The sequence below is a fragment of the Actinomyces sp. HMT 175 genome (genome assembly GCF_016694895.1).
Classification (GTDB): domain Bacteria; phylum Actinomycetota; class Actinomycetes; order Actinomycetales; family Actinomycetaceae; genus Actinomyces; species Actinomyces oris.
Genome location: NZ_CP068012.1, coordinates 747,890 through 861,822, shown reverse-complemented (window position 1 = coordinate 861,822; position 113,933 = coordinate 747,890). Strand labels below are relative to the sequence as shown.

103 protein-coding genes, 1 pseudogene and 1 riboswitch (1 of these 105 cut by a window edge) are annotated in these 113,933 nt (G+C 69.0%); of the genes and pseudogenes, 46 read left to right on the top strand and 58 right to left on the bottom strand.

What is annotated here, in order from left to right; translation table 11 throughout:
- The 3 genes in view from JJJ14_RS03705 to JJJ14_RS03695 are tightly spaced (each overlapping or abutting the next) and all read left to right on the top strand, a layout consistent with a single transcriptional unit that may run on beyond the window.
- Positions 1-190, top strand: partial view of a biotin/lipoyl-binding protein gene (locus JJJ14_RS03705; protein ID WP_003789614.1) — the 3' portion only. Its footprint begins 878 nt before the window's first position; 190 of the gene's 1,068 nt are visible here — the last part of the coding sequence; its start codon lies off the left edge, out of view; the stop codon is at positions 188-190.
- The gene (locus JJJ14_RS03700) at positions 187-978 is read left to right on the top strand and encodes an ABC transporter ATP-binding protein (RefSeq protein ID WP_201444719.1); all 792 of its coding nucleotides are present in this window, start codon (positions 187-189) and stop codon (positions 976-978) included. The genes JJJ14_RS03705 and JJJ14_RS03700 overlap by 4 nt, the downstream gene beginning before the upstream one ends.
- Entirely contained in the window at positions 975-2,399 is a 1,425-nt protein-coding gene (locus tag JJJ14_RS03695; protein ID WP_201444718.1) for an ABC transporter permease, read from the top strand. The genes JJJ14_RS03700 and JJJ14_RS03695 overlap by 4 nt, the downstream gene beginning before the upstream one ends.
- A gap of 69 nt (positions 2,400-2,468) precedes the next feature.
- Here the strand turns inward: JJJ14_RS03695 and JJJ14_RS03690 are convergent, their stop codons facing one another.
- Positions 2,469-3,302: an exodeoxyribonuclease III gene (locus tag JJJ14_RS03690; RefSeq protein ID WP_201444717.1), complete on the bottom strand. Its 834-nt coding sequence runs from the start codon at positions 3,300-3,302 to the stop codon at positions 2,469-2,471.
- A gap of 46 nt (positions 3,303-3,348) precedes the next feature.
- On the opposite strand from JJJ14_RS03690, the gene JJJ14_RS03685 reads away from it, so the two are divergent.
- Together JJJ14_RS03685 and JJJ14_RS03680 are read left to right on the top strand one after the other, a co-directional pair.
- Positions 3,349-3,654: an acylphosphatase gene (locus JJJ14_RS03685; protein WP_101559389.1), complete on the top strand. Its 306-nt coding sequence runs from the start codon at positions 3,349-3,351 to the stop codon at positions 3,652-3,654.
- Positions 3,655-3,666: 12 nt separating this feature from the next.
- Entirely contained in the window at positions 3,667-3,891 is a 225-nt protein-coding gene (locus tag JJJ14_RS03680; RefSeq protein WP_101559390.1) for a hypothetical protein, read from the top strand.
- A 96-nt stretch (positions 3,892-3,987) separates the two neighbouring features.
- On the opposite strand, the gene JJJ14_RS03675 is transcribed toward JJJ14_RS03680, so the two are convergent.
- Complete coding sequence (locus JJJ14_RS03675; protein ID WP_233431699.1) at positions 3,988-5,145, bottom strand: choice-of-anchor L domain-containing protein; 1,158 nt, start codon at positions 5,143-5,145, stop codon at positions 3,988-3,990.
- Positions 5,146-5,531: 386 nt separating this feature from the next.
- On the opposite strand from JJJ14_RS03675, the gene JJJ14_RS03670 reads away from it, so the two are divergent.
- Positions 5,532-7,442, top strand: coding sequence for a glycoside hydrolase family 68 protein (locus JJJ14_RS03670; protein WP_201444716.1), 1,911 nt, complete (start codon positions 5,532-5,534; stop codon positions 7,440-7,442).
- Between the two features lie 94 nt (positions 7,443-7,536).
- Here JJJ14_RS03670 and JJJ14_RS03665 read toward each other — a convergent pair whose 3' ends face one another.
- The 4 genes from JJJ14_RS03665 to JJJ14_RS03650 form a co-directional block, all read right to left on the bottom strand.
- Positions 7,537-9,279, bottom strand: coding sequence for a glycoside hydrolase family 32 protein (locus JJJ14_RS03665; protein ID WP_060956565.1), 1,743 nt, complete (start codon positions 9,277-9,279; stop codon positions 7,537-7,539).
- A 42-nt stretch (positions 9,280-9,321) separates the two neighbouring features.
- On the bottom strand, positions 9,322-10,218 hold the full coding sequence (locus tag JJJ14_RS03660) for a bifunctional methylenetetrahydrofolate dehydrogenase/methenyltetrahydrofolate cyclohydrolase (protein ID WP_201444715.1): 897 nt from the start codon (positions 10,216-10,218) through the stop codon (positions 9,322-9,324).
- Complete coding sequence (glyA, locus tag JJJ14_RS03655) at positions 10,215-11,525, bottom strand: serine hydroxymethyltransferase (RefSeq protein WP_236592904.1); 1,311 nt, start codon at positions 11,523-11,525, stop codon at positions 10,215-10,217. Before glyA ends, JJJ14_RS03660 begins: the two co-directional genes overlap by 4 nt.
- 64 nt (positions 11,526-11,589) lie before the next feature.
- Positions 11,590-11,675: riboswitch (ZMP/ZTP riboswitch) on the bottom strand.
- Between the two features lie 104 nt (positions 11,676-11,779).
- Positions 11,780-12,985, bottom strand: coding sequence for a GTP-binding protein (locus JJJ14_RS03650; protein ID WP_060956568.1), 1,206 nt, complete (start codon positions 12,983-12,985; stop codon positions 11,780-11,782).
- A 55-nt stretch (positions 12,986-13,040) separates the two neighbouring features.
- Between JJJ14_RS03650 and rpmB the strand changes: the two genes are divergently transcribed.
- From rpmB to JJJ14_RS03605, 9 genes are all read left to right on the top strand, one after another.
- The gene (gene rpmB / locus JJJ14_RS03645; RefSeq protein ID WP_003789593.1) at positions 13,041-13,280 is read left to right on the top strand and encodes a 50S ribosomal protein L28; all 240 of its coding nucleotides are present in this window, start codon (positions 13,041-13,043) and stop codon (positions 13,278-13,280) included.
- Entirely contained in the window at positions 13,277-13,450 is a 174-nt protein-coding gene (rpmG, locus tag JJJ14_RS03640; RefSeq protein WP_003789591.1) for a 50S ribosomal protein L33, read from the top strand. The genes rpmB and rpmG overlap by 4 nt, the downstream gene beginning before the upstream one ends.
- Positions 13,450-13,755: a 30S ribosomal protein S14 gene (gene rpsN, locus JJJ14_RS03635; protein WP_201444714.1), complete on the top strand. Its 306-nt coding sequence runs from the start codon at positions 13,450-13,452 to the stop codon at positions 13,753-13,755. The genes rpmG and rpsN overlap by 1 nt, the downstream gene beginning before the upstream one ends.
- A 150-nt stretch (positions 13,756-13,905) precedes the next feature.
- Entirely contained in the window at positions 13,906-14,157 is a 252-nt protein-coding gene (locus JJJ14_RS03630) for a type B 50S ribosomal protein L31 (RefSeq protein ID WP_003789587.1), read from the top strand.
- Between the two features lie 80 nt (positions 14,158-14,237).
- The gene (gene ykgO / locus JJJ14_RS03625) at positions 14,238-14,360 is read left to right on the top strand and encodes a type B 50S ribosomal protein L36 (protein WP_003782012.1); all 123 of its coding nucleotides are present in this window, start codon (positions 14,238-14,240) and stop codon (positions 14,358-14,360) included.
- 91 nt (positions 14,361-14,451) lie between these two features.
- Positions 14,452-15,324, top strand: coding sequence for a formyltetrahydrofolate deformylase (gene purU / locus JJJ14_RS03620; protein WP_075254165.1), 873 nt, complete (start codon positions 14,452-14,454; stop codon positions 15,322-15,324).
- Between the two features lie 1,187 nt (positions 15,325-16,511).
- Complete coding sequence (locus JJJ14_RS03615; RefSeq protein ID WP_201445067.1) at positions 16,512-17,156, top strand: DUF6318 family protein; 645 nt, start codon at positions 16,512-16,514, stop codon at positions 17,154-17,156.
- Positions 17,157-17,248: 92 nt separating this feature from the next.
- Positions 17,249-17,986, top strand: coding sequence for a zinc transporter (locus JJJ14_RS03610; RefSeq protein ID WP_236592903.1), 738 nt, complete (start codon positions 17,249-17,251; stop codon positions 17,984-17,986).
- A gap of 619 nt (positions 17,987-18,605) precedes the next feature.
- Complete coding sequence (locus JJJ14_RS03605; RefSeq protein WP_201444713.1) at positions 18,606-19,130, top strand: mycothiol transferase; 525 nt, start codon at positions 18,606-18,608, stop codon at positions 19,128-19,130.
- Between the two features lie 115 nt (positions 19,131-19,245).
- Here JJJ14_RS03605 and JJJ14_RS03600 read toward each other — a convergent pair whose 3' ends face one another.
- From JJJ14_RS03600 to JJJ14_RS03520, 17 genes are all read right to left on the bottom strand, one after another.
- The gene (locus tag JJJ14_RS03600; RefSeq protein ID WP_201445065.1) at positions 19,246-20,481 is read right to left on the bottom strand and encodes an N-acetylglucosamine-6-phosphate deacetylase; all 1,236 of its coding nucleotides are present in this window, start codon (positions 20,479-20,481) and stop codon (positions 19,246-19,248) included.
- A gap of 109 nt (positions 20,482-20,590) precedes the next feature.
- Positions 20,591-21,847 (bottom strand): DNA glycosylase AlkZ-like family protein, encoded by a 1,257-nt coding sequence (locus JJJ14_RS03595; RefSeq protein ID WP_201444712.1) that lies wholly within the window; start codon positions 21,845-21,847, stop codon positions 20,591-20,593.
- 10 nt (positions 21,848-21,857) lie between these two features.
- Positions 21,858-22,553 carry an endonuclease NucS gene (gene nucS, locus JJJ14_RS03590; RefSeq protein ID WP_009405946.1) on the bottom strand — a complete coding sequence of 232 codons (696 nt, stop codon included), beginning with the start codon at positions 22,551-22,553 and terminating at the stop codon, positions 21,858-21,860.
- A 412-nt stretch (positions 22,554-22,965) separates the two neighbouring features.
- The gene (locus JJJ14_RS03585) at positions 22,966-23,382 is read right to left on the bottom strand and encodes a DUF2550 family protein (protein WP_201444711.1); all 417 of its coding nucleotides are present in this window, start codon (positions 23,380-23,382) and stop codon (positions 22,966-22,968) included.
- A gap of 3 nt (positions 23,383-23,385) precedes the next feature.
- Entirely contained in the window at positions 23,386-23,652 is a 267-nt protein-coding gene (locus JJJ14_RS03580) for a F0F1 ATP synthase subunit epsilon (protein WP_003789542.1), read from the bottom strand.
- Positions 23,653-23,697: 45 nt separating this feature from the next.
- A complete protein-coding gene (gene atpD / locus JJJ14_RS03575; protein ID WP_003789540.1) occupies positions 23,698-25,134 on the bottom strand; it encodes a F0F1 ATP synthase subunit beta in 1,437 nt (478 codons plus the stop codon).
- Positions 25,135-25,227: 93 nt separating this feature from the next.
- Positions 25,228-26,172, bottom strand: coding sequence for a F0F1 ATP synthase subunit gamma (locus JJJ14_RS03570; RefSeq protein ID WP_201444710.1), 945 nt, complete (start codon positions 26,170-26,172; stop codon positions 25,228-25,230).
- A 1-nt stretch (position 26,173) separates the two neighbouring features.
- On the bottom strand, positions 26,174-27,805 hold the full coding sequence (atpA, locus tag JJJ14_RS03565; protein WP_009406263.1) for a F0F1 ATP synthase subunit alpha: 1,632 nt from the start codon (positions 27,803-27,805) through the stop codon (positions 26,174-26,176).
- 105 nt (positions 27,806-27,910) lie between these two features.
- Positions 27,911-28,726, bottom strand: a complete 816-nt coding sequence (locus JJJ14_RS03560) for a F0F1 ATP synthase subunit delta (RefSeq protein WP_201444709.1) — start codon at positions 28,724-28,726, stop codon at positions 27,911-27,913.
- On the bottom strand, positions 28,723-29,307 hold the full coding sequence (locus JJJ14_RS03555) for a F0F1 ATP synthase subunit B (protein ID WP_201444708.1): 585 nt from the start codon (positions 29,305-29,307) through the stop codon (positions 28,723-28,725). The genes JJJ14_RS03560 and JJJ14_RS03555 overlap by 4 nt, the downstream gene beginning before the upstream one ends.
- Entirely contained in the window at positions 29,307-29,516 is a 210-nt protein-coding gene (gene atpE / locus JJJ14_RS03550; RefSeq protein ID WP_009233409.1) for an ATP synthase F0 subunit C, read from the bottom strand. Before atpE ends, JJJ14_RS03555 begins: the two co-directional genes overlap by 1 nt.
- Before the next feature lie 76 nt (positions 29,517-29,592).
- On the bottom strand, positions 29,593-30,465 hold the full coding sequence (gene atpB / locus JJJ14_RS03545) for a F0F1 ATP synthase subunit A (protein ID WP_180806240.1): 873 nt from the start codon (positions 30,463-30,465) through the stop codon (positions 29,593-29,595).
- A 209-nt stretch (positions 30,466-30,674) separates the two neighbouring features.
- On the bottom strand, positions 30,675-31,136 hold the full coding sequence (locus tag JJJ14_RS03540; RefSeq protein WP_201444707.1) for a pseudouridine synthase: 462 nt from the start codon (positions 31,134-31,136) through the stop codon (positions 30,675-30,677).
- On the bottom strand, positions 31,133-32,383 hold the full coding sequence (locus JJJ14_RS03535) for an MraY family glycosyltransferase (protein ID WP_101559412.1): 1,251 nt from the start codon (positions 32,381-32,383) through the stop codon (positions 31,133-31,135). The genes JJJ14_RS03540 and JJJ14_RS03535 overlap by 4 nt, the downstream gene beginning before the upstream one ends.
- Positions 32,380-33,150, bottom strand: a complete 771-nt coding sequence (locus JJJ14_RS03530; RefSeq protein WP_201444706.1) for an L-threonylcarbamoyladenylate synthase — start codon at positions 33,148-33,150, stop codon at positions 32,380-32,382. Before JJJ14_RS03530 ends, JJJ14_RS03535 begins: the two co-directional genes overlap by 4 nt.
- Before the next feature lie 137 nt (positions 33,151-33,287).
- Positions 33,288-34,001 carry a response regulator gene (locus tag JJJ14_RS03525; protein WP_201444705.1) on the bottom strand — a complete coding sequence of 238 codons (714 nt, stop codon included), beginning with the start codon at positions 33,999-34,001 and terminating at the stop codon, positions 33,288-33,290.
- An 84-nt stretch (positions 34,002-34,085) separates the two neighbouring features.
- A complete protein-coding gene (locus JJJ14_RS03520) occupies positions 34,086-35,453 on the bottom strand; it encodes an ATP-binding protein (protein ID WP_442859488.1) in 1,368 nt (455 codons plus the stop codon).
- Between the two features lie 125 nt (positions 35,454-35,578).
- On the opposite strand from JJJ14_RS03520, the gene JJJ14_RS03515 reads away from it, so the two are divergent.
- The 3 genes from JJJ14_RS03515 to JJJ14_RS03505 all read left to right on the top strand — a co-directional run bounded on the left by JJJ14_RS03515 (position 35,579) and on the right by JJJ14_RS03505 (position 38,816).
- Entirely contained in the window at positions 35,579-37,696 is a 2,118-nt protein-coding gene (locus JJJ14_RS03515; RefSeq protein ID WP_201444704.1) for a PspC domain-containing protein, read from the top strand.
- Positions 37,697-37,770: 74 nt separating this feature from the next.
- Positions 37,771-38,268, top strand: coding sequence for a hypothetical protein (locus JJJ14_RS03510; RefSeq protein ID WP_201444703.1), 498 nt, complete (start codon positions 37,771-37,773; stop codon positions 38,266-38,268).
- Positions 38,269-38,444: 176 nt separating this feature from the next.
- Positions 38,445-38,816 carry an SdpI family protein gene (locus JJJ14_RS03505; RefSeq protein ID WP_201444702.1) on the top strand — a complete coding sequence of 124 codons (372 nt, stop codon included), beginning with the start codon at positions 38,445-38,447 and terminating at the stop codon, positions 38,814-38,816.
- 69 nt (positions 38,817-38,885) lie between these two features.
- Here the strand turns inward: JJJ14_RS03505 and JJJ14_RS03500 are convergent, their stop codons facing one another.
- From JJJ14_RS03500 to JJJ14_RS03485, 4 genes are all read right to left on the bottom strand, one after another.
- Positions 38,886-39,479, bottom strand: a complete 594-nt coding sequence (locus JJJ14_RS03500; protein WP_060956590.1) for a DJ-1 family glyoxalase III — start codon at positions 39,477-39,479, stop codon at positions 38,886-38,888.
- Positions 39,480-39,589: 110 nt separating this feature from the next.
- Positions 39,590-41,122 carry an alpha-amylase gene (locus tag JJJ14_RS03495; RefSeq protein WP_201444701.1) on the bottom strand — a complete coding sequence of 511 codons (1,533 nt, stop codon included), beginning with the start codon at positions 41,120-41,122 and terminating at the stop codon, positions 39,590-39,592.
- 853 nt (positions 41,123-41,975) lie between these two features.
- Entirely contained in the window at positions 41,976-43,091 is a 1,116-nt protein-coding gene (locus tag JJJ14_RS03490; RefSeq protein ID WP_201444700.1) for a 5-methylcytosine restriction system specificity protein McrC, read from the bottom strand.
- Positions 43,088-45,067 carry an McrB family protein gene (locus JJJ14_RS03485; protein WP_201444699.1) on the bottom strand — a complete coding sequence of 660 codons (1,980 nt, stop codon included), beginning with the start codon at positions 45,065-45,067 and terminating at the stop codon, positions 43,088-43,090. The genes JJJ14_RS03490 and JJJ14_RS03485 overlap by 4 nt, the downstream gene beginning before the upstream one ends.
- A 416-nt stretch (positions 45,068-45,483) precedes the next feature.
- Between JJJ14_RS03485 and JJJ14_RS03480 the strand changes: the two genes are divergently transcribed.
- Together JJJ14_RS03480 and JJJ14_RS03475 are read left to right on the top strand one after the other, a co-directional pair.
- Positions 45,484-45,687 (top strand): CopG family transcriptional regulator, encoded by a 204-nt coding sequence (locus tag JJJ14_RS03480; protein WP_201444698.1) that lies wholly within the window; start codon positions 45,484-45,486, stop codon positions 45,685-45,687.
- Positions 45,688-45,697: 10 nt separating this feature from the next.
- Positions 45,698-46,075 carry a type II toxin-antitoxin system death-on-curing family toxin gene (locus JJJ14_RS03475; RefSeq protein WP_201445063.1) on the top strand — a complete coding sequence of 126 codons (378 nt, stop codon included), beginning with the start codon at positions 45,698-45,700 and terminating at the stop codon, positions 46,073-46,075.
- 330 nt (positions 46,076-46,405) lie between these two features.
- On the opposite strand, the gene JJJ14_RS03470 is transcribed toward JJJ14_RS03475, so the two are convergent.
- The 6 genes from JJJ14_RS03470 to JJJ14_RS03445 form a co-directional block, all read right to left on the bottom strand.
- Positions 46,406-47,215 (bottom strand): class I SAM-dependent methyltransferase, encoded by an 810-nt coding sequence (locus tag JJJ14_RS03470; RefSeq protein ID WP_201444697.1) that lies wholly within the window; start codon positions 47,213-47,215, stop codon positions 46,406-46,408.
- Between the two features lie 89 nt (positions 47,216-47,304).
- Positions 47,305-48,096, bottom strand: a complete 792-nt coding sequence (locus JJJ14_RS03465) for an alpha/beta hydrolase family protein (protein WP_236592901.1) — start codon at positions 48,094-48,096, stop codon at positions 47,305-47,307.
- Between the two features lie 88 nt (positions 48,097-48,184).
- A complete protein-coding gene (locus JJJ14_RS03460; protein ID WP_201444695.1) occupies positions 48,185-48,964 on the bottom strand; it encodes a carboxymuconolactone decarboxylase family protein in 780 nt (259 codons plus the stop codon).
- A 96-nt stretch (positions 48,965-49,060) separates the two neighbouring features.
- Entirely contained in the window at positions 49,061-49,378 is a 318-nt protein-coding gene (locus tag JJJ14_RS03455; protein ID WP_201444694.1) for a type II toxin-antitoxin system RelE/ParE family toxin, read from the bottom strand.
- Positions 49,368-49,637, bottom strand: coding sequence for a type II toxin-antitoxin system prevent-host-death family antitoxin (locus tag JJJ14_RS03450; RefSeq protein WP_075374854.1), 270 nt, complete (start codon positions 49,635-49,637; stop codon positions 49,368-49,370). Before JJJ14_RS03450 ends, JJJ14_RS03455 begins: the two co-directional genes overlap by 11 nt.
- A gap of 47 nt (positions 49,638-49,684) precedes the next feature.
- Positions 49,685-52,198 carry a glycoside hydrolase family 3 protein gene (locus tag JJJ14_RS03445; RefSeq protein ID WP_201444693.1) on the bottom strand — a complete coding sequence of 838 codons (2,514 nt, stop codon included), beginning with the start codon at positions 52,196-52,198 and terminating at the stop codon, positions 49,685-49,687.
- A gap of 176 nt (positions 52,199-52,374) precedes the next feature.
- Between JJJ14_RS03445 and JJJ14_RS03440 the strand changes: the two genes are divergently transcribed.
- Complete coding sequence (locus tag JJJ14_RS03440) at positions 52,375-53,379, top strand: alpha/beta hydrolase (protein WP_201444692.1); 1,005 nt, start codon at positions 52,375-52,377, stop codon at positions 53,377-53,379.
- Positions 53,380-53,455: 76 nt separating this feature from the next.
- On the opposite strand, the gene JJJ14_RS03435 is transcribed toward JJJ14_RS03440, so the two are convergent.
- The 3 genes from JJJ14_RS03435 to JJJ14_RS03425 form a co-directional block, all read right to left on the bottom strand.
- On the bottom strand, positions 53,456-54,718 hold the full coding sequence (locus JJJ14_RS03435) for an ATP-binding protein (RefSeq protein ID WP_101559429.1): 1,263 nt from the start codon (positions 54,716-54,718) through the stop codon (positions 53,456-53,458).
- A 217-nt stretch (positions 54,719-54,935) separates the two neighbouring features.
- Entirely contained in the window at positions 54,936-55,616 is a 681-nt protein-coding gene (locus JJJ14_RS03430) for a response regulator transcription factor (RefSeq protein WP_060956599.1), read from the bottom strand.
- Positions 55,613-56,749, bottom strand: a complete 1,137-nt coding sequence (locus tag JJJ14_RS03425) for a sensor histidine kinase (RefSeq protein ID WP_201444691.1) — start codon at positions 56,747-56,749, stop codon at positions 55,613-55,615. The genes JJJ14_RS03430 and JJJ14_RS03425 overlap by 4 nt, the downstream gene beginning before the upstream one ends.
- A gap of 194 nt (positions 56,750-56,943) precedes the next feature.
- Here JJJ14_RS03425 and JJJ14_RS03420 point away from each other — a divergent pair, with 194 nt between their 5' ends.
- Genes JJJ14_RS03420 through JJJ14_RS03410 form a run of 3 tightly spaced genes read left to right on the top strand, consistent with a single transcriptional unit; the run spans position 56,944 to position 60,242 of the window.
- Positions 56,944-57,927, top strand: coding sequence for an ABC transporter ATP-binding protein (locus JJJ14_RS03420; RefSeq protein ID WP_201444690.1), 984 nt, complete (start codon positions 56,944-56,946; stop codon positions 57,925-57,927).
- A gap of 1 nt (position 57,928) precedes the next feature.
- Positions 57,929-59,071, top strand: a complete 1,143-nt coding sequence (locus JJJ14_RS03415) for an ABC transporter permease (protein WP_201444689.1) — start codon at positions 57,929-57,931, stop codon at positions 59,069-59,071.
- Entirely contained in the window at positions 59,058-60,242 is a 1,185-nt protein-coding gene (locus JJJ14_RS03410; RefSeq protein ID WP_236592900.1) for an ABC transporter permease, read from the top strand. The genes JJJ14_RS03415 and JJJ14_RS03410 overlap by 14 nt, the downstream gene beginning before the upstream one ends.
- Positions 60,243-60,341: 99 nt before the next feature.
- Here JJJ14_RS03410 and JJJ14_RS03405 read toward each other — a convergent pair whose 3' ends face one another.
- Together JJJ14_RS03405 and guaA are read right to left on the bottom strand one after the other, a co-directional pair.
- Positions 60,342-61,280, bottom strand: coding sequence for a DUF4352 domain-containing protein (locus JJJ14_RS03405; RefSeq protein ID WP_236592899.1), 939 nt, complete (start codon positions 61,278-61,280; stop codon positions 60,342-60,344).
- A 647-nt stretch (positions 61,281-61,927) separates the two neighbouring features.
- Positions 61,928-63,514: a glutamine-hydrolyzing GMP synthase gene (gene guaA, locus JJJ14_RS03400; protein ID WP_201444688.1), complete on the bottom strand. Its 1,587-nt coding sequence runs from the start codon at positions 63,512-63,514 to the stop codon at positions 61,928-61,930.
- A 450-nt stretch (positions 63,515-63,964) separates the two neighbouring features.
- On the opposite strand from guaA, the gene JJJ14_RS03395 reads away from it, so the two are divergent.
- The gene (locus JJJ14_RS03395; RefSeq protein ID WP_075374865.1) at positions 63,965-64,234 is read left to right on the top strand and encodes a hypothetical protein; all 270 of its coding nucleotides are present in this window, start codon (positions 63,965-63,967) and stop codon (positions 64,232-64,234) included.
- Positions 64,235-64,483: 249 nt separating this feature from the next.
- Here JJJ14_RS03395 and JJJ14_RS03390 read toward each other — a convergent pair whose 3' ends face one another.
- The 12 genes from JJJ14_RS03390 to iolC all read right to left on the bottom strand — a co-directional run bounded on the left by JJJ14_RS03390 (position 64,484) and on the right by iolC (position 80,431).
- On the bottom strand, positions 64,484-64,882 hold the full coding sequence (locus JJJ14_RS03390) for a nuclear transport factor 2 family protein (protein ID WP_201444687.1): 399 nt from the start codon (positions 64,880-64,882) through the stop codon (positions 64,484-64,486).
- A gap of 331 nt (positions 64,883-65,213) precedes the next feature.
- Positions 65,214-66,392, bottom strand: coding sequence for a zinc-binding dehydrogenase (locus JJJ14_RS03385; protein ID WP_201444686.1), 1,179 nt, complete (start codon positions 66,390-66,392; stop codon positions 65,214-65,216).
- A 156-nt stretch (positions 66,393-66,548) separates the two neighbouring features.
- Positions 66,549-67,829 carry an MFS transporter gene (locus JJJ14_RS03380; protein ID WP_201444685.1) on the bottom strand — a complete coding sequence of 427 codons (1,281 nt, stop codon included), beginning with the start codon at positions 67,827-67,829 and terminating at the stop codon, positions 66,549-66,551.
- Between the two features lie 185 nt (positions 67,830-68,014).
- Positions 68,015-69,631: an MFS transporter gene (locus JJJ14_RS03375; protein ID WP_101559440.1), complete on the bottom strand. Its 1,617-nt coding sequence runs from the start codon at positions 69,629-69,631 to the stop codon at positions 68,015-68,017.
- A 160-nt stretch (positions 69,632-69,791) separates the two neighbouring features.
- Complete coding sequence (locus JJJ14_RS03370; RefSeq protein ID WP_075254236.1) at positions 69,792-70,661, bottom strand: sugar phosphate isomerase/epimerase family protein; 870 nt, start codon at positions 70,659-70,661, stop codon at positions 69,792-69,794.
- A gap of 300 nt (positions 70,662-70,961) precedes the next feature.
- The gene (locus JJJ14_RS03365) at positions 70,962-71,972 is read right to left on the bottom strand and encodes a Gfo/Idh/MocA family protein (RefSeq protein ID WP_201444684.1); all 1,011 of its coding nucleotides are present in this window, start codon (positions 71,970-71,972) and stop codon (positions 70,962-70,964) included.
- Between the two features lie 58 nt (positions 71,973-72,030).
- Positions 72,031-72,960 (bottom strand): sugar phosphate isomerase/epimerase family protein, encoded by a 930-nt coding sequence (locus JJJ14_RS03360; RefSeq protein WP_101559442.1) that lies wholly within the window; start codon positions 72,958-72,960, stop codon positions 72,031-72,033.
- 616 nt (positions 72,961-73,576) lie between these two features.
- Positions 73,577-75,070 (bottom strand): CoA-acylating methylmalonate-semialdehyde dehydrogenase, encoded by a 1,494-nt coding sequence (locus JJJ14_RS03355; protein WP_201444683.1) that lies wholly within the window; start codon positions 75,068-75,070, stop codon positions 73,577-73,579.
- Positions 75,071-75,439: 369 nt separating this feature from the next.
- On the bottom strand, positions 75,440-77,347 hold the full coding sequence (gene iolD, locus JJJ14_RS03350; protein WP_201444682.1) for a 3D-(3,5/4)-trihydroxycyclohexane-1,2-dione acylhydrolase (decyclizing): 1,908 nt from the start codon (positions 77,345-77,347) through the stop codon (positions 75,440-75,442).
- 53 nt (positions 77,348-77,400) lie between these two features.
- Positions 77,401-78,315: a 5-deoxy-glucuronate isomerase gene (gene iolB / locus JJJ14_RS03345; RefSeq protein ID WP_201444681.1), complete on the bottom strand. Its 915-nt coding sequence runs from the start codon at positions 78,313-78,315 to the stop codon at positions 77,401-77,403.
- A 144-nt stretch (positions 78,316-78,459) separates the two neighbouring features.
- Positions 78,460-79,368, bottom strand: coding sequence for a Cgl0159 family (beta/alpha)8-fold protein (locus JJJ14_RS03340; protein ID WP_201444680.1), 909 nt, complete (start codon positions 79,366-79,368; stop codon positions 78,460-78,462).
- Between the two features lie 10 nt (positions 79,369-79,378).
- Positions 79,379-80,431, bottom strand: a complete 1,053-nt coding sequence (gene iolC, locus JJJ14_RS03335; protein ID WP_201444679.1) for a 5-dehydro-2-deoxygluconokinase — start codon at positions 80,429-80,431, stop codon at positions 79,379-79,381.
- 228 nt (positions 80,432-80,659) lie between these two features.
- Between iolC and JJJ14_RS03330 the strand changes: the two genes are divergently transcribed.
- The 3 genes from JJJ14_RS03330 (at position 80,660) to iolG (ending at position 83,819) form a co-directional block, all read left to right on the top strand.
- Entirely contained in the window at positions 80,660-81,412 is a 753-nt protein-coding gene (locus tag JJJ14_RS03330; protein WP_010614609.1) for a GntR family transcriptional regulator, read from the top strand.
- Between the two features lie 150 nt (positions 81,413-81,562).
- Positions 81,563-82,639: a transaldolase family protein gene (locus tag JJJ14_RS03325; protein WP_043537578.1), complete on the top strand. Its 1,077-nt coding sequence runs from the start codon at positions 81,563-81,565 to the stop codon at positions 82,637-82,639.
- A gap of 190 nt (positions 82,640-82,829) precedes the next feature.
- The gene (iolG, locus tag JJJ14_RS03320; protein WP_009747366.1) at positions 82,830-83,819 is read left to right on the top strand and encodes an inositol 2-dehydrogenase; all 990 of its coding nucleotides are present in this window, start codon (positions 82,830-82,832) and stop codon (positions 83,817-83,819) included.
- A 619-nt stretch (positions 83,820-84,438) separates the two neighbouring features.
- On the opposite strand, the gene JJJ14_RS03315 is transcribed toward iolG, so the two are convergent.
- Complete coding sequence (locus JJJ14_RS03315; protein WP_201444678.1) at positions 84,439-85,401, bottom strand: aldose-1-epimerase; 963 nt, start codon at positions 85,399-85,401, stop codon at positions 84,439-84,441.
- An 86-nt stretch (positions 85,402-85,487) separates the two neighbouring features.
- Positions 85,488-86,567 carry a LacI family DNA-binding transcriptional regulator gene (locus JJJ14_RS03310; protein WP_201444677.1) on the bottom strand — a complete coding sequence of 360 codons (1,080 nt, stop codon included), beginning with the start codon at positions 86,565-86,567 and terminating at the stop codon, positions 85,488-85,490.
- Between the two features lie 280 nt (positions 86,568-86,847).
- On the opposite strand from JJJ14_RS03310, the gene JJJ14_RS03305 reads away from it, so the two are divergent.
- The 14 genes from JJJ14_RS03305 to JJJ14_RS03240 all read left to right on the top strand — a co-directional run bounded on the left by JJJ14_RS03305 (position 86,848) and on the right by JJJ14_RS03240 (position 103,575).
- Complete coding sequence (locus JJJ14_RS03305) at positions 86,848-88,044, top strand: Gfo/Idh/MocA family protein (protein ID WP_201444676.1); 1,197 nt, start codon at positions 86,848-86,850, stop codon at positions 88,042-88,044.
- A gap of 95 nt (positions 88,045-88,139) precedes the next feature.
- On the top strand, positions 88,140-89,795 hold the full coding sequence (locus JJJ14_RS03300) for an MFS transporter (RefSeq protein WP_201444675.1): 1,656 nt from the start codon (positions 88,140-88,142) through the stop codon (positions 89,793-89,795).
- A 243-nt stretch (positions 89,796-90,038) separates the two neighbouring features.
- On the top strand, positions 90,039-90,965 hold the full coding sequence (gene iolE / locus JJJ14_RS03295; protein ID WP_201444674.1) for a myo-inosose-2 dehydratase: 927 nt from the start codon (positions 90,039-90,041) through the stop codon (positions 90,963-90,965).
- Between the two features lie 937 nt (positions 90,966-91,902).
- Complete coding sequence (locus JJJ14_RS03290; protein ID WP_201444673.1) at positions 91,903-92,376, top strand: pre-mRNA-splicing factor; 474 nt, start codon at positions 91,903-91,905, stop codon at positions 92,374-92,376.
- 132 nt (positions 92,377-92,508) lie between these two features.
- Complete coding sequence (locus JJJ14_RS03285; RefSeq protein ID WP_201444672.1) at positions 92,509-93,282, top strand: sulfite exporter TauE/SafE family protein; 774 nt, start codon at positions 92,509-92,511, stop codon at positions 93,280-93,282.
- A 178-nt stretch (positions 93,283-93,460) separates the two neighbouring features.
- Positions 93,461-93,862, top strand: a complete 402-nt coding sequence (locus tag JJJ14_RS03280) for a hypothetical protein (RefSeq protein ID WP_070512188.1) — start codon at positions 93,461-93,463, stop codon at positions 93,860-93,862.
- Between the two features lie 21 nt (positions 93,863-93,883).
- Entirely contained in the window at positions 93,884-94,930 is a 1,047-nt protein-coding gene (locus tag JJJ14_RS03275; RefSeq protein ID WP_201444671.1) for a PepSY domain-containing protein, read from the top strand.
- A gap of 173 nt (positions 94,931-95,103) precedes the next feature.
- The gene (gene pta / locus JJJ14_RS03270; RefSeq protein WP_201444670.1) at positions 95,104-97,158 is read left to right on the top strand and encodes a phosphate acetyltransferase; all 2,055 of its coding nucleotides are present in this window, start codon (positions 95,104-95,106) and stop codon (positions 97,156-97,158) included.
- A gap of 117 nt (positions 97,159-97,275) precedes the next feature.
- The gene (locus JJJ14_RS03265) at positions 97,276-98,460 is read left to right on the top strand and encodes an acetate/propionate family kinase (protein WP_101586544.1); all 1,185 of its coding nucleotides are present in this window, start codon (positions 97,276-97,278) and stop codon (positions 98,458-98,460) included.
- 370 nt (positions 98,461-98,830) lie between these two features.
- Positions 98,831-99,760, top strand: a complete 930-nt coding sequence (locus JJJ14_RS03260; RefSeq protein ID WP_201445059.1) for an ABC transporter ATP-binding protein — start codon at positions 98,831-98,833, stop codon at positions 99,758-99,760.
- Positions 99,757-100,668, top strand: a complete 912-nt coding sequence (locus JJJ14_RS03255) for an ABC transporter permease (protein ID WP_141407331.1) — start codon at positions 99,757-99,759, stop codon at positions 100,666-100,668. The genes JJJ14_RS03260 and JJJ14_RS03255 overlap by 4 nt, the downstream gene beginning before the upstream one ends.
- On the top strand, positions 100,665-101,558 hold the full coding sequence (locus JJJ14_RS03250; protein ID WP_065363027.1) for an ABC transporter permease: 894 nt from the start codon (positions 100,665-100,667) through the stop codon (positions 101,556-101,558). Before JJJ14_RS03255 ends, JJJ14_RS03250 begins: the two co-directional genes overlap by 4 nt.
- Complete coding sequence (locus tag JJJ14_RS03245) at positions 101,555-102,853, top strand: sensor histidine kinase (protein WP_201444669.1); 1,299 nt, start codon at positions 101,555-101,557, stop codon at positions 102,851-102,853. Before JJJ14_RS03250 ends, JJJ14_RS03245 begins: the two co-directional genes overlap by 4 nt.
- Entirely contained in the window at positions 102,850-103,575 is a 726-nt protein-coding gene (locus JJJ14_RS03240; RefSeq protein WP_201444668.1) for a response regulator transcription factor, read from the top strand. The genes JJJ14_RS03245 and JJJ14_RS03240 overlap by 4 nt, the downstream gene beginning before the upstream one ends.
- 17 nt (positions 103,576-103,592) lie before the next feature.
- On the opposite strand, the gene JJJ14_RS03235 is transcribed toward JJJ14_RS03240, so the two are convergent.
- Positions 103,593-104,075 (bottom strand): GtrA family protein, encoded by a 483-nt coding sequence (locus JJJ14_RS03235; protein WP_201444667.1) that lies wholly within the window; start codon positions 104,073-104,075, stop codon positions 103,593-103,595.
- 109 nt (positions 104,076-104,184) lie between these two features.
- On the bottom strand, positions 104,185-104,751 hold the full coding sequence (locus JJJ14_RS03230) for a ribonuclease H family protein (protein WP_201444666.1): 567 nt from the start codon (positions 104,749-104,751) through the stop codon (positions 104,185-104,187).
- A gap of 230 nt (positions 104,752-104,981) precedes the next feature.
- On the opposite strand from JJJ14_RS03230, the gene JJJ14_RS03225 reads away from it, so the two are divergent.
- The 3 genes and pseudogenes from JJJ14_RS03225 to JJJ14_RS03215 all read left to right on the top strand — a co-directional run.
- Entirely contained in the window at positions 104,982-106,724 is a 1,743-nt protein-coding gene (locus JJJ14_RS03225; protein WP_101559463.1) for a sodium:solute symporter family protein, read from the top strand.
- A 30-nt stretch (positions 106,725-106,754) separates the two neighbouring features.
- Positions 106,755-106,979, top strand: a complete 225-nt coding sequence (locus tag JJJ14_RS03220) for a hypothetical protein (RefSeq protein WP_201444665.1) — start codon at positions 106,755-106,757, stop codon at positions 106,977-106,979.
- Positions 106,980-107,208: 229 nt separating this feature from the next.
- Positions 107,209-108,315, top strand: a pseudogene (locus JJJ14_RS03215) (IS1634 family transposase); the annotation flags it as partial.
- Between the two features lie 44 nt (positions 108,316-108,359).
- Here JJJ14_RS03215 and JJJ14_RS03210 read toward each other — a convergent pair.
- The 3 genes from JJJ14_RS03210 to JJJ14_RS03200 form a co-directional block, all read right to left on the bottom strand.
- On the bottom strand, positions 108,360-109,253 hold the full coding sequence (locus JJJ14_RS03210; protein ID WP_201444664.1) for a GRP family sugar transporter: 894 nt from the start codon (positions 109,251-109,253) through the stop codon (positions 108,360-108,362).
- 101 nt (positions 109,254-109,354) lie between these two features.
- Positions 109,355-109,621, bottom strand: coding sequence for an HPr family phosphocarrier protein (locus JJJ14_RS03205; RefSeq protein ID WP_010614584.1), 267 nt, complete (start codon positions 109,619-109,621; stop codon positions 109,355-109,357).
- Between the two features lie 166 nt (positions 109,622-109,787).
- Complete coding sequence (locus JJJ14_RS03200; RefSeq protein ID WP_060956634.1) at positions 109,788-110,912, bottom strand: GuaB3 family IMP dehydrogenase-related protein; 1,125 nt, start codon at positions 110,910-110,912, stop codon at positions 109,788-109,790.
- A 138-nt stretch (positions 110,913-111,050) separates the two neighbouring features.
- Here JJJ14_RS03200 and JJJ14_RS03195 point away from each other — a divergent pair, with 138 nt between their 5' ends.
- Complete coding sequence (locus JJJ14_RS03195) at positions 111,051-111,833, top strand: exonuclease domain-containing protein (protein ID WP_201444663.1); 783 nt, start codon at positions 111,051-111,053, stop codon at positions 111,831-111,833.
- 131 nt (positions 111,834-111,964) lie between these two features.
- Here JJJ14_RS03195 and guaB read toward each other — a convergent pair whose 3' ends face one another.
- Complete coding sequence (gene guaB, locus JJJ14_RS03190) at positions 111,965-113,527, bottom strand: IMP dehydrogenase (RefSeq protein WP_236592898.1); 1,563 nt, start codon at positions 113,525-113,527, stop codon at positions 111,965-111,967.
- Positions 113,528-113,933 lie beyond the last annotated feature (406 nt).

The following is a 113,933-nucleotide window of genomic DNA, read 5'->3' as shown; positions in this document are numbered from 1 at the left end:
GGCGGTCAAGACCGCTGTGAAGCTGGGGATCACGGACGGTACGAACATCCAGATCACCGCCGGTCTCAAGGCCGACCAGCAGGTCCTGCAGTTCGTCCCCAACAAGGACACGCGCCGCACCGGGACGCCGGACACCTGCGAGCCGGACAACTCCGCCTGCTACGACTCCGAAGGCAAGGAGATCCTGTGAGCGGGCTGCTGGAGCTGCGGGAGATCACCCGTACCTTCACCGTCCCCGACTCCGAGCCCCTGCACATCCTCACGGGAGTCAACCTGAGCGTCTCCCCCGGTGAGCACGTGGCCATCGTGGGACGCTCGGGAACGGGAAAGTCGACTCTGCTCAACATCCTGGGTCTCATCGACAAGCCGACATCGGGCCACTACACGCTCTCGGGCACCGACACCTCCCGGCTCGGGGAGAGTCGCCGCGCCCACCTGCGGGGGCAGACCTTCGGCTTCGTCTTCCAGTCCTTCAACCTCATCCCGGGACTGACCACCACCGAGAACGTGGCCGCTCCCCTCCTGTACGACACCGGCAGGGCCTTCTGGACCCGCAGCACACGAGCCGCCGAGCTGTTGGAGGCCGTGGGCCTGGGTGACAAGGTGGGCTCGCCCATCTCGCGCCTGTCGGGAGGCGAGCAGCAGCGGGTGGCCATCGCCAGGGCGCTGTCGCGCCGCCCCAGCGTCATCCTGGCTGACGAGCCCACCGGCGCCCTCGACGTCGACACCGGCAACTCGGTCATGACGCTCCTGGAGCGTCAGTGCGCCGAGAACGGTGCCGCCCTCATCATCATCACGCACGACCTGGCCGTGGCCGGCCGCGCTCACACCCAGTACCGGCTCGATCACGGCGCCCTCACCCCGATCTCCGTCATGCGTCGCAAGGTCGGCAGCCTGGAGGAGTTCGGTGAGGTCGTCACCACCCCTCCGGCATCCCCCTACCCGTCCGCGCCCACCAGCCACGAAGGAGCCTCATGAACGGCATTCTCACCGGATTCTTCGGCGCCATCGTCGAGGCCTGGGCCCAGCTGCGCATCGGCAAGCTGAGGGTCCTGCTGTCGCTGGTGGGCGTGGCGGCGGCGGTGGCGGCCATGACCTTCGTCATCGCCCTGGGGCAGGTCTCCGTCGACGCCATCAACAAGGTCAGCGAGAAGTACACCGGCCGCCCGGGCACGGTGACGATCAACGTCAGCCCCACCGGAAAGGGCCTGGACCAGGCCCTCCAGGCCGACGACGCCCCCGAGTCGAGCACCGGCGCAGACTCAGGTGCCAGCGGCGGCAGCAGCGACGGTGCGGGCGGTACCGGCGGCGCAGGCGGTGCGGGCGCCGCAGGGGGCGCTGGTAGCGCGGGCGGAGGCTCCACGACCAGCGCTGCGACCGCGGCGAAGATCTCCTCGGCGATGAACAGCTTCGTCGAGCGCTACGAGGTCAAGTCCTGGGCGACGACCTACACCTCCAACGTGCGCTTCTCCTTCCCCGACGGCGCTCGGAGCGTGCCCACCCAGACCGTGAGCCTGAGCTACGGGCTCCTGCACCACAAGACCGTCTCCCAGGGGCGCTGGTTCACCGCGCAGGACGAGGACGACCTCTCCCCGAGCATGGTCGTCACCCAGGGCTTCCTCGACGCCCTGGGGATCCAGCAGCTCACCGAGCCGGTCACCATCACCTCCTTCTCCCCGGTGCAGACCTCCTTCACGATCGTCGGCGTGCTGGAGGCGGAGGACCTCTCCCTCATGGGCTGCAGCGGCGACCCCGAGCGGGACGCGGGCCTGCCGTGCACCCAGCCCGTGACCGCCTTCGCCCTCAACACGCCCTATGAGCACTGGCTGCCCAAGGACGCCGCCCGCCCCGCCCCCACGCTGGAGATCTGGGCCGGTCAGGACGGCGCGAAGGAGGTCGCCAGCCTGGCCAAGAAGGACCTGGACGCGCGCTTCGGTCAGGGCTCGACCCAGGCCGAGGACAACCTCCAGGGCGGCGGCTTCAGCTCCAGCGCGAACACCTTCACCCAGGTGGTCACGGCCGCCGGCGTGTTCGTCATGCTGCTGGGGGCCCTGAGCCTGGTCAACATCTCACTGGTGACCGTGCGTCAACGCATCCACGAGATCGGGGTGCGGCGCTCCTTCGGGGCGACGAGCCGACGCATCTTCTTCTCCATCATGCTGGAGTCGGTGGTGGCCACCGTGGTCGCCGGCGTCGTCGGCATCGGGATCGCCATCGTGGGGATGCGCGTCATGCCGCTGAGCGCCTTCCTCGGCATCCCGGTGACCACGACCCCGCCCTTCCCCATGGTGGCGGCTGTCATCGGCCTGGTCGCGGCCACCGCTGTGGGCGCGCTGGCGGGCATCATTCCGGCGATCGTGGCCACCCGCATCCGGCCGATCGACGCGATCCGCTACTGAGAAGCCGTCGGGGTCGGGCCGTTCAGGTGCCCGACCCCGACGTGTTCTCCGAAAAGGTCAGCCGCGTCTTCAGCGGTACTCGACGACGAGCGGGGCGTGGTCGGACCAGCGTGAGGCGTAGTCGGGCGCCCGGTCCACGGTGACGCTGTGGGCCCGCTCGGCCAGGGCGGGGGTGAGGACCTGGTAGTCGATCCGCCAGCCGGTGTTGTTGTCGAAGGCCTTGCCGCGTTGGGACCACCACGTGTAGGGCCCCTGCTCCTCGTCCCCCACGAGGTGACGCGAGGCGTCCACCCAGCCGGAGGCGAACCATCCCTCCAGGTGGGCGATCTCCTCGTCCATGACGCCGGCGATCTTGTTGTGGTTGGGCTTCCAGTTCTTGATGTCACGCTCGGAGCGCACCACGTTGAGATCCCCGGCCATGACGACCTGGGGCCCTCCATCACGGGCGGCGGCCAGGAGCTCGGCCATGCGGGCATCGACGAGCTCGAGGTGGGCGTACTTCTGGTCCATCTTCTCGGTGCCCAGCTGGCCCGAGTGCAGGTAGGCGGAGATGACGGTGAGCCGCTCGAGACCGTCGAAGTCGGTGAGGCTCAGGTCGGCCTCGAGCCAGCGGCCGGAGTCGACGTCGGGCTCCTCGGTGCCGGCAGCGGCCACGCCGTAGCGCAGCTCGCCGAGGGTGGCGGAGCCGCCCTCGCGCACGGCGACGCCCACGCCCGCACGTCCCTTGATGCGGCAGGGCCAGATGGCGGCCTCGTAGCCGGGCAGGAGGTCGACGGCGATCTGCTCGTCGGCTCGGACCTCTTGGAGCAGGAGGATGTCGGGGGCGGAGGCGGTGAGCCACTCCCCCATGCCCTTGCGGGCGGCGGCCCGGATGCCGTTGACGTTGACGGTGGCGATACGCATGGCGGCAAGCCTACGCGTTCGGCCCTGAGCCTGAGACGATAGGGGCATGAGCGACGCCGGTAGGAGTGCCAGCACCGTGAGAACTGTTCACGTCCTGGTCCAGGGCACGGTCCAGGGGGTGGGCTTCCGCTACTACTGCGCCTACACCGCCCAGGAGCTGGGGGTGGTGGGGCAGGTCCGTAACCTGCCCGACGGCGACGTCGAGGTCATGGCTCAGGGCGAGCCGGAGGCCGTGGGCCGGCTGATCGCGTGGCTGAGGCGCGGCCCGCGGTGGGCCTCGGTGCGCCGGCTCACCGTCGCCGACCTGCACGCCGGCTGCCTGGATGAGCGCAGGTTCGAGATCACCGGGTGAGAGGATCGGGCCATGGAACCCGACGACGCCCAGGCGCCGCGCAGCGCCCGACGAGTCGGCGCGTGGATGGCGGTTATCGTCATCGCCGCCGTCCTGCCCGTCCTGGCTCAGACCTCGCTGCTGTCCCGTATCAGCACCCTGTTGTGGCTGGCCTCCATGCCGCTGTGCATCCTGGGATGCGCGATGCTGGCCAAGGAGCTGGCGGCGCGTCGCGCCTCCCGGCAAGAGGAGGACTGAGCGCCCGACAGCGGTGAGCCGCAGACACAGGCTGACGGGGCGGATGAGGAGAGCCTCATCCGCCCCGTCAGCCGTCTGCTGGCCGCAGTCTCGCCGTCAGCCGGCCTCAGAGCCGGTCAGGCGACGACGACGCAGCATGAGCGCGACACCGCCGCCGGCCAGGAGCAGCAGGGCGATGCCTCCCAGGAAGAGCGCCTGGGTTCCGGTCAGGGGCAGACCGGCCACAGTCTTCTTGGGGCTTGCGGTGGGCGAGGCGGCGCTGTAGTCGGTCACGCCCGGCTTGCCCTGCCCGGGCGGAGTGGTGGAGTCCTTGCCGTTGTTCGACCCGTTGGAGCCGTTCCCGTTGGAGCCGTTGCTGTTGCCGGGGATGTCACAGCTGCCGGCCTTGGCGTTGCAGGGGTCGGTGATCGGCTTGTCGGTGAAGCCCAGTCCCTGGGTGCGCAGGAGGACCGTGGAGTCGAGCTGGCCGTCCTGGGCGTCGGCGATGGCCACGCGCACGTGCACCTTCTGCCCCGGGGTGACGGAGGCCTGGCAGGGCAGGGCGGAGGTGTAGCCGTTGAACTCCACGGGGATCTGACCCGGCGTGTGTCCAGAGACATTGGCCGTGTAGTAAGCGGCGTTGGAGGACTCGTTGATCGAGGCGGCGCTCACCGCCGTCTGCGTGCCGGGGACGTGGGCGCACTCGGTGCCGTTGACCTGGATGCTCAGCGGGTCCTTGTATCCGCGCGACTGCCAAGAGGCCGGGGTGCCCTCGGTGGCGCCGGCGTACTCCTCGGAGCCGAGGCTGTAGTAGAGGACGATGTTTGAGCTGGTGGCGGTGACGTCGAACTCCAGGACGGCCTCGTCGTAGACGTCGGTGCCGGCCACCTTGGCCAGTCCCGCCGGGTCCTCGACGACGCCGAAGTCACCGGTGGTGTCCAGGGCGTCATTGGGCCCCAGGACCGCGGAGCGGGTGATGTCAGTATCGGAGTCAGCAGTGGGATCGGGGTCGACGAGGGAGCCGGTGGACAGGGCGACACCCTCAGTGATGGCGTTGCCGTCACCGGGCAGGCCCTTGACCGTGCCGATCTGGACGTCCTTGCCGGAGACGGAGGCGTTGGAGACTGTCGCCTTCGGACCGGCGACCATCTGAGCCAGGGACTGGGCGCTCACCGTGGAGGTGTTGCGCAGGGAGGTGGTGGACTGCCCCGCCGTATTCGGCGCTGTAGCGGCCACCGCCGGGCCGGCCGCACTCAGGGCGAGCGCAGCCAGCAAAGCGATTGTTGAAGCGGATAACCGTCGCAGACGGATGGGAAGAGTATTCACAGGATCTCCGTTAGACACGGGGCCGCCCAGCGTTGAGCGACCACCTGAACCGACAGGCATGGGAGACCGAACAGCTCACGGAGAACGCGTTCAAGACTAACCGGACGATAAGACCTTTGCTTGTGGTCTATGTCACCAAAGTGCCGAAAACCTCAAGAAACCCTGAGAATGCAGGGGCTACGTCTTTGGTGGCAGTGTCCCGATATTGACAGAGCGGTCCAAAGACCTGTTCCTCCGCCCCCAGGTTCTCCTAAGGTTGGGCCTGGGAGATCACATAACAAAGGCTCACGGCGCACTGACACCCTCATCCCTCATGAGTAAGGACAGTACGGACAATGACCGTGACACACACTTCGTTCCGCGCCCGTCGCAGACGACTGGCCGTGGCGCTAACGCTCGGACTCCTGGTGGCCGGGTCCGGCACCACTGCGCTCGCCGATGAGGCACCTTCCCCCGACACCTCCCCCACCGCCACCGCTACTGCCGAGGCCTCGCCCGAGGCGGGAGCGGACCAGAAGAACGACCAGTCCCCTGCCAACCAGGCGCAGGCGAGCCAGAGCCCCACCGAGCAGGCACAGGCGGGCCAGAGCGACCAGCAGGCCGCCGGCGGAGCCGCGGCCCAGAACGCGAAGGGATTCAAGGCCGATAACCCCGGCTGGGCCAACGCCACCAAGCACACCGGTGCGGCACACGGGGTCGAGGAGGACTACACCGCCAAGTGGACCCGCGCCGACGCCATGCAGATCCAACGCGTCTCCAACCCCAATGCGCCGTCGGGCACCAACTCGATGCCCGAGCAGCTCACGATGCCGGAGATCTCCAACGGCTTCCCGGCCACGAGCGAGGACGTGTGGGTGTGGGACACCTGGACGCTGACCGATGAAGCCGCCCACCAGATCTCCTACAACGGCTGGGAGATCGCCTTCTCCCTGGTAGCCGACCGGCACGCCGGCTACACCTTCGACGACCGCCACACCCACGCGCGACTGGGCTTCTTCTACCGCAAGGCCGGCACGCAGACCTCCTCGGCCGACGGCGCAGGCAGCTCCAACGGCGGCTGGATCTACGGCGGACACGTCTTCCCCGACGGCGCCTCCGGCTCGATCTTCGAGGATCAGAGCTTCACGGCCCAGACCGAGTGGTCCGGCTCGGCCCGCCTCATGGAGGGCAACAAGATCCGCATGTTCTACACCTCGGTGGCCTTCTACAACACCGCCACCGGTGGCAGTGGCGACAAGGGCTACGGTCAGGACGGCAACGGCGGGTCCTCCAAGCCCTACGATCCGCGGATCGTGCAGTCCGAGGGGCGCATCTACGCTGACGAGAGCGGCGTGTGGCTCACCGGGTTCCGCACCCAGCACCAGCTTCTCGTCCCGGACGGCAAGTACTACCAGACCCGCGAGCAGAACCCGGGCGTGAACTTCCGCGACCCCTTCACCTTCCGCGACCAGAACAACCCCTCGGACCCCACCGAGTACATGGTCTTCGAGGGCAACTCGGCCTTCGTCCGTGAGCAGCAGTACGTCGACGCCGCGGCCAAGGCCGGGCAGAACACCACTCTGGCCACCTGCACCGCGGAGGACCTCGGCTACGAGCAGGGCGATCCCAAGGCCGAGACGGTCGAGGCGGTCAACCAGCGCGGCGGCCGCTACCAGCTGGCCAACGTGGGTCTGGCCCGGGCGAAGAACAAGGCGATGACCCAGTGGGAGTACCTGCCTCCGCTGCTGAGCGGCAACTGCGTCAACGATCAGACTGAGCGGCCGCAGATCTACTTCCAGGACGGCAAGTACTACCTGTTCACGATCTCGCACCGGGAGACCTACGCCGACGGGCTCCAGGGACCTGAGGGCGTCTACGGCTTCGTGGGCGACGGGCTGCGAAGCGACTACAAGCCGCTCAACCAGAACACGGGTATCGCGCTGGGCAACCCCATCAACCTCAACTTCAACCCGGGCAAGCCCTACTCGCCGGACTTCAACCAGAGCCCGTACACCTTCCAGTCCTACTCGCACTACGTCATGCCCGGCGGCCTGGTGGAGTCCTTCATCGACTCCATCGGCGGCAACAAGGACGGCAACCCGGTGCGTGGAGGCTCGCTGGCCCCGACGGTGAAGCTCACCATCTCCGGGGACACCACCTCGGTGGACCGCACCTACGGCACCAACGGCTTGGGGGGCTTCGCGGACATCCCCTCCGACAGGGCCCGCTCCAACGGCGGTGACACCCGCCCGCAGCGCCTGAAGTAGGCGTCGCCCCGAGCGTCACTGCTTGAGCAGGAGGTGGGGTCGTCGGAATCTTCCGGCGGCCCCACCTCCTCGTCGTCGTAGTCCTGCGGCGCCCTTACAGGGCTGCGGCCAGAGGGGTGAGGCTTCCGGAGGTGATGGTGGCCGTGCCCTTGGCTCCCAGGACGATCTCCTGGCAGGAGGGGGCGGTGAAGACCAGGAGGCTACCGACTGTGGCGCCGTCGTCGACGAAGACCTCGAGGCTGGAGCGGTCCAGGTAGAGGTGCAGACGCACTGTGGAGCCGGCGGGGCGGTACTGCGTCTGGCGGCGCAGGGCGAAGTCGGTGGTGGTCCCCTCGTCCTTGCCGTCGACCTGCGTGAGCCCGCCGTCGGTGCGGTCCAGGTAGAGGGTGCCGGCCGAGACGTTGACGCCGACGCGCACCTCCTGGGTCTTGCCGTCGACCTCCCCGCGGGCCAGGCCCAGCCAGGCCTCGGAGGCCTGGGAGATATCCAGCGTCAGGTCGATCTCGACCGTGCGGCCCGAGCCTAGAGCCGTCACCGTGTCGGTGGCCTTGAGGCCGGCGAGGTCGGTGGCCCGCCCGCGCAGGGCGTCGAGCTCGGGGACGGGTTTCTGCACGAGGGTGCGCTTACCGCCAACGGTGGTCAGGGACAGCTCGCGCGGGATGCTCATCTCACCGCGCCAGTCCCCAGTGGGCAGCGAGTAGGGGTAGTTCCAGTTGCCCAGCCAGGCCATCCACACGCGGCGGCCCTCGACGTGCTCGAAGCTCTGGGCGGCGTAGAAGTCCTGGCCGACGTCGGTGAAGCGGGTGTCGCGGTCCTCGGGGAAGAAGACGGAGCCGTCGAAGTCGCCGATGAAGTACTGGGCGGTGGAGCCGCCCGTCTCCTCGTTGGCTCCCACCGAGAGGGTCATGACCCAGCGGGTGCGCCCGTCGCTGGAGTCGGTCAGGGGGAAGAGGTCGGGGCACTCCCACACGGCGGCGTGCGAGCCGATGCCCTGGCCGAAGTCGCTGGCGTGACTCCAGGCCTTGAGGTCGGTGGAGCGGAAGAGGGAGACGTGGTCCCCGGCGGAGACAATCATGATCCAGGCCTTGGAGTCCTCGTGCCAGAAGACCTTGGGGTCGCGGAAGTCCTTGCGCCCGTCGTTGGGGATGACGGGGTTGCCGGAGAAGCGCCGCCAGCTCCTCCCCCGGTCGGTGGAGTAGGCCAGGGACTGGGCCTCACCGCCCTCGGTGGAGGTGTAGACGGCCACCATGCCGCCGCCCTTGACCAGGCCGGAGGTGTCGGCGCCGTCGACGACGCAGCTGCCGGACATGGCCAGGCCCTGCGCGTCGTGCTTCAGGGCCGTCCCCTGGCGCTTCCAGTGCACCATGTCAGGGCTGATCGCGTGGGCCCAGGTGCCGTCCTGCTGGTGGAAGAGGTGGTACTCGCCCTCGTAGAGGACCAGGCCGTTGGGGTCGGCGAGATTCCCCGTGGCGGGGCTGTAGTGGTAGGCGGGGCGGTAGGCGGCCGAGGCCGCCGAGTCGGTGGCCGTGGGCGTCGGCGAGCTCCGGCGCCCCGTGGTGCAGCGCACCAGGATGGCTCCGCCCACGATGAGAGCGCCGGCACCAACCGCGCCGAGGATCAGGGTCCGACGCCGCAGGCCGGTCCCGTGCGGCTGCGGGGCCTGGGAGCCGGTCGCCTCCGGCGAGGGCGACACAGGCGCCGTGTCCGCGGGGGTCGGCGGACACACCTCCGGCTGAGTCGGCGCAGGTTCCGAGGAGCTCGGGGAGCCTGCCGACTCAGCCGGATGGGTGGGGTGGTCAGGATGGGAGGGATGGGCGCCGTGGGACTCGTCCGTCATGGCCTCAAGGTTATCGGCCGGTCGGGCGAGCGGCGACGTCCCTCAGAGCGAGCGCTCCGCGGTCTCGACCACGTTGGCCAGCAGCAGGGCGCGGGTCATGGGGCCCACGCCGCCGGGGTTGGGCGAGAGCCAGGAGGCCACCTCGTCGACGCCGTCGGCGACGTCACCGGCGATGCGACCCTTGCCAGTGGCCGGATCGACGACGCGCGAGACGCCCACGTCCAGGACGACGGCGCCGGGGGCGACCATCTCCGGGGTGATGATGCCGGGGCTGCCGGCCGCGGAGATGACGACGTCGGCCCGGCGCACGTGCTCGGCCAGGTCCGTGGTTCCGGTGTGGCAGATGTCCACGGTGGCGTTGACGTCCTTGCGGCCCAGGAGCAGGCCGATGGAGCGGCCCACCGTGACCCCGCGGCCGACGACGCACACGTTGCGGCCGGCCAGGTCGATGCCGTGACGCTCCATGAGCTCGATGCAGCCGCGCGGCGTGCAGGGCAGGGGCGAGTCGATGGGCCCCGAGGCCCGCAGCACCAGGCGCCCCAGGTTGGTGGGGTGCAGGCCGTCGGCGTCCTTGGCCGGGTCCACGCGCTCCAGGATCGCGTTGGTGTCCACGCCCGCCGGCAGCGGGAGCTGGACGATGTAGCCGGTGCAGGCGTCATCCGCATTGAGGCGGTCGACGGCGGCGGCCACCTCGGCCTGGGTGGCGGTGGCCGGCAGGTCCTCGCGGATGGAGAGGATGCCGACCTCGGCGCAGTCGGCGTGCTTGCCGGCGACGTACTTGACGCTGCCGGGGTCCTCCCCCACCAGGATCGTGCCCAGGCCGGGGGTGACGCCGCGCTCGCGCAGTACCGCGACGCGTTCCTTGAGCTCGGCCTTGAGGGCGGCGGCCGTGGCCTTGCCATCCAGGACCCGGGCCGCACCGTTCCAGGGAGCCCTCACTGGGCCAGCCCCGGGTAGAGGGGGAAGGCGTCGGTCAGGGCGCGCACGCGACCGCGCAGGGTCGCCAGGGTCTCGTCGTCGGCGGTGCCGGCGGCGCCGTGGACGAGGGTGGCGGCGATGACGTCGGCGACCTCGGTGAACTCGGCGTCACCGAAGCCGCGGGTGGCCAGGGCGGGGGTGCCGATGCGCAGGCCGGAGGTGACGCGCGGGGGACGCGGGTCGAAGGGGACCGCGTTGCGGTTGACCGTGATGCCGGCGGTGTGCAGGAGGTCCTCGGCCTGCTGACCGTCCAGAGAGGAGTCGCGCAGGTCCACCAGCACCAGGTGCACATCGGTGCCTCCGGTGACCAGGCTGACGCCGGCGGCACGCACGTCGTCGGCTCCCAGGCGCTCGGCGATGATGGCGGCGCCGCGCACGGTGCGCTCCTGGCGCTCGCGGAACTCCTCGGTGCCGGCGATCTTCATGGCCACGGCCTTGGCGGCGATGACGTGCATGAGGGGGCCGCCCTGCTGGCCGGGGAAGACGGCGGAGTTGAGCTTCTTGCCCCACTGCTCGGCGCGGCTGGACAGGAGCATGCCGGAGCGGGGGCCGCCCAGGGTCTTGTGGACGGTGGTGGACACGACGTCGGCGTGCGGGACGGGGTTGGGGTGCAGGCCGGCGGCAACGAGCCCAGCGAAGTGGGCCATGTCGACCCACAGGGCGGCGCCGACCTCGTCGGCGATGGAGCGGAAGGCGGCGAAGTCGAGGTGACGGGGGTAGGCCGACCAGCCGGCGATGATGACCGCGGGGCGCTCGCGCAGGGCGGCCTCGCGCACCTGGTCCATCTCGATGCGCATGGTGGTCTCGTCCACGCCGTAGGCGGTGGCGTTGTAGTTCTTGCCGGAGAAGTTGATCTTCATGCCGTGGGTGAGGTGGCCGCCGTGGGCCAGGGACAGGCCCAGGAGGGTGTCGCCGGGGGTGGCCAGGGCGTGGAGGACGGCGGCGTTGGCCTGGGCACCGGAGTGGGGCTGGACGTTGGCCCACTCGGCGTCGAAGACGGCCTTGGCACGCTCGATGGCCAGGGACTCGGCGACGTCGACGACCTCGCAGCCGCCGTAGTAGCGGCGCCCCGGGTAGCCCTCCGCGTATTTGTTGGTCAGGACCGAGCCCTGGCACTCCAGGACCGCACGGGGAACGAAGTTCTCCGAGGCGATCATCTCCAGGGTCTCGCGCTGGCGGGTGAGCTCGCCGGTGAGGACCTCGGCGATGTCGGGGTCGAGCTCGGCCAGGGGCTGGTTCAGGGACGGGGTGACGGCTTGCGCGGTCATGTCTCTCCTCAGGTGTCAGGCGCAGGCCGCGGTGACGCGGCGGCCGTGCGCGCACTGGTGGGCGATCCGTGGCCCAGGCGGGCGACCCCGGAGTCGTGTTCGTGCCGCTCCCCGGTGGTGATCCACCCGGCGCCAGTCGCGACAGGAACACCCTACCGTGCCGGAGCGGAGCCGTGCCCGTCCCGGGCCGCACCGCGTTGTCCTGCGCCGCGCTGTGGCGCCTCGGGGAGGGGCTCGCACCACGGGGCGAGCGCTCAGCCCTCCGGGTCCTCCTGCCCGAACCAGTCGCCCAGACCGTCGTCGGCGCCGATCCAGGCCAGGGCCTGGGCCATCTCTTCAGGGCGCAGGAGGATCCTGGAGAAGGCGCGGCGCACCTGCTCGCGCATCTCCTCGTCACCCACGCCGGTGACCACGAGGTGACAGCGGGGCTCGGCGGACGCGTCGTCGCCGGCGCCGGCGGGGGCGGCCGGGACCTCCGCCCAGGTGCCGGCGTCGCCGACGCTCACGGCACCCCCGGCGACCTCCCAGGTGCAGACCCGGCCGGGGCGGCTGGGCAGCCAGAAGCAGCCGCGAGCGCACAGCCCCTGGCCGGCGAGCTCGACGACCAGGGAGCGCAGGCGCTCGGGGTGGAAGGGCAGGGAGGCGCTGAGGTCGAGGGTCCACACGCCGTGCTCGTCGGGGCCACCCCAGGCGCTGGTGGTGGCGGGGTGGATGCGGCTCAGGGAGGCGGCGGCGTCGTGGGTGAGGGAGGTGAGGGCCTCCAGGAGGGGTGCGTCGAGCCCCGGGAGCAGGAGGGTGTCGTGGGGGCGCAGGTGCTCGATGAGGTCGGCCCCGGCCGGGTTCTCGTCGCGCCCCAGGGCCAGGACGAGGTCGGCGTAGCCGAGGTTGGTCAGGTGGACGGCGCCCGTGCAGCGACAGTCGCCGGGGAAGGCGCTCAGCTGGCGGTGCTCGAGGAGCTCGTCCAGGGCGGTGGTGGCGTCCAGGACGTGGGCGGCTCCGGCCAGTCTCACCCCGGTGCCGGCGAGCTCCTCGGCCAGGCCGGGCAGGAGGTGGGCGAGCTCGATGGCCGCCGGCAGGAGGATGACGGTGGTGCCGCCCGGCTCCTGGGCGGCGCGGTCCTGAGCGACGGCGACCAGGACCTCCCGCAGGGAGCAGGTGGGGCAGGTGTAGGGCATGGGGACGTCGAGGCGCACCGGCTCGTCGTCGAAGCCGTCGGCCGAGCTGTGGCTGACGAGCCGGACCAGGTCGTCATCGGTGTCGCTGCTGCCGGCATCGTCGTCGGCGCCGAAGTGGAGTCCGGCGCGGATGACGACGGCGTCCTGGCCGGCCAGGGCGAGGTCGACCAGGTCCAGCAGGGCGGGGTCGACGGCGCCGATGACGGCCAGGGTGTGCCGGCCGTCGGCCGGGGAGCCGGGGATGTCAGCGCGGTTGCCGGCAAAGTCATCCGAGGGATCGGTCACGAGGTCCTCCAGCAGAGTTGACGAAACTGAGAATCATTCTTATATCATGCTCGTCATGACCACCTACTGCCAAGTCACGGGGGCCCGGCCTGTCTTCGGCCGGTCCGTCTCCCACTCCCACAAGCGCACGCCCCGGCGCTGGGACCCCAACCTGCAGCGCAAGCGCTACTGGGTGCCCTCCCTGGGGCGCACCGTGCGCCTGACGGTGTCCGCCAAGGGCATCCGCACGATCGACAAGCTGGGCATCGACGTCGTCGTGGCTCAGATGCTCGCCCGAGGGGAGAAGCTGTCATGAGCGGCGCCAAGGGCAAGGACCTGCGGCCGATCATCAAGATGGTCTCGACCGCGGGGACAGGTCACACCTACGTGACCCGCAAGAACCGCCGCAACACCCCCGACCGGCTGGTGCTGCGCAAATTCGATCCGGTGGTGCGCCGGCACGTGGAGTACAAGGAGTCGCGCTGATGGCCAAGAAGTCCAAGATCGCCGCCGAGCTGCGGCGCCAGCAGGTGGTGGAGCGTTACGCCGAGCGCCGCGCCGAGCTCAAGCGGACCTCGGTCAACCCCCACCTGAGCCAGGCCGAGCGCGATGAGGCGATGGCGGCGCTGCACGCGCTGCCCCGCGACGCCTCCCCCACTCGTCTGCGTCGGCGTGACGTGGTGGACGGTCGCCCGCGCGGCCACCTGCGCGTCACCGGGACCTCCCGAGTGCGCTTCCGCGAGATGGCGCTGCGCGGCGAGCTTCCGGGCATCGTCAAGTCCTCCTGGTAGGCGGGTGCGGGCGGGGTGGGTCTGCGGGCCCGCACCCGCCGGGGCCCACGATGCGGCGTAGCACGCTCGCAACCGCGCCCCTCTCAGCACCGCTGCCGGTACTCGTTCACCACGTCAGTTCTCATATTCACCCCCTTCCAAGGAGCTCGTATGCGTCCTGGGATCCACCCCAGCTACCAGCCCATTGTCTTTCGCGACAAGTCCGCAGGCTTCGCCTTCCTGACCCGTTCGACCCTGACGTCGTCGGAGACCATCGAGTGGGAGGACGGCAACACCTACCCGGTCTACGACGTCGAGGTCTCCAGCGCCTCGCACCCGTTCTGGACCGGCCAGGGCCGCATCCTGGACACGGCCGGCCGGGTGGAGAAGTTCGAGCGCCGCTACGGCAAGCGCAAGCGGTAGGCGTACAGGCGAAGCACCCAAGCCTCTCCCCGTCGATCTCTCACCGCCCTCACTGGACACGAAGAAGGAAAGGAACCGACATGAAGGTTCGAGCCTCGATCCGGTCCCTGGCCAAGCAGCCGGGGTCCAAGGTGGTCCGACGCCGCGGCCACACCTACGTCATCAACAAGAAGAACCCCCGCCTCAAGGCCCGTCAGGGCTGAGCCGCGACGATAATCCAAGGAACACGGACCCTCCGGGACCGGCACCTGAGCCGTTTCTACGGCAGGGGCCGGTCCCGGTTAGGCTGAGGCCATGGCTCATTCCACGGCGCACACCGACTCCGCCGCCCACCTGGTCCTGTCCCTGTCCTGCCCCGACCGCCCAGGGATCGTCCACGCGGTCACCGGCACGCTGGCGCGCCGCGGCGGGAACATCACCGAGTCCAAGCAGTTCGGGGACTCCTCCACCGGACTGTTCTTCATGCGGGTCCAGGTGCTCACCACCGTGCCGCGCGTGGAGCTGGAGAAGGACCTGGCCGAGCTGGCCGGCGAGTACGAGATGGAGTGGAGCCTCGATGAGGTGGGGCGCGCGATGCGCACCCTCATCATGGTCTCCAAGGAGGGGCACTGCCTGACCGATCTGCTCTTCCGGGCCCGCAGCCAGGGACTGCCGGTCGACGTCGTCGGCGTGGTGGGCAACCACGAGACGCTACGGGATGTCGCCGAGTTCTACGGGGTGCCCTTCCACCACATCCCGGTCACCAAGGAGACCAAGGAGGCCGCCGAGGCCGAGCTGCTGGGGCTGGTGGACTCCCTCGACGTCGAGCTGGTGGTGCTGGCCCGCTACATGCAGATCCTCTCCCCCGCCCTGTGCGAGCGGCTGCACGGGGGCGTCATCAACATTCACCACTCGTTCCTGCCGTCCTTTAAGGGGGCGCGCCCTTACGCCCAGGCGCACGAACGCGGGGTCAAGCTCATCGGGGCGACGGCGCATTACGTGACAGCGGACCTCGATGAGGGGCCGATCATCGAGCAGGACGTGACGCGGGCCGGGCACGAGGACTCGGTGTCCGTGCTGCAGGCCAAGGGACAGGACGTCGAGCGTCGGGTGCTGGCGCAGGCGGTGCGCTGGCACACCGAGCACCGGGTGCTGCTCAACGGGCACCGCACCGTCGTCTTCGCCTGAGCAGAGGCGGGGTGGGGTGGCCCGTCACCGTCCGGATAGAGGCCGGACGGTGACGTGGGCGACTCGGATGGCACAAAGTGCTGGAGCACTGACGATGTACTTCCCCGTGAGGTTGTGAACGCGGCTGGTGGAATCTGTGCTGTCTCCTCACTTCTGAGACACTCACTCGGGCGGGAACCCGGGGCAGGCTGGTGGTCCAGGAGGCGAGGGGGCCGAAGGGATGGGGCGTGACGAGAGTGGTGTCCACAGCGCTGACATTAACCCCCGAATCGGGGCTGCACACCCGAGAGAAACCGCAGGATTTCAACGATCCCTGCTGGGCGCACTGACGCCGAGCCCGTTAATGTCAGCACTGTGGACACCAGGCCGCGCAGGAGCGAGAGTCCGTGGGTCTTGCGGCAGTGCCCGGCGTCTCCGTCACAGGTCCGCCCGACCGACTTCTGACCGACGTCTGTGCTGGGGCCTGGAGGCTATGACCCGACGCCGGCTCCGCCTTGAGTCTCGCCTCGAGTTGGCCTGCTCCACGAGGGTCGGGATCTACTGGCCAAGGGTTGTGCGTACTGCACGAAGGCCCCACCTACCCAAAGTGCACCCGACCCTCGTCCAGTAGCACCCCACCCCTCGTGCAGTGCGTCCAGACGACGACGGCAGCCACCACACTGACCGGGTCAGCCTCTCTCCGGCAGACTGAAGCAGCAGCTCTCCCATCCGGCAGACGCACCCCACCGGTGTCTTGAGATGTCATGACATCCGAAACTCTCAGAAGCCATGAGACAACACAGCGGCTGGTGGAATCGTGCAAGGTCAGGTGGCCGAGTGTGAGCACGGTTCACGCAGCCACCATGACTCTCTCTGGTACCGGTCACAGTCGACGGTTGTGGACTGATGACGCGAGAGGCGCCGCCCTCCTCGGGGAGTCCCGTTTCGGGTTTTCCACAGAGTGTCCTCGGGGCCTGGTTTGGGGACGTTGGGGCAGGTAATGTCAATGCACCGTCTGAACGGGCAGTGTCGCCCAGCCGGGCGGGGTATGGAGTTGTTTCGGTGGCGAGGAGGCTTCCGTGATGAGTACGTCCCTACGATCCCCCGAGCCCACAGATACCCGGCGTCCTGCATCCGGCTCTAGCCAGGTCACCATCTTGAAGCGCCGCCCTGCCGCGCACAGCCGCCGGAGAGGCGTGGCCGGGTTGGTGGCGGTGTGCGTGCTGGCGCTGGGGGTGGCGGCCTGCTCGGTGAAAGACGCCAAGGCTGAGGCCAGCGCGAGCGCCAGTGCCAGCGCGTCGGCGGCTATTGCTCGGGCTGAGAAGGGCATCGCTGACGCCAACGCCTCAGCGACCGCCTCCCGGGAAGCGGCTCTGACTCCTGAGCTGCGTGCCAAGCGCGACGCCGCCCTGGCCGAACCCGAACCGGCCAAGCCCCCGCAGCTGAACGAGGAGAGCGCCGAGGGTGCGGCAGCCAGCGTCGGCTACTTCCTCAACCTCTACCGCTACGCCTTCATGACCGGCGACACCACCGAGTTCGCCGCCATGAGTGACGACCGCTGCAAGTTCTGCCAATCAACGATCAACAATGCCACCACGCTCCACAACAGTGGCGGTTGGGCCGACAGATGGGAACAAACCATAACCGATCTAACCTACTACGAAAAACTCGACGGCTACAATTACAACAGAATCAAAGTAATCGCCGATCACGGCGAACAGATAAGTCACCCTAAAGGAGGGACAGAAACTAAGATAACCGAAGCGATGCAAGGTCAGACACTCAACTTCGCAGTTCATTACATGAATGGCCGCTGGCTAGTTGGTGGAGTGGAAGTAGAGAAAACACAATGAAACACACGCTCACGACGGCATCCATCTTCGCAATAGCGTTTTCCACATTCCTCACTTCCCCCTCATTAGCCGAGGAAACCGGAGAGGGTGAATTGAGTTGGGACACACAGGCGACAGACGATTACACCACTATTGCCGGACATGCCTCGAGATCAGTAACCTCCAACCCCGAATCCGAGGATACAGGTTCAGGCTCCTCTGGTGACGGCGTAACAACTCAGTACGAAGACAGCTCGACATGGGACGAGCAGCCCCACCAGGAATGCTCCACGGAGAAGGATGAGTACGGGCTGGACAAGTACAAGTGCAACCTGTCCACCCTCCACCGCCCCACCCAACCCGACCAACCCACCACCGGTGGTGCCCGGACGGTCACCATCACCACCCGCCAGGCCGCGACATTGATTGCTCAGGGTTCTGGGATTACGCGTCAGCCCCCGGGCCCCAAGGTCATCATCTCCATGGCCTTCATCGTCTACACCAACCCCACCGTGCGCTACCAGACCACCACGATTCTGGGCACTCCCATCGAGGTCGAGTTCACCCCCACCTCCTACACCTGGGGCTGGGGAGACGGCACCACCACAACCACCACCGACCCAGGCGCCCCCTACCCCCACCAGACGGTGACGCACTACTACCAGCACACCGCCACCGGCGTCACCACCACCCTGACCACGACCTGGACCACCAGGTTCCGCCCCGCCGGCGAGAGCCAGTGGCGACCCATCGAGGGCACCATCACCACCACCGAGACCTCCACCCCCTACGACCTGGTCCGCATCGTCACCTACCTCACCGACGACGCAGAAGAAGCCCAAGGCCACTAACCCCCACACCCCAGCGCACACGCTCGCACCTTCAGCCCACCAGCCCACTCAGCGAACGCGGTGTCACAAACGGCGACTTTTAAGGACCATCCAGACTCATGACCGTCCCTCCGTGGCACATATGCGCAGGTCAAAGCCGCACAGGACCGGGCACGTCAGCCAATGGACAGCCTAAAAGTCGCCAAACGTGACACCAAGGCCTCGCAACGCCCCACTGAGGCCGGCCGCTGAACCGTCCGACGCACGCGGTCGTAGGGTAGGTGGCCTGTTCGTACCCTTTACCCCTCGAACGCGAGGCATAAGGTACGAACGCGACGGCCAGGGACGCCCGTCACAGACCCCAGACACCGCCCGGAGGCCAGTCAGACGCCGCGGGCCACCGGTAATGCACACGGCGCCCCACGCCAGACCCCACACGACCTCAGCGAGTTCTTGGAGTCCATCAGCGGGCACGAACAGCCGGCTCGTCCACCGAACCTCACAACCCGCCACCTCAACTCGCGAGATGCGAGCAAACATCACGACGCTTAAACACCATCCCCAAGGGTGGAGCCCCTCACGGCTCATCAGTTCCTCATCGACCCCACCACCGCCCAGGCCCACCACGTAGCCTGACATCATGACGACTCTTGAGATGCTCATTGACGTCCTGTCCCGGTCCCGCGAGCGATTCGACCGCGCTTTTGATGGCGTCACACTCGAGCAGGCCAACACCCGGCCCGCCCCGGACCTGGCACCCCGCATCGACTCCCTGACCTGGCTGGCCTGGCACACGGCCCGCGAGCTCGACATTCAGGTCGCGCCCTTGGCGGGCGTTGAACCCGTCTGGATCACCGGCGGCCACCGCGAGCGCTTCGACCTGCCCCTGCCCGACGATACCGAGGACTGGCGCCACACGCCCGAGCAGGCCGCTCAGGTCGTCGTCGGCGACCTGGGTCTCCTCTTCTCCTACCTTGACGACGCCTACGCCCTGGCCACCACCTACCTGCGCTCCCTCACGCCGGAGTCGCTCGATGACATCGTTGACGAGTCCTGGGACCCGCCCGTCACTCGGGCCGTGCGCCTGGCCTCAGTCATTGACGACGCCGCCCAACACTCCGGCCAGGCCGTCTATACCCGCCGCCTCCTGGGCCTGCCCGGCTAGGCGCGCACCCCCCCGTACCACACGTTCGCCCCGACCTGGCGGTTCAGGTCGGGGCGAACGGCTCCCACATGACAAGAGTCTGTTGGGGCCCGCGTGGGCCGGTGGTGCGGGAGGATCAGGCGGCGGGCTCCACCGCCTCGCCGCGGCGCAGCACGGTGACGGGACGCAGCTCCGCGTCGGTGACGACGACGTCGGCCCACAGGCCCGCCCGCAGCGCCCCCACGGAGGAGTCGCCGAGGATCTGGGCGCCCTGGACGCTGGCGGCGTAGACGGCGTCGACCAGGTCGACTCCCCCCTGCCAGGTGGTGCGCACGACGTCGATGAGGTGGGCGGTCCCCCCTGCGATCGCGCCGCCCTCGGTGAGGCGGGCGACGCCGTCGGCCACGGTGACCGGCTGGGAGCCGAGCACGTAGTCGCCGTCGGCCATGCCGGCCGCCGCCATGGCATCGGTGACCAGGACGACGTTGTCGCGCCCCAGGGTCTCGAACATGTCCAGGACGATGGCGGGGCTGAGGTGCACGCCGTCGCCGATCATCTCCAAGACGCACTCGCCGCGCTGGGCGGCCGCCAGGAACTCGGGCACGGGCCCGGGCGTGCGGTGGTGCATGGGGCGCATGCCGTTGAACAGGTGGGTGGCTGTCGAGCGCGGGGTGCGGACCGGTTTGCCGGCCTCGAGGCGCTCGGCGATGCGGGTGGCGGCGTCGGCCAGGGCGGCGCGCACGGGGGCGACCTCGGAGTCGGTGTGCCCGAAGGAGGGCAGCGCCCCGCCCTCGATGAGGGCCGCGTTGACGCCGTCGTCGCCGGTGATGCCGGGCTTCTCCGGGGCGATGGTCATGGTGACGACGTGCCCGCCGCCGAGCTCGATAAGCTCGCGGGTCAGGGCGGCGTCGGGATCGATGATGTAGGTGGGGTCCTGGGCGCCGCAGCGCTCCACCGAGACGAAGGGCCCCTCGAAGTGGATGCCGGCGAGCTCACCGTCCTCGCACAGCCCCGCCAGCACCCGGGTGCGCGCGCGCAGGACCTCGGGGGCGGCCGTCACGCAGGAGGCCACCAGAGACGTGGTGCCGAAGCGGCGGTGCTCGAGCACGGAGACCATGGCCTGCTCGGCGGTCTCGGCGTTGGGGAAGGACTCACCGCCCCCACCGTGGCAGTGGACGTCCACCAGGCCCGGCAAAAGGTAGCCCCCCTCGGGTGCGGCCTGAGCCTGCTCGACGGCGTCTGCGAAGCCGGCCCGTGCGGCCTGGTCAGCGGGCCCGACCCACGCGATGTGGGATCCCGACAGGACAACCACCCCATCGTCGATGATGTGGTCGGGGGTGACGACACGTCCCCGCAGTGCGCGGACCTGCATGGCTTCGTTGCTCATGAGTCGGATTCTGTCACCACTTCAGACATCAGACAACCTCCTTCGGGGCGTCTCCTCCCCCACATTGCCCGGGCAGGTTTCGGCTCCGCTCCGCTCACCCGGCCAGGCGCTGCTCCATGCGGGAGACGGCCCGGTTGACGTCGCGCTCCACGCGCGCCGACGGCGCCGCCCCGCCCTTCCACAGCAGGCCCTCCCCGACCGGCCGCACGGCGACGAGGCGGCCCCGGTCCACCAGGATCGGGCGGAACATGCCGTTGCTCGCCGGGCAGATGAGGCGTTCGCCGTCCTCATCAGTAAGGCAGGAGCGGTCCTTGTAGCCCACGTGCAGCTCGTCGAAGGAGCCCAGGAAGTGCGTGGCCTGCGCGGCGTTGCGGTGGGCGGACAGCAGGTCGGGCAGGTCGGCGCGCATGTAGAGCAGGCCGGTCTTCGGGGCCGACTCGCCGGGACCGAGCGGGCGCAGGCCTCCGCGGGTCCCACCCTCGGCGACCGCGCGCACGAGCGGGACACGGGGCCCGGCCGGCTCACCGGCAGCATTAACCGCGGCTGGGGCCTGCTCCTCCCCCAGCTCGACGGCGTCCTCCAGGGCGCGGGCGGCCTGAGTCTTGGGCAGTGTGGTCCAGCGGGCCAGGTCCTCGGCGCTGACCGGGCCGTGGCTGGTGGCGTAGCGGTAGGCGATGTGCGCGCAGGCGGCGCGGTGGCCAGTCCCGCCGTGGGCGACGCCTGCTCCGGCGGGCCCGGAGTCGGCGTCGGGCAGGGAACGTGCGTCCATGACGAGGTGCTCGTTGCCGGACCGCGGACCCTGGACGAGGATCCCCTCGCGCTGGAGGCGCACCAGGAGGTGGCGGCGCCGGTAGGCCGAGACGTCCTCACCGCGGAAAGCCTCCATGAGGCCGGCCTCCTGCCAGGCCGCCAGCAGCACCGAGCGCCTCAGCGGGCCCTGGTCCTCAATGAGGCCCAGCGCCACCTCGGCGGCGCGCTCGCACAGGGCGGAATCGACGCCGTAAGCCTTCTCGCTGTTCCGCACCCAGGCGTCGGTGCGGTGCATGAGAGCGGCCCGCAGCCAGTGGTGGTCGGCGGCGGTGGTGATGTGGACGGTGCCGCGCATGGGCCAGGAGCGAACCAGGTCGCCTCGCGCGAAGGCCGCCTCGACGTCGGCCGGGGTAGCGGCCGGGGCGCGCACGAGCAGGGCGTGGGGGACGGCGGAAACCTGCTGGCCCTGGATGGCGAGCTGGCGGGACACTGCCGCGACGACGTCGGGCGCAGCAGTGGCCGGGACGAGGTCCTGGGAGATGATGCGGGCCAGGCTCACCTCGGTCGGCAGCGTTGCGGAGGACGTGCGGGCGGCGGGCATGGCAGTCTCCTCAGAACAGGCGGGAGCTCGGGTCGTCCATGCCGCGCATGGCGTCGTAGTCGAGGGTGACGCAGCGGATGCCGCGGTCCTCGGCCAGGACGCGGGCCTGGGGCTTGATCGTCTGGGCGGCGAAGACGCCCTGGACGGGGGTCAGCAGCGGGTCGCGGTCGAGGAGCTCGAGGTAGCGGGTGAGCTGCTCAACGCCGTCGATCCCGCCGACGCGCTTGATCTCCACGGCCACGGAGCGGCCCTCGGCGTCCTTGGCCATGATGTCGACCGGGCCGATGGCGGTGGGGAACTCGCGGCGCACCAGGCGGTAGCCGGCACCCAGGACCTCGATCTGCTCGGCCAGGAGCTCCTGGAGGTGGGCCTCGACGCCGTCCTTGGTGAGCCCTGGGTCCACACCCAGCTCGTGGCTGACGTCGGAGATGGTCTCGAAAAGGCGGATGACGAGGCGGTCATCGGTCTTGGTGGCGCTGACCTCCCAAACCTCGCGCACGCCGTCGGCGGCGGCCTCCTCGTCCGGCTCGGTGACGGCCAGGCGGGCCGGGGCACTCATCCAGTTCAGGGGCTTGTAGGAGCCGCCGTCGGAGTGGATGAGGACCGAGCCGTCGGCCTTGAGCATGAGCACGCGAGTGGCCCGGGGCAGGTGGGCGTCCAGGCGGCCGGAGTAGTCGACGGAGCAGGAGGCAATAACGAGGCGCACCCGTCCACCCTAGCGGGGCGGGCCCGGCCTCGGCGCGACGCCGGGGCCGGCGGGCCTGAGCATCGTGTCACCCGAGGCGTTCCCCTCCACTGTCCATGCACGGCATCCACACCGGATCGGACGTCGTGTCTCAGGCGTGCCCCGGGGCCTGGGGACGCAGCGTCAGGCGATGGCGGCGCCCCACCCCGTCGTCGAGAACGTACGTCGTGATCGAGGACTGCGATGTCCTCCAGATGACTGGGAAGGGACCCCAGTGGCCTGGAGGAAAACGCAGTCCTCGGACGAAAGGTACGTCGCCGATCCGGCCAGGAGGCCCCGCCCCGCCCCGGCGGATCCGGCCGCCGGGTTCACCGGCCGGCCGCAGCCGCCAGGCTCAGTAGCCAGCCGCATCGCCGAGCCCCGGCGTCGGGTCTCAGAAGAGCCGGGGCTGCTCAGGGGCGGCGGACTCCACCCAGGCGACTAGCGCCGAGTGGGACTCCTCCATCATGGCCAGGTCGAAGCCCTCCGGGCTGCGGGTGGCGTCCACACAGTGCACCTCGACGACGCGCCCCTGCTCCCGGCGTCGCCGTGCCTCGGAGAGCTCCAGGTTCAAGCGGCTCCATGAGCGCGACGGCCTGGTGGAGAAGGACACGAGGCGATACCACTCCAGGGAGTCGAGCCGGAAGGAGGCCACCCCGCTCAGCCAGCGCTGCGCCCCGCGTGGACGCAGGGCGCACTCGAAGGAGCCAACCTGCCCGGCCAGGTAGCGCAAACGCAGCAGGAACCCGCCTGCCAGCAGCACGAGGACGGTGACGGCAATCGCCACGACCGTCCACACGTGCTGCCCCATGACTCAGGCCTCCGCGCCCTGCTTCACGTGGTCGGCGGCGATCGTGATGACGTCGTGGTCCACGGAGCAGAAGCCGCCGGACACCTCGATGCTGCACATCTCGCCGTCGATGGGACTCAGCCGCACCGGACCGGCCCCCAGGACCGCCACGAGGGGCTGACGACCCGGCAGGATCCCCAGCTCCCCGTTAATCAGGGGTACGGAGACCTGCGTCGCCTCACCGGTCCAGGCCTCGCCCGCCGGCGAGACCACCTCAACATGTAAGGCCATGTCCCCCTCCTTTCCTGCGCCCGGCTCTACCCGGATCCTAACGACTCAGGCGTTGAGCTCGGCGGCGCGACGCTCGAGGTCCTCGATGCCACCGATGTTGAAGAACGCCTGCTCCGGCAGGTGGTCGTAGTCACCGTCGCAGATACGGCGGAAGGCCTCAATGGTCTCCGACAGCGGCACGGTGGAGCCGGCCACGCCGGTGAACTTCTCCGCCATGTAGGTGTTCTGGGACAGGAACTGCTCGATGCGGCGGGCGCGGGCCACCGTCACCTTGTCCTCCTCGCCGAGCTCGTCGACACCGAGGATCGCGATGATGTCCTGGAGCTCCTTGTTCTTCTGGAGGATGGACTTCACGCGAGTGGCGACGTCGTAGTGCTCCTGGCCCACGTAGCCGGGGGCCAGCAGGCGCGAGGTGGAGGTCAGCGGGTCCACGGCCGGGTAGATGCCTCGCGAGGCGATCTCACGGCTGAGCTCGGTGGTGGCGTCCAGGTGGGCGAAGGTCGTCGCCGGCGCCGGGTCGGTGTAGTCGTCGGCGGGCACGTAGATCGCCTGCAGGGAGGTGATGGAGTGGCCGCCGGCGGAGGTGATGCGCTCCTGGAGCTGGCCCATCTCGTCAGCCAGGTTGGGCTGGTAGCCCACGGCCGAGGGCATGCGGCCCAGCAGCGTGGAGACCTCGGAGCCGGCCTGGGTGAAGCGGAAGATGTTGTCGATGAACAGCAGCACGTCCTGGTGCTGGACGTCGCGGAAGTACTCGGCCATCGTCAGGGCGGACAGGGCCACGCGCAGACGCGTGCCCGGCGGCTCGTCCATCTGGCCGAAGACCAGGGCGGTCTTGTCGAACACGCCGGCCTCGTCCATCTCAACGATGAGGTCGTTGCCCTCACGGGTGCGCTCCCCCACGCCGGCGAACACGGAGACACCACCGTGGTTCTGGGCCACGCGCTGGATCATCTCCTGGATGAGGACGGTCTTGCCCACGCCGGCGCCGCCGAACAGGCCGATCTTGCCGCCCTGCACGTAGGGGGTGAGCAGGTCGATGACCTTGATGCCGGTCTCGAACATCTGCTCCTTGGACTCGAGCTGGTCGAAGGCCGGGGGCTGGCGGTGGATGGGCCAGCGCTCGGTGATCTCCAGCTGCTCGCCGGGGCCGAGGTTGAGGACGTCGCCGGTGACGTTGAAGACGTGACCCTTGGTCACGTCGCCCACGGGCACGGAGATCGGCGCGCCGGTGTCGCGCACCTGCGTGCCGCGCACGAGGCCGTCGGTGGGCTTGAGGGAGATCGTGCGCACGATGTTGTCACCCAGGTGCTGGGCGACCTCCAGGGTGATCTCGTGGGGCTCCTCGCCGGCGCTGGTGGCCTGGACGGTCACCTTGAGGGCGTTGTACATCGCCGGGATCGCATCAGGCGGGAACTCGACGTCGACGACGGCGCCGATGATGCGGGTGATGCGTCCCGTCCCGGGGGTGGTGGTGTCAGCCATGTGCGTTCTTCCGTATCTTCCAGAGCTGAGAGGGGTCCTGCTCGGTGAGGTGAGTCTGTGTGGGGTTCTCGACGACGTCGGGGGCTTCCCGGCCTATTCGGACCCCAGGGCGTCGGCACCCGAGACGATCTCCGTGATCTCCTGGGTGATGTCGCCCTGGCGGGCCGCGTTGGCCAGGCGGGTGTAGGTGATGATGAGGTCCTCGGCGTTGTCCGTGGCCGTGTGCATGGCCTGCTGGCGGCTGGCCAGCTCGGAGGCGGCCGACTGCAGCAGGGCGTTGCGGATGCGCGAGCCCATGTAGCGGGTCAGGAGGGCGTCGAGCACCTCGGAGGGACCGGGCTCGAACTCGTACAGCGGCATGGAGCTGCCGTGCTTGGCCGCCAGCTCCTTCTCCAGGGCCTCGTTGCCGGCGTCGTCGAGCTCGCCGGCCCCTTCGACGTCGACCACCTTGAGCGGCAGCATGCGACGCACCTCGGGGACCTGGGAGACCATCGAGACGTAGCGGGTGAAGACGATGTGGACCTCGGCGACGCCGCCGGCCTCGGCCGGCTGGAGGAAGTAGTCCAGCAGGGTGGTGGCCACCTCCTCGATGGCCTCGTTGCTGGGGCGGTCCGACTGCCCGGTCCAGGAGAACTCAATCGGCGTGCCCCGGAAGCTGAAGTAGCTCTGGGCGCGCCGGCCGAAGGTGAAGATCACCGGCTCCTTGCCCTCCTTGACCAGCTCCTCGATGAGGCGGCCGGTCTCGCGCAGGATGGTGGCCGAGTAGGCGCCGGCCATGCCGCGGTCAGAGGTGACCACGAGGATCGCCACGCGCTTGGTGTCGGTGCGCTCCTGGGTGATGGGGTGCTCGAAGCGGGAGTAGGTCCCCAGCGCAGCCACCGCCTGGCTCAGGGCGTGATCGTAGGGCGAGGCCTCCTGCGCGTTGCGGCGCGCCTGCCCGATCCGGGACGAGGCGATGAGCTCCATCGCCCGGAACACCTTCTGGAGGGTCTGGGTCGATCGAATGCGCTGCTTGTAGACGCGCTGGTTTCCTGCCACGTCAGCCCCTCTTGACCACGAGCTGCTCGGTGGTCCTCTCGGCGGCGGGCTCCTCCTCGGGCTCGGCGACCTGGGCGCCCAGCATCTGCTCACCGGAGGCGAAGGTGCGCCGGAAGGCCTCAACGGCCTTGACCAGGGCCTCCTCGGTCTCGTCAGTGAGCTGACCGGTGGACTCGATGGTGTCGAGGATGTCGGTGTTGCGCCGCAGGTGGTCCAGGAAGGCGGCCTCGAAGGGCAGGACGTCGGAGACGTCTATGTCGTCGAGGTAGCCCTTGGTGCCGGCCCAGACGCTGGCGACCTGCTCAGCCACCGGGTAGGGCGTGTACTGGGGCTGCTTGAGCAGCTCCATGAGGCGCTCACCGCGGGTGAGCTGGGCGCGGGTGGCGGCGTCCAGGTCGGAGGCGAACATGGCGAAGGCCTGCATGGAGCGGTACTGGGCCAGCGTGATCTTGAGGGTTCCGGCGACCTTCTTCATGGCCTTGACCTGGGCGGCGCCGCCCACGCGGGACACGGAGATGCCGACGTCGACGGCGGGGCGCTGGTCGGCGTTGAACAGGTCGGACTGGAGGAAGATCTGCCCGTCGGTGATGGAGATGACGTTGGTGGGGATGTAGGCCGAGACGTCGTTGGCCTTGGTCTCGATGATCGGCAGCCCGGTCATGGAGCCCGCCCCCAGCTCGTCGGAGAGCTTGGAGCAGCGCTCCAGCAGGCGCGAGTGGAGGTAGAAGACGTCACCGGGGTAGGCCTCGCGGCCCGGCGGACGGCGCAGCAGCAGGGAGACGGCGCGGTATGCCTCGGCCTGCTTGGACAGGTCGTCGAAGACGATGAGGACGTGCTTGCCCTGGTACATCCAGTGCTGGCCGATGGCCGAGCCCGTGTAGGGCGACAGGTACTTGAAGCCGGCCGGGTCGGAGGCCGGGGAGGCCACGATGGTGGTGTACTCCAGGGCGCCGCGCTCCTCCAGGGTGGCGCGCACGGCGGCGATGGTGGAGCCCTTCTGGCCGGTGGCCACGTAGATGCAGCGCACCTGCTTGTTCGGGTCGCCGGACTCCCAGGCCTCCTTCTGGTTGAGGATGGTGTCCAGGGCGATGGCGGTCTTGCCGGTCTGGCGGTCGCCGATGATGAGCTGGCGCTGGCCGCGGCCGATCGGGATCATCGAGTCGATGGCCTTGAGCCCGGTCTGGAGGGGCTCGTGGACGGACTTGCGGGCCATGACGCCGGGGGCCTGGAGCTCCAGGGCGCGGCGCCCCTCGGCCTCGATCTCGCCCAGGCCGTCGATGGGACGGCCCAGCGGGTCGACGACGCGGCCCAGGTAGGCGTCACCCACGGGCACGGAGAGGACCTCGCCGGTGCGGCGCACGACCTGGCCCTCGTCGATGCCGTCGAAGGAGCCCAGGACGACGACGCCGATCCGGCGCTCCTCGAGGTTCATGGCCAGGCCGGCGGTGCCGTCCTCGAAGGTGAGCAGCTCGTTGGCCATGACGCCGGGCAGGCCCTCGACGTGCGCGATGCCGTCAGCGGCGAAGACGACGTGCCCGACCTCCTCGGCCGCGACCTCGGCGGGCTTGTAGGACTCGGCGAACTCGTTCAGGGCCGAGCGGATCTCCTCGGGCCTGATGGTCAGCTCTGCCATCTCGTCTCCTTGCTGGTTGCGTTCTGGGGGCCGGCGGCGCTGGGCGTGAGCGACGACGGCGCGGGGTGGGGTGGTGAAGTTGTGGGTCGGCGTGCGATGAGCGGGCTAGCCCGCCAGCCGGGTGCGCAGCTCGGCGACGGCGCTGCGCACGGTGCGGTCCATGACGTAGTTCCGCGTCGAGATGCGGGCTCCGCCGATGACCGTGGGGTCGACCTCGCAGTTGAGGTCGATCCTGGTGCCCAGGCGGCGCTCCAGGATGGTGCGCAGGCGCTCCTCCTGGGCCGAGGTCATGGGGATGGCGGTGACGACGTCGACGATGGTGCGCTGACGCATCTCGGCGGCCAGCTCGACGACACGGCGCAGGTTGCGCAGCGGTCCGCCCTCGGCGTGGTGGCGCACGCACCAGTCCACCAGGCTCATGGCGGGGGCGCTGATGTGGGGCGCGAAGACGCCCTCTGCCAAGCGGACCCGGGCCTCGGTGCCGGTGCGGCGTGAGGGGGTCAGGGCCTCGCGCAGCTCGCGGTTGTCGGCGATCTGCTCATGGACCTCGAAGAGCTGCTGCTCGATCTCCTCCGCCGAGCCGCCCGCGTGAGCACCGGCGAGGATCGCCTCGATGCCCATGTCGTGGAGGGCGGAGACCAGGTCGACTGCCTTGGACCAGCGGCCGCGGACCATGGCGCTGAGCAGGTCGACGACGCGCTCGTCCACGGTGCCGGTGAAGAGCCGGCGGGCCAGGGCCACCTTGTCCTCGGCCTCCCGGCCCGGGTCGGTCAGCGGCGCGGACAGCGAGTGGACGGCGACCTGGTGAGCCAGGGCGAGGATCTGGCGACCCAGCTCCTGGCCCTCGACGCCCGCGGCCGTGAGCACCGGGCTCCAGGCCTGGCTCACGGTCTCACGGGTGGCGGCAGTTCCTGTTCTCACCGCGTCGCCTCCGCAGAGGAGGCGCCGGCGTCGAGCCCCTCGACCGGCTCCATGGTCTCGAGCTCGTCGAGGAAGCGGTCGATGACCCGCTCGGACAGGGCGGTGTCGCTCAGCTGTTCACCGACGATGCGCTCGGCCAGGGTGGAGGCGAGCATGCCGACGTCGGTGCGCAGCGAGATCTGCGCGGCCTGCTTCTCGGCCAGGATCTGACGCTGGGCGCCCTCGATGATGCCGGCGGCCTCCGCCTGGGCGTCGGTGCGGGCCTTGGCGACGATCTCCTTGGCCTCGCCCTGGGCGTTGTCGCGGATGCGGGCGGCCTCGCGACGGGCCTCGTCCACGAGCCGGGTGGCGCGCTTCTCGGCGTCGGCCTGGTCCTGCTTGGCCTTGTCGGCCAGGTCGAGGCCCTCCTGGATGCGCTGGGCCCGCTCGTCCAGCACGGCGTAGAGCCGGGGCAGGGCGTAGCGGCCCACCACCAGGAGGATGAGCAGGAGGACGATCGCCGCCCAGAAGATCTCATAGAGCGGGGGAAGGATGAAGGCTGTGCCTCCGCCCTGCCCGCCCTCGGCAGCCAGGGGAAGCATCACTTGACGACGAGCGGCAGAACGAAGCCGATGAGGCCGAGGGCCTCGACCATGCCCGCGCCGATAATCATGTTGGTGAACAGGCGTCCGGCCACCTCGGGCTGACGGGCCGTGGCCTCCTGGGTCTTGCCGACGAGCAGGCCGATGCCGATGCCCGGGCCGAGCGTGGCCAGGCCGTAGCCGACGTATGCGAGCGCGGTGAGGGACATATGCGGTTCCTTCTTTCTGGCGCCGGGTGGCGCAGGTGGGGTCGGTGGAAGAGGCTTGGGCGACGCACCGTGACGTCTAGTGGGCCTCGATGGAGAGCTTGATGTAGACGGCGCTGAGGATGGTGAAGATGTAGGCCTGCAGGACCGCCACGAAGACCTCGAACAGGGTCACCACGATCATGGCGGCACCGGTGAGGAGGCTGATCGTCGAGGAGGCCTGGAGGTGAAGAAGCAGGCTGGTGGTGCCGAAGAAGGTCATCCCCAGCAGCAGGTGCCCGGAGACCATGTTGCACAGCAGACGCAGGGTGAGCGTCACCGGCCGCACGATGAAGTTCGAGAGGAACTCAATGGGGGTGATGAGCAGATACATCGCCTTGGGCAGCCCGGGAGGGAAGAGCTGGGCGGCGAAGAAGTGCCCGGCCCCCTGCTCCTTGATGCCGGCGCCGATGAAGGTGATGTAGGTGAGGGCCGCGAACACCATGGGTACGGCGACCACCGAGGAGGCGGCGATGTTGAGGCCCGGGATGACGCCGGAGAGGTTCATGGCGAGCACGCCCAGGAAGAGGGTGCCCAGCAGCGGGGCGAAACGGCGGCCGTTCTTGTTGCCCAGGAGCATGAAGGCCACGTTGCTGCGCACGAAGTCGGCGATGATCTCCAGCAGGGCCTGGCCGCGTCCGGGAACCAGCCTGAAGCGGCGGGCGGCAGCCAGTCCCAGGGTCAGGCACAGGAGTCCCCCCATGACCAGGCGGACGAAGGTGAGGCGGTTGAACTCCATGAAGGTGCCCTCACCGAAGAGCGCCTCAGGGAAGAAGTCCTCGACGCTGGGCGAGTGCGGGTGCTGAGTGAAGGCGGGCACCGCGGTCAGTGCGATGACAGCGACCAGGACGATCAGGAGCACCCAGTACCACAACGGTTTGGTGAACGGCTTGGCGTCAGCCGTCCGCGGCACGGCGACGTCGTCGGCTGCCGTGCCGTTCTCGGTGACGGTGTTGGTGGACAGGAGATCCTCCCAATGTCTCTCACGCTTCGAGGCCTGTCCGCACAGGCCTGCTAATCATGGGCCATGCTAACGCCTCACAGGGGCCTCACGAAGCAAACGGGTCGCCTCGCGGTGGCCCGTTGCATCCACCCGGCCCTACGACTGGTCCCGCCCACCGGTCAGGGGCGGTCCGCCGACTCCCCCTTCTTCGGCTCCACCGCAAGGATTCGCGCCTGTGCCAGGACGGTCGCCTCGGCGAACATGCCCACCAGGATCGCCACAATGAGTGAGACCCCAATCACTCTCGTGTCGCATCCCAGGGCTCTTCCTCCCAGGAGCCCCACCGCCAGGAGCGCGATCTTCCCCAGGTATCCGCCAGCCACCCAGACCACCAGGCCCCCCGTGTCGGAATGGACCATGCGGTCCACGAACCACCAGGTCGCGGCCAGGAGCAGCGTCGTGGCCGCCGCTGCGGCCAGCAGCGTGCCCAGCGGCTGGGCCACGGCGCTGCGGGCTCCGCCGGCCAGGCACCACAGGGCCTCGCCGACGACGAGGACCACGGCGGCCACGGCGAGGATCCGGCGCAGCCTCGCTGAGGCCTGGCGCAGTGTGCGGGCGTTCGTGGGAGGCGTCTGGCTCACTGGCGGGTCCTTTCAAAGGGGCCGGGTGACGCCTGCAGGGCGTTCCCCTGCGGCGCCTGCCCCTCGGCCGGGCGCGTCACTTCACCAGTTCCTGAGACGTTGCGGGAGATGACGATCCGCTGCTCCTGGCGGTCCTGGCGACGGCGCAGCGCCGAGCGCAGGCCGTGGCGCACCCCGGGCATGAGGTCAACGGTAACGACGAAGGCGAACAGCACCGCGAGGGCGAGCCCCGCCAGCACCCAGGGCAGGGGGAAGAAGGCCATGGCGGCCACGGGGAAGGAGGCGACCGCCGCCCACAGGTACATGACCAGTACCGCGCGGCGGTGGGAGTGCCCGGCGGCCAGGAGCCGGTGGTGCATGTGCATGCGGTCGGGGTGGGTGGGACTCAGCCCCTTCCGGGTGCGGCGCACGATCGCCATCATCATGTCGGTCAGGGGCAGCAGGAGGACCGCCAATGGCAGGAGGATCGGCATGAAGGCGGGCAGGGCGCGCGAGCCGTCGAAGCTGCCGGGGTCGATCTGCCCGGTGACGATGATGGTGGAGGCGGCTGAGACCAGGCCCAGCTGCATCGCCCCGGAGTCGCCCATGAAGATGGTGGCGGGGTTGAAGTTGTGTGGCAGGAAGCCCACGCACACGCCGATGAGCGCGGCCACGATGGTGGCGGCCAGGGAGCTGTAGGAGCCCGGGCTCGTGGCGCGGGTCAGGACGTAGGTGTACAGGAAGAAGGCGGTTGAGCCGATCCCGATGATGCCGGCCGCGAGCCCGTCGAGCCCGTCGACGAAGTTGACGGCGTTGATGGCGGCCACCACGACGATGACGGTGGAGATGAGGGACAGGCGCGAGGAGCCGATCGTCAGCCCGGCCACGGGGAAGGTGAGGAGCTGGACGCCCTGCCAGGCCATGACGCCGGCGGCCAGGATCTGGCCGGCGAGCTTGGTCATCCAGTCCAGCTCCCACAGGTCGTCGACGACGCCGAGCAGGCAGACCAGTCCCGCCCCCAGGACCACCGCCCAGGCGCTGGAGTCGATGACGTCGGAGAGGTAGGGGATCGTGGAGGCCACGGAGATTGCGGAGAACAGGCCGAAGAACATGGCCACGCCGCCCAGGCGCGGGATGGGCGTGGAGTGGACGTCGCGGGCCCGCACGGGGGTCAGCGCGTTACCCACCAGGGCGATGTGCCGGATGATCGGCACGGCCACGTAGGTGGTCGCCGCAGCAATGGCCATGACCAGGAGGTAGACCTTCACGCGCCCACCCCCGTCCTGCCGCGGGCCGCGCCTGCCGTCCCTTCGGACAGGGCGACGCCGGCCACTCGTTCCAGGTCCGCGAGTGCCAGGACCCCCTGGCGCAGGATCCGGGGGGCGCGGGCGCGCTCCCCGGCGAGGGTGACGATGGTGGAGGGAACCGGTCCGGGGGTGGCTCCGCCGTCGAGCAGCAGGATGTCCTCGCGCCGGACGGCGCCGGCGGCTTCACCATCCGGCGCGAGCTCATCGACGCTCCGGACCCGTCCGGGGAAGGCGGCCCGGGCGGAGGCGGCGTCGGTGGCGGGCGGCGCGCCGGTGGGGTTGGCGGAGGTGACGGCCAGCGGGCCGCTGCGGCGCAGGAGGTTCAGGGTGAGCTCGTGGGCGGGCATGCGCACGGCGAGGGTGCCGCCGGTCTCCCCCAGGTCCCAGGTCAGGGTCTCGTCGGCCTCCAGGATGAGGGTGAGCGCCCCGGGCCAGAAGGCCTCCATGAGGGCTCGGGCGGCCTCGGGCACCTGGGCGACGAGCCCGATCAGGTCGTCGGGGTCGGCCACGAGGACCGGCGGGGGCATCTGGCGTCCGCGCCCCTTGGCGGCCAGCAGCCGCTCGACGGCCGCGGCGTCGGCGGCGTTGCAGCCGATGCCGTAGACGGTGTCCGTGGGCAGGATGACGAGCCCGCCTGCGCGCAGGTGATCGCAGGCCGGTTGAAGGGGGTCGGGGTGGGGATGAGCGGTGCTCGCGGAGGGCTGCGGGGGGTGGCTCACGTCCCGCATCCTGCCACGGATCGGGTCGGTGGCGGGACAGTGCGGAGGTGTGGGCCCCGACGCGATGCCGGACCGTCATCTGACCGGGGCCCCATCGGCGTATCCCTCGGTCCGCTTCCGGGATGAGCCCGGGACGACGTCGGGCCCTACACGATGCGGCGGGCCACGGCCCAGCGGGTGAGCTCGTTGCGGTTGGACAGCTGGAGCTTGCGCAGGACCGCGGAGACGTGGGTCTCGACGGTCTTGACCGAGATGAACAGCTCGGAGGCGCACTCCTTGTAGGTGTAGCCGCGGGCGATGAGTCGCATGACCTCCCGCTCGCGCGCTGAGAGACGGTCGAGCTCGGTGTCGGCCACGGCCACCTCGCCCGTCCCGGCACCGAAGGCGTCCAGGACGAATCCGGCCAGGCGAGGGGAGAAGGCGGCGTCTCCGGCGGCCACGCGCCGCACGGCCTGGGCCAGGTCCTCGGTGGAGATCGCCTTGGTGACGTAGCCGCGGGCGCCGGCCCGGATGACGCCGACGACGTCGTCGCTGGCGTCCGAGACGCTCAGGGCCAGGAAGCGCGTCTCGGGGACGTCGTGGCAGGAGGCGACGACCTCGGCCCCTCCCCCGCCGTTGCCGCCGGGCAGGTGGACGTCGAGCAGGACGACGTCGGGCCGCAGGGCGTGGACGGCGGCGATGGCGCCCTCGACGTCGTCGGCCTCGGCGATGACGTCCAGGTCGGGAGCGTGGGCGGTCAGCTCGGAGCGCACCCCGGAGCGGACCAGGGCATGGTCGTCGACGACCAGGACCCGCAGGGACGCGCTCGCATCGGCGGGCTGGTGGTGGTCTGTGGTGGTACCGGCGGGCGTGTCAGCCATGAGGGTCTTCCTGGTGGTGACGTGGGGTGATCGAGGAGTGAGGGGCCGGGTGCGGCCCAAGGAGACAAAGCAACGATAGACGGCTCAGTGGGCTCGCACGGGGAGAGTCAGTGCCACCTCGGTGCCGGTGGACATGCGGCGCACCCGGGCGCTGCCGCCGTGGCGCTCCATGCGGGCGATGATGGACTGGCGCACGCCGTGGCGGTCCTCGGCGATGGCGTCGAGGTCGAAGCCGGGGCCGTGGTCGCGCACGAACACCTCCAGGCCCTCCTCGCCGGCCTCGACGTAGAGGGAGACCGGTGGGGCGCCGTGACGCACCGCGTTGGACAGGGCCTCGCGGGCGGCGGCGACGATGACCTCGGTGTCGCGGTCGGGGGCCCGGTCGCCGACGCACACGGCGTCGACGGCCACGCCGTAGCGGTCCTCGATCTCACCGGCCAGGTCGGTGAAGGCGTCGGCCACGGAGGTGCCCGGTGCAGGACGGTCGGTGTAGAGCCAGGCGCGCAGCTCGCGCTCCTGGGAGCGGGCCAGGCGGGCCACCGTCTCAGGCTCGTCGGCGCGCTTGCGGATGAGGGTGAGGGTCTGGAGGACGGAGTCGTGCAGGTGGGCGGCGATGTCGGCGCGCTCGGCCTCACGGATCTCGGCGGCGCGGGTGTCGGCCAGGGCCCGGTTGGTCCGCAGCCACAGGGGTGCCAGGACCACGCCGATGCCCACCACGAGCGCCCCTCCGGTGAGGAGCCCGGAGATGAGCTTGTAGGGGGTGCTGTCGGCGGCCACCCACACCAGGATCCCGACGACGGCCAGGCACACCCCGCCCGCCACCCGCAGGACAGCGCTCAGGTTGCGGTCCGGGCCGACCAGGTTGTCCATCTGCGACCAGGCCAGGGCCGCCCCGGCGATGACGACGATGATGACTCCCACCGCACCAATCCGGTCCAGCAGCCCAAAACGCCAGGAGGCCAGGAACAGGGCAGCCAGGAGGAGTGCGCCGCCGTCGAGGACCGTCTGCGACAGGCCCAGGGGGGCGCCGCCGTCGGCCCGAGACTCTGCGGTACCTCTCCCACTCCTGAGGCGAGCCGCCAGGCGAGCACGGGAGACCACCGAGGCGGGCGCCTCTCCTGCAGGCCCGTTCTCCCCGGGGAGGGTCCCCCACAGCAGGGCGTAGAGCAGGGCTCCCGCGCCGCCGCCGAGGGCGAGGACGACCATGAGCGCGCGGATGTATCGCACGGGGATGCCCAGATGGAGCCCCAGTCCCGCGCAGACGCCGGCGATGCGGGCGGGGCGGCGCATACGGGCGGCCTCGACGGACAGGTCGGCCGGCGCCGGCCCCAGCTGGTGGGGCAGGCGGCGCAGAGGGGGGCGTCGCCGCAGCTGGCGCGGGGGGCTCCAGGAGTACGCGGGCCCGCCGGCGGTCGGCGAGGGCTGCGTACCCCGCTGCTGAGCTGTCGTCATGGCACCATCGTGGCACGTCAGGGTCGCCGCCCCGAGGGTCCCCCGGCGGATTGGGGGGACAATCCGGGATCATTCAGGGGTTCCCCTGATCGTGCCGCAGGCCACGGACGCGAAGAATTATTGACATGAACGACAAGCCCACTTCCCCGTCTGACGGTGGTTCCCCCACCGGTTCCGATTCCTCTGACTCCTCCGCATCCTTCCCCTCTGCCAACACACAGGGTGCCGACGGCGCCCAGCGCGATTCCCGGCAGGGAGCGCAGCACGGACCGCAGCCGGGTCCCGCGCCCTCCTTCCAGCAGTACGGCGGCCCCCAGCCCGGGCCTCAGGGCGGATCGACTCACCGCTTCTTCGACTCCCTGCGCGGCTCGGGCCTCATGCGCACCAACGAGCGCTGGATCGCGGGCGTGGCCGGGGGCGTAGCCCACCGCTTCGACCTGGACCCCACCCTGGTGCGTTGCGTGTGGGTGGTGCTCTCGCTCTTCGCCGGTGTCGGGCTGGTCCTCTACGGCCTGGCCTGGGCCCTCCTGCCCGAGGAGTCCGATGGGCGCATCCACCTGGAGGAGGCCCTCTCCGGCCGTTTCAACGCGGGCCTGGCGGGCGCCATCGGGATGACGATCATCGGTATGTCGACATTCGGTAGCGGTTTCATCCCCAGCTGGTACATCCACGAGGCGGGCACCGGGGGGATCGCCGCCGCCCTGTGGCCCCTGTTCTGGTTGGGGCTGATCGTCCTGGCCATCGTCTTCCTCATCCGCAGCGCCCAGGAGCGGCGCGCGAACCGAAAGGCCGCTCGAGGCCCTCGGGGACCCCAGCCCTGGCAGAACTACGCTCCCGGCGCCGCGCAGGCACCGGGGAACCGCCCCGGCAGCCAGGCCGGCCCTGCCGGTCCGGCGGGTCAGGCCGGGGGCTTCACCCCGGCGGCGGGCTCCGCATCGGCCTGGGACTCCTCGACGCCCGGCTCCGGCGCCCCGGCCTTCAACCAGCCGGCCGGCGGCCAGAGCTGGCAGAGCCGCTCCTACCGGCAGTACCCGTCCTACCAGCAGCCACCCGTGCCGGTCCGCCCGGCCCGCCCGCGCCGTCCCGGCCCCGGCTCCTCGCTGTCGCTGGCGGTCCTGGGCCTGGGACTCCTGACCGCGGCGGGCGTCTGGTACGCCACGGTGACCCACCACCTGGGTCTGCTCCAGGGTCAGTTCATCCTCATCGGCACCCTGGTCGCCCTCCTGGGAGCGGGCATCGTCGTCAGTGGCCTGCGTCGTCGGCACGGAGGCTGGATGACGGTGCTGGGCTGGCCGGTCCTGTTCGTCATTGCGATCCCCGCGCTGGCCACCGCCTCGATCGTCCCCACGAGCCTGGCCCGCATGCCCTTCGAGAGCCTCAGGAACGCAACCACCGCCACCTCGAGCACGGTGACCTGGCAGGAGCTGACGGCATCGGCCAGCAGCGGCAGCGTCACCCGCAACAAGGACATTGGTGACCTCACCCTGGATCTGCGCGGCATGCCCGCCACGGAGGCCAGCAAGCTCTCCACCATCACCACCCACCTCGACGTCGGCACCCTGCGCATCAAGACCGACACCGACCAGCGGGTGGAGGTCAGGGCCGACGTCGACATGGGAGCGATCGACTCACAGGTCGCCCGGGCCTGGACCGTCAACGGCCGCCAGATGGATCAGAATGACCAGGGCCCGCACCGCCACGACGTGACCGGCAAGAGCATCACCACCTACGCCAGCTCCAGCGGCGGGCTGAACGCCAAGCGCACCCTGACCTCCCCCAGCAGCGATGACGGGCGGCCGCAGATCACCATCAACGCCTCAGTGGACACCGGGACGATCAACATCGAGGAGCGTAGCAACACCGTCTCCTGGTACGGCAACGCTGAGGAACCCGTGTGGATCGTCAGCACCTGGTTCGACGAGAAAGGCGATGCCCACGGCGACGACCTGCCGGTTCCGGGCATGAACCACCAGGCCATCACAGCCAAGGACGCTGAGACCTGCATCCGCACGGCCCACGAGAGCGTGGACGAGGATGACCGCAGCGAGGACGTCGGGTGGAGCAACCTGTCCGACCTGACCTCCAAGGAGCGCGCCTCCTACGACTCCTGCGTGCAAAGGGCCCTGTCCGGGCAGGGCGCCGGGCAGCCCAGTGCGAGCCCAAGCCCGTCCGGATCGGCAACCCCGACACCGTCCCCGACTCCCACCAAGCAGTCCGCCTCGGCCAGCCCGACAGCCGGCTGATCGCGCCCGCGAGCCGGACTCACACACCAGAACTCTTCCCCGGGCACGTCCCGGGCCCACCCAAGGAGACCCTCATGAGCAGCACCTCTTCCACAACGTCGCCCGAAGACGTCGGCAGCACCAGCACCGAGGCGACCGGCGAGGACGCCACCAGGCCCTTCCCGGCCGCCGGAGACACCCAGCCGTTGACCCCACCGGTGACTCAGCTCGCGCCCGAGCCAGCGGCTGAGTCGGAGACTCAGCCGGTCACCATGCCACTGCCCGCCTCTCAGGACGCCGGCGCGGAGACGGCCTCCACGGGCTCGGCTCCTGCGTCCTCGGCGTCGAGCCCGGTCTGGAGCGCCGGGACGGTCACTGAGCAGGACCGCCCGCAGGCGCCCCAGGACATCAAGGGCTCCACTCTCCTGTGGGGGGCCTTCCTGCTCCTGGTGGGCGGGCTGCTCATCGCGGCGGGCCTGGGGCTGCGCTTCGACTTCACGACGACGGCCATCGCCTGCCTGGCGGGTCTGGGGGCCCTGCTCGTGGTCGCCGCCCTCATCCCCAAGGGGCGCCGCAGCGCCAAGAAGTCCTGATCCGCATTCACCACGCATTCGCCCGATCGAGCCGCGAGGACGCACCTCAGGGCCCGCCGACTGCACCTCCACGGTGCGGCCGCGAGACCCACCGTGCGTCCTCGCGGCGTACTATTCAAAGAGAACTCACCGGAACCGAGAACCTCCACCACTGCGACGGATAACGAGGAACATCGATGGTTGAGACAACATGCTCCGTACTCATGAGCCTGATCCTGAGCGTGACAGGCATCCTCCTCGTGGTGCTGGGACGCCGGATGGCGCAGCGCCGGCTCCCGCCGAACTCGTGGGCAGGAGTGCGTGACGAGATCGCGCTGCGCTCGGAGGAGAACTGGTACACGATGCAGGCCCGGTGCTCGACGGCCACCATCGGAGTGGGTGTGGTCCTCCTCGACTCAGCTGTCCTCTTCGCCGTTCAGGCGGCCCTGCATGAGACGATCTCGATGCTGATCCCCATGGCCATCATGCTGATTCAGACGGTTGCCGGTATCGCATTCCTTCACGTTCAGGCCCGCAGGTGCGCCGCGGAACTGACACAGAGCGCATAGGTCGGCTCCCCCACGCAGCGACTTTGGTGAGGGAGCCGGTCGGGGTTAGTCGGAGTCCGGGGTGAGGGCTCAGCCCTGGTAGACGATCTTGGCCTTGACGTCGTCGACGGCCTCCTCGCCCAGGTAGTGGCGCACGATCTCCAGGCCGAAGTCGATGGCGGTGCCCATGCCGCGGGAGGTGATGACGGGGCCGTCGGTCACGACGGCGGCCTGGCTGACCTGCGCGCCGTGCTCGGCGAGCACGCCCACGAAGCCGGGGTTCGACGTCGCCTGGCGGCCCTCGAGCAGGCCCAGCTCGGCCAGGATCGAGGGGGCGGCGCAGATCGCGGCCACGGGCCGGCCGGTGCGCACCCGCTCAGTGACCGCAGCCATGAGGGGCTCAACGGCCTTGAGGTTGGGGGTGCCGGGGATGCCGCCGGGCAGGACGAGCATGTCGTAGTCGTCCAGGTTTGCCTCGGCCAGGGCGAGGTCACAGGTGACGACGATGTTGTGGGAGGAGACGACGGCCCGCTCGGGAGTCACGGAGATCATCGTCGTGGGGATACCGGCGCGGAAGAGGATGTCCACGGTCGCCAGCGCCTCGACCTCCTCCAGCCCGGGGGCGATGAAGACGGCGACGGCCTTGTCGGTCCTCTGATCGGTGGGCGCGTGGAAAGCGGGCATGTCTCCTCCAGGAAGGTCGGCTCAGGTCAGTGCGGCTGGCGCCATCACCCTACGCGCCCGTGACGCCGGGCGTGAAGGAAACCGCGCCTCCCCGACTCTTCGGGCAATCCTCAGCGCTGGCGCAGGAGGTGCTGCTCGGCGCTGTCCAGGATCGGCCGGGCGGCCTGCGGCGCGTAGACGCTCAGGCCGCCGTCGGACACGGGCAGCTCCACGCTGCCGTCGTCGGCGACGGCGACCGGCTCGTGCCCGCCCAGGACGCAGATCCATTGCTCGCCGGCGTGCCGCGCCCCGACGTGGAGACGCTTAGTGGCGGCCCTGCGATCGGACAGAACAACGGCGAGCCCGGAGCCGGGGTGGGCCTCGTCGCCCTCGCGCCCGAAACCGACGACGTCGGGGTCGTCGAAGGCGTCGTGCTGGGGGCCGTGGGCCAGGGCGCGTCGCATGGTCATGAGCAGCGGCAGCTCGGTGACGGCCGGAAGGTCACCGGTCTCGGGGGTGCCGAACAGGTCGCCCCAGAAGACGCAAGGGGTTCCGGCCTCGCGCAGCAGGATGAGGGCGTAGGCCGAGGGCTTGAACCAGGGCTCGATGGTGGAGGCCAGGGACTGGCCCGGCTGGGTGTCGTGGTTCTCTACGAAGGTGACCGCGCGCGCGGGGTCGGCGGCCACGAGGGTGCCCTCGAAGAGGCGGGTCAGGTCGACGTCGCCATTGGAGCTGGAGGCGGCGTGCAGGTGGAAGTGGAGGGGGACGTCGAACAGGCTCATGAAGGGCACGGCCTCCAGGTAGCCCTCCAGCTCGGCGACGTCGCGGGACCAGTACTCGCCCACGGCCGGCAGGGCGCGGCCGGTGGCGCGGCGCAGCTCGGGCAGCCAGCGGGCGAAGAAGTCGGCGCCGACGTGCTTGAGGGCGTCCAGGCGCAGGCCGTCGACGCCGGTGGTCTCCACGTACCAGCGCCCCCAACGGTCCATCTCGGCGCTGACGGCGGGGTCGATGACGTGGACATCAGAGCCCATGAGGTAGTCGTAGTTGCCGAGCTCGTCATTGACGTTCTCGTTCCACTGCTTTCCTTCGAAGAGCCAGACGCCCTGCTGGTGGCGCGCCTCGTCCCAGTCGGTGCCGTGGAAGCAGGTCCAGTCCCAGGTGAAGTCCGAGTAGGCGCCGGCGCGCCCCGGGAAGGTGTAGCGGGTCCACGCGGTGATCTCCTCGGTCTCACCGATGGGGCGCGTGCGGTCGTGGGGGTCGACGGGCGTGGCGCGCACAACCTCGGTGGCGTCCCCGCCCATGCGGTGGTTGAGGACGATGTCCGCCACGACGCTGATGCCGGCCGCGTGCAGGGCCTCGATGGCGGCCAGGTAGTCCTCCTTGCTGCCGTACTTGGTGGGGACGGTGCCCTTCTGGTCGAACTCGCCCAGGTCGTAGGTGTCGTAGACGCCGTAGCCGACGTCCTCCACACCGGCCTGGCCCTTATAGGCGGGAGGCAGCCACACCGAGCTCACCCCGCAGTCGGCCAAGAGGGCGGCGTTGTCCGCCAGGAGGCGCCAGTGGGTGGAGTCGGCGGGCAGGTCCCAGGCGAAGGCCTGGAGCAGGAGGGGGTTGACGACATCGTCCGGGTTGGCGGGGCTGGGCTGGGCGTGGTTCTCGGTCACGGTTCCGATGCTGCCAGCCCTCCCCCTCGGCCGGGGACATTCCACGCGACCGGGTGCGTGTCATTCCGTCCGGGGGCGTTCGACGCCGTCGGGGACCGGATTCCTGTCCCCCGACGCGCGACATGTCCCCGGCCGGGAGAAAATGCACCCCCACGCGCAGGATGTCCCCGGCCGAAGAAAGGATGCGATGTGGACACTGCGGATGGGCGGCCTCATAATGGTGGGGAGCCACCCGGGTGCTAGCCGGGCGACTCCCCTCGCAAGGGAACGGCCTAGCCGATCCACGTGCTGAGGGCATCCACAAGGACACCGACGGCCCGGATCAGGCGAGCGACAGCGTTGAGTACTTCGCTCACCTTCCGGGCCGTTACCTTGCCCTTGCGGACTTCTGCGCGTCGCCCTCTCGGCTTGGACACGGCCCTCACCTCCTCCCGGCCCCTTCCTCCCCGGCAAGGACATGAGTGTTCCGGGAGAAGATGCCATGGGAGGCATCACCCATCATGCCAACGAGCATCGACAGCCCTTCTCGGACTCCACAACACGGGGAATCCGCGGCGAGACAGTCGCCCTTGTGGACACCGGCGTCGTCGGTACCCGTCCCGTGCCTCTTGGTCTCCAATACGCAGTGACGGCCGGGGGCATTCCACGCGGCCGGGTGCGTGTCCTTCCGAACGGGGGCCTTCGACGCCGTCGGGGACCGGATTCCTGTCCCCCGACGCGCACCTTGTCCCCGCCCGGAGGACAGTGCACCCCCACGCGCAGGATGTCCCCCGCCGGAGGGGAATGCCCCCGGCCGAGGGAAGGATGCGATGTGGACGGTGCGCAACGGCGCCGCTCGCGACTCGCGAGTAGATCAGGTTGGTGCGAGCAGGGCAGCGACGTCGTCGAGCTGTACGGCGATCTCGGTGAAGTCCCGGTCCAGGTCGAGGGTGCGCACGTGGAAGCGGTGCCCGGTCTCGGTCCAGGTCTCGCGGATCGGCGGGTCGACGGCGGTCTGGGCGTAGAGCAGCATGCCGGCGACCTCACGCCCGGACTGCCGGGGGTCACTGGCCTCGTGCATGACGTAGCTGTAGATCTGGTTGCGGTTGGCCGGGGACAGGATCGACCTGTCGTAGCGGGAGCCGAGAATGCGCCCGTAGCACTTGGTGTCAATGATGAGGGTCCGCTCCGGCCCGGTCAGGACGATGTCGGTGTGCAGTCCCGGGAGGAAGACCGGGGCGTCTTCGATGCCGCCGCTCACCCAGGGAGCGCCGGCGCGCAGGTGGGGGTGGTGGCGGCGGAAGTAGGCCAGGACGAAGCGCTCGTACAGGGCGCTCAGCTCCTGGGGGTCGAGGAAGTCGGCGAGGCTGACTGCGCCGTCGGCGCCGCTGAGCAGCCGCTCGTCCAGGACGAGTCGGCACACGCCCATGAGCAGCCGGTAGGAGCGGTTACCGCGGTGGAAGCGCAGGCTGTCCCAGTGCAGCTGGCGCAGGTCCCCGACGCTCATCACCTCGACGTCGCCCATGACGAGCAGTGTGGACTTCAGACGCTTCCGGCGGGCCGGGGCGACGTCGCCGTGCAGGATCAGGCGCAGGGCGGCGGTCTTGAGGAGCCGGTTCATGAGGGTGTTCTCGGTGCGCTCGTCGTATCCGCAGCGCACCAGGCTCCTGCGGCGCGCCCTCAGACGCATCGTGGCGGCCGGGTCGATGCGTCCCCGCACCACCGTCAGGTCCTCGCTGAAGGGCTGATAGTCCCGCTCGAAACCGCGTCGGCGCTGGTTGTCCAGCCCACCGACCAGGATCGCGGCGAGCATGTCGTGGACGTGCTCGAAGTCCTCGGCCGCCAGGCGCCGGTGCTCGCCGGTTCCCAGGGCCTTGAAGGCGTAGGCGAGCATGTAGTAGACGTTCTTGAGCAGGACGGTGCTGGGACCACGCTGGTGCGGTCGGCCGGGAGCCCCGTCTCGCGCCCGGCCGGGCAGGGCGGCCGTCATCCCAGGACGCTCTCCAGCTCGTGGATGCTCTCGTCCATCGCTGAGGGATTGTCGAACCAGTACTCGCGCACCAGCGGCTCCAGCTCGTAGCGCACCACCGAGGTCACGTCCGCATCCGTGCCCGCGGGGTTCTCGGGGCCGGCCGCAGGCAGGCACAGGTAGGAGTGGCCGATCTGGAACCCGGGGCCGAGGGCCTCGTCCTCGGCGATCCGCTGGTTGAGGCGGCGTACGACGTCGACCAGCGCCTCCAGCCTCGAGCTGCCCACGGCCTCGACGTGCCTGAGGAACCCGGGGTGATCGAGGGCCGGCCTCATCTCGAAGAAGGCGAAACGGCGCCGTAGCGCGTAGTCGATGAGGGCCAGGCCCCGGTCGGCGGTGTTCATCATGCCGATGATGTGGAGCCGTTTGGGGACGGACAGCAGTTCCCCGGACACGGGCAGGCGCAGTGCCTCCCCACGGTGCTCGGCCTCGATGAGCATGAGCAGCTCGCCGAAGGCCTTGGAGATGTTGGCCCGGTTGATCTCGTCGATGATGAACACGTAGTCCCGTCCCGGGTCGGCGGCGGCACGCCGACAGAACCTGGCGAAGACGCCCTCGGCGGCCGCGAACCCGCCCTCGGCCGTGGGGCGCAGCCCGACGACGACGTCCTCATAGGCGGTCGACTGGTGGAACTGCACCACCTCCACCCGCGAGTCATCCGTCTGGCCCATGAGGGCGTAGGCCAGGCGCTTGGCCGCGAAGGTCTTTCCCGTGCCCGGAGCGCCCTGGAGGATGAGGTTCTTCTTGCGTCGCAGCAGCCCGAGCATCTGCTCCACGTCCTCGGGCCTGAGAAAGACCTCGTCCAGGAAGTCGGCACTGGTGTAGTGCTCGTCCGCCTCATCGAGATCGTTGTTCCCGCGCCGCTCGTCCACGGACGAGGGAGAGTGCGAGTCCTCGATTCCGATCAGTGCGTTGAGCTGGTCCGGTGTGTACTTCGTGTTCTCTGTGAGGCGTTGCAGCATCAGTCTGCCGATCCGCTGCTCGAGCGGCCAGGAACCGACATGCGTCCACTCGACGTCACGCACCGCCCGGAAGGATGACCGGTCCTCGTCATAGCGATAGTCAGAGCGAACCACTCCACGCCCCACGATCTCATTGAAGCTGCGGCGGACATAGACGATGTCGCCCGGTTTCATGGCATGGATATAGTCCCACACCGAGTCCGCGGCCTTACGCGGACGGCCGCCCCAGTCCCCGTAATGGGTGTAGAGCGCGTCCAGAAGTGACTCCTTGTCGGGGAAGGAGGCAAGATCACCGACCCGGTCCCAGTTGAGCGCCATGATCCCGGCCGTTCGAAACTCCTCCCATCTCGCTGCACCCTCGCCCGGGGTATAGAGCCAGTGCTGGAGGTCATGCTTCTTGGCTTGATTGGAGTCCCCGACACCCTGCGCCCGGGCGGAGGCAGTCGACGCACCTGAGGCGTTCCGGTCCCGGAACAGCGACTCGAGCTGGGCCGGGTTGTAGCTCGTGTTCTCCGTGACTCGTTGCAGGCTCACTGCGCCCACACGCCGGTCGAGCAGCCAGGAACCGACATGCGTCCACTCGATGTCGCGCACGCAGCGGTAGGCGGGCCGGGCGTCGTCGTAACGGAACTCCGAGCGGACGACGCCGCGCCCGATGATCTCGGTCGGACCGCGCCGGGCGTAAACGACGTCGCCGGGACGCATCGTGCGGGTGAAGTCCCGGATCATTCCCGCCGCGCCTGTCGGCCTGCCTCCCCAGTCCCCGTAGCCGGTCTCCAGCGCCTCGATGACGGCTTCCTCATTCGGGTAGCTGGTGGGGTCACCGATCCGATCCCAGTTGAGCGCCATGATCCCGGCCGTTCGAAACTCCTCCCACTTCCCGGCGCCCTCGCCCGGGACGTAGAGCCAGTAGCCGCGCTCCTGCTCCCCGGCCGTCTGAGCATCCTTATCCGACGCCGTCATCGGCTCACTCATGATTCCTCCTCGTCGCCCGTGCCCGCAGCGCTGCGGGCACGTCCAGGGGGAATAGTAGTGCCGGCTCACCCCATCGGTACCAACCGGGTACACGCACCTCCGGGTCTGGACATCCGATGCCGTCGGGGACATTCCGCACGGCCGGGTGCGTGTCCTTCCGGCCGGGGACGTTTCCGTGCGGCCGGGGGCATTCGACGCCGTCGGGGACCGGATTCCTGTCCCCCAACGCGCAGGCTGTCCCCGACCGGGAGGGAATGCACCCCCACGCGCAGGATGTCCCCGTCGAGACCGGCCGCCCAGGCCTCGTGTCGGTCCAGTGCCGACCCGTGCCGGGCCAGTGCCAAGCCAGCACCAGCCAGGCCCTTACCCAACACCCCATCTGATACCAGTCTGGTACCACCTGTTACTGTGGAGGCATGGCGATGACATTGCGCTTGAGCAAAGAGGATGAGCGGCTGCTCGCGCTCCTTGCGGAGGAGGACGGGGTCAGCCGCCAGGAGGCGACGATCCGGGCGATCCACGAGGTGGCCGCCCGCCGCGGACATGAGCAGCGAGTCACGGACGCCTCCGCCCGCATCCGCAACCGGTATGCCGAAGTCCTGGAACGCCTCGGCCGCTGATCGGGCAGAGATGGTCGAGTACCTGACGCTCGAGGACGCACTATCACTCATTGAGGACCTCGCTGTGGGACCGGTCCGGGATCTCGGCCTGCTCGACTCGGCGCTGCACCGACCTGCGACCATGCTCTGGGGACACGACGCTTACGCCACGATCGATGAGAAGGCGGCGGCGCTGCTCGATTCCCTGGTCCGCAATCATCCACTGGCGGATGGCAACGAGCGCCTGGGGTGGTTGGCCACGCTGGTCTTCCTGGACATCAACGGCCACTGGGTCGAGGCCCCCGACGACGACGCCTACCGGCTAGCGATGGACGTCGCCACTGGGAAGCTCTCACTCAAGGAGATCACTGAGGCCCTGTCTCAATGGCACGGCCGCGACTCGGAATAGAGCAGCACGGCGGGACACGGCGTCGGCCTCTCGGCCTGGAGACGCACGCCTCCAGGCCCGGGCGTCCGGCGCCATCGGGGACATTCCACGCGGCCGGGGACGTTTCCGTGCGGCCGGGGGCATTCGACGCCGTCGGGGACCGGATTCCTGTCCCCCAACGCGCAGGCTGTCCCCGACCGGGAGGGAATGCACCCCCACGCGCAGGATGTCCCCGTCGAGATCGGCCGCCCAGGCCTCGTGTCGGTTCAGTGCTGAGCAGTGCCAGACCGGCACCAGGCCGGGTCCTTCCCCAGGCCGCTACCCAGCACCGAACCAGCGTCCATCCAGCGCTCAGGCCGGTGCCCGCAGCACCACGATGCGCTCGGAGAGTCTGCCCACCAGCGGCAGCCGCGTCAGGGGCGAGAGCAGGGGATGGTAGCGCGCGATGGTGCGGGTGAAGGGGACGTCGTGGAGCAGCGTGTAGCCGGGGGCCACCGTGCGGCGAAACTCGGCCGCGCTGGAGCAGCCGTAGGTGTTGCGCGCACCGGCATCCTCCACTGAGCGCTCCCGGCCGTACTTCTGGAACAGGCGGGGCATGACCTCGATGAGGACGGTCGCACCGGGCAGGCGCGCAGCGATGATGTCCAGGAGCATGCGCACCTCCTCCTGCTCGAGGTACATGCTCAGTCCTTCGATGATGACGAGCACGTCGCGGCTCATGTCCTCCAGCTGGTCGGGCCAGTCGGGGTCGAGGGCGGAGGCGGCAATGGTGCGGTGACGCTCGCCGTCCTCGAGCAGCCGACGTCGCAGCGCGATGACGTCGGGCAGGTCGAGGTCGTACCAGGTGACGCGCCCGTCGTCGAGGCGCTGGAAACGGGTGTCGAGCCCGCAGGCGATGTTGACCACCGTGCAGCCGGGGTGGGTGTCCAGGTACCCGGCCACGAGCGGGTCGAGCGTGAGGGTGCGCAGCACGACGCCGTCGGCCATGAGCCGGTCCTGTCTGGCCATGGTGAAGTCGTAGTCGAGCCGGGAGACGAGCTCAACGGCGGCAGGGTCTGTGAAGCGCGGCCGTTCGGAGAGCGTGTGCTCCGCCCTGGCGTGGAGGGTCAGCAGCATCGTCTTGCTGACACTGGTCAGGTCCGCAGTCCCGTGTGCGCTCATGCGGTCAATTCTGCGACGCCTGCGGCTCGGGAACCACCGCTGTCAGATAAACGGGCTGCGCCGCCCGTTCCCGCTGTTCGCCGCGCGGCTCACTCCTCTCGGTCCTCCTCGAGGACCCCGTTCCAGGCCAGGAAGCCGATGGTACGGCGCATGGCCTCCTCCCAGTTGGCGTCGCCGAAGCCGTGGGCGGCGCCGGGGATGGTGACGAGCTCGGCGTCGGGGGTGGCGCTCACGGCGGCCCGGGAGACCTCGATGGGCACGGCGCGGTCCTGGTCCCCGTGAACGATGAGGACGGGACGGCGGTAGGTGGCCAGCTCGGCCCCGACCTCCAGGTTCCAGCCGTCGACGGCGTAGGCGCGCCCCAGGCGGGTGCCCGCCCAGTCGAACTCCTCGGGAACGGCCGCCGGAGTGTGGAAGGCGGCGCGCAGGTTCTCCCCCAGCCGCAGGGCCGGGTACCACAGGGCCAGGGCGGTGATCCGCTGCGGGTGGCGGGCGGCCGCGAGCGCTGCGACCGCTCCGCCCAGGCTCAGCCCGAACAGGGCGACCCGGGAGGCGTCGACCTCCGGCCAGGCGCAGGCGGCAGTGAGGACGGCTTCGAGGTCGGCCAGCTCGGTGAGGGCCGACATCGCGGTGGTCTCGCCCTGGCTGGCGCTGCCGCCGCCCCCGCGGAAGTCGAAGCAGATGGCCACGGCCCCGGCCCCGGCGAAGCGCCGGGCCATGGGGGCGACGCGGGTGTGGGAGCCCTCCATGCCGTGGCAGCAGATGACCAGGGGCGCGGGGGCCGACGACGCCGTGCGCGGGACATAGGCCAGTCCCCCGAGCCTCTGCCCCTGGACGGTGAGGGTGACCTGCCGTGAGAGGTAGGGCTGCGTCGTCGTCACGTGTTCTCCTTGCTGTGCGGGGCCGGCAACGAGAACCGGCCCGGCGGCCATCGTAGACGGGCCGCCGGGCCGGGCGCGGACCTGCCTCTCAGCGGTAGGCCTCTGCGGAGGCACTCTCGTCGTAGCGGGCCACGAGGACCAGGCCGGACAGGGCGTAGGGGCCTCCGATGTAGGGCATGACGTGGACCAGGGCGGCGGCCACCTTCTGACGGGAGGAACCGGCCCGGATCGCCCCGGCAACGTGCGGGCGCAGCTGGGTGGTGGCGCCGATGGCGGCGATGGCCACCAGGCTGATGAGCTCGCGTTGGGCGACGTCGAGGCCGCCGCGGGTGGCGAAGTCGCCGAAGGCGGAGGAGGTCAGCAGGTGGGGCACGAACTCGTCGAAGGGCTTAGGCAGGGCGGAGAAGACCTCCTTGACCTCGTTGCCGTACAGCGGGGCCTGGATGGCGGCGCCGGCCTGCTCGCGAGCACTGGGGTCAGTGGCATCCACGGTGCCGGCATTCTCCAGGGGCAGGGAGATGCCGTTGGCCTCGAAGACCCCGTTGGCGATGTCGATCGCGTTGAGGGTCTTGGGGAAACCGATGTAGGGGGCGCACTGGTAGATGGTCTCGCGCAGCTGGAGCGGGCTGGCTCCGATGTTGAGGGCGGCCCCCACGTGGGCCTGCAGCTGCGGGAGGGTCTGCATGGCGGTCAGGGCGGTGATGGTGAGCAGCTCGCGCTCGACGTCGGTGAGGACGCCTGTGGAGAAGGCCTCGTCGAAGATCCCGTTCTGGAGGATGTCGAACAGCTCGGGGTCCGTGGGGTGAGGTTGGGGCTCCACCCCGAACAGCCTGGTGAAGGTCTCACGTGCTTGAGGTGTCAGCGCCATGGAGGGCTCCTTACGATGTGCAGGTGGCTCCTGCTGAGCATGTCACGTTCAATGCCCCAGCGACAGGCCCCAGCAGTCCTCCCAGAACACGGGATCTCAGCCACGCCGGACGAGCACAGAGACCCAGTCCTGCCGAGTATCGAAGATCCGATCCACCCGAATGAAGTGCTCTTCAATGCTGTCAACAGCCAGCAGACGACCAGCCACAACATAGCGACTATCAGTTGGCGTGCCAACAACAACATCCAACCTGCTCCCGGCCAACGGGAAGCTACGAGCCCCTTCGACCGCCTCAAGCAGGGCATCCACCTGTTGAAACGCTAAGTCCGGGTCGCCTGAGGTCTCAACCGTGAAATCCCAGGCCTCATCAAGATCAATGAGAGCATCAGTGGAGTAGACGATCTCAGCACTCATGAGCGGAATCCCGCCGTGCGACGAAGTGCGCACGCACGTCTGCAGCACTAACCCACCCTTGCTCCTCACCAGAAATCCGACCCGCCTCGACCTCTCGGAGGAGACGACGACCCGCCTTAATGCGGTCATAGTCCTTCATATCGAGAAGGACGTACCTCCCATGACCATTCTTGGTGAGGAAAACAGGCGAGCCCTCCGCAACATCCTTAAGAACGTCGGTGTAGCTCCTCAGATCTGATACTGGCTTGATCGTCGGCATCACACCCCCCGCTGCTGAATCCTTCGATTAATTCTACAGCACGAGCATCAGGATGTCGAGATCTTGGCTATCCTCCAGGCCGCGCGGATGACCCGGGCAGCCTGCTTCTCGAGCTCGTCGCGCGTCAGGGCCGCACCTCCGTCTTCCGCCGCGCTCCGGTCTCCCGTGCCACGCCCTGCGCTCCCCCGTTCCAGGGCCGCCAGGAGGTCCTCCCGGTCCGTCTCGCCTCCGGGCATGAAGAGCTCGTTACCTGCCTTGATGGTGGCGGCCGCGGTGGCGCGCGGGTGCTTCATGTCGCTGCGGGTCATGCCGTCGACGACCCAGTCGGTCATGACCAGTCCGTCGAAGCCCCACTCCCGGCGCAGGATCACCTCGAGCAGCTGGGCCGACTCGGAGGTGTGGACGCCGTTGATGAGGTTGTAGGAAGTCATGACGGCGGCGGGGCGGGCCTGGCGCACGCAGATCTCGAAGGCGCGCAGGTAGAGGTCGCGCAGGGCTCGGGGGCTGACCCGACTGTTGGAGTTGAGGCGATTGGTCTCCTGGTTGTTGCAGGCCAGATGTTTGATGGTCACGCCCCGCCCCGGGTGGGACTGGACCCCGTGGGTGATGGCGGCGGCGATGCGTCCGGCCAGCAGCGGGTCCTCGGAGAGGTACTCGAAGTTGCGTCCGCACAGGACGCTGCGGTGCAGGTTGAAGGCGGGGGCGAGCCAGAGGTGAATGCCGAAGCGCTCCATCTCGGCCCCGACGACGTCGCCGAGTTGCTCGGCCAGCGCAGGGTTCCAGGACTGGGCGAGCGCGGTGCCGATGGGGATGGCGGTGGCGTACTGCTCACGGATCTCGGCGGGTTCGCGGGGTTCTGGCTCGTCGGCGATGCCGAGGGCCTCACGTCCGGCGTCGTCCATGAGCTCGAGGAAGGTGGCGGGCAGGCTGGAGTCGCCCAGTGAGAAGGGGCCCTCGGCGTCGACGCCGTAGGTGGGAGCCAGGCGCAGGCCGGCGGGCCCGTCGGCCATGATGATGCTGGGCAGGCCGGGGATCCGGGAGGTGGTCTGGCCCGCCGCGCCGATGACAGTGGTGGAGGCGGCCCCGACGATGGAGCCGGACTCCTCGCCGCGGCGGTAGTCCCCCAGGACGGTATACATGAGCTCGTTGTCGGAGAGCCCCCGGGCCAGGGTGTGGGCCTCGCTGAAGCCCTCCAGCGCGGACTGCTCGTCGGGCTCGGCGTGGTCCGGCAGACGCAGGTCGGTTGGGTCGACGGTGAGCACCGGCAGGCCGGCCGGAATGTCGAGGGACGTCGGCGCCTCGGGCTTCCAGTCGGTGAAGCCGGGCTCCCCCAGGTCACCGGTCAGGTGTCGCACGGTTGCGTCCTGGGCGAGCTCGACGACGGTGACGGGACTCAGCTGCCGGCTGGAGGTTCCCGCCCGCAGCAGGTAGCGCCTGGCCTCCAGGACCGTGGCACGGGCGGCCTCGTCGTAGGAGGCCAGGTCGGTCAGATCGACGTCGACGGTGATCCGTGCCGTGGCGCCGGGGGTGATCTCGTCGGTCTTCGTGAAGCCGGCCAGCGCCTGGAGGGGCTGGTCGAGGCGTCCGGCCGGGACACTGGCGTAGACCTGGATGGTCTCCTTGCCCGGGTAGCCGCCGGTGTTGGTGACGTCAACGTCGATGCTCACGCGGGCGCCGTCGAGGCTCACCTGGCGGATCTGGACGTCGAAGGTCGTGTAGCCCAGGCCGAATCCGAAGGGGAAGAGCGGCTCCTTGCCGACCGAGTCGTAGAAGCGGTAGCCGATGTAGACGCCCTCGCGGTAGTGAGTGTCGTCCGGGTCGCCGAAGTCGCCGATCTGGTCGCCCTCGTCCCAGGTGGCCCAGGTGGTGGCGAGTTTTCCGGAGGGGTAGGCCCTTCCCAGGAGGACGTCGGCGAAGGCGTCGCCGACGGTCGCGCCGAGTTGGGAGAGCAGGAGAATGTTGGCAACGTCGTCGAGCGGGCTGAGGTCGACGACGCCGCCCACGTTGAGCACGAGGAGGAACCGCTCGAAGCGCCCGTTGAGGTCGAGAATGTCGCGGATCTCGGTGTCGGTGAGTCTGAGGTCTCCGGCCTCGGGGATGCGGTCGCTGCCTTCCCCGGAGGTTCGGGACAGGACGTAGACGGCTGCGTGCGGGTCGGTGCCGGCCTGGATATCGAGGGGGATCGTGTACTCCGGCTCGGGCATGACCGAGCCCATGCCGACCATGATGGCGGGGACGCCGCGCTTGGCGGCCTCGGCCCTGATAGCGGCGATGAAGTCCTGGTGGGCCTGGAGACGGATACGGTCGTAGGCCTCCAGCCATGGCCGGGAGACGATCGTGAAGCCGCCCGCCTCCAGGCCCTCCTCGATGGTGGTGACGTGGCGGGAGTTGACGTCTCCGCTGCCGGTTCCGCCCTTGATGGTGTGTCGCGCACCGGAGCCGAACAGGGCGATCTCGCCCGGCTCAGCCAAGGGGAAGGCGCCATTGGAGCGCAGCAGCACCATGCACTCGGGGGCGAGAGCGCGGACGGCGGCGAGGTGGTCGATCTCGTAGGTTTCCATATCGCAGTCTCCTGTTGTCATGCCGACGGCTCCACCACGTGCCGGCCTCCGCACTGAGTGAACGAGCTGGATTCACCCCATCATCGCGGCATTCTGATGCCTACGATAACGGAGCAGACACCGGATCCGGAGATGATGCCGGAGAGCACTCGGGGCTCTGCGGAGTGGAGGAAATCATGAAGGCACCCAGGAGACTCAACGGGAGCAGGATCGCCGTCGGCATGGCCAGTGTGGGCCTGACGGTGGGGGCCTTCAGCCTTTACTCCCGCAAGCGATATGGCCGCTCGGCCGCGGCGAGCCTGGCGGAGTACGGCGTCCGGCCGGTCAAGACACTGGCGGCCCGCATTCCGATGACCGAGCGGATCGCGCGTCTGGCCGACCGCCCCGAACCTGCCCGCTCCGTCACCTTCCCGGCCTGGGGTCGCTTCTTCTACGACCTGGAGCGGAGCGAGGACTCCGGCATGCCCGTCTATCACGTCCGCCAGCGGACGCCGTCGAGCGCGGTCATCGTCTACCTGCACGGCGGCGGCTACATCTCCACGGCGGTCTCGGCGCACGCCTGGCTGGTCGATCATCTGGCCCGTAGGACGGGGGCCGACGTCGTCATGCCGCTCTACCCGCTGGCGCCTCACCACACCTGGTCCGAGGCGCACCGGCTGGTGCTGGAGCTCTATCGGCGCACGGTCGCGGAGAACCCGGGTAGGCGGATCATCCTCATGGGGGACAGCGCAGGCGGGGGCCTGGCGGCGGTCATCGCCCATTCCCTGGCCGAGGCCGGCGACACCCAGCCCGACGAGCTCGTTCTCATCTCGCCCTGGGTCGACATCACCAACACCAACCCGGATATCGCCGACTACGTCGACGCCGACCCGCTCATGGTTCCCGAGCCTCTCGCCGAGATCGGTCGCTCCTGGGCAGGCGATACCCCATTGACCGATTGGCACCTCTCACCCATCTACGGTGACCTGTCGGGCCTGAAGAAGGTGACGACCTTCGTGGGGACCCGGGAGATCTTCCTTCCGGACAATGCGCTCTTCCATGCCAAGCTCCTGGAGGCGGGCGTTGACTCGACGCTGCACGTCGGCGAGAACCTCAACCACGCCTATCCGATGTTCCCCACTCCCGAGGGCCGCCGGGCGCGCCGCGACCTCGTCCGCCTCATCACCGGGGAGCTCGCCTAGCCCAACCACGCCCCCTATTACCGCCACTGGCGGTAAAAAGTACGGCGGCAATCGTCGTCACATGACAGTGCGGCGATCAGGGACTCAAAGCCTTGAGAGGGAAGGTCACAGCGCCATCGGGAAGCATCATCGTGGGACCGTCCGCAGTAACAACAGCCCTGAACTGTGGGAGAGGTGTCCGCGTCGTGTCGACATTTCCCACGAACGCCGCCAGCGAGGACTGAGCCGCAGGAATCTGCCTCTGTCCCAGCTTGACCTCGAAGGCGGCCCACCGCCCGTCATCGAGCTCGACAATGACGTCCGCTTCTCTGCCCGACTTGTCCCGGAAATGATAGATGTGACCGCCCAGTACCTCAGCGAAGACCCTCAGGTGCTGCACGACCAGCGACTCGAACCAGAACCCGGCCGTCTCCAGGTCCTGCATCAAACGCCCCGGCGAGGTCGCGGTCACTGCCGCAGCCAGCGCGGGATCAACGAAGTGCAGTTTCGACGACGTCCGCACCGCATAGCGAGACCTCAAATGAGGAGCCCAGGCCGGCTGCTCCTCGACGACGAACAGGCGCTTGAGGGCGTTCACGTAAGCGATCGCCGTCTCTGCAGACAACGATTGTCCGGAGACATCCTTCGCGATGGTGGCGAAAGAGGCTTCCGTCGAAATATGCCGGGCGAGAGACCGTATGAGGGCACGCATCCTCAGGGGGTCCCGGCGCGGCTCACCATCGAGACGGCCGATGTCGATACTGATGATGTCATCGATATAGTCCCGCAGATGACGTTGTGCCTGAGAAGTCGTCAGATCACGATCCCCGGGCCACCCTCCGTGGACCAGCTCGTCAAGGACCTCGGCCACGCTCGTTCCCGAGACCAGCACAGGTTCGGGAGCCTGACCATCGAACAGTCCCGCAAGTGAGACGCTTCCATCGCCGAGACCACGCTCGAACAGAGTCATCGGACGCATACGGATTCGCGATACCCGATGTGCGCCTGAGTGGCGGGCAGCATCCTCAACCGGGACGGAGGATCCGGTCAGGAGGAACTGACCCGGACGCTGACGTGAGTCGATCTCTCGACGCACCAGATTCCACAGGGAGGGCTCGATCTGCCACTCGTCAATAAGACGCGGGGCCTCCCCGGCCAGAATCAGGGACGGGTCGACCTCCAGGGCCGCGCGCAGCTGCGGCAGCCCTGAGTCGAGGGCCACCTCGGAGGAGGCGTGCCGGCGGCCGGTCATGGTCTTGCCAGAGGCCCGCACTCCCTCGAGGAGGACGCCTCCCGAGTAGCCGAGCGAGTCCTGGACGACGTGGTCGACAACCCGCGGCAGATAGCCGTTCTGACCCACCAGTTCTTCAGCCTCTCTTGCAGGATCCGGCTTCGATCCGGATATTGGCGCCATTCTAATCCCCCATGTGACGCCCATCCAGTCCGGCATGTGGCGTCGTTTCGATCCGGCATGTGGCGTTTACTGACCAGGTGAACTCGAACTGGCTCGCTCACCGGAGACACGTCATCGACGGTGAAGAACTCATCCAGGTCAAGACCGCGCGTCTTGGCCCGGCTCACCCAGTCTGTGCGGAGCGGTAGTACATGACCGCGACCTGGGTGCGGTTGCGCAGGCCGAGCTTGGCCAGGATCGCGCTGATGTGGTTGCGCACCGTGCCCTCACTCATGAACAGCCGCGCCGCGGCCTCGGCGTTGTCCAGGCCCTCGGCCACGGCCTCGACGACCTCGTACTCGCGGTCGGTCAGGGCCGCGAAAGCCGTGCTCCGCAGATCCTTGGCGGTCGGTCCCGGACCCTCCTCGGCCTGCTCCCGCCCTCCGGCGGGCCCACCGAGCCCCATGGTGGTGCTGCGCTCGAGCACCTCTCCCTCCAGGACGCAGACCCCGGCCATGACGGAGCGCAGCGCCGGGGCGACCTGAGCAACGTCCTGCTTGATGAGGTAGCCACGCGCCCCCATCTTGAGGGCTCGCACGATGTACTCGTCGTCGGAGAAGGTGGTGAGGAAGACGATGCGCGCCCCGGCGTCCTCGGCCAGAATCCGCTCGGCCGCACTGAGCCCGTCCCCGCCGGGCATCTGGATGTCCATGAGGAGGATGTCGGGGGTCAGCTCCCGGTAGCGCTCGGTGGCCTCGGGTCCCGAGCAGCCCAGACCGACGACCTCGACGTCATCCTCGACCGACAGGATCGTGGACAGGGACTGGGCGACGAGCGCGTCGTCGTCGACGATGAGGACCCTCATGATGTTCCTTCTTTCCCTTGTCTGTCCTTGGGGATCGTGACGAAGACCGTGAACCGTGGCCGCGGGGTGATGCGCACCCGGCCACCCAGGGCCTCGACCCGCTCCGTCATGGAGCGCAGGCCCAGGCCCGAGCCGCCGCGGCCAGCGGCGGCCGGCTCCCCCTCGGCGGGGACGATGCCGTCATTGTCAACGGTCACCTGCCAGAACGCAGGGTAGTCGGTGACGGCCACGCGGGCCGAGCGGGCCCCACCGTGGCGGGCGGCGTTGGTCAGGGCCTCGCGCACCACGGCGACGACGCAGCGCGCCACCGCTGCCGGCGGCTCGGCCTCGGTGGAGCAGTCCACACGTACCGACTCGATGCCGCAGCGCGAGCCCAGCAAGTTGAGGGAGGTGGCCAGCTCCTCACCGTCGTCGGACAGGGCGTGGACGGAGCGGCGCATGGAGTCGAGGGCCTCATCCAGGCCACCGTCCAGGGTAGTGAGGTCGGCGACGACGCCGGGCTCCTCGCGGTGGACGACCTGGAGGGCCTTGACCTGCAGCAGGAGGCGGGTGAGGAGGTGGCCGACGCCGTCGTGGATCTCGCGGGCGATGCGGGTGCGTTCGGCCAGGGCGGCGGCGCGCAGCTCGTAGTCCTGGGCTTGGAGCAGCCGGGCGTTCGTGTCCTGCAGGGTAAGGACCTTCTCGCGCAGGTCGTCGCGCACCACGTGCAGGCTCCTTCGCGCCGCCTCCTCCTGGACGGTGCGCAGCGCGAGGAGGGCCGCGAGAGCGCAGACCGCCAGAGCGAGGGCCAGCACGGGCATGTCCCGAACCCGGGAGGCAACGGCGGCCACGAAGGGGACGCAGGCGGCTACCGCCGTCATTCGCGCACGCCGGGTCGTGAGCGCACCGAGACGGGCCAGGGCGTAGACGACCAGCGGCGCCCCGGCCACGGAGTCCGCCGAGAGGGCTCCCACCAGGAGGTAGGCGGCCGGCGCGGCGATCCCCCGCTGTCGCTGGTCGGCGCTCATGCTCAGGCCGGCGATGGTCACGGCCGCGATCAGCCAGATCACGGTGGCCGTCCCCGCTTGTCCCACGATCAGGGCCAGCAGGAGGCATCCGCACAGCAGTGCGCCCTTGTCGGCCAGAACCTTCACCCCTCGATTATCGGTCGGTGGCCGGCGCTCGCGGGCCCGGCATGCCGTTAGGGGACTCGTTCCGGCATCTCATGACAGAAGTCATGGGGGCCCGGCCGCAGTCATGACACCAGGCACTTCTGAGCGCCACCGCGCCCCGGGACCATGGATGCCATGAGCCGGGGACCACCGGCGGAACAAAGGAAGGAGCCGAGATGGACGGCGAGGATGAGAACCACGAGGCGGGCCTGGCGGTGGAGGTCGACTCCCTGGTCAAGCGCTATGGGGAGCTGGTCGCGGTGGACGGACTGTCTCTGACGATCCCGCGCGGTCAGGTGCTGGGGCTGCTCGGCCCCAACGGCTCGGGCAAGACGACGACGATCAGCTGCATCCTTCAGCTGCTCACCTACGACAAGGGCTCGATCCGCGTCTTCGGTGAACCGATGACGCCCACCTCTTACGGCCTCAAGCGCCGCATCGGCGTGGTGCCTCAGGATGTCGCCGTCTTCGATGAGCTCACGGTGGCGGAGAACGTCAACGCCTTCTGCGCCCTCTACGTGCGTGACCGTGCCGAAAGGCGCCGCCTGGTGGCCGAGGCGATCGCCTTCGTCGGTCTGGAGAAGTTCGTGAGGTTCAAGCCCAAGAAGCTCTCCGGCGGCCTGCTGCGACGCCTCAACATCGCCTGCGGCATCGCCCACGGCCCCGACCTCATCTTCCTCGATGAGCCCACAGTCGCCGTCGACCCGCAGAGCCGGGGCGCCATTCTCGAGGGCATCAAGCGTCTCAACGAGCGCGGTGCCACCGTCATCTACACGAGCCACTACATGGAGGAGGTGGAGCAGCTGTGCGACCGGATCGTCATCATGGACCGCGGCCGGCAGGTGGCCTCCGGCACCTCCGACGAGCTCAAGGCCATGATCGGCACCGGTGAGCGCATCCGGGTGGAGGTCATCGACCCCGCCCCGCTGGGCGAGGAGGCCCTGGAGGGCCTGCGCCGCCTGGAGCATGTGCGCACGGCCGCCTACCTGGACGGTGAGGTGCTCATCGAGTGCTCCCCCGGGGCCCACAATCTCACCGATGTCATGAGGGCGCTGGATGCCGCGGGGGCGACCTGCGGCCGGGTGACCTCCGAGCCCCCGACCCTCAACGATGTCTTCCTGGAGATCACCGGGCGGGCCCTGCGAGACGAGGCGGCCTGAGATGTTGACCGTCTTCCTGTACCAAGTACTCAGGCTCTTGCGAGACCGGGTCCTGCTCGTGTGGACGCTCGGCTTCCCCGTCGTCCTGTCCCTCATCTTCATGGCGATGTTCTCCAACCTGGACAAGGTCTACGAGGCCACCCCCATGAGCTTCGGCGTCGTCCAGGACGAGGCCTACCGGACCGCTCCGGGGCTGGACGCCGTCGTGGAGCGCATCTCCTCCGACGACGCCGATCATCACCTCATCACGAAGGTCATCCACTCCTCGGTCGCGCAGGCCGAGACCGCCGCGAAGCGGGGAGAGACCAACGGGTATCTCGCCGTCGAGGACAGCGATCCTGTGCTGCACGTGACTCAGCAGGGCAACGAGGCCGAGACGACTCGGGTGCTGCGAGTGGTCATGGACTCCTACCTCCAGAGGCGGGCCGAGTACGTGGCCCTGGCCAAGGCGGGGGCGGCTCCTGAGAAGCTGGCCGCGCTGGAGACCGATCAGGCCTTCACCCACTCGATCTCGGTGACGCCCTCCCCGGTCAAGCCGGAGACCCACTACTACTTCGCGCTGCTGGCCTTCGCCTGCGGCATGGGAACGACCGTGGCCATGGCGGCTGTGAAGGGGACTATGGCTGTCTCGCCGGTGGGCGCCCGGCAGACCTTGGCGGGTCTGCCCCGCTGGAAGGTCCTGACGGCCACGCTCGCGGCCTCCTGGGTGTGCGTGTTCGTCTGCCTGCTCGTCGCTTTCGCCTTCATGGCCTCGGTCGTGGGTGTGGACTTCGGGCCCCATGTGCTGCTGTGCCTCGTGGCGATCGGGGTGTGCAGCCTCATGGCGAGCGCGGTGGGCGCCGCCCTGGGGACGCTGGCCCGCCTGGAGATCGGGATGATCTCCGGCTTCACTTCTCTGCTGTCCTTGTTCACCGGCCTGTACGGGCCCGCATCCCAGTCCCTGGCCCGCTCCATCGAGCAGCACGCACCGCTGCTGGCGCAGGCCAATCCCCTGTGGCAGACGGCCCGCTGCTTCTACGGGCTCCTGTACTACGACTCTCTGGCGCCCTTCGCCCGCAGCTGCGCAGTCCTGCTGGGCATGACGTGCCTGTTCCTGACCATCGCCCTGATCCGCGCCAGGAGGATGACCCATGAGCACCTTTAAGACATGTGTGAGAGTTGTGGCCGCTCACCGGCTGTACATCCTCATCTACCTGGTGGTGCTGAGCCTGTTCGGTCTGTTCACCGGGATGGCCAAGTCCGAGGACAGCTCAGATGAGGTCACGGTCGCCACGGCGAGTGTGGCCGTCATCGACCGCGACGGCTCCACGATCTCCCGCGGGGTCAAGGGCTATGTCGAGTCCGTCGGTGAGGCTCAGCCGCTTGAGGACTCCAGGCAGGCCCTCCAGGACGCCACCGCGCAGAACCGCATCAGCTACATCCTCATCATTCCCGCCGGTTACGGGCAGAGGCTGCAGCAGGCAGCTCGCGAGGGCACCGAGCCGCCCCGCATGGACACGGTCATCGGGTATGAGTCGGCGTCCGGCGCGCTCATGAATGTGCGCACCGACTCCTACGTGGGGCAGGTCAGCGACTACCTGTCGACCACCACGGACGACCCGGCCCGGGCCGTGGCACTTGCCAAGGAGACGATGAACCACTCCGCCCCCGCGAAACGGATCACCCCGGACGCCACGCCTCTGTCCCACAGCTTCGTCACCTACGCCAGGTTCTCCTTCTACCCGCTCATGGCCTTCGCGGTCGTCACGATCTCCACGCTGATGGCGGCGCTGGGGCGCCGGGCGGTGCGCGCACGCCTCGAGGCCACCCCGGTCAGCGGCACTTCCCGCAGCCTCGGGCTGCTGGGCGCGTGCCTCGTGGTGGGGCTCGCCGGGTGGCTGTGGGTCTTCGGGCTGGGAGTGGCGACCTTCGGCCTGGGCAGCGTGGCGACGTCGACCCCGCTGCTGGGGGTGGTCGCTGCGGCTGTGGGCAGCTACACGCTCGTGGCGGTCTCGATCGGATTCCTCATGGGGCAGATAGGTCTGGGACAGCACGCGGCCAACGCGGTCGCCAACATCGGCGGCATGGCCCTGTCCTTCCTGGGTGGGGCGTGGGTGCCCATCGAGGGGTTGCCCGACTCGCTCGCCCGGGCGGCGAGGCTCACGCCCGGCTACTGGGCGGACCGAGCGATCTCCGGGGCGTACGAGGCGACCTCCATGTCCGCCGCCGTCATCGGGCCCCTGCTCGTGGACTGCGGCATCTGCGCCCTGTTCGCCGTCGCGGTCTTCTCCGTCGCCGTGGCCGTGGGGCGCGCCCGGGCCCGGTCGGCCCTGTAGGGCACTGGCGCGCGGAGCACCCGCCAACACGACCTTGGGGCCGGCCACCACCTGGTGACCGGCCCCAAAAGTCTGGCCCTACGGTCGACGCCGCGGTCGTCACTTCACCGCGACGAAGACCTTATCGGCGAGAAGACCGGGGGTCACCGCAAGAACCCCGTCCTGGGCGTTGGCCGACGGCACCGCGCGCACAACGTTGCCTGAGACGCTGGCCCCGTTGTACAGCGTGGTCAGAGTATCGATGGCATCCGGGGCGACGGCGAGGGAGTCGGCCCCATCGACGGTGACACCATCCGCCGTCACGAAGTCGACCAGCACAAAAGCAGGTGTGTCTCCGCTTGGGTCGTTGCCGATGTAGGTGGCGGTGTAGTTGATGAGAACGTATTCCTTCCCTTCAGCGGGAGGGTCGTTGAACTGGTTGGCCGCGGCGACCTGATCGTCAGCCTTGAAAGTGACCGAGTTGATGACCACTTTCCATTCCTTGCTGGAGATCTCGGTACGGAGCGGGTAGGGGTTCTCCCGAGTCTTTCCCTGCGCGGAGTCCGCAGCACTCGATCCTCCTGAGTTCGACGACGCCCCATCGGGAGCCGGTGCCGCAGAGACGGCACTCGTGGAGGACATCGCCTCATCGACAGCGTTGCTCACAACCACAAGGAAGACGAAGACACCGACGACAGTTCCGACAACCGAGACGATCACCGCGGTGATTGCAGGCCAGATCACCTCCCCCTTCCGGAAGAGACCCACCAAACCGACGATGAAGGAGATTGGCAGCAGAATCCAGCCGACGATGAGCGCGCCAGGGACGCAGGCGAAGATGAACCCGATGATCGCCATCACCAGAGCAACGATGCCCACGGTGTTGCGCCCCTTCTTTACTGGCGCAGGCGCTTGCTGAATGGGCACAGGAACCTGATCTTGAGGCGGGTACTGCTGGGGAGGGACGGACTGAGGAGGGTACGACATTGTGGCTCCTGATATTCGGCGATAGGCCGAAACGGGACAAACGAATGCAGCGACATCCGCTGCACCGCTCATCGTAGCCAGCACACCACCCAGACAGCACACCCAGAAGCGAAGTATTCAGAACTATTACATCCCAAAATGAACACTAACCTTCCGAATGAAACTTAATGTCATCGCAACTACCAGTGACATGACCACTACTCGCCAGGACATACATTTGCGCACATCGACCACCGCACCTCAACGGCCCAACCAAAGAAATATGGCGACCCGCAAAATGGAGTAGGCGTCAACAATCATTCACCCCAGATTCAAAGTCCATTGACGCACAGGACTCGAGAACCACTATCGATCTGCCGACGATTTTTCAAGACTCCAGCTGACACTCAGAAAAGCGTCCAACATTCCCGTAGCTCACGCAATTGCCACCCCAAGTCCATACCTCACCGGATCGGGAACGTACTTCCTGCACGAGGACTGACTTCTCCTCCAAACCACTACGGGGGAACCCCAGTAATCTGGAGGATACGTACGTCCTCGGCGAGAATCGCAGTCCTCGGTAGTCAGGCCCCCACTACCCCACCTGGCAGCCGACCCCGATCCCGCCCCGACACAGGCAGGCACGCCGGATCACGCTCACCACAAGCACAGCTAGGCCCCGCCGGCGCGTTGCACCGGCGGGGCCTAGCAGGCGGCGGGCTATCGTTGCGACTCGCCCGTCACTCCCACTCGATGGTGCCAGGGGGCTTGCTCGTGCAGTCGAGCACCACTCGGTTGACCTCCGGCACGGAGTTGGTGATCCGGTTGGAGATGCGTGCCAGGACGTCGTAGGGCAGGCGGGTCCAGTCCGCGGTCATGGCGTCCTCGCTGCTGACCGGCCGCAGAACAATGGGGTGGCCGTAGGTGCGTCCGTCGCCCTGCACCCCTACGGAGCGCACGTCGGCCAGCAGCACCACCGGGCACTGCCAGATCTCGTCGTCGAGCCCGGCGGCGGTGAGCTCCTCGCGGGCGATGGCGTCGGCAGCCCTCAACACACGCAGGTTCTCGGCCGTCACCTCGCCGATGACACGAATGCCCAGCCCCGGCCCGGGGAAGGGCTGGCGGGCGACGATCTTCTCCGGCACACCCAGCTCGCGGCCGATGGCACGTACCTCGTCCTTAAACAGCTCGCGCAGCGGCTCGATGAGCTCGAAGTCGAGGTCCTCGGGCAGGCCGCCCACGTTGTGGTGGCTCTTGATGTTGGCGGCGCCCTCTCCCCCGCCGGACTCGACGACGTCGGGATACAGAGTCCCCTGGACCAGGAAGCGGATCTCTCCGCCCTCGGCACCCACGGCCTCGATGACCCGGCGCTGGGCGGCCTCGAAGGAGCGGATGAACTCCCGGCCGATGATCTTGCGCTTGGCCTCCGGCTCGGTGACGCCGGCCAGGGCGCTCAGGAAGCGCTCGGTCTCGTCAACCGTGATGACGCGGATGCCCATGCCCTCGGCGTAGTCGTGCTCGACCTGCTCGCGCTCGCCGGCGCGCAGCAGGCCGTGGTCGACGAAGATGCAGGTGAGTTGGTCGCCGATGGCGCGGTGGACGAGGGCGGCGGCCACGGAGGAGTCCACTCCCCCGCTCAGGCCGCAGATGACGTGGGCGTCGCCCACCTGCTCGCGGATGCGGGCCACCTGCTCGTCAATGATGTTGTCCGGCGTCCAGGTGGCCGGCAGCCCCGCCTCCTTGTGCAGGAAGTTGACCAGGGCGGCCTGCCCGTGCTCGGAGTGGAGGACCTCGGGGTGCCACTGCAGCCCGTAGAGGCGGCGGCCCGGGTTCTCGAAGGCGGCCACCGGGGTCTGGGAGGTGGAGGCGGTGACCGTGAAGCCCTCAGGGGCGGCTTGGACCGCGTCGCCGTGACTCATCCACACCACCTGGTCGTCCGGGGTGCCGTCGAACAGGCAGGAGCCCTCAGCCACGCGGGCGGGGGTGTGCCCGTACTCGCGGGTGCCGGTGCGCCCGACCGTTCCGCCCAGGGCCTGGGCCATGGCCTGGAATCCGTAGCAGATGCCCAGGACCGGCACTCCGGCGTCGAAGATGGCCGGATCAACGGAGGGGGCGCCGTCGGCGTAGACCGAGGAGGGGCCACCGGAGAGGATGATGGCCGACGGCTGCTTGTCCAGCATGGCGGCGGCATCCATGGAGTGGGGCACGATCTCGGAGTAGACACCGGCCTCGCGCACGCGGCGGGCGATGAGCTGGGCGTACTGGGCGCCGAAGTCCACCACGAGGACAGGGCCGACGGCGCTGGAAGAAGTCTGGCTGGTCGTCACCGGAACAGAATAGCCGGGGCGGCAACCGGCCGCCTTCCGCCCTGCCGTCCGGCGATGACGCCATCTCTCGGCGTTGCCCGCCATCACAGGATGACTAGACCAGTGGTTGACGTCGTACTCCTGCCACACAGGTCACGTCTCCGTATCAAAACCACCGAGACGCCGGTCCCCTCAATGTTCCTCTGAGACCATGATTCCCCTCAATGACGCCACAATCGGGCACGCCCCTCCAAGAGCGATCACCCCATCTCCCTACGACGTCCTGTGATCCACGAACCACCGACGCAACACACGTCACGATCCTTTGTCTAGACAATCGGATGGAGCGTTCCTAGAGTTCTACGTGACGGAGAAACCTCCGTCCGGCCCACGGGCTGCACACAGTCGTGCAGGGACGCACGACTCATGGTCAGGCGGACCTGCTCGACACACACCGAGAGGAACACTCACATGACCGCCACCATCACCGAGCGCCCCACCCAGACCGTCGAGACCACCGCTGCCGCCACCGCCACCCAGGCGACCACCGGCACGCAGACCGACGCCAACCGCCTCACCTTCGCCGTCGCCATGATCGCCGTCATGTTCGCCGTCATGGTCATGGCTGTTGTCGGCGCCGTCACCGGCATCCCGACCCTCATGTTCGCCTCCTCCGTCTTGGCCGCGATCACCATGGGCGTGGGCATCTACACCGGCGTCAACCTCCTCGAGGCCCGCTGAGCGTAGACGACTCCAACGAGCTCGCTGGAGCTCCACCGGATCCGGACCACGCATCACAAGCAACGCAGGCCCCGGACCCAGCCCGGCAAGGGCGCAGAAACAACGAGGCTGCGCGGCCAAGGAAGCCCGCGCAGACATGGCAACCCGAGGGGCACCGCACACGCGGCGCCCCTTTTCTCATGCCCGCGCCAACATCAGGAGCGGAAAGCAGAGCGGCGCCGAACCAATGCACCGGCACTCACGCAGGATTCAGAACATGCCGTTGTCGTTGGCGGAGGTCTCCGGGATCACCTGGAGCACGTCCCAGTGCTCGACGATTCGGCCGCGCTCATCGAGGCGGAAGATGTCGATGCTCGCGTAGTCATTCGACCCCGGCCACCGCTGGTGGCAGTGCAGGATGACGTAGTCCCCCTCGGCGAAGGCGCGCACGAACTCCACGCTCTTGCCAGGGTAGTCGCGAGCCATCCGCTCGAAGTACTCGATGAAGGCCTCCTTGCCGTCGGCCACGTGAGTGTTGTGCTGCCGGTACTCCTCGCCGGCGTAGCGCTCCAGCGCCTCCCTCGGCCGACACTGATTGAACATCAGATCGTAGAAGGCCTTCACGTTCTCCTTGTTGCGCTCCAGGGTGCGCTCCAGCTCAGTGGACATACGGGACTCCTCCTCTTAACAACGGTCACGATGGTAAGTCGGAGCCCCTCCGCGGTCGACGTTGCACCGCCGCGACACCCGAGATGTCCACATCGGAGACAAAGGCGGAATCCAGGCTCACAGCACCAATAAGAAACCGCATGATTCCGCGGTTTCATCAGCGGCCTGATCGAGCCGCCGGCTCCTTTGTCTCCGATGTGGACACCAAGCACCCTCTTCCTCGGTTTCGGATCAGGCATCGCGCCTCCCACCCAGACCGAGGCCCCGAGCAGGAGGCGCGAGGATGAGAGCAGGCGGTCAGCCCCGGAAAACCGGGGCTGACCGCCTGGGATCACAGCGACATGTCGACAACGGCGCGCCCCTGAATCTCGCGGTTGCGCAGCGCGGTGTAGCCGGCACCGGCCTCCTCCAGCGGCAGGCGGCGCGAGACGACATCGCGGTAGTTGATGACGCCCTTGTCGGCCAGGTCGACAACGGCCGGCAGGTCCTGGCGGGTGCGCGCCCCGTAGGAGCCGAGGATCGACTGCGAGCGGCGCACGGTGCGGTTGATCTCCACCCCGGCGGTCTGCACGCCGGCCCCCAGACCGATCGGCACCATGCGGCCACCATCGGACAGGACATCCAGGGCGGTGGTCCAAGTGGCGGGGATGCCCAGAGCCTCGAAGGAGACGTCAACACCCTTGCCGCCGGTAAGCCGGAAGACCTCCTCACGGGCGTCCTGGGTGACGGAGTTGACCACGGCCGTGGCCCCGTAGTCGAGCATGGGGGCCAGCTTCTCGTCATCAACGTCGATGGCGATGACCTGGTTGGCGCCGAAGGCCCGGGCGATCTGGACGATGTTGGTGCCCACGCCGCCGGTGGCGACCACGGCGACGGTCTCCCCGTAGCGCAGGTCGGCGCCGCGGCGCACGGCCCCATAACCGGTCATAGCCGCGCACCCCAGGATGGCCGCCGGCACCATGTCGATGGTGTCCGGCACGGGGGCCACCGCGGTGGAGGGAACGACCGCGTACTCGGCCAGGCCGCCCATGGAGTACATGGCCACCGGCTCTCCGTCGGGGGTCGCCAGGCGGGTGGTGCCGTCGTAGAGGACGCCCTTGAGGCGGTTGAGGTCGAAGAAGGGGCCGCACAGCTCGTCACGCCCCGAGGCGCAGGCGTCACACTGACCGCAAGGCATGAGGAAGCCGCCGGCCACCTTCTGCCCGATCGTCAGGCCGGTGTGCTCGTTGCCGGGGCCGAGCTCCACGATGGTGCCGGAGACCTCGTGGCCGAGCACCGCCGGCAGCGGGAAGGCGATGGCGCCACCGATGACGTGGAGGTCGGAGTGGCACAGCCCGCAGGCGGCCACCTTGATGAGGACCTCGCCGCTCTTGGGTCGGGGCGTGCGCAGGGTCTCAATCTGCAGGCCGACCTCGTGGTCCCGCAGGACCGCGGCCTTCATGGTTTCAGGAATGGTCTCGGGGATGGACACGGTTGTCTCTGAGGCCTGGACTGCCTCGTTGCTCGTCATGCTCAGGTGCCTCTCTGTCAGGTGTCGACGACGTCGGGCCGCCGAGTGGCTCCTTGCGGCCACACCTCCACCATACGACATTTGTCCTGACAAATCATAGGTCCGAAGTCGGATGCTCAGGGCGCGGTCCTCAGAGACGTCCTGCGTGCCAGACCCCTAGACCTTGAGCTCGCGCGGCAGGCGCAGGAGCACGACGGCGACACTGAGTACCGACAGCGTGAAGGCCGCCCAGAACAGGGCGTGGGTTCCGAGGTAGCTCACGATGAGCAGTGAGGCCAGGAGGACTCCGGCACGCGCCAGGACTCCCCCGGTCGCCGAGGCGCGCCGCTGCGCCTCAACCAGCCAGGGCGGGATCCGCGGGTCGATCGCCCCCTGGCAGGCGGGCAGGACCAGGACCGACTGGCTGGCGACCAGGATCGTCAGGGAGATGGTGATCGTCCAGGCGCCGCCCACACCCCCCAGGGTCATGCCGGTCACCAGGAAGGTGGCCCCCAGGACGGCGACGACCGTTCCCAGCACCACCCGCAGGAAGCGCAGCTGCTCGACCCGGGTCACCAGCGCCAGGGCCAGGAGCGCAAACCCCATCCAGGTCGCGGCGCTCACGGCGATCGCTACGGATGCGAGGCCGAGCTCGGTGGCGATCAGCGGAGCCAGGACCAAGGCCGCCGCCCCCAGGGGCGCCTCCTGGGCGATGATGAGGACGGCGCCGGTGAGCACGGCGGCACGCACCTCGGGCACTCGCAGCTCAGCGGGAGACATGGCTTGCTGCTCGGCCATCATCTCCGCGTCCAGCCGGGTCCAGTCGATGGCCACGGAGGCCTCCAGGGTCCCGTGCAGGCGGCGCAGCGCCTCGAAGGCCTCGACGTCGCGCCCCTGCCGCACCAGCCAGACCGGGCTCTCGGGCAGGAGCAGGGCACAGGCTAGATACGCCAGCGCAGCGAGGGCGACCATCGCCCAGGCGATGAGGAGCCGCGGGGGACTCCACCAGGCCGCCAGGACCACAACACCGGCCGCCGCCGGACCAAGAGCCATGGCCTGCGGCATGAGCCGTTTGTGGCCGCGCAGAGAGAGCTCGTGGCACACCAATGGCGCCACAACGAGCACCCCACCCACGGCAAGGCCCACCAGGCCCGCCCCGATCAGGCCAACGACGCCGCCGAGCCCGGCTGCGACCCCGGCGCCCAGCACTGCCAGAGCCCCCATGAGCAGGCCCATTCTCCGTCGCCCCAGATACCGGGCGAGGGGGCGGCCGGTGACGGTTCCCAGCACCATCGCCGCAGCGACGACACCGAGCAGGGGCAGAGCGGCGCCGCGCGCGCCGGCGACCTCGATAGCCAGCGCCCCTTCCAAGGCGCCGAGGAACAGACCTGCCGCCCACGCGTACAGGCGGAGGCGGAGCGGAGCGGGTGGCGCGCTGCGCGGCGGATGCGGGTTCATGGACCAGTCACCGTGTACGTCATAGGCGGCAGATATGTGATGAGCTCAGTTGGGAGGAGTGCTGTCTGAACAAGGAGAGGTCGGGAGGGGAACTGCGGCAGTTTCTCAGAGCCTGACGGTTGCTTCAATCCGACCGTCTCGGCTCAGCTTCACTGGCCACTGCCGCAGTCCCTCACCCCTTGGCCTCAGCTGTACTCCTTCTCGAATCGCACCTCGAGCTCCTCCAGGGAGTGGTACTTCGTCTCAGGCACGAACTTCATGTAGAAGATGAGTGACAGGACGTTGAGCAGGCAGAAGATGAGGTAGGTCCCCGCCCCTCCGAGCTTCTCCATCATGACGGGGAAGACCGCGGCGACGATCGCGTTGCCGATCCACAGAGTGCCCACGGCCAGCCCCATGGCCGTACCGCGAACCTTGGCGGGGTAGATCTCCGCGATGAGGACCCAGGTGACTGTCCCGGACTGCTTGGCGAACACGAACAGCGAGACGATGAGCAGCACCAGGTAGGGGGCGAAGGCGGGGGCTCCCGTGATGTTGCCGTCGGCGTCCTGGTATGGCTGGATGAGGAAGTAGAAGACCGCTGCCAACAGCCCGAGGGAGACCACGATGCTGGCCTCCTGGTAGATGCCGACGTGGCGGCGGGCGAACTTGGTGACCAGCCACAGGCCGATGGCGGAGCCCACGAAGGAGACGAATCCGGAGACGACGTTGAGGGAGATCGCATCACTCATGGGCAGGCCGGCCGCGGAGAGCACCTTGGGCGTGTAGTACATAGCTGTGTTGATGCCGGTAACCTGGTCGGCCAGGCCCAGGATGATGCCGATGAAGAGCAGGTGGCGGGTCCATTTGACGCCCATGATCTGCGCCAGGCCCCACTTCTCCTGGTTGGCCTCCTTGCGCTGGATCTCCAGCATCTCGTCGACCTCTTCAGCGATGGAGCCGTCCTTGGACTCGTCGCGCACCCGCTTGAGGGAGCCGATGGCCTCGGCGATGCGCAGGTTGGCGACGTACCAGCGCGAGGACTCCGGCATGAGGCGGATGCCGAACCACAGGGCCACGGCGGGCAGGGTGGCCAGGACGAGCATGTAGCGCCAGGTCATGCCGTTGCCGGACTCGATCACGACGTTGCTGAAGTGCTGCACGGTCTCCCAGGCGACCTTGTCGCCGGCCTTGGCGACGACCTCACCGGACTTGTTGACGACGTCGTTGGCCAGGGTGACCTCCGGGCCGCCGTGCATGCGGGCCAGGACGGCGTTCATGGAGAAGGCGAGGAACTGGCCGAAGACGATCATCATCTGGTCCACGGCCACCAGGGTGCCGCGGATGCGCTTGGGGGCCGTTTCACCGAGGAAGACGGGAACGATCGCCGAGGCGCCACCGACGGCGAAGCCCAGCACGATCCGGAAGAAGTAGAGGACCCAGATGTTGGGCGAGATCGTGCAGCCCAGCGCCCCGAAGAAGAAGACGATGGCCAGGAGCATGATGTTGTGCCGGCGCCCGTACTTGTCGGAGAGCTTGCCACCCACCGAGGCGCCGAGCGCGGCGCCAATGCACAGCAGGCCGCCGATCCAGCCCTCCTCCCAGGAGGTGATCTGCAGGCCGTCGGCGCCGTGCGGCAGGTACATGTAGGGCAGGGCACCGGAGATGACACCGGTGTCGTACCCGAAGAGCAGCGAGCCGAGGGTGGCGACCAGGGCGATGAGTCCGAGCGAGCGCTTCGGCCCTGAGGCGGGGGTCTGGTCGACCAGCTCCCGGATCTTCTCCGGCGTGTAGTGCACCGCAGAACTGGGTGTTGTGGACATGAAGGAACTCCTTGGGTCGTCCGCCATCGTTGGCGGAGGCGAAAGAGAGCGCTGCTGGGTGGACCGGATGGCCCGGCCCGCCGGTCACCGCCCCGCAGCGCAGGAGCGGGAGCCGGCAGCATGGGCGGCCCTCACCGCCAGCGGGGAGGGCCGACGAGGGTCAGCCGAGCTCCTCGCGGAGCCGGGCCAGCACTCGGCGGTTGATGTCATCGGCGCGCTCATGCCAGCCGAAGACGCACACGGAGAGCACACCGTCGAAGCTGATGTCGCGCAGCGTGGAGAAGACGGCGTCCCAGTCGACCTCGCCATTGCCGACCTCGTTGTGCTGGTGGACGGTGACGTCGGCGCCGGGCGGGTTGACGATGTAGCGGTTGCCGTCGTTGGCGCGGTGGTTGAAGCCGTCGGCGATATGGACCTCGCGCAGCTTGCCGGCCTCGTGGGCGGTGCGGATCATGCGCTCGACGTCACCGGCGCCGTCGGAGAGGTGGAAGGCGTGGGGGCAGCAGAACTCGTAGCCGATCCAGTCCTTGTTGACCGCGCGCACGAGGTTCAGGGCGGGGTCGTGCAGCTCGACGAAGTCGTAGGGGTGGGCCTCCATGTTGAGGCGGATGCCGTAGCGCTCGAAGTCGGGGATGAGCTCCTCGATGGAGCGGAACCACTGCTCCTCGCTGCGGCGGGCCTGGTTGCGGTCTCCGGAGAACTCGGAGGTGATCTCCCGGACGTCGATCTGGTCGGCGAGCTCGAGCAGGCGGCGCCAGTTGGACACCTGGGCGCGCCGCTCCTCCTCGTCGGGCGAGGACCAGTTGAAGACCGGGTTGAGGGTGCGCACCTTGACGCCCGTCTCCTTCTGGGCCTTGTTGAGCTCGGCGACGAAGGCGTCGTCGGCGGCGGGGCGGTGGTGCCAGAAGTGGAAGTCCGCGTTGGGTGAGAGCTCGACGTGCTCGAAGCCCAGCTCGGCGGCCTTGTAGAGCGTGCGCACCGTGGACATGGTGCGGTAGTACATGTTCGGGTCAAGGGCGATGTCTACCAAGGAGGTCTCCTCTCGGGTGCCGACATCCATGTCGACACCCCCATAATGTCATGACAATAGCGTCTGGGGAAGTGGTCGGGGCGGGTATTTTCAGATCCCTCGACGGCGCGACAGAAGATCCCTGTCTCGCCAACGAAAAGTCCTCGTCCCGGGAGGCGGGGCTCAGGCCTCCCGGGACGAATGCGGCGGATGTGACCCGTCACCGCCCCGCCGAGGGCGACCCCGGCGCGCTCGCGAACACGCAGCAATCGCGAACGCTCCGGAAGGCGGCCGCATCGGCGAGGACGATGACGGGAGGCTTCAGGCGTAGAAGGCGGGCTTGTCGATGAGCGTCACGTCGACCAACGGCGAGGACTCGTCCTCCAGCGAGGCGACCGCCGCGTCAACCACAGAGGTGGCCGCATAGCCGTCCCAGGACGTCGAGCCGGTGTGCTCGTCGCGGGCGACGGCGTGAATCCACTCCTGCACCTCGCGGTTGAAGGCATCCTCGAAGCGGTCGATGTGCGACTGGCACATGGCGTTGCGATTGCCGTGGATGTCGCGGATGTGGATCCGCTCCTGGTCTCCCAGCCTCACCGCGGCGGTCTCCAGCACGAGCTCGCACTCGATGGAGTAGGCGTACTGCAGATTGACGTTGACCTCGTCGTCGATGCGCACGCCGGACTCGGTGTACATGACGACGACGACCGGGTCGATGAGGTGGTCGAAGCGGTGGGTGGTGGACCTGGGGCGCTCGACGCGAACCTTGACGATCTCCTCGCCCAGGAGCCAGCGCATCGTGTCGATCTCGTGGATCGCCGTGTCGTCGATGGCCATGCGCGAGGTGTAGGACTCCGGCACGGTGGGGTTGCGGTGACGGTTGTGGACCAGGAGGGCCTGGCCGTTGTCGCCGTCGTCGAGGATCTTCTTCATCTCGTTGTAGGCGGCGTCGAAGCGGCGCATGAAGCCCACGGTGACGAGCTTCTTGCCGGCCTTCTGCTCGGCCTCCATGATGGCGATGCAGTCCTCGGCAGTGGTGGCCAGGGGCTTCTCACACAGAACGTACTTGCCGGCCTCGATGGCCTTGATGACATCGGGGGCGTGGACCTTGCCGAAGGTGGCAATGAGGACGGCGTCGACGTCCGGGTCATTGATGAGCTCGTCGGCGCTGTCGTAGGCCTTGGCACCGTAGGGCTGCGCGGCCGAGACCGCGGCCTCGTGGTTGATGTCGGCCACGGCGACGATCTCGCCGCCGGACAGCACGCCCGCGATGCGGGCCAGGTGGGCGCGGCCCATGCCGCCGGCGCCGATGAGTCCGATGCGTACAGTCATGCGTGTCTCCTCGTTGAGGTGGTGTCAGTGGTAGGTCGGCTTGTGATGCGGCAGGGCCTCAGGCGAGTCCCAGGCCGCACTCGGCCAGGTACGTGCGCATGTTGATGGCGTTCTGCTTGGGGAAGGTGGGCTCGCAGGGGTAGCAGTCCTGCTCGCAGATCGCGTAGATCGGCTTGTCCAGGGCGGCCAGGGCGTCGACGAACTCGTGCATCTCGGGCAGGCCGGCGGGCGGGCAGACCGAGGCACCCTTGGTGACGGCCTCACCGAAGGGCCAGTCCTTCTCGTGGGCCTCGCGGGTGATGTCCTCGTCGAAGGCCTTGATGTGGACGTAGGTGATGCGCTCGGGGTACTTCCGGCACAGCTCGACCGGGTCACCACCGCCGTAGACGACGTGCCCGGAGTCCAGACACAGGTTGACGTAGGTGGGGTCGGTGGCGTCGAAGATACGGGCGATCTCCTCGGGGGTCTCGATGTGGGAGTCGCCGTGGGGGTGGAGGACCATCTTGAGGCCGTACTCGTCCAGGAGCATCTGCCCCAGGGCGTTGGCGTGCTCGACGTAGAGCTTCCAGGCGTCGTCGGACAGGACGCGGTCGTCGGTCCACTCCCAGGTTTTGTCGTCGCGATAAAGCGGGGGCAGGTGGACGATGTACTCGGCACCGACGGCGGCGTGGGTCTCGGCGATGGCGCGGAAGGTCTTGAGGGTGGTTTCCCAGGCCTCCTGCTTGTGCAGGATGCCCCAGCCGGTGCCGGCCACCACCCTCATGCCGAACTCGTCGCACCACTTCTGGAGCTCCTTGGGGTCGGTCGGGAAGTAGCCGAAGGGGCCGGTCTCAATGACCTCGAAGCCGGCCTCGGCCATCTCCTCCCAGGCCTGACGGGGGTCCATCTGCTTGGGGTCCTCGGGGAACCAGACGCCCCACTGGTCGGGGCAGACACCGATGGTGAGCTTGGAGTACTTGGAATCGTTGGTGTTGACGGCTTTGGACATCGTTGTCTCCTTCGTGGGACGACATCCGAATCGTTTCGGACGCGACATCCACTGTACGCCCTCACCGACCAAGAATCTAGGGCTTTGTACGAACAAAGACGTCTGATCTTTCGCGTTCCTCCACTCGCCCGAGCCACCGAGCCCTCCCCCTGTTCCGCGAGAACGCACCCTCAGCCCCGAGCCCCGACCCCAGCCCTGGCTCTGCGCCACGAGTCGGCTGCTCGCCAGCGGGGACATCCTCCGCGTGGAGGTGCACTATCCCCCGGCCGGGGACGTCCTGCGCGTAGGGGGACAGGATTCCTGTCCCCGACGGCGTCGAAGGTCCCCGGCCGGAAGCACACGCACCCGGCCGCGCGGAATGTCCCCGGCTGTCACACTGAGCGCTTCGTTGGGAGCGATGTCGGCGATCTGGACGCGCCGCGCCACCGGATCCTCACGCTCTTCCCTCACCCGGCCGCGCGCCTGTGGCGCCCGGTGGCTGACTTCTGTAAATAGGGGGCACCCTCCCGCCCCGACAAAGGCGCGGACGCACCATAGGGCTCGCGGACTCATCCTGAAGGATCGGTCCTCAAGGTCTATGGTGCGTCCGCGTTGCTGGGTGGCGGAGCAGCCGGGCCTACTCCTCGCGCTGGAAGGACATGGTCGCGGCGTAGGTCTTCTCCGAGGGCCAGCGGGTGGTCACCGCCTTGGCGCGGGTGTAGAACCGCACGCCCTCGGGACCGTGGATGTGGGTGTCACCCAGGAGCGACTCCTTCCAGCCGCCGAAGGAGTAGTAGGCCACCGGCGTCGGGATCGGCACGTTGATGCCCACCATGCCGGCCTCGACGTCGAGCTCGAAGCGGCGGGCCACACCGCCGTCGTTGGTGAAGATGGCCGCTCCGTTGCCGAAGGGCGAGGAGTTGACCTGCTTGATGGCCTCCTCGTAGGTGTCGGCGTGGACGATCGCGAGCACCGGCCCGAAGACCTCCTCGGTGTAGAGCGAGGACTCCAGGGGGACGTTGTCGACGATGGTCGGGCCGAGGAAGTGGCCCTTCTCGTGTCCGGGGATGACCAGGGGGCGGCCGTCGAGGACGACCTCGGCGCCCTTGGCCTCGGCGTCGTCGATGAGTCCGGTGATGAACTCCTTGGACTTGGCGTCGATGACCGGGCCCATCTCGACGCCCTCGTCCATGCCGTAGCCGACCTTGATCTTCTCGGCGTGGGCCTTGACGCGGCGGGCCAGGTCCGGGCCGCAGCCACCCACGGCCACGACGACGGGCAGGGCCATGCAGCGCTCGCCGGCCGCGCCGAAGGCGGCGGCGGAGATGTGCTGGGCGGCGAAGTCCAGGTCGGAGTCGGGCATGACGATGGCGTGGTTGTTCGCCCCGCCCAGGGCCTGGACGCGCTTGCCGTGGGTGACGCCGGTGTTCTGGACGATGTGGGCCACCGGAGTGGAGCCCACGAAGGAGATCGCGTCGATACCGGGGTGCTCGAGGACCTTGGAGACCATGGTGCGGTTGCCGGAGACGACGTTGAAGACGCCGTCGGGCAGACCGGCCTCCTTGTAGAGCTCGGCCGTCAGCAGGGCCGCCGACGGCGTGGCCGAGGCCGGCTTGAGGATGAAGGCGTTACCGGTGGCGATGGCGATGGGGTGCATCCACATGGGCACCATGGCGGGGAAGTTGAAGGGGCAGATGCCGGCGACGACGCCGACCGGCTGACGCAGGGTGTGGATGTCCACGCCGGTGGAGATGTCGAAGGAGTGCTCGCCCTTGAGGGCCAGGTTGATGGCGGTGGCGAAGTCGAGGGTCTCGCGCCCGCGCTGGATCTCGCCAATGGCGTCGGAGTAGTTCTTGCCGTGCTCGGCCACGATCATCTTGGCCATCTCGTCCTGGTGGTCCAGGACCAGCTGGCGCATGCGGAACATGATCTCCGTGCGCTTGGCCAGCGAGACCTTCGCCCACTCCTTCTGAGCGCGGCGGGCCACCTCGACGGCGTGGTCGAGGTCGGCGTCGGAGGCCTGGAGCAGCTCGGCCTCGACCTCACCGGTTCCCGGGTTCTCGACGGCGAAGCGCCCGATCGGGTTTCCCTCGTAGTACTTTCCGTCAACCCAGTGCGCAATGGTTCTCATCGTTATCGACTCCTGATTGTCGGTTTCGCGGACCCGCCCCGCCTATGGGGTGGGTAGGGCCGGACTCGGACCAAGGTCTCACTGGCGGACCGGCCGGGCGCCCAGCGCCTTGCATGTGCCCCCAGCCTAACGTCCCAGACGGCGAATGGTGCCGTTTTGTCAGAACATAATCGGGGCGTTGACCACATCGTGATCTTGGCACCCCCTTCGCGGCGCCACCGGCACAGCGACCGGCGACGTCCTCACCGGACGGGGGTACGCACACGGCGGGGGTCCACGGCACCATCCGCCGTGGACCCCCGCCGTCGCGGCCGGCGCAGAAGCGCGCCGTGATCCGCGTCCTACCTGCGATCCCTTCAGGTAGAGGCCTTACAGGTAGTGGCGCTGAGGCTTGCGGTCACGCAGGTACTCCTCGTAGGCGCGCTGCGTGGACTCCAGCTCGGAGACCCCCGAGACCGGCACGTCCCACCAGCTCGAGCCGGGCGGGTTGGGGCCGTAGAGGTCGGTCTCGATGTGGATCATCGTGGGGCGGTCGGAGGCCTCGGCCTGGCGGTAGGCATCCTTGAACTCCGCGATGGTGTGGACCTCGAGGACGTCCAGGCCCCAGGAGCGGGCGTTGGCGGCGATGTCGACGCCGTCGATGACCTGCTCGTCGGCCAGGTGGCTGCCCTCGCCGCGGCGGCGGTACTTGGTGCCGAAGCGCTGGGATCCGCGGGACTCCGAAAGAGCACCGATGGAGCAGAAGCCGTAGTTCTGCAGCAGGACGTAGATGACCTTGATGTTCTCCTGGACCACGGTGGCCAGCTCCATGGGGAGCATCTGGTAGGTGCCGTCGCCCACGATGGCGACCACCTCGGCCTCAGGGCGGGCGAGCTTGACGCCCATGGCGGCGGGCACCTCGTAGCCCATGCAGGAGAAGGCGTACTCCACGTGGTACTGCAGCGGGCTGCGGGCCTGCCACAGGGCCTGGAGGTCACCGGGCATGGAGCCGGCGGCGTTGATGACCACGTCCTCCTCCCCCATGAGCTCGTTGAGGGCGCCGAAGACCTCGGTCTGGGCGGGCAGGGGTCCGTGGTCCAGGTGGTAGCAGCGCTCGGTGGCCTTGAGCCAGGCCTCCTTCTCCGCGGTGATCTCCTCGGAGTAGGCCGCCTCGACGCGGTAGTCCGCGAGCGCCTCTGTCAGGGCCGCCAGGGCCTCGCGGGCGTCGGCCACCACCATCTCGGCGCTCTCCTTGGCGGCGTCGAAGGGGGTGACGTTGATGTTCACGAACTTCACGCCGGGGTTCTTGAACTGGGTCTTGGAGGCCGTGGTGAAGTCGGAGTAGCGGGTGCCCACGCCGATGATGAGGTCGGCCTTGTCGGCGATGTGGTTGCCGGAGTCGCAGCCGGTGGAGCCCACGCCGCCCACGGCGCTGGGGTGGTCGAAGTTGATGGCGCCCTTGCCGGCCTGGGTGTCGCCCACCGGGATGCCGGTGGCGGTGGCCAGGGCGCGCAGCTCCTCGCTGGCTCCGGCGTAGATGGTGCCGCCGCCGGCGATGATGAGGGGGCGCTTGGCAGCCTTGATGAGGGCGACGGCGCGCTCCAGGGCGGCGGGCTCGGGCACCGGGCGGCGCACGTGCCACACGCGCTTGCGGAACAGCTCCACGGGCCAGTCGAAGACCTCGGCCTGGACGTCCTGGGGCATGGCGATGGTGACCGCGCCGGTCTCGGCGGGGTCGGTGAGCACGCGCATGGCGTTGAGCAGTGAGGGGATGAGCTGCTCGGGCCGGTTGATGCGGTCGAAGAAGCGCGAGACGGGGCGGAAGGCGTCATTGACGCTGACATCCAGGCTGGTGGGGTCCTCCAGCTGCTGGAGCACGGGGTCGGGGACGCGGGTGGCGAACTGGTCGGAGGGGAAGAGCAGCACCGGCAGGCGGTTGGTGGTGGCCAGGGCGGCCCCGGTGACCATGTTGAGGGAGCCCGGGCCGATGGAGGCCGTGCACATGTAGGTCTGGAGGCGGTTGGTGGTCTTGGCGAAGGCTGCTGCCGCGTGCACCTGCCCCTGCTCGTTGCGGGGCATGATGTAGGGCATCTCCTGCTCGCCGTCGGCGCGGGCTATCTCGTTCTGCAGGAGGGCCTGGCCGATGCCGGCCACGTTGCCGTGACCGAAGATGCCGAAGGCCCCGGCGATGAGGCGCTGCTCGACGCCGTCGCGCTCGGAGTACTGGTTGGACAGGAAACGGATGGTGGCCTGGGCGACCGTCAGGCGGATAGTGCCGGCGTAGGCTTCGTTGCTCATCGTGGTTCTTCTCTGCTCTTCTCAGGTGGTGGGGGCGGTCGAAAGGCGGATCGCTAGTCGTTCATGGGGGTCATGGGCAGGCGCGGGTCGACCTCCTGGCCCTCCCAGGTCTGACGCACCCAGGTGTGGTGGGGGTCGTCGGTCATGAGCCACACGGAGTCCTCGGCGGGGCCGGCCATGACGTTGAGGTAGTAGAGGTCGTAGCCGGGGGCGGCCACGGAGGGGCCGTGGTAGCCGTAGGGCATGACGACGACGTCGCCGCCGCGCACCTCGGTGCACACGTCGATGTCGTGGCCGGGCGAGGGGTAGATGCGCTGGAGCGCGAAGCCCTCGGCATCGCCCTCGCCGGCGCGGACCTGGTAGTAGTAGATCTCCTCCAGGACCCGCTCGACCTCGGTGTGCTCGTCGTGCTTGTGGGGCGGGTAGGAGGACCAGTTGCCTCCGGGGGTCAGGACCTCGCAGGCCAGCAGGTGAGAGGTCTCGACGTCGTTGCCCAGGGCGTAGTTGTTGACCTGGCGCGAGGAGGGGCCGGCCCCCCGCAGGCCGGTGCCGACCTCGGAGCGCGGGCAGTAGCGCAGCGGCTTGTCGGTGGTGGCCTTGGAGCCGGGCAGGGCGATGCGGGCGCCGTCAGCGCTGGTGAGGGTCACCTCGGTGTGGCGGGGGACGTAGACGTAGTCGGTGATGTCGGTGAAGACCGACTCGCGCCCGGCCACCTCGAGGCCCTCACCGCCGGCCTGGACGGTGCAGCCTCCCGACAGGGGCAGGACGAGGTACTCGTGCTCACCGGCGGGCACGGTCAGGGGCTTCCCAGGAGCGAGCGCCACCACGCGCAGGGAGGACCACTCCCAGCCGGCCCGCTCCGGGGTGAGGTCCAGCTCGTAGCTGTCGTGGGCGAGCTCGCCGGCGCGGATGACGTAGCGGGACTGGTCCGACGTCTCGGACGGGGCGGTGCGGTCGGTGTGGCCCATGGTGGTGCTCCTTCAGCTCCTGGGGGTAATCGTGGGGATTGTCTCGTATGGGGTGGCCCGGCCGGGGCCGATTGACGGGGGTTGCGGCGGTTGCGGTACGTACGTGCCGGGGCGGTGGGTCCGTTGGCGGGACGTGTCAGGTGCTCACAGCAGGGCGACGGCGGCGTCGACGGCGGCCTCGACGTCGTCATTGCCCGGGTAGAGCAGGGAGCGGCCCACGACCAGTCCCCTGACATTGGGAAGCTCCAGGGCCGCCGCCCAGGAGGCGCGGGTGGCCTCGGGGTCGGTGGAGACCTCGCCGCCCAGGATGAGGCTGGGCAGGGAGGTGGAGGCCATGACGCGCCGCATCGAGACGGGATCGCTGACGCAGGGCAGCTTGAGCCAGGTGTGCGCCGAGCTGCGCCCCAGCGCCTGGGCGATGCAGATCGAGCGGATGACGGCCTCCTCGCTGAGGTCGTTGACGATCCGGCCGCCCTCCCACCGCGAGATGAAGGGCTCGATCATGGCATTCAGGCCGCGCTCGGACAGGGAGTCGATGGCCTTGGCGCTGGCCTCGAGGGTGGCGGCGCTGGCGGGGTCGGCGTAGTTGATGCGGGTGAGCATCTTGCCGCCGTCGAGGTGGGAGGCCTCGATGCCGTCAGCGTCGTAGGCGCCGAAGCGGTCGTCCATCTCGAAGGAGGCCCCCTGGAGGCCGATCCGGTTCATCGAGCCCCACACGAGCTTGCCGTCCAGGGCGCCCAGGAGGGTCAGGTCCTCGATGATCTCGGCGGTTCCCAGGAACCCGTTAACGCCGGGCCGGGACAGGGCCGTCATGCAGCGCCGCAGGAGGTCTTCGCGGTCGGCCATCGCCAGGGGTCTCTCGCCGGCCCCCAGGGCCCCGCGGGCCGGGTGGTCGCAGGCGATGACCATGAGGCGCCCGGCCCCGGCCAGGTCGGCGCGGGGGCGCTGGGCCAGGACCCGGCCGATACGGCCGGGGTCGGTCACCCGGATCTCGGTGACGGCGTCGGTCAACGGCCGCGGCCCGGAGGCGGCAGGGGTGGATGATGCGTTCATCGGGGGCTCCTCACAGGTCCGTCAGCCCCGGGGCGACCTCGTCGCGGCGGGCGCGCATGAGCTCGAGCAGCTCGGGCTCGGTGGGCATAGCGGTGGAGCACTCCAGTCGCGAGGAGACGATCGCTCCTGCGGTGGAGGCGGCGAAGATGGTCTTCTCCAGGGACCAGCCCGACAGCAGGCCGTGGCAGATGGCCCCACCGAAGGCGTCCCCGGCTCCCAGGCCGTTCTTCGTCTCCACCGAGGTCACGGGCATCTCCACCCGCTCGGTGCGGGTCTTGGCCAACGTCCCCTCCAGGCCCTGCTTGACGATCGCCAGCTCAACGCCGGCCTCCAGGAGGGCGTCGGCCGCCCGCTCGGGGTCGCGCTCGCCGACGGCGACCTCACACTCCTCCCGGTTGCCGATGGCGACGGTGACCTTGGGAAGGATCCTGGAGACCTCCCGGTGGGCCGTCTCCTTGTCCTTCCAGAACATGGGGCGGTAGTCGAGGTCGGCGATCGTGAAGCGCCGCCGGTCGCGGGTGCCCAGGGCCGCGTGGTGGGCCGAGCGCGAGGGCTCCTTGCTCAGGCCGGTCGCCGAGATCCAGAAGATCGAGGCGTCGCGGATGGCCTCCAGCGGCAGGTCCTCCCAGGTCAGCTCCAGGTCGGGGGCCGAGGGCTCACGGTAGAAGTAGAGGGGGAAGTCATCCGGCGGGAAGATCTCGCAGAAGGTGACCGGGGTGTTGTAGGCGGCCTTGGTGACGACGTGGCGGTCGTCGACCCCCAGGCGGCGCATCTCGGTGCGCACGAAGCGCCCGAAGGGGTCGTTTCCCACGCCGGTGACGACGGCGGAGCGGTGCCCGTAGCGGGCGGCGGCCACCGCCACGTTGGTGGGGCTCCCGCCCAGGAACTTGCCGAAGCTCTCCACGTCCTCCAGCCCGACGCCGACCTGGAGGGGGTAGATGTCGATGCCGCAGCGCCCGATGGTGAGCACGTCGAGCCGGTCGGCGTCTCCGGCGCCTGCGGGTGAGCTCTCGGGCGCGACCGCCTCGGTCGCCCGGGTCGTTGCCGTCGTTGCTGTCGTCACGGTGATCGCGTCTCCACATCCTTGGGGGCTGCAGGCCTGCGGAACGGAGGTCTGCGTCGGGCGTCACTGCGAAGCCTGCCCCACTGGACCGCTCCAGGTCAAGCATTTGTCAGAACATTTAGGGGCCCATCATCCCGAACTGCAGCCGCAGGATGACGACAGTGCGTGACATCAGCACACAGCATCCGTATGCTCGAGGCATTATCACGTCTGACACAGGCTCATCTCATGCCCGATTCAACATCCCCTTTCGCCCTCGACATCACGATCGACCGCGAGTCCAAGACGCCGCTGCACACACAAATTTCCGAGCCGCTGGCCGCACTCATCCTTGACGGCACACTGCCGGCCGGCAGCCGCCTGGAGGACGAGCTCTCGATGGCCAAGCGACTGAAGGTCTCCCGCCCCACGGCGCGCCAGGCCCTTCAGCACCTAGTAGACCGCGGCCTGGTCAAGCGTCGTCGAGGTGTGGGCACGATCGTCTCCCCCATGCACGTCCACCGCCCCATGCAGCTGACGAGCCTGCTGTCAGACCTGTCCGCGGCCGGCCACACGACCTCCACGAGCGTGCTGGACTACGTCGAGCACGAGGCCGACGCCGAGGCCGCCGAGCACCTCGAGGTCGAGGAGGGCGCCGCCGTCGTGACCTGCACCCGCATCCGCTGCGCCGACGGCGAGCCGATCGCGGTGCTGTCCAACCTCATGCCGGCAGCCATCGCCCCCACCCGTGAGGAGCTGGAGGCCGGAGGCCTCTACGACCTGCTGCGCGCCCAGGACGTCATCCCCACCACGGCCAAGCAGATCATCGGGGCCCGCAATGCCACCGCCCGCGAGGCCGACCTCCTCCACGAGCGACGTCGCGCCGCCCTCATGACCGCCACCCGCATCACCTACGACCAGTCGGGCCGCATCATCGAGTACGGGCAGCACATCTACCGGGCCTCGCGCTACACCTTCGAGACCTCGCTGTTCTCCAGCTAGCTCTCACCCCAACACAGGAGCCACCACTCCCAGGAATCTTTGTCCTGACATTTTATTGACAGATGCCGTCGAGCACACTTCAATAGGGGCTACCGGACCGCGGCTGCAAGGACGCCTGCGCGGATGAACCCGAAAGAGAGCACAGAACCGATGAGCATCGACTACACCCCCGGACCCCTTCTCGACGCCGCCCGCAACACGCCCACCGCCCTGTGGAACGACTCAGCCGACCCCGACGAGCTGCGCCAGTCCATCTCCTTCGGCGGCGTCGGCGCCACCTGCAACCCCACCATCGCCTACACCTGCATCAACCAGCGCAAGGACGTGTGGCTCCCCCGCATCGCCGAGCTGGCCGAGGAGATGCCCGAGGCCACCGAGTCCGAGATCGGCTGGCAGGTTGTCCGCGAGATGAGCATCGAGGCCGCCACGCTGCTCGAGCCCATCTTCGAGGAGCACAAGGGCCGCAACGGTCGCCTGTCGATGCAGACCGACCCGCGCCTGGCCCGCAGCGCCAAGGCCCTGGCCGACCAGGCCGAGGAGTTCTCCAACCTGGCCAAGAACATCATCGTCAAGATCCCCGCCACCTCCGTGGGCGTCAAGGCCATTGAGGACGCCACCTACCGGGGTGTGTCGGTCAACGTCACCGTCTCCTTCTCCGTGCCCCAGGCCGTGGCCACCGGTGAGGCCATCGAGCGCGGCCTCAAGCGCCGCGAGGCCGAGGGCAAGGACGTCTCCACCATGGGTCCGGTCGTTACCCTCATGGGCGGCCGCCTGGACGACTGGCTCAAGATCGTGGCCAAGCGGGACAAGCTCTTCATCGACCCCGGTCACCTGGAGTGGGGCGGCGTGGCCGCCCTCAAGCGCGCCTACCAGGAGTTCCAGGCCCGGGGCCTGCGCGCCCGCGTGCTGTCGGCCGCCTTCCGCAACGTGCTGCAGTGGTCCGAGCTGGTCGGCGGCGACCTGGTCGTCTCCCCGCCCTTCGCCTGGCAGAAGCTCATCAACGACTCCGACTACAAGGTCGTCGAGCGCATCAACGAGCCCGTGGCCCCCGAGATCATGGAGACGCTCCTGTCGATCCCCGAGTTCGTGCGCGCCTACGAGCCCGACGGCATGACGCCCGAGGAGTTCGACACCTTCGGCGCGACCCGCCGCACCCTGCGCGGATTCCTCCAGGCCGACGCCGACCTGGACGCCCTGGTGCGCGACGTCATCATGCCCCAGCCCTGATCGACTCCAGTCGGGATCGTCCGGGTCCCGGTGGGGGCCCGGACGACCGCAGCGGCACCCGCCGCACCGGGCGGGTCCACGGCGTGTTCGGTCATGTCCACACGTTCCGCGCCGTCGAACCGCCCACCCCACCACTGTCCGCAGTTCAGACACCACCCCACACACCCACTCACACGCAGAAGGAGCAAGGATGCTCTCCATCGCCGTCATCGGTGCCGGCCGCATCGGCCACGTCCACGCCAAGACCATCGCCGCCCACCCCCAGGCCGAACTCGCCCTGGTCTGCGACCCCTTCGAGGACGCGGCCGAGAAGCTCGCCGCCACCTACGGGGCCCGGTCCTGCAAGGACGCCGAGGAGGTCTTCGCCGACCCCGAGATCGACGCCGTCATCGTCGGCTCCCCCACGCCGCTGCACATCCCCCACCTGCTGGCCGCCGCCAAGGCGGGCAAGGCGGTGCTGTGCGAGAAGCCGATCGCTCTGGACATGAAGGACGTCGAGGCCGCCCAGGCCGAGCTCGATGCCGTCACGGTCCCCGTCATGTTCGGCTTCAACCGCCGCTTCGACCCCAGCTTCGCCGCCGCCCGCGCCGCGGTCGAGGCCGGCAAGATCGGCGATATCGAGCAGCTGACCATCATCAGCCGCGACCCGGCCGCCCCGCCGGCGGAGTACATCAAGGTCTCCGGCGGCATCTTCCGCGACATGACCATCCACGACTTCGACACCGCCCGCTTCTTCCTGGGTGAGATCGAGGAGGTCTACGCCGCCGGGCAGAACCTCGACCCGGCCCTGAAGGACACCGGCGACTTCGACGCCGCCGTCGTCACCCTCAAGGCCGCCTCGGGCGCCGTGGCCACGATCATCAACAACCGCCACTGCTCCTCCGGCTACGACCAGCGCCTCGAGGCCTCGGGCCGCGAGGGCGCCCTGTTCGCCGAGAACATCCGTGCCACCACGGTGCGCCTGTCCAACGGCGAGGTCACCGACGCCCAGGAGCCCTACCTCGACTTCTTCCTGGAGCGCTACGCCGACGCCTACCGCATCGAGCTGAGCGCCTTCATCGAGGCCGTCGAGGCCGGCACCACGCCTCCCACCGGCATCGAGGACGCCATCGCCGCCCTGCGCCTGGCCGAGGCCGCCACGGAGTCGGCCCACTCCGGGCAGCCGGTGCGTCTGAGCTGAGCACCGCCCCCTTTGACGCGCGGTGGGCGTCGTCGAGCATTCCGTCTCGACGACGCCCACCCGCGTTCTCAGCGCCTCGTCGCGGCCTCAGTCGAGCCACTCCACTGTGCTGGCCGAGGCTGGCCGGGGCTGGCTGAACTGCTCGCAGCCGCTCGGGTGGCGCCTGACCTGTACTGCACGAGGGGCAGGGACCACTGGAGGAGGGTCGGGTGCACTCCAGGTAGGTGGGGCCTTCGTGCAGTACGCACAACCCCCGACCAGTGGATCCCGACCCTCGTGGACCAGACAGACTCAGGGCAGGACTCGGGCCGGAGCCGGCATCGGGGCGAGAGCATCCGGCACGGCCGCCAGGGCCCCGCGGAGTCGATCCTGCCGGCAGCCAGTGTCCACAGCGCTGACATTAACGGGCCCGACGTCGAAGCACCCCATAGAAATCGTTGGAATACTACGGTTTCTCTCCGGTGTGCAGCGCCAGAGCGGGGTTGATGTCAGCACCATGGACACTGACGCCCCACCAGCCCCCTTCCCTTCGATCCCGCCGCCGTCAGTTCCAGGGCAAGCAACCCGCCGCACCTCAGAAGTGAGGCGACAAGACACTCGGTACAGGCCGCGTGCGCGCTCAGTCCTCCTCGTGGAGGCGGTAGGTGAAGGAGTGGGTCTGCCCCACCTTGAGGGCGATGAGGTCCTCCCCGCTGTTGAAGGCGTTGGGAGGGCAGGTCATGGGCTCGATGGCCACGCCGGGCCGGGAGAGCTCGTCGGCGGTGTAGGCCTGCACCCAGGGGACGTCTGAGCTCATGACGACGGCGCGGTTCCCCTGCCCGCCGCGCAGGCTCACCTCCCATGTGCCCTCGGGCAGGGCGGTGTAGGCATTGTCCGTCTGGGTGGCCCCGACGAGCCGGCCGCCCCGCCAGTCCCAGTCGGTGCCCTCCACGCTGCGCCGGTGCGTGGGGGCCATGTGCTCGTCGACGTCGAGGACCTCGGCCGCCGGGATCGTCAGGACGCAGTCGTCCAGGGGCACCGAGCGCGTCAGGTAGGGGTGGCAGGACACGCCGTAGGGAGCGGGGGCGGGCTCACCCTTGACCTCCGGCGCGCCTGGGACCGGCGGGGCGGGGCGGGCCGCACCGACGTTGGTGGCGGTCACGGTCACGCTCAGTCCGCGCTCAGCGTCGAGCTCGAAGCAGGCGCTGGCCTCCAGACTCCAGGGGTAGCCGTAGGAGGCCAGCAGGCTCAGCTCCAGGACGACGCGGCTGCGGGGGGCGCCGTCGTCGGGGCCGGAGGGGTCGTCGTCGGCGACCTGCCAGTCCATCCAGCCGGCCAGGCCGTGGAGGGCCGAGCCACTGGCCGGCTCGTTGCAGCCCACGAGGAACTCGGTGCCCGCGTAGTCGTAGCGGGACCCGGCGATGCGGTTGGCCCACGGCAACAGGGTCTTGCCCTGCCAGCCGGCGGGCAGCGTGGCCTCGGCGTCGAAGGGCATGATGAGATCGCGCCCCTGGCGGCGCAGGTGGACGAGCATGGCACCCGATGAGGCGATGCGCGCCTCATAGTCGCCGGCGACCAGGTCGATGAGTTCTCCGTTAATCATGGTTCCTGTCCCAGTGTTCGGGGCGTGCGCCCCTCGGTTATAGCTTCCTCGTTCCTCGGTGAGGTTTACCGTAGCCGCGTGCCGCATCAGGCACAGGCCTCAGCCTGACGCTCGCGCGGCGGGGCCGTCGTGTCGCGGACAACGAGCTCGGGGACCACCCGGTAGAGGCGGCCCCCCAGAGGCCGGTCCTCACCGGCCACCTCCGCCGGAATCTTGCCATCCTGACCCGGGTGCATCCGGGCCAGCAGCGCCCGGACCGCCACCTCGGCGATGAGGCGGGCGTCCTGACGCACCGTGGTCAGGGAGAAGGCCGAGGCCGCTGTGACCGGGATGCCGTCGTAGCCGGTGACGGCCAGGTCCTGCGGCACCCTCACCCCTTGACGGCGCAGCTCCATGAGAGCACCGACGGCGCAGTGATCGTTGAAGCACAGGAGCGCCTCGGGCAGCTCACCGGCCTCGATGAGGTGGCGGACCGCCCTGGCGCCGCTGTCCTCATCACCTCCCCCGGGCACCACCCGCGCGCCTCGCCCCAGCCCCCGGCTCTCCATGGCCTGGCCGAACCTCTGGATGCGTCGTCCCGCGGCGGTCTCCTTCCCGCCGTCCACGTGGGTGATGCAGCGCCTCCCGGTGTCGACCAGGTGATCGACGAGCATCTGGATGCCGACGTCGTCACGTGAGTGGACCTCATCGACGTCCTCCATCTCGATACTGGTCCCGATGAGGACCGCCGGCGGACGGTCCCCGATGCCGGCCAGGGCGTCCACGGAGAGGTCGGGGTCGACCAGGATGAGGCCCTCGCAGCGCTGGAGCAGCAGTGAGCGCAGCCCGTCGGCCACATCACGGTGCGGGGTGGAGGTGGCCAGCACCAGCGCGTGCTCCAGGGCGGAGGCCGCCTGGAAGAGCCCGTCCACAATGAGGCCCTGGTAGGCCTGCCCAATGGCGAAGCTGGCACCGATGAGCCCGGTGTGGCTACGGCGCAGGAACTGGGCGCGCGGGTCGGCCTGGTAGCCGAGCTCGGAGGCGATGCGCAGGATCTCGCCACGGGTCTTCTCGGCGACGCCGTCGGAGCCGTTGAGAGCCGCCGAGACGGTGGAGATGGAACGGCCGGCGCGCTCGGCGACGGTCCTGATCGTGACCCGCCCGCCTCGTCCTCGAGGTCCTTCCACGGCAGACGTCTCCCCTTCCACGCCGTTGTGCCTCACGGACCGGCACGATCCGCGGGATCCGGGGTCCATCCTTGGACACCGGTTGAGCACATCCTATCCGACAACACCGGTGAGCACGAGGCCCTGCTTAGAGAGGACATCAGACCTCATACTTCCCTCTTGTCAGGACAAAGTTGCTCTGATATCTTCCTGTGACGTCATTAACGACGGGTGTCTCCTGGGGCTTCCGGAGACACCTCCACACACGCAGCAGCCGACAATGTTGTCGGGAAGGACCGTTATGGCCAATAAGTCAATACTGGGCATCGGAGTCATCTCCCTGGGCTGGATGGGACGGCTTCACTCCCGCAGCTACCGCGCCATCGCCGAGCGCTTCCCCGAGCTGGGGGTGACTCCACGCCTGGTCGCCGCCGCGGACCCGGTGGACGAGGTGCGTCAGGAGGCGGTGGACAACCTGGGCTTCGAGCGCGCCTACGCCGACTACCGCGACCTGCTGGCCGACCCCGAGGTGGAGGCCGTCTCCATCTGCGCCCCCAACTTCCTCCACCACGAGATGGCCCTGGCCGCCATCGAGGCCGGCAAGCCCTTCTGGATCGAGAAACCCATGGGGGTCAGCGCCGAGCAGTCCCGGCAGATCGCCCAGGCCGCCGAGAAGGCGGGGCTGATGACCGCCGTCGGCTTCAACTACCGCCACACCCCGGCCATCGAGTACCTGCGCTCCCTGGTACGCGGCGGCGAGCTGGGCCGGATCACGAACGTGCGCGTGTGGTTCATCGCCGACTACAACTCCTCCCCCCTGGGCCCCCTGACCTGGCGGGCCTCGAAGGAGAAGGCCGGGGCCGGCGTCGTGCCCGACCTCATGAGCCACGGGGCGGATCTGGCCCAGTACATCGTGGGTCGCATCGCCTCAGTCACCGCGGTCACCGACACCTTCATCACCGAGCGCCCCATCCCCACCAAGATGGGCATCGGCCACTCGGGCTTCGAGATCGGCGACGAGGTGGGCCCGGTGGAGAACGAGGACTACGTCTCCATGCTCGTGCGCTTCGAGAACGGCGCCGTGGGCACCATGGAGTCCTCCCGCGTCAGCGTGGGACCGCGCGCCGAGTACGTCGTCGAGGTCTACGGCACGAAGGGCTCGGCCCGCTGGAACTTCGAGCGCCTCAACGAGCTGGAGATCTGCCCCGTGCTCGACGGCGGCGCCTCCCACGGCTACACCCGCGCCATGGCCGGCCCCCAGTGGGGCCAGTGGCAGCGCTTCCAGCCGGCCATCGGCACCTCCATGGGCTTTGACGACATGAAGGCCATCGAGGCCGCGCAGTTCATCGAGTCCATCCTCACCGGCAAGCAGGTGGCCCCCTCGGCCGCCGACGCCTGGTGCGCCGCGGAGGTCGACGAGGCCGTCGTCGCCTCAGCAGCCGACGGCCAGTGGCACGAGGTCCCCCGTGTCGAGGGACGCACCACCTTCGACGCCTGAGCCGCCCCACACCGCACCTATCTCTTCACTCCACCACCCACCCATCACGACAACCCCTGCGGCATCGCCGCCGCAGGACTGAGAGGAGACCCCCTATGTCTCAGGGAGTCACGACGTCCCTGCGTGGACTCACCAGGGAAGAGCTCAACAAGGCGGTGGCCGAGACGCCGCCTTCGGGCAAGCACCGCGGCGTCATCGCCATCGCCGCCGTGGCCACGCTCGGCTCACTGCTCTTCGGGTACGACACCGGTGTCATATCCGGCGCCCTGCCGTACATGTACATGCCCTTCGACGCCAAGGGCCTCCAGCTGACCTCCTTCGAGGAGGGCGCCATCGGCGGCACCCTGCTGGTCGGCGCGGCGCTGGGCGCGCTGCTGGGCGGCCTGATGTCGGACCGCTGGGGCCGGCGCCACAACATCACCTTCCTGGCCTTCCTGTTCTTCGCCGGCGCGATCGGCACCACCATCGCCCCCAACGTCTGGGTCATGTACCCCTTCCGCGTCGTCCTGGGCTTCGCCGTCGGCGCCGCCTCCGCGACAGTCCCCGTCTACCTGGCGGAGACGGCACCCAAACGCATCCGCGGCTCCATCGTGGCCATCGACCAGCTCATGATCGTCACCGGCCAGCTGCTCGCCTTCTCGATGAACGCCATCATCAACTCCCTCCAGGGCGGCCCGCGGGTCACCATCGCCGAGGACCCCAGCGGGCACTTCACCCCGGGCCAGTACGTCTTCGACGAGATCGCCAAGCTCCAGTCCTCCAAGGGCGGCCCGATGAACGCCGAGCAGTACCACGCCTTCCTCGACCAGCTCAGCATCAGCGCCGGTAACGGCGAGGCCTGGCGCTACATGCTGGTCCTGTGCTCCATCCCGGCCGTGGCCCTGTGGATCGGCATCCGCCTCATGCCCGAGTCCTCGCGCTGGTACCTGGCCAAGGAGCGCCTCTACGACGCCATCGGCGCCCTCAAGCGCGTGCGCGTCCCGGAGAAGGACGGCTCCATCGAGGACGAGATCATGGAGATGGTCGAGGCCCGCCGGCACGAGAAGGACGAGGAGACCCAGCGCAAGGGCTTCAGCCACGTCATGGCCACGCCCTGGCTGCGCAAGCTGCTGCTGGTCGGCATCTTCCTGGCCGTGGTCAACCAGACCACCGGCGTCAACACCGTCATGTACTACGCCCCCAAGGTGCTGGAGTACGCCGGCATGTCCACCTCGGCCTCCATCACCGCACAGGTGGCCAACGGCGTCATGTCGGTCATCGGCTCCGCCATCGGCATCTGGCTCATCCTGAAGTTCCGGCGCCGCCAGGTCCTCATCGGCGACGTCATCGGCGTGGGCATCACCCTGCTGGGCATCGCGGCGACCTTCCAGTTCTTCATCGCCCCGCACATGGCCAACCACACCACTCCGCCCACCTGGGCCGCCTACCTCATCCTGGGGCTCATGTCGGTCTTCATGCTCATCGTGCAGTCCTCCAACGGCACGATCGTGTGGACGATGATGGGTGAGATCTTCCCGGCCAACGTCCGCGGCATCATGAACGGCACGGCGATCTTCTGCATGTGGACCGCCAACGCCATCATCACCTGGACCTTCCCGCCCATGATGGAGACCCTGGGCGGTGGCATCACCTACACCATCTACGGCGTGCTCAACCTGGTCGTCGCCGTCGTCCTGTTCAAGATCATGCCGGAGACCAAGGACAAGTCCCTGGAGGAGATCGAGGTCGAGATGGAGAAGCTCTACTCCTGACCCCGCCCCCAGCACACGCGCTCCCGGGAGGACCCGAGAAGGGCTTGTCAGGACAAAGTCCTGTTGCTAGGTTCGAGGCACGGGCCCACCGCCCGGCACCGACGCCGGCACCCTCCTCCCGGGAGCGCACCACTGGCGGCCCCGAGCCGACGGCGCAGCAGCCGCCCGCGCGTCACTGCCACCTCACCGCACATATCCACTGACCACCGCACATCACCACCCGAGCGAGAACACGGAGCAACGATGTCCTTCACCCTCGACCCTGCAACCGCCATCTCCGACCCCCACGGCATCTCCTGGGGCATGCACCCGATCACCTGGCGCAATGACGACATCCCCGAGGTCGGCGCCTTCAACACCCTGGAGGACATGCTCCTGGACCTGGCCGACACCGGCTACGCGGGTACCGAGTGCGCCGGCTTCTTCCCGCCCAAGGAGGAGGTCAAGGCCGCCGCCGAGGCCCGCGGCATCAAGATCGTCGCCCAGTGGTTCTCCTCCTTCATCCTGCGCGACGGCGTCGAGGCCGTCATCCCCGACTTCGAGGCCACCTGCGCCTACCTGGAGTACCTGGGCGCCACCCGCGTCGTCGTCTCCGAGCAGACCGGCTCGGTCCAGGGCATCCGCGACGTCTGCATCTTCACCAACAAGCCGGTGCTCACCGAGGAGCAGTGGCCGGTGCTGGCCGAGGGCCTCAACCGGCTGGGCGACGTCGCCCACGCCCACGGTCTGGAGCTCGTCTACCACCACCACCTGGGCACGGTCATCCAGACCAAGGAGGAGACCATCCGCCTCATGGAGCTGACCGACCCGGCCAAGGTCTCCCTCCTGTTCGACACCGGCCACGCCTATGTGGGCGACGGCGACGTCATGGGCCTGCTGGAGGCCACCATCGACCGCGTCAAGCACGTCCACTTCAAGGATGTGCGTCCCGAGAAGATGGAGGAGTCCAAGGCTGCCGAGCGTTCCTTCCTCGACTCCTTCCTAGCCGGCATGTTCACCGTCCCCGGCGACGGCACGATCGACTTCACCGTGCCCTACAAGGTCCTCGTGGACCACGGCTACTCCGAGTGGATCCTAGTGGAGGCCGAGCAGGACCCGGCCATCGCCAACCCCCTGGAGTACGCCCGCAAGGCACGCGCCTACCTTGAGGGAACCCTCTTCAAGGCCTGAGACGTCGCGAGGTTCGTGCGGACTCCCCCTCCGTGCGGACCCCACCGGCTGACGCCTCACCTCGACGCTCCCGACCAGTGATGGTCGGGAGCGTCGTCTGTGTTGTCTCATGACTTCTGAGAGTTTCGGATGTCATGACGTCTCAAGACACCGGTCGGGGGTGGGTCTGCCGGACGGAGAGCTGATGCCTCGGCCTGCCGGAGCAGACTGCCCCGGTCACTGTGGTGGCTGCCGGCATCGTCTGGACGCAATGCACGAGGGTGGGGTGCTACTGGAGGAGGGTTGGGTGCACTTTGGGTAGGTGGGGCCTTCGTGCAGTACGCACAACCCTTGGTCAGTGGATCCCGACCCTCGTGGAGCAGGCCGACTCGGGCCGACTCCAGGCGAGACTCAAGGCAGAGCCGGCGTCCAACCATGACCACCGGGACCCTGCGCAGACGACGGTCAGGGAGCGGTGGAGGAGAACCTGTGACGGAGGAGCCGCTCTGCCGTAACAACCCCGGACTCACTCCTGCGCGACCCGGTGTCCACAGCGCTGACATGAACGAGCCTGCCGTCAAAGCACCCAGCAGAGATCGTTGAAATCCTGCGGTTTCTCTCCGGCATGCAGCGCCGGTGCGCCTTTAATGTCAGCACCATGGACACCAGGACCCGCCAGACCTCTTCCCTTCGGCCCGTCCTCGACCCCAGGGCCACCAGCCTGCCCAAGGTTCCCGCCCGAGCGAGTGTCTCAGAAGTCATGACACTCAAATGTCTCAGAAGTGAGGAGACAGCACAGTCGGGAGCATCGTCGTTGCCAGAGTGCCGAAGGACACCGGCCAAGGCGGACCGTCTGCCTCGCCGCGACCCGACGACCATCACCCTTCGCTCAAGCGCACCGGCGGGTTTATTCTGGAAAGGGCACTCTTGACCGTGATGACGCACAGGAGGAAGGGACATGTCCTCGATGCAGGTTTCAGGCACAGTGAGTGGGTTCTTCTCCGATGTCCGCCGCTGGGAGCGCACGGATCACCGCCTCACCTGGAGCGACGGTCTGCTGGTCGCCTACTGCACCCTTTTCTGGTTCGTCGCGGTCCAGGGGATGATTGACCACCTCCTCCATGACTCCTCACCCGCCTCGAGCGCACTTGTCTGCGGCATCACCGGGATCACGGCCTGGGCGGCCCTGCCCCCGCTGCAGCTCATCACCCCTTGGCCGGCTGCCAGACGGGCGCTGCGAGCCGCGGTCTCGATCCTCTCGATCGGCGCAGGAGCAGCCGCTCTCGGCCTGCTTCACGGGATCGGACTGACGACCCAGCGCACTGCTCTTTGGGACCACCTGCTCAGTGCAACCCTGCCCGCAACGGCACTCATCTTCCTGGGTGTCTCCGGGATCGCCACGCTGCTGCGCACCGCTGCGGCACCCCGTTGACGCAGCCTCGGCAGCACTCACGCAAGCCACCGCCGACGGCGAGGACCCCACCGGCCCTCGCCGTCGATGGCTATGATTAGTCCGGACAAAGTTCAGACCAGACTCCGACTCTTCTCACCGCTGAGAGGTCCCGTGCTCCCCACCTTGACCACCACCGCCTGGATCCTGCTCGTAGTCGTGGCGGCCCTGTGCGGTATCGCCAAGACCGCCCTGCCCGGGGCTGCCACCATCGCCGTGGCCCTGTGCACCGCGGCACTGCCGGCCAAGGAGTCCACCGGCGCCATCCTGCTCATGCTCATGACCGGCGACCTGCTGGCAGTATGGAGCTATCGCGGCGACGCGGACTTCCGTATGCTGCGCAGGCTCGTCCCGGCGGTCCTGGCCGGCGTCGGCGCCGGCGCTCTGTTCCTGCACCTGGCCTCCAACGACTCCACTCGCCGCCTCATCGGCACCATCCTGCTGATCCTGGTCGCCGTCACGCTGTACCAGCGCCGCTCGGCCACCAGGAACAGGTCCGACGACGTGCCCGAGGCCGCCGTCCCAACCCCGGCCGGCAGCCGCTTGGCCCGACTGGTCTACGGCAGCCTGGCCGGCTTCACCACGATGGTCGCCAACGCCGGCGGGCCGGTGACTTCCATGTACTTCCTGGCCTGCCGCTATCCGGTCAAGGCCTTCCTGGGGACAACGGCCTGGTTCTTCTTCCTGGTCAACCTGGTCAAGCTGCCCTTCTCCGTCTCAGCCGGCCTGGTCAACCCCACGACCCTGTCGCTGGCGGCGATCGCCGCACCGGTCGTCATCGCCTCGGCCCTGGCCGGCCGACGCCTCGCCGAGCACATGGATCAGCGGGTCTTCGAGCCGATCATCGTCGTCCTGACCGTCATCTCCGCACTGCCCCTGCTGCGCTAGCCCGGTCCGGCTGCCGGGCCGCGTCCGGCACGCAGCCGCACGACCCCTATTTCTCCGGCCCACAAAACAGGCTCCCACCAGCGGTTATTTCCCTCAAACACGCCTGTCTGACATCACATCGCCAGCCCATGGCGGAGCGTTGACGCGATTTATCCTGACCGTTACCGTATTCATCAGTATGAAGAGTACGGCCAGTATTGATTATGTTGACGTTTCGCCCGGCGAGGTGGCCGGCGACGACGTCGACGCTGTCGCATCCCCGATCACCTCCCCCGTCACGCAGGACGAGGCGGCAGCCCCCTTCCTGGTCAGCGCCGATATCCATGCCGTCATGCTGGGACTGTGGGCCTCGGGCCTCAGGTGCGTCATCGTCTACGCCCTGGCTCCCGTCATCGGCGCCGCGGGCCCCCTGGCCGTCGGCGCCGCCCTGGTCATCCAGGTCGCCGGCACCGCAATCAGCGTCAGTGGCGCCTGTTCCCTGTGGCGGCGGCGCGAGCACGGCTACTTCGTCTACGCCCTCATTGCGGTCCTGACCTGCCTGTGCGCCGTGGCCGCCCTGCTGGCCCCCGCCGGGTCCTAGCCCTCCCCGGTGAAGACTGCCATGGATCCCTCGGTCGCTCCCCTCCCCTCCCCACCCTCCCGCACCCGCCGGGCGATGGCCCACGTGCGCCGCTGGCTGTCGGCGGCGGCCGCCCTCGGGATGCTCATCATCACTCTCAGCGGCATGCTCCTGCCCCACCAGGGGGAGATCCTGCGCGCATTGAACCCGACCGTCTCCACCCACGACGCCGGCTCCGGTCAGGACTCCTTGCCTCAGGCGGTCGAGACGATCAAGAACGCCCATCCCGACGAGCCCGTCCTGTCGGCAAGGTGGGACACCGACGTCGTCGAGGTGCGGACCGAGCAGGCCACCTACGCTATCGAACCCTCCACCGGGCACGAGACCAGCAGGGCCACGGCGAACCCGGCCTGGGTCTCCGTCCTGGACAACCTGCACCGTTGTCTGCTGTCCTGTCGGGGGCCCGGCCACGTGAGCTGGATGTCCCAGGAGATCCCCCACACCGGTTGGCGTGACGGTCACCGGGGCCTGACCGTCGGGGGGCTGGTCGTCGCCACCCTGGGAGTGGTCCTCGCGGTCCTGACCGTCAGTGGGCTGCGCACGTGGTGGCCGCTGCAGCGCCATCGACGCACTGCCCTGTCCGCCCGCCGGCGCACCCAGAGCCTCTCCCGGGACACCGACCTGCTCAAGGCGGCCGGACTGGTCCTCCTCCCCCTGCTGTTCCTGTGGGGCTACTACGCCAGCGCGTTCAACATCCGCCCCACCCAACCGGCCGCACCGGCCTCCATGACCGCTCACCAGTCCCCGGCAGGATCAACCAGCACGGGCCAGACCCAGGACATCGGGCCTCATCGCGCCGTCGCCGCCGCGCAGGAGGCCGGCGGCGGACAGGCGGTCGCCCTGTTCCTGCCTCAACCCAGCGACCCGTCGTCGACGTACACGGTCTGGGTCGCTCACGGAGAACGGCTCGCCTCGGGGCAGTCCCCCGACGACGTCGCGGTGAGCATCGCAGTGAACGTCGACCCCGGGACCGGGCGAACTGCGATCCCCTCCACGCCCGGCCACCGGCCGACCACTCGGGCGGACTAGCACCTATGACACCTATGCCGGCACCTGAGTATGTGCCCGTTCCCACATCACAAGACGGGCGGAGATCGGGCCTTTGGTCGCAGACGACCCGCAGGTGGGGGCACAATCGGACCCGTACGGCACCGGAATGAGCCGGCGCCCCTGACTCCAAGACAACGCGAGAAGGACCTAACGTGGCGCGCAGTATCTACATCGCCTCACCCAACGCCGGAACCGGGAAGTCAACGGTGGCCCTCGGGCTGGTCTCCTGTCTGACCAAGGTGGTCGCCAAGGTCGGCGTCTTCCGCCCCTTCGTGGAGAGCCGTGAGGGCGATGCCTTCCTCAGCCTCCTGCTGAACCGTGCCGGCTCCACCACGCCCCCCGAGCAGTGCGTCGGCGCGACCTGGGACGAGTTCCACGCCGACCCCGAGGAGGCTCTGGCACGCATCGTCGACGCCTACCGGGCCATGGCGCGCGAGCACGACGTCGTCATCATCGACGGCTCGGACTTCACCGACGTCGCCGGCAACCCCGAGCTGGCCCTCAACGCCCGGGTGGCCGCCAACATCGGCGTCCCGGTGCTGCTGGTGGTCTCCGGGCAGAATGACGTGGAGGACGTCGTCGCCTCCGTGGAGGTCTCCATGGCCGAGATCGCCGACAACCACGCCCGCACCGTCGCGGTCGTGGCCAACAAGTGCCTGCCTGAGACCCGCCAGACCGTCGGCGAGGCACTGACCGCCATCGAGGGCATCACCTCCACCACGCTGCCCGAGGTGCCGCTGCTGGCGGCCCCGGTGGTGCGCGAGGTGCTCGACGCCGTCGAGGGCACCCTCATCGCCGGTGACGAGACACTCCTCGACCGCGAGGCCGAGTCCGTCCTCGTGTGCGCCATGGACGTCTCCCACGTCCTGGAGCGCCTGACCGCGGGACAGCTCGCCATCGTCCCGGCCGACCGCTCCGCCATGCTCATCTCCCTCATGGCGGCCCAGGCCTCCTCGAGCTTCCCGATCCTGTCGGGCCTCGTCCTCAACGGCGGCTTCGAGGTGGCTCCCCACGCGCTGCGCCTCCTGGAGGGACTGGACGTCAACATCCCGGTCATCACCTCCCCGCTGGACACCTTCGCCGCCGCCTCCGCGGCCGGCTCCCTGCAGGGCCTGCTCGCCCACGGCTCCGAGCGCAAGATCGACGTCGCCATGACCACCTTCGAGCAGGAGGCCGACGTCGAGGCCCTCCTGTCGGCCCTGGAGGTCGAGCCCTCCGAGGTCGTCACCCCCATCATGTTCCAGGCCGAGCTGGTGGAGCGCTCGCGCACCAACCGCAAGACGATCGTCCTGCCCGAGCCCGACGACGACAGGGTCCTGCGGGCCGCCGACGCCATCCTGCGCCGTGGCATCGCCGACCTGGTGCTGCTGGGTGACGAGACCACGGTGCGGGCCCGCGCCACCGAGCTGGGCCTGGACATCGCCGCCGCCCGGGTCGTCGCCACGGACGACCCCGAGCTCCTGGAGAAGTACGCCGAGGAGTTCGCCCGCCTGCGCGCCAAGAAGGGCGTCACCCTCGAGCAGGCCCGCGAGAAGGTCCAGGACGTGTCCTACTTCGGCACGATGATGGTCCACATGGGAGACGCCGACGGCATGGTCTCGGGCGCCGCTCACACCACCGCCCACACGATCGTCCCCTCCTTCCAGATCATCAAGACCAAGCCGGGGACCTCGATCGTCTCCTCGGTCTTCCTCATGCTCCTGCAGGACCGGGTGCTCGTCTACGGCGACTGCGCCGTCAACCCCGAGCCCAACGCCGCCGAGCTGGCCGACATCGCCATCTCCTCGGCCGCCACCGCCCGCCAGTTCGGCGTCGAGCCGCGCGTGGCGATGCTGTCCTTCTCCACCGGGACCTCCGGCAAGGGCGCGGACGTGGACAAGGTCCGTGAGGCCACCGAGCTGGTGCGGGCCAAGGAGCCCGACCTCGCCGTCGAGGGCCCCATCCAGTACGACGCCGCCATCGACCCGACCGTGGCCGCCAAGAAGGCCCCGGACTCGCTCGTGGCCGGGCGGGCCAACGTCTTCATCTTCCCGGACCTGTCCAGCGGCAACATCGGCTACAAGGCGGTCCAGCGCTCCTCGGGCGCCATCGCCATCGGCCCGGTCCTCCAGGGGCTCAACAAGCCGGTCAACGACCTCTCGCGCGGCGCCCTGGTGGAGGACATCATCAACACCGTCGCCATCACCGCCATCCAGGCCCAGGGCTGAGCCCTTCAGCGGCGTGGGGCCGGGACCCGGCCCCACGCCGCTGAGGCCCACCCGGGACCGGTATCAGTCATCCAGTCATCCCCGCGTTCATCCCCGACCGTTCTTGAAAGGCACCCCGTGACTCAGCGCACCGTCCTCGTTATCAACTCCGGCTCCTCCTCCATCAAGTACCAGCTGGTCGACCCCGACTCGGGCGCCTCGCTCGCCTCGGGCCTGGTGGAGCGCATCGGTGAGGAGACCGGCGCCATCACCCACAAGCACGGCGAGGAGCGCACCGAGATCACCGAGCCGGTCCCCGACCACGGCTTCGGCCTGTCCGAGGTGCTGCGCCTGTTCGAGGAGCAGGGCCCCTCGCTGGCCGACGCCCACATCGTGGCCGTGGGCCACCGGGTCGTCCAGGGCGGGCGCTACTTCTCCGGCCCGGCCCTCATCGACGACGACGTCGTGGCCCGTATCGAGCAGCTCGTGCCGCTGGGCCCGCTGCACAACCCCGCCCACCTCAAGGGCATCGAGGTGGGGCGCCGCCTCCTGTCCGACGTGCCGCACGTGGCCGTCTTCGACACCGCCTTCTTCCAGGACCTGCCCGAGGAGGCCGCCCGCTACGCCCTGGACCGCGAGGTCGCCGACACCTACTCCATCCGCCGCTACGGGGCTCACGGCACCAGCCACCAGTTCGTCTCCGGGGCGGTCTCCGAGCTCCTGGGGCGCGACGACCTCAAGCAGGTCGTCCTGCACCTGGGCAACGGGGCCTCGGCCTCGGCGGTCGTGGCCGGGCACGCCGTGGACACCTCCATGGGCCTGACCCCGCTGGAGGGCCTGGTCATGGGCGGGCGCACCGGCGACATCGACCCGGCCGCCGTCTTCCACCTGGCACGCGTGGCCGGCATGTCCATCGACGAGATCGACCACCTGTTCAACCGCGGCTCGGGCATGAAGGGCCTGGCCGGGGACAACGACATGCGCGAGGTGTGGAAGCGCATCGGCGCCGGTGAGCAGGAGGCCCGCGAGGCTATGGACATCTACCTGCACCGGCTCGTGAAGTACGTGGGCGCTTACACCGCCGTCATGGGTGGTCTGGATGCCCTGACCTTCACCGCCGGTATCGGCGAGAACGACGCGAACCTGCGTCGCGAGCTCGGCGAGCGCCTGGGCTTCATGGGTGTGAAGATCAACCAGGAGGTCAATGAGACCCGCTCCGACGAGCCGCGCGTCATCTCCACCCCGGACTCGAAGGTCACCGTGCTCGTGGTGCCCACCAACGAGGAGCTCGCCATCGCGCGCCAGGCGCTCACCCTCATCTGAGCCGCTCCCGGAAGTGCGCACAAGGATCTGACGCCCAGCACTGCCGGGCCAGGACGATCACGCGGTGCCGCAGCCGCCCCACCAGGGGATGCTGCGGCACCGTCGTCGTCCCCCAGGGGGGACAAACCGGCCGACGGCGGTGCGCGCGCGAGGGCCTGAGGGCTTCCATGGAGTCATGAGCAACGCACCTGTCACCAGCACACCAAGGCCCCCCGCCCCTCCAACAACACACCTGCCCCAGACCGCAGCCATGAACGGGGGCGCGCCGGCCCCCGCACCGGCTCCGCAACCGGCAACGCCCTTCATTCCCGCCCCGGCCGCCCCCGGCGCCGTGCCCGCCCCAGCCGCCTCCTCCCCCTCGGAGGGACTCGTGGTGGTCACGGAGGGACTGACCCGCACCTACAACGGTGTCAACGCCGTCGACGGCTTGAACCTGTCCGTGCCCGCCGGCGGCATCTACGGCTTCCTGGGCCCTAACGGTGCAGGCAAGTCCACCACGATGAAGCTCCTGCTGGGACTGACCCGCCCGACGTCGGGCAGCATGAGCGTCCTGGGACGCCCGGTCAGCCAGCGCCACCCCCTGCCGCCGGGAACCATCGGCTCCCTCATCGAGGGCCCCTCCTACTACCCGAGCCTGACCGGCAAGGAGAACCTGGCCATGGTGGCCTCCTACCTGGGGCTGGCCTCCAACCGCGTCCAGCACGCCCTGGCCACCGTCAACCTCGTCGGGCAGGAGAACAAGCAGGTCAAGCACTACTCCATGGGCATGAAGCAGCGCCTGGGACTGGCCATGGCGCTGCTGTCGAACCCGGCCCTCATGCTCCTGGACGAGCCGACCAACGGGCTCGACCCCGCCGGGGTGGCCGAGATCCGCCAGCTCATCGTCACCCTGGCCCGCCAGGAGGGCGTGACGATCATCGTCTCCTCCCACATCCTGTCCGAGATCGAGCAGATGGCCGACACCGTCGGCATCATCTGCGCCGGACGCCTGCGCTATCAGGGCACCCTGGCCGGGCTGCGCGACGAGGGGGTCATCGAGCTGCTCGTCTCCGAGCCCGCGGCCGTCGCCGCGCTCCTGACCTCCCTCGGGGTGACCCACGAGGTGCGGGACGGCGCCGTGCGCACCCCCATGATGCCCGACGACGTCGTCGGCGAGCTCATCACCCGCATCGTCTCCTCCGGGACGACCGTCTACCGGGTCCAGACCGTGCGCAAGACCCTCGAGCAGGCCTTCCTGGAGCTGACCGAGCCGGTCCTGGCCGCCCAGCCGCCCCTCGCCTCTCAGGAGATGAACCGATGAGCACCCCAGTGAGTACAGCGGGCCCGGCGGCCACCACGGCCGCGCAGCCAACACCACCGACACAGCACCTGACACAGCCCCCGACGCGACCGGCGGCGCCGCGCGCACTCCCCATCTCTCCGCTGAGCAGGGCGTGGACCACCCTGGCCCTCGAGCTGGGCAAGCTGCGCCGCAAGCGCTACTGGCTCATCGCCGCCAGCGCCACCGCCGTGTGCCTGGCATGGTGCAGCATGCTCATCACCCATCGGGCGAGCGGCCCGGTTGCCGCACGCCACGCCACGCTCGCCCTGGATGAGTTCATCCAGATCATCGCCTTCCTCATGCCCCTCATCACCGCGGTCCTGGCCTCGCGCATCGTCACCGTGGACACCGAGGAGCGCATGGGGCAGCTGATGACCGCGCTGGGGCAGAGCGCCCTGACCCGCTACCGGGGCAAGCTGGTCATCGTGATCCTCACGGTCCTGTGCATGGAGACGGCCCTCTTCACACTTGTCACCGTGCTGGCCGGCCCGATCGGGCTGACCGTCACCGACTCCTACTGGCGCACGCTGCCTCCTGCCCTAGTGGTGGTGGCATGCTCAACGCTGGCCATCTCCGCGGTCCAGCTGACGCTGTCCACCTGCTTCGACAAGCAGGGCATCGGCCTGGGGGTGGCGGCCATCGGCGGTCTCATCGCCGAGAGCCTGCCCTACGCCTACCTCGGGAAGTTCTCATGGCTGCTGCCCTGGGGCATCGTTCCGGCCGCCACCCCCATTGACACGGTCGCCTCCTACAAGTCCATGCGGGAAATCGGCGACATGACACTCGCGTCCCAGCCGTGGACCCTGGCGGCGCTCGCCGCGCTGGTCGCGGTCGGGTGGACCGTCGCCGCCCACCTCGTTATCGTCCACCAGGAGAATCACCGATGAGCACCACCGCACCAGTCACACGTTCCACGGCAGGCCGGCCCCTCCGGCCCGCTCAGCACCCGTCAACGCTCCCCGGTCCCTCCGGCCCATCCACGACGCCGCAACCGACTATCCTGAGCCGGTCTGCTCCACCCGCTCCCCAGTCCCGCCCGTCGGTGCGAGCCGCCTGGTACTGGGAGAACCGCAAGGCCCCCAACCGGTGGTACTGGGTCGCCGTCACCATCCTGTGCTCCCTAGGCTCCCTGTCCGGCTACCTGCAGTACCGCAGCTACCGCAGCCAGTTCGAGGCTCAGGGCGCCACCTGGGAGATCACGTGGTCCCAGTCCACGCTCCTGCTCTCGATGCTGTTCCTGCCGCTGGCGCTGGGTGCCTTCGCCGCGCAGATCGCCAGCAGTGAGCACCAGGGAAGAAACTGGCAGAGAATGAGCGCCACCGGGCTGGAGACCGCCATGGTTGCGGGCAAGCTGCTGCACGGGCTCCAGGTCGCGGCTCTCACCACCGCGGTCCTGGCCCTGACCACCGCGGTGACGGGCCTCGCCCTGGGCTTCAACCTGGTGGGTCTGGTCGCCTACCTGCCGCGCTTCGCCGTCGTCGCGCTGGGAATGTGGGTCATCCTCACCTTCGTCACCTGGCTGGGCGCGGTCATGACGTCCTTCGCCACCACGATGTCCACCGTGCTGCTGAGCACCATTGCGGGGATGGCGATGCTTCTCGCGGCCCGACCGCTGAGTGTCCTCAACCCCGCAGCCTCACTGACCCGAACCACGTCCGCTATGAGCCCGGGCAACGTGGCCTCACCGGGCGCCGCAGCATTCGAGGGCGTCATCTGCCTGGTGTGGGTGGCCCTGCTGGCCCTGGCTCTGCGCCGCGCAGTGAGGCGACAGTCATGAGCCACGTTCCCGCAGTGCCCGAGCCGGCACACGTCTCCCGGGTCCCGCGGACCCTCCTGGACCGGGTGGCTCAGTGGTGGCGTACCAGCGCCCTGACCCTGTGGGCGGTGGCCGGGGCCGCGGGCCTCTTCCAGCTGATGGTGCTGAACGTGGCCTCGTACACCTACCCGCACCTGCCCCTGCGAGGCTGGGTGATCGTCGCCCTGCTGCTCGCTGCTTCACTGGTGGCCCGACGCCGCTGGCCCCTCGCCGTCGTCATTGTCACGAGCCTGGCCTCGGGCGCCGTCGACCTGTGGGGGACGCGCGGCGGACTCAACCTGCTGTCCATGCTGGCCCTCTACGCCCTGCTCGTGGCCGCCCCCACCCGCGACCGAATCATCGGCTTCAGCATCAGCGCGCTGTGCACCCTCGTCCCCACGGCACTGGCCAAGTGGCCACAGGTGAGCACGTTGAGCCCGGGAATCCTCATCCTGGTCCTCGTGCTCGCGGTGGCCTCGATCTCCCGCTCACGCCGGGAGGCCCTGGAACACGGGGACGCCCAGCTGGCAGCACAGTCCGCCGAACATCGGCTGGTCGCCCAGCGCGACGCCGCCCGCCACCAGGCCCGGGTGGCGGCCGAGCTCCACGACTCCGTGGGCCACGCCCTGACCGCGATCATCGCCCTGTCCGAGGGGATGCAGGGGGCCGGCGGCAGCCCACAGACAGATGAGGCCATTGACATGATGAACGCCCTGGCCCGCGAGGGTCTGGCCGACACCCGACGCGCCGTCGCCTCACTCCAGACGGCACCGGGCCCCTCCCCCGACAACGCCGAGACCACCGATCCCCTCACCGACCGGGTCTCGGAGGGCCCGCAGTCCCCCTCGGGCGCAGCCGGCTGGGACCGGCTCGACGACCTGCTGACCACGGTGAGAGCCACCGGTATCAGTGCAGCTCTCACCGAGACCGGCAGGCGCCCCCTCGACGCCGTGGACAGTCAGGCCCTCGGGGAGGTCGTCTACGTCGTCGTCCGGGAGGCCCTGACCAATGTCATGCGCCACGCAGAGGGCGCCACGCGCGTCGTCGTCTCCCTGGACCACGATCAGGCCGCCACCCGGATCACCGTGTCCGACGACGGTCGCGGCGCCCCCGGCTCGACGCAGGCGCCCCCGACGGCCGGCCACGGGCTGGCCAACCTGGCCGCCACGGTCGGCGAGCACGGCGGCATGCTGTCCGCCGGCCCCGCGACCGATGAGGGCGCATCCGGCTGGGTGCTGCACGCCCTCGTCCCCTTCCCGGAAGGGGCATCACGATGACTCCATCCGCCCCCTCCGGGCCTGGCACCGGGGGCTCATCGAGCGGCCGCTCCCCGATCATGGTGATGATCGTCGATGACCAGCGAGCCACCCGCATGGGTCTGTCCCTCATCATCAACCGGGCCGACGACCTACAGGTCACGGCCGAGGCCGTCCACGGTCAGGACGCCCTCGACCAGCTCGCCGCCCTGATTGAGGAGCGCCGGCCGCTTCCCGACGTCGTCCTCATGGACGTACGCATGCCGGTGCTCAACGGGATCGATGCCACGGCCCGTATCTCCCAGCTCTACCCCTCGATCCGGGTCCTGGTGCTGACCACCTACGACCAGGACGAGTTCGCCTTCGGGGCGCTGTCGGCCGGCGCCTCAGGGTTCCTGCTCAAAGACACCCGCACGGCCGACCTCCACCAGGCGCTGCGGGCGGTCAGCTCCGGGGACGCGATCCTCACTCCGCGCATCACCCGCGAGCTGCTCAACCGGCACATGCTCAGCCCCGTGGCCTCACCCCGTCAGCGCGCGGCACGCCAGCGCCTCGACGATCTCAGCCCCCGCGAGCGCGAGGTGGCGGACCTGGTGGCCCAGGGGCTGACGAACGCGGAGATCGCTCAGCGCCTCGTCCTGGCCCCGGACTCGGTCAAGAAGAACGTCACCCGGATCCTGACCAAGCTGGACCTGCGCGACCGGGTCCAGCTCGTCATCCTCATGCGTGACGCCCAGTCCTGAGCCTCCGCCCCGCCCCCTCAGGCCGCGGTGGCCAGGGTCGGGACCGGGACCGGCTGCTGCGCCGGAACGCGGTAGACGAGGCGGGACTGGGCCAGGTAGTTGACGATGAAGAGCGTGGAGTCCACCAGCACCTTGGCCAGCCACAGGGGCGCGCCGGCACCGGTGAGGACCGCGATGCCGGCGTAGGACGTCGCCGCCACCCCGCCCTGGACCGCCGCGTAGCCGCCGGCCGAGCGCCAGAAGGTCTCCGGGCCAGCCCCGAACAGGCGCCGGTTGAGCAGGAAGCCCAGGGTGCAGGAGACGATCCGGGCTCCGAGGACGGCGTAGAGGACCGAGTCGGTCAGCGAGTTGAGGATGAGGACCAGCGCGTAGTCGACGCTCCAGCCGGTGAAGGACACGGCGGCGAAGAGGACGACCGTGGGGATGCGGCGGCGCAGGCCGGCCAGGCGGTTCAGGATCGTCGGGCGGGAAGCGGGGAGGGCGGGGCTCGTCGTCGTCATGGCAGTAAGCCTCGCCGGAGGCCTTAAGCCACGTGTTTGACGGACCTGTGCCGTTTCTGTGAGAGACGCTCACGGGGCCCTGCGGGCTGCGGGCCCCGTTCTTTCGCCGTCAGAACAGGGCGTCGGTCTGTGGCTTGGTGGGGGCGCTCGACGGCGTGGCACCAGGTGCCTGCTGCGTCTCCCGGTTCCCCGGGGCCCGGCCGCCGCGGGTCCAGCCCGGCCCCTCAGGCACCGGGCGGCCCTGCTGGAAGGCGGTGGCGGCGCCGCGGGCCCGGGAGTCGGCGGCCTCGTTCATGGGGTGACCGACATGCCCGCGCACCCACTCGAAGCGCACGGTGCGGCCCGCGAGCGCAGCGTCGAGGTCCTTGACGAGGTCGGCGTTGAGGACGGGCTTGCCGTCGGCCTTGCGCCAGCCGCGCTTCTTCCAGCCGTGGCGCCACTTGGTCAGGGAGTTGATGACGTACTGGGAGTCGCACTGGATGAGGAGCTCCTCGCCGGCGAGCCCGGCGGCCTCGGTGGCCCGCAGGAGCTCCAGGACGGCGGTGAGCTCGCCGCGGTTGTTGGTCGAGCTCTCCCAGCCTCCGGCGGCCCAGCAGTCATCGTCCACGTACCAGGCCCAGCCGGCCGGTCCCGGGTTGCCCAGGGAGGAGCCGTCGGCAGCAGCAGTCAGCGTCATGGAGGGCACTCTACCCACCGCGGGCCCACCGGCCGGTCACCCACCCTCGTCCGCCGTGCTCACGTACCGGTGCGCCTGGCTGGACACGCACCCCACTCAGCGAACTCGCACGATCTTCCCTGGCGTGCAGCCAGCCGCAAAAGCCCTGCTCAGGACGGATTATGTTAGCCTGCCGGGCGGGCATGAACGACCCTGCCCATGTGAACACTTATCCCTTGAGAGGTACACCGATGTCCTCCACGCTGAACGCTCTGTCAGCCTCGTCAGCGTCACCCGGCACACTCATCGCCGCACGCTGGTACGACTACATCCCCATCGCGATCTACTTCGCCTTCGTCATCGGCGTCGGGCTCATCGCCCGCGCCAAGGCGGCCACAGCCGATGGCTTCCTCACCTCGGGCCGCTCCCTGCCGGCCTGGGTGACCGGTATCGCCTTCGTCTCGGCAAACCTCGGCGCCGTCGAGATCATGGGAATGTCGGCCAACGGCGCCGAGTACGGCATGCCGACCTTCCACTACTTCTGGATCGGCGCAGTCCCGGCCATGATCTTCCTGGGTCTGGTCATGATGCCCTTCTACTACGGCTCCAAGGTGCGCTCGGTGCCCGAGTTCATGCTCAAGCGCTACGGCACCGCCGCGCACCTGGTCAACGCGCTCAGCTTCGCCCTGGCCCAGCTGCTCATCGCCGGCATCAACCTGTACCTGCTGGGCAAGATCATGAACTGGCTGCTGGGATGGCCCCTGTGGGTGGGGCTCATCGTGGCGGCCGTCATCGTCTTCTCCTACATCACCATGGGTGGGCTCTCCGCGGCGATCTACAACGAGGTCCTCCAGTTCTTCGTCATCGTGGCGGCCCTGCTGCCCCTGACCCTCATCGGCCTGCACCGCGTGGGCGGCTGGCACGGCCTGACCAGCAAGATCACTGCCGCTGCCACGGCCGCCCACCCCGACGACGCCGGCGAGGCAGCCAAGGTCGCGGCTCAGCAGCTGCACTCCTGGCCCGGCAACTCGATCTCCGGCTTCGACTCCAACCTGCTGTCCGTCGTCGGCCTGGTCTTCGGCCTGGGCTTCGTGCTGTCCTTCGGATACTGGACGACGAACTTCGTCGAGGTGCAGCGGGCCATGGCCTCGGACTCGATCTCCTCGGCCCAGTCAACCCCGATCATCGGCACCTTCGTCAAGATGTTCGTGCCCTTCCTCGTCATCGTCCCGGGAATGGTCGCCGGCGTCATGGTCTCGGAGATCCAACAGCTCAAGGCAGATTCCGGGGCTGGATACCAGTTCAACGACGCGGTCCTCTACCTCATGCGCGACCTGCTGCCCAACGGTCTGCTGGGGCTGGCGATCACGGGTCTACTGGCCTCCTTCATGGCGGGCATGGCGGCGAACATCTCCGCCTTCAACACCGTGTGGGGCGTGGACATCTACCAGCACTACATCAAGAAGAACGCCGACGACGCCCACTACCTCATGGTCGGCAAGCTCTCGACCCTGACGGCCTCCGTGGTCGCGATCCTCACCGCGATCATCGCGTCGAGCTACTCCAACCTCATGGACTACCTCCAGACGCTGTTCTCGATGTTCAACGCGCCGCTGTTCGCGACCTTCATCATCGGGATGTTCTGGAAGCGGGCCACCCCGCACGCCGGTTGGATCGGCCTCATCAGCGGAACCCTGGGCGCCCTAGGGGTCAACATCCTCATCTGGACCAAGCACCTGGTCATGCCGGGACAGGGCGGCGCCTTCCTGGCGGCGGGAGTGGCCTTCACGGTCGACGTCGTCATCACGGTGCTGGTCTCCATGGCCACGAAGCCGAAGCCCGACTCCGAGCTCAAGGGCTTCGTCTACGCCCTGACCCCCAAGAGCGAGCGCACCGACCCGCACCTGCACGAGCTGCCCTGGTACCGCCGTCCGATCCCGCTGGGGATCATCGCCGGGGTCCTGGTCATCGTACTCAACAGCATCTTCCACTAGTCCGGCCCGGACACACGAAGGAGAACACTCATGAGCAATCGTTCACTCACGGACATCCGGGCGGTCATCACCGGGGCTCTGGGGCTCATCGGCCTCTACCTGGTGGTGTGCTCGGTCCTGTTCAACAGCGCCGAGGAGATGAGCAAGACCGGCGGCATCAACGCCAACCTGTGGTCAGGTCTGGGTCTGTTGGCCATCGCCGCGGGCATGGGCCTGTGGTGGTGGATCAAGCCGAATCCCTCCGGGGGCGAGTAAGGCGGAGACTGGCCAGGCTGCACTGGGCCCGCACCGGTGAAGGCCTCCCGCCCGTCACCTACCCTCCGATCGACGGCGTCGCCGCAGCCCCGCGCTGCGACGACGCCGTCGGCGTGGCCGCGCACGGGCTTCAGACCTGAGTTGCACGGGTTGGGGTGGTTTGTGTTTCAGAGTGGGGTTTTTCGTTGGGATTGTGGGGGTGGGGTGGTCGTTCCCGGCTCACCGCAACACCTTGTACGCGTCCCTGGGCCGCTGCGTCGAGCGGGGCTACCGCCAGGCGATCTCTGGGGCCTTGTTCGAGCACGTCACCGCCAGTGGGGGCCTTGCCCTGTGCCTGTACGACGTCACCCCCTCTACTTCGAGGCCGAGCGTGAGGACGACCTGCGGCGGGTCGGCTACTCCAAAGAGCGGAGGGTCGACCCCCAGATCATCGTCGGCCTGCTGGTCGACCGCCGTGGTTTCCCCCTCCAGGTCGGCTGCTGGGAGGGAAACAAGGCCGAGACCACCACGATCATCCCCGTCGTGGAGGCCTTCCAGGCCGCCCACGGCATCGAGGACCTCATCATCGTCGCCGACGCCAGCATGCTCTCAGCGGCCAACCTCAAGTCTCTGCATGAGGCAAGGCTGCGGTTCATTGTCGGGGCCCGCACCACCCGGGCCCCAGGCGACCTGGAGGCCCACTTCCACTGGGAAGGTGACGCCTTCACCGACGGCCAGGTCATCGACACCATCACCCCCAAGCGGGGCTCCAGGAGCGAGCGGGACAAGGCTGTCAGGGCTGAGCCCGTCTGGGACCCGCACACCCACCCAGGCTCATGGAGGGCCATCTGGTCCTACTCCAAGAAGCGCGCCGCCAGGGACAACCAGACCCTGACCACCCAGGCCAACCGCGCCCGGGCCATCCGTCGCCGGCGAGAAGCGCCCCAAGGGCACACGTTTTGTCACCACCCACGCCGGTGACACCACCCTGGACGAGGCCTCCATCGCCAGGGCCCGTTCCCTGGTGGGACTCAAAGGCTACGCCACCTTTCGTTCCGTCCCGCCTGATGGGCGCCGGTGAGGTCGTCTCCTCGAATCACGAGCTGTGGCACGCCCGGGCAGTCCTTCGCCGATGAGCAAGCACGACCTGAGAGCCCGCCCCGTCTTCCACCACACCCGCGATGCCATCGAGGCGCACCTGACCGTGGTCATGGCCGCCCTGGCCATCGCCCGACACCTCCAGGACACCACCGGGATCAGCATCAACCTCAACGGCCACCACCTCACCGCCGCCGACCCCCTGACCCCCGAAGCCGAAGAAATCCTCACCGCCCTGAGCATCCCAACAGGGCACTAAAAACTGTGCAACTCAGGTCAGAAGATCCGCCTCCAGAGCACCGGCTACTGTGAGGGGGACGCGCCGGTGTCCATGCTGGTCGCCAGGCCCATGAGGACCAGACCGACGACGGCTGCCGCGACGCCGGCGGCCACCGCCGTGCGTTCCCGCCCGGTGCGCTCCTCCCCCAGGATGGTCAGTCCACCGAGGGTGGCCAGGACGAAGCCGAGCTGGGAGAGGGTGAAGCCGGAGGCCACCCCAACGGCCGCCGTCGAGCGCAGCATGAGGGCGTTACCGACCGCCCACAGGCCCCCGGCGAGCGCGGCCGGAACGATCCTCGGGCCTCGTAGGGGCGCGCGCCGCGGCTGGATAAGGGCGCACAGTCCGGCACCAGCCAGCAGTCCCAGCCCCATGGGTCCGACGGCGTGGGCCGGGGGTACCTCGACGGCGCGCAGCAGCGAGGGGTAGGAGCCGTAGAGGACGGCTGAGGCGGCAGTGGCCAGCAGACCGGCACGTCGCTGCGCGGGAGTGGGACCGGGGCCGGTGCGCTCCTGCCAGGAGCAGGCGGCGGCGCCGAGCATGATGAGCGCGAGCGCCACCATCCCCAGGATCAGGGCCCCGGGAGCGCGCCACTCACCGAAGAGGCTCACGCCCAGGGTGGCGTTGAGCAGGAGCTGGAGGGCGGTGGTCAGAGGCATGGTGCGACTGACGCCCCAGGCGCGGAAGGCCCACAGGACGAAGACCTGCCCACCGGTCCACATGAGTCCGCAGGCCACGCCCCACACGGTGGCGCTCAGGGACCAGGGCGAGCCGAGCATGGCGGCGCATCCGAGCGAGACGGCTCCCGCTCCCACCATGACCGCGGTGTTCTGGCGGCGGATGTCGGTGGGGAAGGCTCCGAGAAGAAGGGACAGTGCCCCGAACAGCAGGGAGGGCACGAGGGCGATGGCAATGCTCATGGCGGGTCCGCAACGCTCTTCGACACGGGTACTTGTCTGCGTCTCAACGCGGACGGGGCGCGCCCCGCAGTGGAGCGCGCCCCGTCCGGCTGGGCCTGTTCTCAGGCGTCCAGGTCGGTCTCCAGGAGGGCCTTGAGGTCCTCGAGGGCCGCCTCGGCGCCGTCGGCATCGGAGGCCAGGGTGACGACGTCGCCGAAGCCGGCGCCCAGGGTCATCACACCGAGGATGGAGGAGGCGTCAACCGCAGCGCCGCCCTCCTTGGCGATGGTGACCGGGACGCCCTTCTCGGCGACGGCCTTGACGAAGGTGGCAGCAGGACGGGCGTGCAGACCGACCTTGGAAGCGATGGTGGCGGTGACCTGGGCCATGTGAAGCTCCTTGTGACATGTGGGGGCTAACAGTGTGGGAAGCGGATCATGCCCCCACACCGATCTGAGCAGCGCAGCGGCTGCTGTCCCGGCCGAGACTACCCGAGATCACGGCTCTGTTGCACTGTTCCTCCCTTCAAAATCACGGTTCGTCGAGGAGGCCTCCTCAAGAACCGGTGTATGGCGCCAGGACGACCTCGACCCGCTGGAGCTCCTTGACGTCCGCATAGCCGGTGGTGGCCAGGGTGCGGCGCAGGGCGCCCATGAGGTTGAGCGTGCCGTCAGCGCGGTCGGAGGGGCCGTTGAGGATCTCGGCCATGGTGCCGACCGTGCCCACGTGGCTGCGGAAGCCCCGCGGCAGGCGCTCATGGCGGGCCTCGGCGCCCCAGTGGTAACCGCCGCCGGGAGCCTCCTCGGCCCGGGCCAGGGCGGCCCCGAGCATGACGGCGTCCGCGCCGCAGGCGATGGCCTTGACGACGTCGCCGGAGTTGCCCACCGAGCCGTCGGCAATGACATGGACGTAGCGGCCCCCGGACTCGTCGAGGTAGTCGCGCCGGGCCCCGGCGACGTCGGCCACGGCGGTGGCCATGGGCATGTGCAGCCCCAGGACCTGGCGCACGGAGGAGGAGGCGCCGCCACCCTGCCCCACGAGGACTCCGGCCGCGCCGGTGCGCATGAGGTGGAGGGCGGCGGTGTAGGTGGTCACCCCGCCGACCACCACGGGCACGTCGAGCTCGTAGATGAAGCGCTTGAGGTTGAGGGGCTCGACGGATCCGGAGACGTGCTCGGCCGACACGAAGGAGCCGCGGATGACCATGAGGTCCACACCCGCCTCGACCACGGTGCGCCAGTGACGCTGTGTCTGGGCGGGGCTGAGTCGCCCGGCGACGACGACGCCGGAGGCACGGATCTGGGTGAGCCGCTCAGTGATGAGCTCGGGCCTGACCGGGGCGCGGTAGACCTCCTGCAGGACGCTGGTGGCCCGGGACGGATCCGCCCGGCGGATGCGCTCGAGCGCCTCGGTGGGGTCCTCGTAGCGGGTCCACAACCCCTCCAGGTCCAGCACGCCGATCCCGCCCAGACGTCCCACCAGGATGGCGGTCTCGGGGCTCATCACCGAGTCCATGGGGGAGGCCATGACCGGCAGGTCCACGTGGTAGGCGTCGATCTGCCAGCCCACGCGCACCTCGGAGGTGTCCCGGGTGCGACGCGCCGGCACCAGGGCGATGTCGTCGAAGGAGTAGGCGCGCAGGGCACGCTTGGAGCGTCCGATCTCGACCTCTGTGCTCATGGCCCGATCCTAGTGGGGCCGGTCCGGTATCCACCGGAGCGACCGGCGGGGCGGCCACGCGCACGGGGGCACCGGACACAGGCCGAGGCGCACTGGCACCGGCGCATTGATGTCGCAGCCCGGTGGCATGCTGGCCCCATGAGCACCCCGCACTCCTCCTCCATGTCCGACGCCGCCACCCCCGTTCCCTCCGCCTGGCCCTTCGGCCCCCTGCTCGGCTTCGACACTGAGACCACCGGAGTGGACCCTTCCGGCGACCGTCTGGTCACGGCGGCGCTCGTCTGGCGGGCGGCTCCTCGGGCCGACGGCGTCCGGCCGCAGTCGGTGACCACGTGGCTCGCAGACCCCGGCGTGGAGATCCCCGAGGCCGCCGCCGCGGTCCACGGCGTGACCACCGAGCGGGCCCGCGCCGAGGGGCGGCCGGTGACCGAGGTGCTGGCAGAGGTCAGTGAGCACCTGGTGGAGGCGATGGCGGCCGGCACCCCGGTCGTCGCCTTCAACGCCTCCTACGACCTCACACTCATGGAGGCCGAGCTCGCTCGCCACGGGCTGCCCACGATGCGCTCTCGCCTTGGCCGAGAGCTGGGGCCCATCGCCGACCCGCTGGTCCTGGACCGGGCCGTGGACCGCTACCGCCGCGGCAAACGCCGCCTGGGCGACCTCTGCGAGGTCTACGGCGTGCACGTCGATGAGGCCCTGCACACCGCGGAGGTGGACGTGGCCGCCACACTCGATGTGCTCGAGGCCCTGGCCGCGGCCCACCCGCAGCTCTCAGAGCTCAGCCCCGATGAGCTCGTGGCCTACCAGGCCCGCGCCCACCGCACCTGGGCGGAGTCCTTCAACGAGTGGCTGGCGCGCAAGAACCCCTCGCGGACCCCGGCCCAGACCGCCTGGCCGCTGCCGGACTCCCCCACGCACTGAGCCCCTCCAAGCACCCCTGCCGCACAAACGGCAGGCACGCCCATACACAGGGAGCCGGCCGGATCACTCCGGCCGGCTCCCTGCGCGGCAACGTTCTGCTGAGCCTGTCTGGTCAGCTGGACTCCGACGTTTCAGACCCCGTCGCGGCCGGTGTAGTTGGGGGCCTCGACGGTCATCTTGACGTCGTGGGGGTGGGACTCCTTGAGACCGGCGCTCGTGATCCGCACGAACTGCCCGCGCTCCTTGAGCTCGGGGATCGTACGTGCGCCCACGTAGAACATGGACTGGTGCAGCCCGCCCATGAGCTGGTAGACGACGTCGCCCAGCGCTCCGGAGTAGGGGACCTGCCCCTCAATGCCCTCGGGGACGATCTTGGAGTCCGAGGAGACGTCGGCCTGGAAGTAGCGGTCCTTGGAGTAGGAGGTGCGCCCGCGCGAGCTCATGGCGCCCAGTGAGCCCATGCCGCGGTAGCGCTTCCACTGCTTGCCGTTGACGAAGACAAGGTCGCCGGGAGACTCCGTGCAGCCCGCCAGCAGAGAGCCGAGCATGACCGTCTCCGCCCCGGCCACGAGGGCCTTGGCGATGTCACCGGAGTACTGCAGGCCGCCGTCGGCGATGAGGGGCACCCCGGCGGGCTTGCAGGCGCGGGCCGCCTCGTAGATGGCCGTCACCTGGGGCACCCCCACGCCGGCGACGACGCGCGTGGTGCAGATGGAACCCGGCCCCACCCCGACCTTGACGGCGTCGGCCCCGGCGTCGATGAGCGCCTGGGCGCCCTCCCGGGTGGCGACGTTGCCGCCGATGACCTCGATACCACCAAAGGCGGAATCAGACTTGAGGCGGGAGATCATCTCCAGCGCCAGCTTGGCGCCGCCGTTGGCGGTGTCGACGATGAGGACGTCCACGCCGGCCTCGGCCAGGGCCCCAGCGCGCTCCCACGTGTCTCCCCAGTAGCCGACGGCAGCACCCACCACGAGGCGCCCCTCGGCGTCCTTGGTGGCGTGGGGGTACTGCTCGGTCTTGACGAAATCCTTGACGGTGATGAGACCGGTGAGGCGTCCCTCGGCATCGACCAGGGGCAGCTTCTCGATGCGATGCTCGGCCAGGAGCGCCTTGGCGTCCTCCCGCGAGATGCCGGTCTCACCGGTGATGAGGCGATCACGCGGTGTCATGCACTCGCGCACGGTCAGGCTCGCCCAGCGCTCCGGGGGGACGAAGCGCAGGTCGCGGTTGGTGATGATCCCCTGAAGGTTGCCTCCCGCGTCGACGACCGGCAGGCCGGAGACCTTGTAGTGGCCGCAGAGCTCGTCGAGCTGGGCGATGGTGGCATCCGGTCCGACGGTCACCGGGTCGGTGACCATCCCGGACTCCGAGCGCTTGACGCGTCGCACCTGCTGGGCCTGGTCCTCGATGGACAGGTTGCGGTGGAGGATGCCGATACCACCTTGACGAGCCATGGCAATAGCCATGTCCGACTCGGTGACCGTGTCCATCGCGGCCGAGAGCAGCGGGGTGGCCAGGTTGATCCTCGGGGTCAGTCTGGAGGTCGTATCGACCTCGGAGGGGATGACGTCGGTCAGCCTGGGCAGCAGGAGAACGTCGTCGTAAGTGAGTCCAGTGGGGGCAAAGACGTCAGGGCTGGTGATCGAGTCGCTCACGGGGCCATCGTAGGACGTCCTGACCACCCTGTGCATATCCGCCGGCACCGGCCTGTCCGCCCGCTGCCCCACCGGCACCCCACACGGCCGTCCCCATCGAGCCGTCCGGCACCGACGCGCCCCGAGGGCAGAGCGGAGCACTCGACCCGACGCCCGACACGGCAGCCGGCCCGACGGCGCGACCACCGTACCGAGGTGACAGGCGTCCCAGGAATAAAGCAACAATGAATGCGGAACGTTTCAGAAAAAAGATGCTCCTCAGACATACATCATTCACAAAACGTTTCTGCTATTCGAGCGCCACATTCTGGCGCACGTTTTCAGACACCTAGAACGCCAACATCCAGCAAATCTGGAGAAAGTTTCGTTGTGAGATAGAATGATTCTTCTTGATTAACGCACCGCGCGATCTTATCGTTAGATATAGCGCATCACATTCGAT

Excerpts from the sequence above, each read along its gene's own strand:
- JJJ14_RS03500 (WP_060956590.1), bottom strand. The coding sequence starts at position 39,479 with ATGCCCGCTTTCCACGCGCCCACCGATCAGAGGACCGACAAGGCCGTC.
- JJJ14_RS03395 (WP_075374865.1), top strand. The coding sequence starts at position 63,965 with ATGACCGCCACCATCACCGAGCGCCCCACCCAGACCGTCGAGACCACC.
- JJJ14_RS03440 (WP_201444692.1), top strand. The coding sequence starts at position 52,375 with ATGAAGGCACCCAGGAGACTCAACGGGAGCAGGATCGCCGTCGGCATG.
- JJJ14_RS03390 (WP_201444687.1), bottom strand. The coding sequence starts at position 64,882 with ATGTCCACTGAGCTGGAGCGCACCCTGGAGCGCAACAAGGAGAACGTG.
- JJJ14_RS03240 (WP_201444668.1), top strand. The coding sequence starts at position 102,850 with ATGACTCCATCCGCCCCCTCCGGGCCTGGCACCGGGGGCTCATCGAGC.
- JJJ14_RS03670 (WP_201444716.1), top strand. The coding sequence starts at position 5,532 with ATGACCGTGACACACACTTCGTTCCGCGCCCGTCGCAGACGACTGGCC.
- JJJ14_RS03305 (WP_201444676.1), top strand. The coding sequence starts at position 86,848 with ATGGCCAATAAGTCAATACTGGGCATCGGAGTCATCTCCCTGGGCTGG.
- JJJ14_RS03485 (WP_201444699.1), bottom strand. The coding sequence starts at position 45,067 with ATGAGTGAGCCGATGACGGCGTCGGATAAGGATGCTCAGACGGCCGGG.
- JJJ14_RS03530 (WP_201444706.1), bottom strand. The coding sequence starts at position 33,150 with ATGCGGGACGTGAGCCACCCCCCGCAGCCCTCCGCGAGCACCGCTCAT.
- rpsN (WP_201444714.1), top strand. The coding sequence starts at position 13,450 with ATGGCCAAGAAGTCCAAGATCGCCGCCGAGCTGCGGCGCCAGCAGGTG.
- JJJ14_RS03360 (WP_101559442.1), bottom strand. The coding sequence starts at position 72,960 with ATGTCCAAAGCCGTCAACACCAACGATTCCAAGTACTCCAAGCTCACC.
- JJJ14_RS03600 (WP_201445065.1), bottom strand. The coding sequence starts at position 20,481 with ATGCAGGTCCGCGCACTGCGGGGACGTGTCGTCACCCCCGACCACATC.
- JJJ14_RS03605 (WP_201444713.1), top strand. The coding sequence starts at position 18,606 with ATGACGACTCTTGAGATGCTCATTGACGTCCTGTCCCGGTCCCGCGAG.
- glyA (WP_236592904.1), bottom strand. The coding sequence starts at position 11,525 with ATGACCGCGCAAGCCGTCACCCCGTCCCTGAACCAGCCCCTGGCCGAG.
- JJJ14_RS03250 (WP_065363027.1), top strand. The coding sequence starts at position 100,665 with ATGAGCACCACCGCACCAGTCACACGTTCCACGGCAGGCCGGCCCCTC.
- rpmG (WP_003789591.1), top strand. The coding sequence starts at position 13,277 with ATGAGCGGCGCCAAGGGCAAGGACCTGCGGCCGATCATCAAGATGGTC.
- JJJ14_RS03685 (WP_101559389.1), top strand. The coding sequence starts at position 3,349 with ATGAGCGACGCCGGTAGGAGTGCCAGCACCGTGAGAACTGTTCACGTC.
- guaB (WP_236592898.1), bottom strand. The coding sequence starts at position 113,527 with ATGCACAGGGTGGTCAGGACGTCCTACGATGGCCCCGTGAGCGACTCG.
- JJJ14_RS03690 (WP_201444717.1), bottom strand. The coding sequence starts at position 3,302 with ATGCGTATCGCCACCGTCAACGTCAACGGCATCCGGGCCGCCGCCCGC.
- JJJ14_RS03330 (WP_010614609.1), top strand. The coding sequence starts at position 80,660 with ATGCCCGATTCAACATCCCCTTTCGCCCTCGACATCACGATCGACCGC.
- JJJ14_RS03340 (WP_201444680.1), bottom strand. The coding sequence starts at position 79,368 with ATGAACGCATCATCCACCCCTGCCGCCTCCGGGCCGCGGCCGTTGACC.
- iolG (WP_009747366.1), top strand. The coding sequence starts at position 82,830 with ATGCTCTCCATCGCCGTCATCGGTGCCGGCCGCATCGGCCACGTCCAC.
- ykgO (WP_003782012.1), top strand. The coding sequence starts at position 14,238 with ATGAAGGTTCGAGCCTCGATCCGGTCCCTGGCCAAGCAGCCGGGGTCC.
- JJJ14_RS03325 (WP_043537578.1), top strand. The coding sequence starts at position 81,563 with ATGAGCATCGACTACACCCCCGGACCCCTTCTCGACGCCGCCCGCAAC.
- JJJ14_RS03355 (WP_201444683.1), bottom strand. The coding sequence starts at position 75,070 with ATGAGAACCATTGCGCACTGGGTTGACGGAAAGTACTACGAGGGAAAC.
- JJJ14_RS03475 (WP_201445063.1), top strand. The coding sequence starts at position 45,698 with ATGGTCGAGTACCTGACGCTCGAGGACGCACTATCACTCATTGAGGAC.
- JJJ14_RS03460 (WP_201444695.1), bottom strand. The coding sequence starts at position 48,964 with ATGGCGCTGACACCTCAAGCACGTGAGACCTTCACCAGGCTGTTCGGG.
- JJJ14_RS03405 (WP_236592899.1), bottom strand. The coding sequence starts at position 61,280 with ATGAGCGGTGCAGCGGATGTCGCTGCATTCGTTTGTCCCGTTTCGGCC.
- JJJ14_RS03680 (WP_101559390.1), top strand. The coding sequence starts at position 3,667 with ATGGAACCCGACGACGCCCAGGCGCCGCGCAGCGCCCGACGAGTCGGC.
- JJJ14_RS03630 (WP_003789587.1), top strand. The coding sequence starts at position 13,906 with ATGCGTCCTGGGATCCACCCCAGCTACCAGCCCATTGTCTTTCGCGAC.
- JJJ14_RS03195 (WP_201444663.1), top strand. The coding sequence starts at position 111,051 with ATGAGCACCCCGCACTCCTCCTCCATGTCCGACGCCGCCACCCCCGTT.
- JJJ14_RS03420 (WP_201444690.1), top strand. The coding sequence starts at position 56,944 with ATGGACGGCGAGGATGAGAACCACGAGGCGGGCCTGGCGGTGGAGGTC.
- JJJ14_RS03230 (WP_201444666.1), bottom strand. The coding sequence starts at position 104,751 with ATGACGCTGACTGCTGCTGCCGACGGCTCCTCCCTGGGCAACCCGGGA.
- JJJ14_RS03665 (WP_060956565.1), bottom strand. The coding sequence starts at position 9,279 with ATGACGGACGAGTCCCACGGCGCCCATCCCTCCCATCCTGACCACCCC.
- JJJ14_RS03490 (WP_201444700.1), bottom strand. The coding sequence starts at position 43,091 with ATGACGGCCGCCCTGCCCGGCCGGGCGCGAGACGGGGCTCCCGGCCGA.
- JJJ14_RS03275 (WP_201444671.1), top strand. The coding sequence starts at position 93,884 with ATGGATCCCTCGGTCGCTCCCCTCCCCTCCCCACCCTCCCGCACCCGC.
- JJJ14_RS03515 (WP_201444704.1), top strand. The coding sequence starts at position 35,579 with ATGAACGACAAGCCCACTTCCCCGTCTGACGGTGGTTCCCCCACCGGT.
- JJJ14_RS03315 (WP_201444678.1), bottom strand. The coding sequence starts at position 85,401 with ATGATTAACGGAGAACTCATCGACCTGGTCGCCGGCGACTATGAGGCG.
- JJJ14_RS03450 (WP_075374854.1), bottom strand. The coding sequence starts at position 49,637 with ATGCCGACGATCAAGCCAGTATCAGATCTGAGGAGCTACACCGACGTT.
- iolB (WP_201444681.1), bottom strand. The coding sequence starts at position 78,315 with ATGGGCCACACCGACCGCACCGCCCCGTCCGAGACGTCGGACCAGTCC.
- iolE (WP_201444674.1), top strand. The coding sequence starts at position 90,039 with ATGTCCTTCACCCTCGACCCTGCAACCGCCATCTCCGACCCCCACGGC.
- JJJ14_RS03235 (WP_201444667.1), bottom strand. The coding sequence starts at position 104,075 with ATGACGACGACGAGCCCCGCCCTCCCCGCTTCCCGCCCGACGATCCTG.
- JJJ14_RS03510 (WP_201444703.1), top strand. The coding sequence starts at position 37,771 with ATGAGCAGCACCTCTTCCACAACGTCGCCCGAAGACGTCGGCAGCACC.
- JJJ14_RS03205 (WP_010614584.1), bottom strand. The coding sequence starts at position 109,621 with ATGGCCCAGGTCACCGCCACCATCGCTTCCAAGGTCGGTCTGCACGCC.
- JJJ14_RS03245 (WP_201444669.1), top strand. The coding sequence starts at position 101,555 with ATGAGCCACGTTCCCGCAGTGCCCGAGCCGGCACACGTCTCCCGGGTC.
- JJJ14_RS03385 (WP_201444686.1), bottom strand. The coding sequence starts at position 66,392 with ATGACGAGCAACGAGGCAGTCCAGGCCTCAGAGACAACCGTGTCCATC.
- JJJ14_RS03200 (WP_060956634.1), bottom strand. The coding sequence starts at position 110,912 with ATGAGCACAGAGGTCGAGATCGGACGCTCCAAGCGTGCCCTGCGCGCC.
- JJJ14_RS03580 (WP_003789542.1), bottom strand. The coding sequence starts at position 23,652 with ATGGCCTTACATGTTGAGGTGGTCTCGCCGGCGGGCGAGGCCTGGACC.
- iolD (WP_201444682.1), bottom strand. The coding sequence starts at position 77,347 with ATGAGCAACGAAGCCTACGCCGGCACTATCCGCCTGACGGTCGCCCAG.
- JJJ14_RS03470 (WP_201444697.1), bottom strand. The coding sequence starts at position 47,215 with ATGAGCGCACACGGGACTGCGGACCTGACCAGTGTCAGCAAGACGATG.
- atpA (WP_009406263.1), bottom strand. The coding sequence starts at position 27,805 with ATGGCAGAGCTGACCATCAGGCCCGAGGAGATCCGCTCGGCCCTGAAC.
- JJJ14_RS03445 (WP_201444693.1), bottom strand. The coding sequence starts at position 52,198 with ATGGAAACCTACGAGATCGACCACCTCGCCGCCGTCCGCGCTCTCGCC.
- JJJ14_RS03415 (WP_201444689.1), top strand. The coding sequence starts at position 57,929 with ATGTTGACCGTCTTCCTGTACCAAGTACTCAGGCTCTTGCGAGACCGG.
- JJJ14_RS03375 (WP_101559440.1), bottom strand. The coding sequence starts at position 69,631 with ATGTCCACAACACCCAGTTCTGCGGTGCACTACACGCCGGAGAAGATC.
- JJJ14_RS03595 (WP_201444712.1), bottom strand. The coding sequence starts at position 21,847 with ATGCCCGCCGCCCGCACGTCCTCCGCAACGCTGCCGACCGAGGTGAGC.
- JJJ14_RS03505 (WP_201444702.1), top strand. The coding sequence starts at position 38,445 with ATGGTTGAGACAACATGCTCCGTACTCATGAGCCTGATCCTGAGCGTG.
- JJJ14_RS03290 (WP_201444673.1), top strand. The coding sequence starts at position 91,903 with ATGTCCTCGATGCAGGTTTCAGGCACAGTGAGTGGGTTCTTCTCCGAT.
- rpmB (WP_003789593.1), top strand. The coding sequence starts at position 13,041 with ATGACCACCTACTGCCAAGTCACGGGGGCCCGGCCTGTCTTCGGCCGG.
- JJJ14_RS03220 (WP_201444665.1), top strand. The coding sequence starts at position 106,755 with ATGAGCAATCGTTCACTCACGGACATCCGGGCGGTCATCACCGGGGCT.
- JJJ14_RS03365 (WP_201444684.1), bottom strand. The coding sequence starts at position 71,972 with ATGACTGTACGCATCGGACTCATCGGCGCCGGCGGCATGGGCCGCGCC.
- JJJ14_RS03555 (WP_201444708.1), bottom strand. The coding sequence starts at position 29,307 with ATGCTTCCCCTGGCTGCCGAGGGCGGGCAGGGCGGAGGCACAGCCTTC.
- JJJ14_RS03255 (WP_141407331.1), top strand. The coding sequence starts at position 99,757 with ATGAGCACCCCAGTGAGTACAGCGGGCCCGGCGGCCACCACGGCCGCG.
- JJJ14_RS03525 (WP_201444705.1), bottom strand. The coding sequence starts at position 34,001 with ATGGCTGACACGCCCGCCGGTACCACCACAGACCACCACCAGCCCGCC.
- atpD (WP_003789540.1), bottom strand. The coding sequence starts at position 25,134 with ATGGCTGACACCACCACCCCCGGGACGGGACGCATCACCCGCATCATC.
- JJJ14_RS03585 (WP_201444711.1), bottom strand. The coding sequence starts at position 23,382 with ATGGGGCAGCACGTGTGGACGGTCGTGGCGATTGCCGTCACCGTCCTC.
- JJJ14_RS03430 (WP_060956599.1), bottom strand. The coding sequence starts at position 55,616 with ATGAGGGTCCTCATCGTCGACGACGACGCGCTCGTCGCCCAGTCCCTG.
- JJJ14_RS03455 (WP_201444694.1), bottom strand. The coding sequence starts at position 49,378 with ATGAGTGCTGAGATCGTCTACTCCACTGATGCTCTCATTGATCTTGAT.
- JJJ14_RS03380 (WP_201444685.1), bottom strand. The coding sequence starts at position 67,829 with ATGAACCCGCATCCGCCGCGCAGCGCGCCACCCGCTCCGCTCCGCCTC.
- JJJ14_RS03210 (WP_201444664.1), bottom strand. The coding sequence starts at position 109,253 with ATGAGCATTGCCATCGCCCTCGTGCCCTCCCTGCTGTTCGGGGCACTG.
- JJJ14_RS03225 (WP_101559463.1), top strand. The coding sequence starts at position 104,982 with ATGTCCTCCACGCTGAACGCTCTGTCAGCCTCGTCAGCGTCACCCGGC.
- JJJ14_RS03520 (WP_442859488.1), bottom strand. The coding sequence starts at position 35,453 with ATGACGACAGCTCAGCAGCGGGGTACGCAGCCCTCGCCGACCGCCGGC.
- atpE (WP_009233409.1), bottom strand. The coding sequence starts at position 29,516 with ATGTCCCTCACCGCGCTCGCATACGTCGGCTACGGCCTGGCCACGCTC.
- purU (WP_075254165.1), top strand. The coding sequence starts at position 14,452 with ATGGCTCATTCCACGGCGCACACCGACTCCGCCGCCCACCTGGTCCTG.
- JJJ14_RS03695 (WP_201444718.1), top strand. The coding sequence starts at position 975 with ATGAACGGCATTCTCACCGGATTCTTCGGCGCCATCGTCGAGGCCTGG.
- JJJ14_RS03300 (WP_201444675.1), top strand. The coding sequence starts at position 88,140 with ATGTCTCAGGGAGTCACGACGTCCCTGCGTGGACTCACCAGGGAAGAG.
- JJJ14_RS03480 (WP_201444698.1), top strand. The coding sequence starts at position 45,484 with ATGGCGATGACATTGCGCTTGAGCAAAGAGGATGAGCGGCTGCTCGCG.
- JJJ14_RS03410 (WP_236592900.1), top strand. The coding sequence starts at position 59,058 with ATGAGCACCTTTAAGACATGTGTGAGAGTTGTGGCCGCTCACCGGCTG.
- JJJ14_RS03280 (WP_070512188.1), top strand. The coding sequence starts at position 93,461 with ATGAAGAGTACGGCCAGTATTGATTATGTTGACGTTTCGCCCGGCGAG.